Here is a 115,343-nt window from a genome sequence, read left to right as displayed (position 1 = left end):
AGCTGGCGGAGATTTGTTGCCGCTTCGGACTGCTGAAGGCCACCGGCATATGCTCCCATTTTTGTCTGAGGATGATCAACGACTCTATTATACTTCCACCAAAGGCAATGAGACCTTTCTGAATATTTACCGGTATGACATCCAAACTGGTGAGGAGAGTATTGTTCTCGAAGGGGATGGTGCAGCCTGCTTTTTGGTCGCTGTCGATGAAGCGGAATCCAACTTTGTATATGTTAAACACTTTGCGAATACATACGCTCCAGGTTTTATTTTTCAAAATGGACATTCCTATTCACTGACACCGGAAACTGAGGAGCAATTCACGGTTGATGCAGGCGTGTTCGTTGGGGACGACTATTACTTTGCTACAACCTTTGGCGAAGACTTTGCCTATCTTGCGAAATTCAACCTGAAATCTCATGAGTTTTCGAAGGTCCTCTCGGTTGAAAAAGAAGAGTTTGGCGCGGTTCGACACGATAAGAGTACGAACAGCCTTTACTTGATGACATCAAAAGGCGTGAATGACTTTTTGTATCAGTATGATTTAAAGACGGGTACTTACCAAAAGCTGGACCTCCCTGCTTCGATCATCCAGGGTGGTGCGGTAGCAGAAAGCGGGAATGTTTACATTTTAGCTGGAACAGCGACAAAGCCGTACAACATTTTTATGAAGGAAGCCGGTTGCGATAATTGGAAGCAGCTCACAAACCTTGCAGTACCAGGTGTAAAAGAAGATGAGCTTGTAAAACCAGAAGTCCTGACTTATTCGTCCTATGACGGATTGATGATGGAAGCCTTGTTATATAAAGCGAATGAAGAAGTGAATAATGGCCATGTCATCCTTTGGCCACATGGTGGGCCACAGGCTGCAGAGCGGAACAATTTCCGGGCGATGTTCCAGTTCCTTGTTAACCGCGGCTACAGCATTTTTGCTCCGAATTTCCGTGGTTCGACAGGGTATGGACTTGCGTTCGCCAAGATGGTGGAAGGGAACTGGGGTGAGGGTCCTCGTTTGGATAATATTGCTGGTCTTGAATACCTGTATGATAAAGGGTTGGCAGATCGCGATAAAACACTCTTGATGGGGGGCAGTTTCGGAGGGTATATGGCATTGTTGCTGCATGGCCGCCATCCGGAATACTTCAAGGCTGTTGTTGATATTTTCGGGCCGTCTAACCTCTTCTCCTTTGTTGAATCTGTGCCAGACCATTGGAAGCCGGTCATGAATCAATGGGTCGGCGATCCTGTAAAAGATTTCGATAAGCTGACCGAGTACTCACCAATTACTTATCTTGATAATATGACGAAACCAATGCTGGTCATCCAGGGAGCGAAAGACCCACGCGTCGTGAAGCAGGAATCGGATCAAATCGTAAAAGCACTGCAGGAAAAAGGGCGAGATGTGAAATACCTAGTACTCGAAGACGAGGGCCATGGATTCTCGAAGAAATCAAACGAAATGCTCGTTAACCGTACGATTCTTGAGTTCTTTGACCAATTCGTAGAAGCCAAGGTTTTGGCGAAATAATGTCGCCAGCGAAATGAATATTTAAGTAGGTCCATAATGTTGAGAACATAAGATTAGCACTTCTAATAACATCTTGAAAATTTATGTTTTCAAGGTGTGTATTAGGGTGCTAATTTATTTTTATGTAAATGGTAGGTTTTATTGGTAAAATAAAGAAATAGATAGCTTCAAAGGAGAGAATCTATGAAAAATGAAAATCAGTTAACCAGACAGTATGATCTAGACTGGGTAAAGGTTCTGCTTATGTTTATTGTGTTCCTTTATCATTGTTCCATGTTCTTTAATTCATTTGATTGGCACGTTAAAAACAACATCGTTAATCATACTTATATTGAATTTTTTTCGCTTTTAGTCGGGAATTGGATCATGCCGATTTTTTTTGTGATCTCGGGAATGTCTACATATTACGCTCTTAAAAGAAGAAATTCTGCTAGTTTTATCAATGAAAGACTGATACGGCTTGGAATCCCCTTACTTTTGGGAATCTTCCTATTGTCACCTCCTCAAGTGTATATTGAAAGAATAACGAACAATCAATTTAAAGGCTCATTTCTGCAGTTCTTTCCTCATTATTTTGACGGCCTCTATCTGGAAATCGGCGGAACAGGGAACTTCGCATTTTTTGGGCATCACCTTTGGTATCTTTTAATGTTGTTGATTTTTTCGGTCATTACGTTGCCTGTTTTTCAAAAAATAAGGAGGAATGTGGTTGGTAAAGAATTTACCCTTCAACATTACTTATTCCTTCCTATTCCACTATCCATCGCAGCTCTGACTGTCAACAGCATGGTGAATTTGGCAAGCTGGGGAATAATCTTTTATTTGCTATTATTTATTATTGGCTTTTATTTTTTTGCTAGAGAGTCGTTGAGGGAGTTTGTGCGGAAAATAGGTTACTTAGCTGGTGCTATAAGTATACTTACTACAGCTTCCTATATATTCTGGGTAAGTTCTTATGGGTTCCCTATGAATGTTTCAATCGAATGGTCAATATTCATGGTCATTCGAGTCCTATTAGTATGGAACATGATCTTTTTTATCCTGTACTTAGGTGATAAGTATTTGAACTTTTCAAATAAAACCTTGAAATACACGAGTGAAGCGTCCATGCCGTTTTATGTGCTGCATCAGCCAATCATTATTCTATTAGGATTCTTCCTCTATAACTTAGAATGGCCTGTACCTGTAAAATTGATCGTTTTAGTATCTGTAGCATTTGCTTCCATTATGTTCTTATATCACTATATCATTCGAGGAGTTAATCTTCTCCGTGTATTGCTCGGGTTAAAAGGAATGAAGAAAAAAAACGTGAACAGAGGCACAGCGGAAATTAGTAATCTGTAAAAACATAGAGGGTTCTACGCCGGAAAGAGTGGGCGAGCGAGAGATTCGGTCGCAACAAAAGAGAACCAGCGCCCGAAAGAGTGGCCGAGCTTGAAATTCGGTCGCAACAAAAGAGAAGCAGCGCCCGAAAGAGTGGCCGAGCTTGAAATTCGATCGCAACAAAGGGGAAGCTTCGCCCGAAAGAATGGCCGAGCTTGAAATTCGGTCGCAACAAAGGGCAAGTAGCGCCCGAAAAAACGCCCCAAAGAAAAATTCGGTCGCAACAAAAGAGAAGCTGCGGCCGAAAAAACGGCCGAGCCAGCTATTCGGTAACAACATTGTATTTATAGGGCTAATTTGCCCATGTCTATATCTCCTCTCAGAGCGTTTGTTTCAGATTCCTTCCTCCTTAAAAAGCGCTGGATTCGCCGAGGTATTCAAACTCTGAGTAGAGGCCCACAGATTGCCGAGGAATCTGGGCATCATTTGCTGGGATGGCAGGATGCCGTACCTGGAAAAATAGATGAACAGTTTCAGATAGGTTCTCGCGTTTCCTGGCAGATGAATATGTTTTGCGTAGTAATCGTTTTCCGTTACTGTCGCGAAGGAGCGTGTTTCAAAACCGGAGACGAAGCGGGTTTTAGCGCCTTTGTAGTCATTTTCGATGAACTGGATTTTTTTAATAATGGTAGGATCATCGGTTCCATCATAATTGGCCAGCCGTGCTTGCTGGAAGGCGGAAACTGTGTCCAATTCGGGTACAAGGGAAAGAACATGTCCGTAAGCTTTATCATGCCCCTCATATAATGGAGTAAGCTCCAAATCTTCAAGTAATTCCACCAGTTCGAGCTTCTCGTCCTTTAAATATGGCGGCCTGAAAATCTGCCTCGAAAGCTTTAACTCATCGAGCGTATCACATTCAAAAGATGTGAAAAAGTACCATTCACCTCTGTCATCCAGACTGAGGTCATAGGATTGGCCGCTCTTTTCTAAAAGGTAATCCTTAAAGCGGTTTTCTTTATCAAATGTGAAATCCCGCTCTGCCTTTTTGCCTGGGAAAAATCCATAAGGGGCTTCAACTGGAACGGCGATTTCTGAGTAATATTTATTCTTCATAGCTTTACACAACCTTTATCATGTTTGAATCATACAATCAGATTACCCATTTCCGAGCCATTGAACACTCAGCAATATTTTATGAAATTGTATTTCCGCCGAGGGAAAATATGGTAATATTTTACTGGGTAAGACAAGGGTGGTTGTTGTATTGGAGATTAGCACACAGAAACAGTGGCATCGCTTTTGGTTTTTATAAAATATAGGAGCTGAAACATGAAGAAACTTGTAATCTGTACACTTCTACTTTTTTCCGTCACTGCCTGCCAGGAAAAAGAAATTCCTGCACCTATTAAGACCGAAGGACCAGATGATTATATTCAACAGTCCAGCGACATCGTCGATATGCATGGGGATCTTTCGAATCTGGAGACTTTTTACGAATTTGTGGACCATATAGAGCAAGGTGAAAAAGATAAAATTAGGGTTGTCACCTATACTACAGAAGGAGCCCCGCTTCTGCATGACCTGGTATTCGACGGAGAAACCATTCAGTCTACCTATGATTCGACAAGGGATGGTTTTGGTTCGGGCAGCATCAATAAAGCAAGCTGTACATCGATTGCATCTCGGAATACGGACACAGGGAAAGAATATTTTTTAAATGGCTGTGCCATGGAGGATTCGGAGTTGACGTTGCTTACCATTGAAGAATGATCGGGAAGTGTTCGCAGCGCTTCTCTTTTTTATGCCTTTCTGGCTGATTTAATCCGCTGTAAAATTTATACTAGTATAAGAGAGTTTTAAGGGAGTTTTGTCAATGTATAAAATCATGCTGATCGAAGATGATCCGCAATTAGGTGAACTGATAAAAGAAAACTTGGAGCGTTATGGCTATCTTGTGGTCCAGACGGAACAATTTTCAAATATTGAAGAAGAGTTTGCACAGAAGAACCCTGATCTTGTTTTGCTTGATATTAATCTACCATATTATGATGGCTATTATTTGTGCAGGAGTTTTCGCCAAAAATCCAATGTTCCGATCTTGATGATTTCTGCCCGCAGCCTGGAAATGGACCAGATTATGGCGATTGAACTTGGCGCGGATGATTTTATCACCAAGCCGTTCACATTCCAAATGCTCCATTCGAAAATTAAGGCAACAATCCGAAGAGTTTACGGGGAATATGCCTTAAAAGAGGAGAAGGTGATTTGTGCAGGGGCGCTTTGTCTGGATGAAAATACGTTGTCCTTGCTGTATAAGAGTAAGAAAGTCGAACTATCAAAAAATGAGTACAAGCTGATAAGGAAATTGATGGAGCATCATGGTTCATTCGTTTCGAGAGAAGAGTTGATTGAAGAAGTATGGGATTCAATTACCTTCGTTGATGACAATACACTAACCGTAAACATGACCAGAATCAGGCACACACTATCGAACCTCGGTCTGAAGGATCTGCTCAAAAGTAAAAGAGGGATAGGCTATATGCTCCAGGATCCAGCCGGAGAGAGAACATGTTAAAAGAATTACTCCTGATTTTTTTAAAAGATCGGATTATCCTTATCCTCTTTTTCATAATTAACATGGTTTGCATGCTGTTGTTCTTCCATCTTAGTGAGCCGGCGAATAACGAGTTTGCCTACCCGTTTTTAATTGGTATGTTTCTTCTCGCCGTTTTTTTAATGATCGATTGGATTCGGTTTTATCCTGCGAATCGGGCGATTGCTCACCTTCTGCGTAACCAGGGTGGAGATTTGCAGCCTCATACTTATGAACAAAAGCTTATTCAAGAACTATTACATAAAATTAACCTAGAGCACTCCCATCAATTCAATATGCTGAAAGAACAAAATAAAGAGAGATTTTATTTTTTTTCTCACTGGATGCATCACCTAAAAACGCCTGTGTCAGTGGTTGAGCTAATCCTTCAAAATGAAGAAAAAACAGAAATTATGAGAAAAATCCAGCAGGAGAATGAACGTCTGAACACCTCCATAGAACAGGGACTGACGATGATCAGAATGGATCGATTTGAAAATGACATGGAGGTGCAGTCAATCGACCTGGTTTCTTCGTTAAGAAAATTGATCAATCGAAGGAAAAAGGAATGGATTTATCACTCGATTTTTCCTTCAATTGAATATGAAGAAAATGAGGCAATGATTATTACCGATCTAAAGTGGAATGAGATTCTGATCGACCAAATCATATCCAACGCCATTAAGTATTCCACCCTGAAAGATGGAAGCAAAAGGCTTGTTTTTCAGATTAAGAGAAAAGATGAACGCGTTTATCTATCGATTATTGATGAAGGGGTTGGCATCCCAGATTATGATCTTGAGCGGGTGTTTGATGCATTTTTTACGGGCGAAAATGGGCGGAAGGTCCGAAACGCTACTGGAATAGGGCTGTATTTGAGCAAAAAAATCGCTGACAGACTTGAAGCGAGGATCAGCATTCAGTCCAAATCCGGGGAAGGTACAATTGTCACCATTGGATGGCTAACGGGTAAGAAATACCTTACGAAAATGTAAGGTATTTTTTAGCGTCTTCGATGGTTCCAGCTCCTTGACAGTATTAATATAGGGTTAGAAGACCTCGGGGGGAATGAAAGAATGGGCATTTTGGAAGCAAAAAATGTCGTGAAGGTATACGGCGAAGCAACTGGAGAAGGATCCACTAAAGCGCTTGACGGAGTAAGCCTGTCTGTTAAACAAGGGGAGTTCGTGGCAATCATGGGACCGTCGGGAAGCGGGAAGACGACTCTATTAAACGTATTGAGTGGAATTGACCAGGCGTCATCAGGCGAAATCACGATCACAGGAAATGAAATAAGTGAAATGAACGGGGATGCCCTAGCCGTGTTCCGCCGGCAGAAGTTAGGATTTGTTTTTCAGGAATTCAACCTTCTGGACAGCCTTACAGTAAAAGAAAATATCATTCTGCCGATGGTTTTGGAAAAGAGGACCACGAGCGAAATGGAAAACAAGGTTCAGAATCTAGGCAGTCTTTTTGAAATCGAAGAGATACTGGAAAAATATCCTTATCATATTTCAGGAGGACAGCAACAGCGAACAGCTGTCAGCCGTGCACTGGTCAATGACCCTGCACTTTTGTTTGCTGATGAACCGACCGGGAATCTCGATTCTAAATCATCTGCAGTTATAATGGAATGCTTTGAAAAAATTGTTACAGAGCTTGGCACTACTGTGCTGCTTGTCACGCATGATGTTTTTGCAGCCAGCTACTGTCAAAAGGTTGTATTTATCAAAGATGGTGCAATCCATTCCAGTATTGTCAAAAAAGGCGGAAGGAAGGAGTTCTTGAATCAAATCATGGATCACCTCGCTGTGCTGGGAGGGAAAACCTATGACATTTAATCAGATTGTCTGGAAGATGGCAAGAGCTGAGTACAGAAAATACTTATTCTATTATCTATGCAACAGTTTTGCCGTCTTGTTCTTCTTTATGTTTTCAACGGTATATTTCAACAGCACGATCGAACGGGGCAAGAAAATGGATGGGATTCAGGATGCCTTATCGATTCCGGGTGTCGCCTTGATTGTTTTTACCATTTTTTTCATCAGCTATGCGCATAATGTGTTCATGAAAAAGAGAAGAAGTGAATTCGGGCTCTTTATGGCACTTGGCTTGTCAAAAAGGGATATCTGCAGATTGCTGCTTTTGGAAAATGGAGTGGTTGGGCTGGCAGGGATTGTGTCTGGCCTGATGGCAGGGGCGGTCTTCTCGAGATTGTTTTTCATGCTGCTGATGGGCCTTGTCGGCATTGAAGCTATTCCATTTCACTTTTCCGTAAAAATGTTTGGTTATACAATAGGAGCTTTCTTGATTGTATTTTTACTTGCACTTGGTAAGTCGTTGTTCCAGACGCTCAGGAACAGTACGATTCTAAGCATTAAAAGCAGCAGAGTTTCGGAGACAATCAAGAGCCGAAGTGCAATTCTTGGTAGTTTTGGTGTGCTGCTTATGAGCGGATCACTATTGACTCTTTATTATACCTATGAGGAGTCAGCAGGCGGCTATCTGCCGCTATGGACAATGGTGATGTTGATTGGGCTCTACATCAGCTTGAATCAATTTACCAGTTTTCTCATTCATGCAATCAAAAAAAGCCCGCGATTTTATTATCGAAGGCTGCTGTTTTTGACGAGTATTGATCACAAATTCAAGCAGCTGACATCAATTATCATGCTCGTGACGGTGATGGTCATGATTACGATCTTTTACAGCACCTTATTGCTAACGTTTTATAAGAGTTCTGAAAAAGACGCACTGGCCAATAATCCTTATGATGTGGCATTTTTTCAGACAGAAACCAAGAACCTGATTCAGGAGGAGGAGTTGGATAGCATATTTGATGTGAAAGAACATCGAAAGCTTCCGATATTTTATCACTATCAAAGACTCGAATATATTGAGGGATATCAGCCGTTTGCCTTTATGTTTCTAGATGATTTTAATAAGCTGACATCAGAAAAAATGGAATTGGCAGATGATGAGTTCCTATTCTATCTAAATTCGAATCCAGAATACGCAAACCCCGATGTGGCAAAAGAAATCTCATTTTCAACTGGGAATGAGGAGATGGAGTACAGACTGAAGGATAAAGTGGTCAAAATGGAAATTAATCTGCTGCCGAATTCATATGAGTTTATCGTTGTAAATGGGAACCAGTTTGATTTATTGCGAGATTCTTTGGAAGGATATGAATCGAGTCTGCACTTGATCAATGTATCCGACTGGAAATCCAGTGGGGTTGAAGTGGAGGAGCTAAAAGAAATGTTTACCGCCGGAAATCAGGCAACTCCGCGAATCGAAGACCCTCGGACTGAATTTGCGCCTGAAGAAGAGATTTTTCGCGTAGCGTCAAAAGTAGAAGCTTATCATCACAACAGAAATGCCAACGGACTGATGTTTTTCGTGACGACTTTTCTAAGTATCATGTTCTTTGTCGGCACCTTTGTCCTCTTATACTTGAATCTTTTTGCCGAGATTGAAGTGGAGAAAGCGAAATATAGGAAGCTGTATAAAATAGGAGTCACCTCAAAGGAAGTAAAAGCGAACATCTCAAAGGAATTGCGGACGATCTTCTTCATTCCTAGCTTGATAGGGATCACACTCGCATTACTGTACATCGCCATTCTTTCAACGGATGTAGGCGGAATCATGAAAAATCCAGAGCTTTTACACCACTTCATTTTCATAGCAGGAATTTATCTAGTCATCCAAACTGGATCATTCTTTTATGCTAGGAGAAAGATGTTTATTCAGTTGATGTAATAGGATGGTTTTATAATAAATTTGACTTAAATTATAAAGTCGTATTCCAAAATGAATACGGCTTTAATTATTTTCTAATAAAAAAATATATATTATAATAAGCAAAGAAGGAGGTGAGAAAAATGTCGAAAAAAAGATTTGACCGGATTGAAGGAATGCTTTCACAACTTATTGGCATGGTCGGCAATATGCAAACAGTTCTAATGGAACATAGTCAAAAATTTGAAGCCATCGATGCCAGATTTAATACTCTGGAATCTAAAATGGACAAAATGGAATCCAGAATGGATAATATGGAATCTAAAATGGACAAAATGGAATCCAGAATGGATAAAATGGAGATCATGAATGAGACCAGGCATATTGAAGTGATACAGCATATTAAAAGATTGGAAAAAGATCAAGATTTCATCTGGGAAAAAGCCGTCAGGAACGAGAGGGAACTTGAGATCATGAAAAGATCTACGGAATCTTGATTTCTCATGTTGCTGCCAAGCCCACCTGCAGCTGCCAGCAAGCTTGGCTATTTTGTTGTATTACTGTTACCATTAATCCTCAGAAGTATCTTCTTTGTATTTTCTACTGCCACTTTATGATCCGTTTGTTTGCTCTACTTAAATCTTTGAAGTTCTGTATATTTGATAATCCCACATTACAATACAATATTACCGTTTTTACCCTTATCTGAGCTTTATGAATTTATTTCTTAGACATTTTGCGGAAGCTAAGCCCTTAAATGTCTTTTAAACCTTGTTTCCTGGACATTTCGGAGAGTGAGTTGTCACGAAATGTCTAATAAAACCAGTTTCTTGAACATTTCAATATTATTTTAAGACCAAAATGTCTATTAAACCTTGTTTCCTGGACATTTTGGAGAGTGAGTTGTCACGAAATGTCTAATAAAACCAGTTTCTTGAACATTTCAATATTATTTTAAGACCAAAATGTCTATTAAACCTTGTTTCCTGGACATTTTGGAGAGTGAGTTGTCACGAAATGTCTAATAAAACCAGTTTCTTGAACATTTCAATATTATTTTAAGACCAAAATGTCTATTAAACCTTGTTTCCTGGACATTCCGGAGAGTGAGTTGTCTTGAAATGTCTATTAAAACCAGTTTCTTGGACATTTTCATACAATACAAAGACCAAAATGTCGATAAAAGTTCATTTATAGACATTTTTCTTTTCTAGCCCAAGATCGAAATGACTTTTAAACTAATATCGCTTCGCAAGTATCTCACATGAATTTCTATTACACGATTTGTTCAAGCCACTTATTCTCCCATTCCACTGAAATGTTCCTGCTATTTTATCCCCAATGCAGCCCTGTAAATGCTATAATTATCTCAATAATTAAAAAAATCACCGCAGATTTAATAGAGGAAGGTGATGATATGGAATATCTTCGTTATCAATGGGAGCCGTTTTTGTCGTATGGGCAGCTGATTGAGGTGGGAAAGAATAAGGTTGTTTATCGTCAGGGGGAGGCAGGCAGAGGAATCTATTATTTAAAGAACGGGGAGATCAAGGTTACGCTCTTGTCAGATAAGGGCGATGAGCGGATCATTAATATCGTGCCCCCGGGGATGTTGTTTGGTGAGCATGGTGTTCATGGGGAGCCTTATTTGACAAGCGGGACGACTACTTGTCCGTCAACTATTTACTATTTTTCCGACGATGCGATTGCTTCCACATGTAAGCATCATCCTAATGCGGCGGCCATATACACCGATTCCTTGATCTATAAATTCAGGACTCTTGCCGAAATCATAGCCCATTTGGACAGTCCGGTTGAGCAGCAGATGGCATTCTATTTGCTGAAGCTTGTTCAGGAAAACGGGAATGCCTCTATGAATCAGACGGCATTTTCGAAGTATATCGGCACTTCCCGGATCACCGTGAACAAAATCATCCAGAAGTGGAAGCAGAAGGGGTACATAGAGCTGAAGAGACGCGAAATTATGATTAACGACTTTGCTAAAATAAATGCGATTGCTAGTAATCCGCATGAGAATTAACCAACCAGGTTTCTGAGGAAATCTGGTTTTTTTATATAGTATTTTCGCTTTACGATCTCGATGATGCCGGCTTCCTGCCATTGCTTCAGTACTTTATAGACTGTAATTCTTGTGAGGCCAGTGCAGCAGGCAAGGTCTTGCTGTGAGATCGGGATTTCATAATTTTTGAATTCATCGCAAATATTGCGGAGTAAGACGGCAAGCTTTTGCTCGGATGTAAGCGTATTCAAATTTATGCGGTCTAATAGGATTTTCATTTTATGGATGACGCTTTTTGAAAAAAGTTTGAAGAGTTCTGGATGAGCAATCATCAGTTTCCGGAATTCATCTGCCGAAAAATGGTAGACGACTGAATCTTTAACTGCGATTGCTGTTGTGAAATGGGTTTTCTGGTCAAGTGACTGGACTCCCAGGAGCTGGTTGGGAATGACGATGTTCAGCATATTTTCTTTTCCTGTGGCTGTTTCGGTAACAATTCGTACAAGGCCTTTATGTAAATAATAAAATCCTTCTCCATAATTCCCCTGCTGGTATATGTTTTCTTTTTTCCTGAAGAACTGTCGCGTGCCGAACTTTAAATAATCCTCCCAATGAAAAATTTCCTCATAAACCGTGACCATACCATTACCTCCCTAAAAGTGAAGCTGATATCTAACATAATCATAGGGGAAATAAGGATAAATTTCTACAACTAGTTAGACAATTTAGACTTTTACAAAAACTAAATTAGAAAAAACGTTAAATAGGCTACAGTTGTGATGGAAAATTAGTATTACAATTCATTATGAAATTTCCAATAAATATTTTTCAGGAGGGTGTATATGGGAATTAGGACTGGAGCTCAATATATCGAAGCGGTTAAAGCACGTAAACCTGAGGTTTGGCTATCTGGGAAGAAAATAGAGAATTTGTTTGATGAGCCGGTGTTCAAGCAGCCGATTCTTGAAATCGCTAAGCTGTATGATATGCAGCATGATCCGGAATTCCAGGATAAAATCACTCATGTCTGCGAGGAAACTGGCGAGCGAGTGAACAATTCGTTCCTGGTGCCAAAAAGCTATGAAGATTTAGTTAAGCGCCGTAATGTGTTTGAAGCATATGCAAGGGCAACATTCGGACTGATGGGAAGGACCCCGGATTTCTTGAACGTTGTTGTTACCTCCATGTACTACAATTCTTGGTTCTTTGAAAAATACAACAAAAACTGGGCTGAGAATGTCCGCAACTATTATAAATACCTTCGGGACAATGATATTTTCCTTACACATGCAATCATCAACCCGCAAAATGACCGGAGCAAAACATCACATGAGCAAAAAGATACATACACGCATCTTGGCGCAGTGAAGGAAACTCCGGATGGGCTGGTCGTGAGGGGAGCGAAAATGCTCGCCACACTTGCACCGGTAACAGATGAAGTTATCATTTACTCATTCCCTGGATTCGCGCCTGGAGATGAAAAGTATGCACTGGCATTTGCCATTCCGATTGATACTCCAGGTTTACGCATCATTTGCCGTGAACCGATGCAGGATGGAACACGTTCGTTTTTCGATCATCCGCTCGCTTCAAGATTTGAAGAAATGGATGCCCTGCTTGTTTTCGACGATGTTGTCGTTCCTTGGGACCGCGTTTTCTTATATAACAATGTAGAGGCGGCCAACAAGCTGTATCCGATGACAGGTGCAGGACAGCAGCCGGCTCACCAGTCAGGTGTTCGAGGTCTTGTAAAATTGGAGTTTGCCACACAAGTAGCAATGAAGGTGGCTGATACGATTGGCGTCGATGGCTACTTGAATGTCCAGGATCAGCTTGGTGAGCTTGCACAGTCACTTGAATCAATCCGGGCATTGTTGAAAGTGGCTGAATACGAACATACGATGACGGAGCATGGTGAAGCGATGCCAGCATATGTACCGCTTGAGACCATTCGCGGTTTGCTGCCAAAAATGTATCCGCGGGCCATCGAAGTCATGCAGATCGTCGGCGCAGGCGGATTGCTGATGTCCCCGACTGGAGCAGATTTCGAAAGTGCGGAATTAAGGGATTCAATCGACAACTATTATGTAGGACGTGAAGGCATCTCCTCTTTGGAAAGAGTCAGCATTTTCAAGCTTGCATGGGATCTTTGCGGCGAGGCATTCGGCCAGCGTCTGCTGCAGTATGAGCGCTACTATACTGGAGACCCGATCCGCAAGAGAGGGATTTTCTATAACAACTATAAGCGCCAAACATCATTGACAATGGTGGAGGAAGCGTTGAAGGGTGCACAGATGGACAATAAGGAAGCGCTTACAAAGTAAGTGGGTTGAACAGGAGGAGAAGGACGGATGGAATCACATGTATATTCTTCATTGGAATTACCTCAGTCGATTGTAGCAATTGGTGCTTTTGACGGAGTCCACCGAGGGCACCAGGTCGTGATTCGGCAGGCAGTGCAAAGAGGCAGAAAACTGAAGGTTCCAAGTGTGGTCTATACATTCGATCCTCCACCTCGTGTGTATTTTCAAGGTGCCAGGATGCTGACCACTGTTGATGAGAAGCTGGCAAAAATTGAAAAGCTCGGTGCAAGGCACTCGGTTGTTGCCAGATTTGACGAGGTATATGCTCGGTGCAGTGCGAACAAGTTCATCGACTGTCTGTCAAAGCTGAACCCGGTCGAAATCATGGTTGGCGGGGATTTCCGCTTTGGCAAGGACCGTCTGGGAAACATTGCGCTTCTTGAAAAATATTTTAAAGTTCGAGTGACGAAGCCGGTGTGCTGCTCTCAAGGCGGTGTCATATCTTCGTCCAGGATCCGCCAGCTGATTTCCGAAGGGGAGGTCAACCTTTCGAATGCATTGCTCGGCTGGGAATCAGGGTCCGTACTTAAGGCAGAGTTTACGAAGAATCATATTTTACAAGAGTAGGAGGGGAACTGAATGAAATTGCTTGGGATTTCAGGCACGATCATCGGTGCAAAGACAGGAATGGTTGTCCGTAAAGTGCTTGAAGATGTGAAAAAGAAATACCCGGAGATCGAGGTGGAAATGCTCGATATGATGGATTACAACGTTGAGTTCTGTGATGGTCGTCCAGCTGAGAAATATTCAGACGATACGAGGGCTGTGATTGAAAAAGTATCTTCTGCCGATTTTTATGTGATTGGGACACCTATTTTTCAGGGTTCGATTCCAGGAGTGTTGAAGAATCTGTTTGATTTGATCCACCCGGATGCATTCCGGAATAAGGTTATGGGCTTTGTCGCAAATGGCGGAACGTATCAGCACTTTCTCGTGATTGAGAATCAGCTGAAGCCAATTGCTGGATACTTCCGTGCATTCGTCGCACCGAGCTATGTTTACGCCAATTACGATCATTTCAATCGTGAAAATGAAATAGTGGATGAGGATTTACTGAATCGGATTACAAATCTCGCAGATGAAGTGGTGCATATGCAAAAGTCTTTAAAGGGCAGCCATGCAAAGGTTGATTGATTTTACAAGAAAGTATGAATTAAGAGAGTAGGCTAGTGCAAAAGAAACTAAAAACTGTTATCGAAAAATTTTACAATAACCGAAGGGAGACGAGGAAATATGAAAAGCCAATTTGTTCCTATTAATCTTATGAAATTTATTGAGGAAAACAGAGATCAGCTTAAGCCGCCGGTCAACAATAAGGTCATCTGGAAGGATGCTGAGCTGATGGTGATGCTTTTGGGCGGGCCGAACAAAAGACGCGATTTCCACGTTGATCCATCCGAGGAGATTTTCTATCAGATCCAGGGCAGCTGCTATGTTGAGGTCATCAATGCAGAAGGCAAACGCGAGGTTGTGGAAGTGAAGGAAGGCGAAATGTTCCACCTTCCTGCGAACGTGCCGCACTCACCTCACCGTGTTGCCAACACGATCGGACTTGTTATTGAGCGTAACCGTGCTGAAGGTGAACTGGAGGATTTCGTCTGGTTCTGTGATGAGTGCGACCACGAAATGCACCGCGCCACGATTCAGCTGACAAACATCGAAATGCAGGTGAAGGAAGCAATCGCTAGCTTTAATGGCAATGAGGAACTGCGTAAGTGCAAAAATTGCGGATACATGATGCCGCCAGAAGCGAGTGAATGGAAATGCGAGTAGACTTCCATACCCATATCATTCCTGAAAATTTCAGCGAGCTGACTCAGCGTTTCGGCGGGGAAAAGTGGCCAACGCTTGAACGGACTTGTGCCTGCGGTGCCAATATCATGATTGCTGGCAAGGTATTCCGTGAAGTGACCGACCAGGTGTGGAGCGCTGAGAAGCGCATCAAGGATATGGAGAGAGAAGGCGTCGATATGCAGGTTCTTTCTCCAATCCCTGTGACGTTCTCGTACTGGGCTCCAGCTGAGGAAGCAGAAATCTTAGCGCGTGTCCAGAATGATTATATCGCTGAAACAGTTGCCCAGTATCCAACCAAATTCATAGGACTTGGCGCGGTGCCGATGCAGAACGTTGATGTGGCGATCAGGGAAATGGACCGCTGCAAGCATGAGCTTGGCTTGGCTGGGATTGAGATTGGCACGAATGTGAACGGCGTCAATCTTGATGATCCTCGTTTTATCGAATTCTTTGAGATGGCGGAGAAATGGGATGTACCATTGTTCATCCACCCATGGGAGACGCTTGGCAAGGAGCGGATGCCGCGGCACAATCTGATGTACACTGTTGGGATGCCGAGTGAAACAGCCTTGGCTGGTGCCAGCTTGATCCTTGGCGGAATCATGGAGAAATTCCCTAAGCTGAAAATCTGTCTTGCTCATGGCGGGGGCGCACTGCCATACTTGCTCCCTCGACTGGATCAGGGCTGGAAGGTTTGGCCGCATCTGCGTCTTTTGGATAAGCCGCCAAGCCACTATGCTAAGCAATTTTACTATGATTCACTCGTGAATGAACCGGTAAACCTGAATTACCTGCTGCAGAACTTCGGCCATGAGCGCATCATCATGGGCTCTGATTATCCATTCCTGCTTCGGGAGGTTCCTCCTGGAAAGGTTATTGACGATACGCTTGGATTGTCAAAGGACCAGACGGAAGCAATGCTCGGTAAAAATGCGCTCAGATTTTTGAATATTCCTGTTAAAGTTGGGAGTTGATTTTATGGAAAAGGTACAAGTGACACCTGAAGAACGATTGGAGGAATTGGGCCTGACCTTACCGGCTCCCCGCCCTGCGGCAGGGAATTATGTAAGCTGTGTAAGGACTGGCAACCTGATTTTCACATCCGGACAAGGGACAAATGAATACCGCGGACGCCTTGGAGAAGATGTTTCGATTGAGGTTGGCTACGATGCGGCGAAGCAGTGCATGCTGAACCTTTTGACAGTCTTGAAGCAGGAGCTGGGCGAGTTAAGCAAAGTGAAGCGGGTTGTAAAAGTGCTTGGCTTCGTGAATAGCGCGCCTGATTTTACCGACCAGCCGATGGTGATGAATGGTGCTTCTGACCTGCTCGTGCAAGTGTTTGGCGAGCGTGGGAAGCATGGCCGCTCTGCTGTAGGCATGGCGCAGCTGCCGCTTAACAATGCCGTTGAGGTTGAAATGGTTGTAGAAGTCGAGGATGAGGAGGCTGGATTAGGATGAATCTGACTCAACCACAGGCAATTAAGGATGCAAAGCTGTTTATTAACGGGGAATACCGTGATGCAATCTCTGGTGAGACGTTTGATACGATTGATCCATCGACGAATAAAAAACTGGCCTCCGTTGCGCAGGCTGGTGTTGAGGATGCCAAGCACGCGATCGATGTAGCTCAGAAGACATTCGAAAGCGGAATTTGGAGCGAGATGCCAGTTGCCGAAAGGTCAAAAATTTTGTGCAGAATGTCTGACCTGGTGATGGAAAAAGTTGATGAGCTTGCACTTGTGGAGACTCTTGATGTTGGGAAGCCGATCAAGGAGAGCCGCGGATTTGATATTCCACGAGCCGCTGCGAATTTGCGCTTCTTCGCTGAAATGGCTAACTACATAAATCATGAGCATTATGACCAGGCTCGATATATGTCTTATTCTAAATACGCTCCTGCTGGAGTGACAAGCTTGATCATTCCATGGAATCTGCCATTCATGCAAATGACTTGGAAAGCATCAGCTGCAATGGCTGCGGGGAATACAGTTGTCGTTAAGCCGGCGTCCTATACTCCGTTGAGCGCAGTGATGCTTGGCGAGATTGCCAATGAAGCTGGATTGCCGCCTGGGGTGCTGAATATTATCACTGGTCCTGGCAACACGGTCGGAACAGAAATGACGCGCAATTCTTCCGTACGGCGGATTTCATTTGTCGGCGACAGCACGACAGGCCGCACGGTGATGCAGAATGCCGCTTCCCAGCTGATTCCGGTATCGCTCGAGCTTGGCGGAAAGTCCGCGAATATCGTATTTGAAGATGCTGATTTAGAAGAAGCGGTTGCTGGATCGATCGAAGCGATTTTCAGGAATCAGGGTGAGATTTGCTTGGCTGGATCACGCCTGCTGATTCAGGAAAGCATTTACGACAAGTTCATGGAGAAGTTTGTTGAGGCGGCACGAGCCATTAAGGTTGGGAATCCACTTGACGAGACGACTGACATGGGTGCGCTTGTATCACAGGGCCACCTTGAAACGGTTGATGAATATGTTCAGATCGGTCTTGCAGAAGGTGCGAAGCTAGCAACCGGCGGGAAGCGTATTGTGGGGCTCGGAGAAGGCAATTTCTATGAACCTACTGTTTTATACGATGTCGACAATAAAATGCGTGTCGCCCAGGAAGAGATATTCGGCCCGGTACTAGTCGTGATTCCTTTTAAAACGGAAGAAGATGCTGTTCGCATTGCGAATGATTCCATGTACGGACTTGCAGGGGTCGTTTGGACGAATGACCTGCGCCGTGCCCATCGTGTTGCAGCTAAGGTGAATTCCGGCTTGCTGTGGATTAACTGCTGGTATTATCGCGATTTGCGCACACCGTTTGGCGGATCAAAAGCGAGCGGCATCGGACGCGAAGGCGGCAGGCACAGCTTCGAGTTTTACACCGAAGCGAAGACGATTACGATGAAGCTGTAAGCTTGAAAGTGTCGGATACTGATAACTGGGATTATAAACGGGAAACCAGGATTATATTCAAAGAATCTGGGATTAAATTCAGAGAAACTGGGATTATATCCAACAAAAATGGGATTATATCCAACAAAACTGGGATTAACATCAATCAAACTATCATTATCACAAACAATAATAGATAGTTCTAAGGAAAAGGAGGGTGAACTCATGAACCAGACAATCGAAAAAATTGCTGATACCCTTTTAGAGGCAGAAAAAAGCAAAAAAGCGGTACCGCCAATCACAGACCAATACGAGAATCTTGATGTGAGCGACGCCTACCATGTCCAGCTTGAAGTATTAAAGAGAAAACTGAGCCTGGGCAGAACAATCATAGGCAAAAAGGTAGGCCTCACGAGTGTCGCGATGCAAAAAATGCTCGGAGTGGATGAGCCCGATTATGGCCACTTGCTTGATGATATGAAGGTAGAAAATGGCGGCACAGTGAAAGTATCAAACTTACTTAGCCCGAAAATCGAGGCGGAAATCGGCTTTGTTTTAGCAGAAGACTTAGCAGGCCCGAATGTTACATTCCTGGATGTGCTGATGGCGACCAAATATGTGGTGCCGACGCTTGAGATTATCGACAGCCGGATAGCCGATTGGAAGATCGCACTAGTCGATACAGTCGCCGATAATGGTTCTTCTGCGATGGTCGTGGTTGGGGATCAAATGACGGACATAAACGGAATCGACCTTAGAAGTGTGGGAATGACTTTTTTAAAAAACAACGAAATGATCGCCACCGGATCCGGAGCTGCGGCTCTAGGCCATCCGGCACATGCGATTGCATGGCTGGCAAATAAGCTTCATGAGTTTGGAATCACGCTTAAAGCTGGAGAACTGATATTACCTGGAGCGCTATCTGGGGCCATCACCGTCCAGGAAGGCGACACAGTTACGGCTCAGTTTGGCCCGGTCGGATCCGTATCCGTCACTTTTGAGTAGGAGGTGTAGGAATTGGCAAAAATCAAAGCAGCAATCATTGGATCCGGTAATATCGGAACCGATCTGATGTATAAACTTGAACGTAGCGAGATTATTGAATTGACCGCGATGATCGGAATCGATCCCGAATCTGACGGCCTGAAACGTGCGAAGGAACGAGGATATCTTGCTTTCGATAATGGCATCCAGGCGTTGAAGGACAATCCTGAGATCGCAGACATCGTATTTGATGCGACCTCGGCGAAGACACATGTCAGGCACGCAAAAGTCCTCGCTGAATTGGGAAAGCTGGCGATTGACCTGACTCCTGCAGCCAGGGGCCCATTCGTCTCGCCAGCCGTTAAAACAGATTCTTATCTCGATGAAATGAACGTCAACATGATTACCTGCGGAGGCCAGGCGACGATTCCAATCGTTCATGCGGTCAACGAAGCAGCGGATGTCAGCTATGCAGAGATTGTTGCGACGATTTCATCGAAAAGCGCAGGCCCAGGAACGCGTGCGAATATTGATGAATTTACGATTACCACTCGTCGGGGCATTGAGGAAGTGGGCGGTGCAGACAAAGGAAAGGCACTGATTATCCTCAATCCCGCCGAGCCGCCGATTTTGATGCGTGACACGATTTATTGCGAAGTGAAAAATATGGACGAAGCTGCAATCACGAAATCGATTGAACAGATGGTAGAAACGGTAAAAGAGTACGTCCCTGGATATCGCCTTAAGCAGGAACCTTTGTTTGATGGGAACAGAGTAACTGTTTTCATTGAGGTTGAGGGAGCAGGGGATTATTTTCCGGTTTATGCAGGGAACCTTGATATCATGACAGCTGCTGCGACCAGGACAGCAGAGGATTTTGCCATCCATATGCTTGAAAAACAGAGTGTCGAATCGAAAGGCTAGGTGAATTTTTTGAATCGCAAAAGTGATAAGCCGATCAAGTTTACGGAAGTTTGCCTGCGTGACGGAAGCCATGTCATGCAGCATCAATATACAGAGGAACAGGTGCGCCGTGTCACTCGTGAGCTTGATGATGCAGGAATGCATTATATCGAAGTGAGCCATGGGGATGGTTTGGGCGGCTCGACGCTACAGTATGGAAAGTCACTCGTTGACGAGATGAACCTGATTGAAGCAGCGGTTGATGAGTGTAAAAACTCAAAGGTAGCTGTGCTTCTGATACCTGGAATCGGAACAGTTCATGAGCTTAAGCAGGCCCATCAGTTAGGGGCAAGTCTGGTCCGGGTTGCGACTCATGTTACAGAAGCGGATGTTTCCGCCCAGCATATCAGCATGGCGAGCGATCTTGGAATGGAGGCACTTGGATTTCTGATGATGGCCCATATGGCACCGACGGAAAAATTAGTTCAGCAGGCAAAGCTGATGGAGAGTTATGGTGCACAAGCTGTTTATGTGACCGACTCTGCAGGTGCACTCTTGCCCCATGAAGTAAAAGAAAGAATCGCTGCTCTACGAGACTCTTTGTCTATTGAAGTCGGCTTCCATGCTCATAATAACCTCTCATTAGCAGTATCCAATACACTTGCTGCGATTGAAGAGGGTGCGACGAGAATCGATGGCAGCATCCGCTGTCTTGGAGCTGGCGCAGGTAACGCTCAAACTGAGGTTCTTTTGTCCGTATTGGACCGAATGGGCATGGATCTGGGGATCGATATTTATAAACTGATGGATCTGGCTGAAAATACGGTCGGACCAATGATCCCAAGGCCGCAGGAAATTAATAGAGGCAGTCTTGTCCTTGGCTATGCTGGAGTGTATTCTAGCTTCCTGCTGCATGCGGAACGCGCCGGGCAGAGATTCGGGATCGATTCAAGAGATATTTTACTAGAGTTAGGCAAAAGGAAAGTGGTCGGCGGCCAGGAGGATATGATTCTTGATGTTGCTGCCGAACTCGCAAAAGCCCGAAAGCTGGAGGTGTAAAAAATGACGATTACAAAGGGAGTCGACCTGGAAATCGTAGAATACTTATATTCCGCTGAAAAAGAACGTCGTGAAGTCGTAAAAGTAACCGATCGTTATCCGGAACTGAGCTTTGATGATGCGTATTCCATCCAGGAAAAATTGATTGAGAGACGTGAGAAGGACGGTGCTCGTAAAATCGGTTTGAAACTGGGTTTGACGAGCAAGGCGAAGCAGCAGATGATGGGAGTCCATGAAGCGATTTATGGATACCTGACAGATGACATGCTCGCGTTAGAGTGGGAACCGCTTGATTTTACCGATTTCATCCATCCAAAAGCAGAACCTGAGATTGCCTTTTTTATCGAAGAGGATCTAGAAGGAACAAATGTAACGGCTGAGGATGTAATGCGAGTGACGAAATTCGTGGCCCCTGCTATCGAAATCATCGATAGCCGTTATTTGAACTTCAAATTCACTTTGGCTGATGTCATTGCTGACAACTGCTCATCCTCAAAATTCCTGATTGGCAGCCAGTGGATGTCGCCTGATAAACTTGATTTAGGACAGCTTGGTATGGTGATGTCGAAAAACGGACAGGTTGTCCAAACCGGTTCAAGCGCAGCGGTACTTGGCCATCCGGCAACGTCGGTAGCATGGGCAGTCAATAAGCTTGGTGAGGTTGGAAAGGGTATCAAAAAGGGAGACGTCATACTTAGTGGTGCGGTGTCTGAAGCAATCAGCTTTGAACCAAACGATTCGGTTCTCGTCCAGTTCGCCGAGCTTGGCAGTGTTTCTTTTTCCTGCAAATCTAGCACTTAGTTCTTGAAACTAAGTGCCTTCTTTTGAGGTTTAGAATATTCAAAATATAAAGATAAAATTTACATTCTATGTTAAGCACTTTACACTTTCACTAGATAAAAGTGATTATAATCACAGTTAGAGACAGCTTGGGAAAGTTTTATGATAGCGTTTTCAATAAAGATAAAAAGGGGTGCGGTAAATGATCGGTTTAAGGAAAATAGGACTGACACTATTGATTTTTATGCTCGTGTTGACGGCGGCTGCATGCGGCAATGACACAGATGCGAAGCCAGCATCAGGGTCTGGTGAGAAGTATTCATTCAAGCTTGCGCACATTACCCCAACAGATCATATGTGGCATAAGGCAGCTGAAAAATTTAAAGAAGAATTGGATAAGCGCTCGGACGGAAGGATGCAGGTGGAAATCTATCCGGCGAGCCAGCTGGGTACTGAAGCCGATATGGTTCAGCAGATCTCATCCGGTTCAGTAGATTTCGGTTTCATTACTGCTGCCTATATGAGCTCCCGTGCTCCAGCTTTTACAGCCTGGTTTGCACCATATGCATTTAAAGACCTGGAAGAAACGAATGCGGCTCGCGATACTGAAGTGGCAAAGAAAATTCTTGGTACTTTGGACAGTCAGGGAATTAAAGGCCTTGATTACGTTTTTGCAGGAAACCGCGTCATGCTGTTCAAGGATAAAGAAGTGAAAAAGCCTGAGGACATGAAGGGATTAGCTTTCCGAGTAACGCCAAGCCCTCCGCTTCAGGATTTCTACAAATCATTGGGTGCTTCTCCTGAATCACTGCCGCTTCCTGAAGTATATGCAGCGATCCAAACTGGAGTAATCGATGGAATGGATATGGATCTTGATGCCACAATCACGAATAAATACCATGAAGTCGCGAAGTACGGCGCTGTAACCAACCATATGGTATGGCCAGCTGTTGCAATGATGAATAAAGGAAAGTATGACAAAATGTCCGATGCTGACAAGAAAATCATTGATGAAGCAATCAAAGCTGCAGCAGATTACTCCGCTAAGACTCGCGCTTCCCAGGAAGAAGAGTTCAAAAAGACTCTTAGCGATGCAGGAATGAAAATTTATGAAATCGATCAAAAGCTGTTTGATCCATATATCAAGCAATTCGATGAAAAATACGGACCGACTGACCCGCTGATCCAGGAATTCATCGATACATTCCGCAAATAACCTATTGGAGGGAAATGCGTGATATACCTTAGCAATATGGTAGCCAGTTTCGAAAAGAAACTGGCTATTATCCTCATGTTCGCAATGGCCGTAATCGTTACAGCAGCAGTTGTTTTTCGATATGCATTCAAAGAGCCTTTGTTCTGGGCAGGAGAAGTATCAATTTTCCTGTTAATCTACATAACCTTCATTGGAGGAAGCCTCGGTCTAAAATATAAGACTCAGGCGTCTGTAACCCTCATTACGGATATGCTGCCTAAGAATGTAAATAAGGCAGTGGCGATATTAGCTCATATTTGTATGCTATTGTTCATGGCAATCCTATTATACTATTGTTTCACTTGGATTAGCTCGCCAACGGTAGCTATTCAAAAATCGAGTGCAATCCTGTTGCCGATGTGGATACCATATGCAATACTGCCAGTTGGTTTGCTATTTGCCACAATTCATCTTATCAGTAATATGGTTGAGATTATGAAAAATAAACACATTGATAGTGAAATCATTAATAATCTCCATGCAGCTGCAAAGGAGAGTGAAGAAGATTGATGGCCCTAGTTATTTTTGCCTTTATCGCATTTTTATTAATGGGCATTCCTATTTCTTTAGTTCTAGGTATGACCACGATCGTATACTTTTTGGTAACTGGTAATACAATGCTGCTAGAGTCTACCCCTCAGCGACTATACTCAGGGATGGAGAACTTCGGACTATTGGCGATTCCACTATTCATGCTGACTGGGGAATTGATGAACAGCGGAGGGATTACAAACAGACTGGTCGTGTTTGCCAGAATGTTAGTCGGTCATGTTCGCGGGGGGCTGGCATATGTTACCGTTATCGCGAATATGTTTCTGGCCTCGATCTTAGGTTCTGCTAATGCTCAAGCAGCAATGATGAGCAAGGTTATGGTCCCCGAGATGGAAAAAGAGGGCTATGACCGGGAATTCGCATCAGCAATAACACTGGCTTCATCAATAGTGGCACCAATCATCCCGCCAAGTATGATTTTCATTATTTATGGAACATTGTCAGGAACGTCGATTGGCGGCCTATTTATGGCAGGGATCATTCCTGGTATCATTTTTGGTATCGGCTTTGTAGGACTAATAGCATATCTTGGCTACAAGCATAATTTTCCTCGCAGTGAAAAAGCGAGTATCAAGCAAATCTGGAGTTCATTTTTAAAAGTCCTTCCCGCACTACTTGTTCCGATTGTCATTACGGTAGGGATTTTGAGTGGAGCATTCACTGCGACGGAGTCTGCTGCAGTAGCAAGCTTCATAGCCTTTATTGTAGGTTTGTTTTTCTATAAGGAGCTAAAGTGGAAACACCTTGGCAAAATTCTCGTAAACACAGTGATTGGAACTGCGACGGTAACTTTCCTTATTGCAATGGCTAATTTATTTGGCTGGTTAATTGCATTTGAACAAATCCCGCAAATGATTGCGAATTCAATGCTTTCGATTTCCGATAATCCATTTGTGTTCTTGCTCCTGGTCAATATATTCTTGTTGATTGTCGGCACATTGCTTGATGGAATCGCAGCACTAATTATACTTGTACCAGTATTTATGCCGCTGGTAACAGGATTCCAGATCGACCCGATTCACTTCGGAGTCATCATTTGCATCAATTTGACAATTGGCCTTTTGACACCTCCAGTAGGGACGGGATTGTTCATCGTATCCTCCATAGCAGAAGTGAAATTTGAACGCCTTGTTAAAGCAGTATTCCCGATGCTTATTCTTGGAATCGCCATGCTCTTCATTGTGACCTATTGGGAACAATCCACATTATTTATCCCTAGATTACTAGGGTTCTAGCGAATTTTTTCGGGTGGTGCCTGTCACTACCCGATTTTTACCGAAAGGGGAAATGTACATGCCGGTCATTCAGGTGCAGGTTCTTGAAGGGAGAGGTGATGAGAAGATAAAAGAGTTCATTGCCGAAATCACGAAGACTGCGGTTCAGACACTTGAAGTTAGTCCAGAGCAGGTTAGGGTGATTGTGCAAACCGTACCTCATAAATATTGGGGTGTTGGCGGGATAACGAAAGACGAAGGGAAATCCTAACTCTGTCTAAAGAGTTGGGATTTTTTGTATGTAAAATGAAAGGATTTAGCTGGTATTTAGCGAAATATTTAAGGATATAAGAAACATCAATACACAAAAGTATAAGGAGAGGATGTAATGTTAAACAAAGTATGTGTTTTAACGGTTAAAGTAGATAACATGGAGAAGGCTGTGGAGTTCTACACACAGGTACTCGATTTCCAAGTCTCAAAGCATTACGGCGAAAATATCGTCTCTCTCGTACATAACGAGATTCCAATTGTGTTAGAGAAAGGTGAAGAACCAATTGGCGCTGAAGGCCAGAGAGTTATTTTGGGTCTTCTTTCAGAAAATGTTGAGGAGGACGTTGCCCGTGTACGTGAGAAGGGGGCAAAGATTATATTTGATGAAGCGAAACCATGCCCGCCAGGAAGATATAATATAATCGAAGATCCTTTCGGTAATAAAATTGAACTAGTTGAGTTTTCAAATTTTAAATAATCGGTTTTCGAACTAATTACAAAAGCCTTCCATACTTGGAGGCTTTTTCTGATGTATGTTGTGTTTCACATAAAACTATGTTTTCTTTTTTTCAATGGTTCCATGGTAAAATATACGGATAGAACATCATCTGGAGGACGCAGTTTTGAACCAGGAACTATTGAAAGAGGCAGAAACTTTTATCAAGATATGCTATAAAGAGCTTGGAAAAACGGAGCAGGATGCAGAAGAAAGAATCCAGAAAATCGAAAAAGAGATCGCTTTGACGGGCTCATACTTACATACCTTTGAAGAACTTGAGCACGGTGCAAAAATGGCCTGGAGGAACAGCAATCGTTGTATCGGCCGGTTATTTTGGGATGGACTCACTGTATTTGATCGTCGCGATTTAAATTCAGAAAACGAAATCAAAGATGCGATCTTCCATCATATTCAATATGCCACCAACGACGGGAAAATCAGGCCGACGATTTCGGTCTTCAAGCAGAAAAACGAGAGTTCGCAGGTGCGGATCTGGAATCATCAGCTGATTCGATATGCGGGTTATGAAACCGAACATGGAATATTTGGTGACCCTCACTCAATTGCTTTTACGAAAAAGTGTGAGGAGATGGGATGGCAGGGCAAAGGAACCCGCTTTGACATTCTGCCGCTTATGATCCAGGTGGATGGGAATACTCCGAGACTCTTTGAGATTCCGGACCACCTAGTACTTGAGGTACCTTTGCGGCATCCTGAATATGAATGGTTTTCGGAAATGGGGCTTAAATGGTATGCTGTGCCTTTCATTTCGGAAATGAAGCTTGAAATCGGGGGAATTGAGTATACTGCTGCTCCGTTTAACGGCTGGTATATGGGGACGGAAATAGGAGCACGTAATCTGGCGGATGAAGAACGTTATGATCTTTTACCTAGGATTGCTGACCAAATGGGGTTGAATATGAAGAAAAACAGTTCGCTTTGGAAGGACAGGGCTCTTGTTGAATTGAATGTCAGTGTCCTGTATTCATTTAATGAAGACAAGGTTACGATTGTGGATCATCACACGGCTGCAATGCAGTTCAAGGTCTTTGAGGAGAAAGAAAGGACTGCCGAGCGGAATGTAACTGGAGATTGGACATGGCTGATCCCGCCTGTTTCTCCCGCCGCCACTCATATTTTTCATAAGTCATATGAAAACGAAGTAGTAAAGCCGAATTATTTTTATCAGAAACACCCTTTTTAAGAGAAGGAAGACCACTCGATTGAGTGTCTTCCTTTTATTTTTTACAGAAACGCATTATGTGTAATTGTATCGAATCTAAACCTTCATCCATCTAAATGACTATTTTAGCTAAAATAAGTCTTTCATTTAGTTAAAATTCAGATAATATGATAAAATCTTATTTAGTAACTGGTCATAATATCTAGTATTTAAAAAGCAAGATGGAGGGGCTGCATTGCTTACAAATCATTTGGATTTTAGACTCGAACCGAGAATTAGGGAATTGTATGAAGAACACAAGATGAGGGCGGAAAAAATTGACTGGGGCTATCATGAATTTTTACCTTGGGACAAGGCTATGGACTTCAAAAGAGTTCCCTGGAATGAAAGCCAGGTTACACTTCCGGCGCCGGTTATTACAGCGATCGAGACGGCACTGCTGACTGAGGTTAATTTGCCCTGGTTTACGTCGTATCTTGATCAGACTTTCAAAGGGTCCTTGTCAGTCATTAAGGATTTTGTCCATACGTGGACAGCAGAAGAAGATCAGCATTCCAATTTGCTGGAGACCTATCTTCTTATCACAAGGAATGTCGAACCGATGCGACTTCATCAATTACATAAAATGACGCTTGAAAATGGTTGGGACCCGGATTTTCATACTCCATTTGAGACAATGGTGTACACATCGATGCAGGAGCTAGCGACAATGGTGTTTTACAATAATGTTGCCAAGGTAGCTGGTCCGCATGACCGGGAATTAGCAACATTGCTGCGCAGGCTGGCTAAAGATGAAACCCTGCACTACGCTTTCTACCGCGAAGTCATTAAATACCACCTGGAACTCGAGCCCAACTATTGCTACTATCTCGGGAATGTCATCAAGAATTTCCAAATGCCTGGTGCGGTGATGCCTGATTTTGAAAACCGGATGTCTATCATTGCAAAAGAAGCTAATTACGGTCCGCTGGAATATTTCGACCAAGTGCTCGATGTGATCATCGACTATTGGGATATCGAAAACCTGAGGCCGATTGCGCCAGAAGCAGAAAAAGCCAGGCTGGATATTTTGAATTATCATGCCAGGCTGAAGAAGGTAAGGGATCGATTTTACAAGAATAAGTAGGGAAAATAGAATCAGCAGGGATAACCTGTTGGTTCTATTTTTTAAGGGGGACATAACCAAAACTCATAAAATTAAAGGCTTTTACCAGCTTATGTAGAATTAGACTATGAAAGAATATATGTTAAGGAGCTATCATGAAAAAGGGAAAGATTTTATTTTTAGCAGGGCTATTGATGTATATGGCCGGTATCTATTTATCCACCATCTGGGTTGTTGCTGGTGCCGTGATTGGTGTTTCAGGTGGAGTTCTGATGGGTTTCAGCAGCTATTTTTTTGTCTTGAAATCTAAAAAAGGCTAGGTAGATTGAATACAACAATGGGTTGCAAACAGTTGCTTCACCAGGTTAAAGAGAAGCAACGCGTCGAAAATTATTTCAGATTTTCATAATGTTCATTGAACACTTTAAAAAGCCTTTCATCACCGCCTCGATCGGGATGGAGGGCTTTGAGCAGTTTTTTGAATTCTTTTTTGAGCGCAAGGTTATTTGAAGTTTGTTTTAATCCTAACAGAACCTCAAATTGGGTAGAATCAGTGCCGCTCGCTTCAATCTGTGCGTTCAGCATTTTTTTGAGTGTCCTGACTTTGGACTGCTCAATATGTAACCTCGTATTCATTAGCTCAAGCTGCTCAGCAAGTTTACCATTATCGCGGTTAGACTTCTCCAGTTGAGCTTTGAAATCATCGTTCTGTTTCTCGATTATGAATTCTGTCAGGTCAGTAAGAGTAATTTTGTATGAAGCATTTCTTCTTTGGATAAACTCAGCATTTATGCGTCCTTCTTCAATCCAGCGCAAGACATCCTGTTCGGTCGCGTCAATGCCAAATGTAGTTAACTGTTCGGCAGCTTCTTTGATTGTCAGCATCTATTTCACTCTCTTTATCTTTAAAAATAATCGGACAAATCTATCATACCATTGAAAGTTTTCAGAAAAAGAACAGAAGTGTGACATTGTATTACATACTGTCCAACTTGAAGAAATAAGTTTAAGTAAGTCATAAAAAACCGATTTGGAAGGTGGGCAATAAAATGGCATTTAACTTGAATGAAGTGATTGAAATCCTTGAACGTTCGCCTAAAGTTTTGGAACATTACCTGTCTGGATTATCAGAAGGATGGCTGAAATGCAATGAAGGTACCGGAACGTGGACCCCTGCAGAAGTGATTGGCCATCTCATTGATGGGGAAAAATATAATTTTATCCCCAGGCTCGAGATCATCTTGAAAGAAACTGAAAATAAGACTTTCCCTGCTTTTGACCGTTTTTCTCATCTGAAAAATTATGAAAATATGTCGATAGAAGACAAACTCCTGGAATTTTCAAAGTTGAGGATGGAGAATATTGAAAAGCTGAAGGTTCTGGCAAGGGACGATAGCCAGTTGGATCTGACCGGAATTCATCCTGAATACGGGGAAGTGACTGCAAGGCAGCTGATCTCAACCTGGGCAGTGCATGACTTGACGCATATCGCGCAAATCACTAGAGTTCTGGCACATAAATATGAAGAAGCAGTTGGGCCGTGGAAAGGGTACTTAGGTATTTTGAAGAAGTGAATGTTTACCTCTAGATGAGAAGGTTTCTGGGTAAAAACTTATACAATTTAATACGTAATACAAACGACGTATGGACCTCCCTCCATACGTCGTTTTTTAGTTAGAGGGTGTATTAATTCTAAAAGAGTAAATACATTTTTATTCTGGGTGGAATCTCAATTGCTTTATAGGATAAATTCACCTTTTTTTTGCTTTTTGAAATGAAAGCTTTTAAAAAATCACTGGTAATAATTAGAAAGTCTTGTCCTGCAGAAGGAAATAATAAAGTTTACACTCTTTTGGAATTATTTTAAAAATTTCCCAATAACAACTAAATAATCATTTTCGGAATATTCAGTTTTATATACAAAAATTCGACAAAAATACAAGCAATGAAGGGCTATGTTAAATATAGCACCTATTTGACATAGAGTGTGCGACGAAAGGAGGACAGAGTATCTGAATAAAGGAAAAATACTTAGGAGGTAAGTGGATGAAACGTAAAAATCGACGATTATTATCCGTACTTCTATCAACTGCACTTGTCGTGCCATTGCTGCTTCAGCCTCAGTTTAATACAGCTGCGGCAACCAAAGGAGTAAGTGTTTCAGCAAAGGAAGCAGTCCAGAATGCAACGCAAAAAGTGAATAAGAAGCTTTATTCCCAATTTGAAGACCAAGATCAGGTAACCTTCCTGATCAAAATGAAAGAGCAGGTTGACACGAAGGTTGTCGCGAAAGAGGCCGAGAAAAAAGCAAGCCTTAATAAAGCCACACCTGCTAAAGTAAAATCGATGAAACGTTCCGCGATTGTATCAGAACTGAAAGCAAAAGCGCAGGAAATTCAATACGATGTTCTGGAATTCCTTAAGGAACAAGTGCAAAAAGGTGCAGCCAAGGATGTCCACTCCTACCATGTCGTTAATGCCATTGCGGTCACAGCTACAGAAGAGGTTATGGACAAAGTAGCTGGTTTTGCTGAGGTTGATAAAATCCTGCCTAATGAAACAAGGCAGCTATTTGTTCCGGAAAAATCAGCTATAGCTGTCCAGGATCCTGCTGCCAAAACGACCTCAATTGAATGGAATATTGACAGGGTCGGTGCTCCTGCAGTCTGGGAGATGGGGATTGATGGCAGCGGCATTACAGTTGCTTCAATTGATACAGGGGTACAATGGAACCACCCAGCATTACAGAATCAATATCGTGGCTATGACTCTTCATCTGGCCAGGTGTCTCATGAAAATAACTGGTTTGACGCAGTTCGCGGCCAATCTGCACCATATGATGATCACGGACATGGGACGCATGTAACAGGTACGATGGTAGGATCCGAGCCGGATGGAGCAAATGCCATCGGAGTAGCGCCTGGTGCCAAATGGATTGCTGTTAAAGCATTCACAGCTTCTGGCGGTACAGATGTTGATTTATTGGAAGCGGGTGAGTGGATTCTGGCTCCGAATGGTAACCCGGATTTAGCGCCGGATGTTGTCAACAATTCATGGGGCGGCGGACCGGGACTGGACGAGTGGTACCGGCCGATGGTTCAAGCCTGGAGAGCGGCTGAGATCTTCCCGGAATTCTCTGCGGGGAACACTACATTCAGCAACCCTGGCGGACCAGGTTCCGTTGCTAACCCGGCGAACTATCCGGAATCAGTCGCAACAGGCGCGACAGACATCAATAATAACCTTGGAAGCTTTTCATTGCTTGGACCGTCTCCGTATGGTGAAATCAAACCTGAACTTACAGCACCTGGAGTCAATATTCGTTCTTCTGTTCCTGGAAGTGGATATGAAGGTGGCTGGAATGGGACATCAATGGCCGGACCGCATGTATCAGCTGCTATAGCTTTATTGCTGCAGGCAAATTCCAGTCTGACAGTCGATAACCTGGAAGAGATTTTATTAACGACTGCAATGCCGTTAACAGACAATGCATATCCTGAATCACCAAACAACGGTTATGGTTCTGGATTGTTGAATGTTTTTGATGCTGTATCATCGGTAGTTTCCGGTCTTGGTAAAATAAAAGGCCAGGTCACAAAAGATGGAGACGACAGTGAAGCACCGGTGTTGGAGCATTCCCAACCTGCCACGGTTTTCGCAGGAATGCCACTGACTTTAGAGGCTTCAGCTGCCGACAATATCAGTGTAACAAATGTTGAAGTTGAATATCAATTAGAGGATGGATCCTGGACAACAGTTTCCGCTGTCCGCACGGGCGGAGATTACAAAAATGGAATTTACCGTGCCAGCATACCTGGAGATGCTATATCCGGAAGCGAGTTTACTTACAAATGGAAAGCAGTGGATTTCGGAGGGAATGAAACAGTTAACGAGTTTAATGTGACTGTTCTTCCAGGAATCTCTGTAGGATATGAACAGAACTTTGAAAATGATGCATCAGGCTGGACTTCGTTTGGAGATGCAAACAGCTGGGAGTGGGGCACACCAACAAGTGGTCCTGGATCCGCTTTTTCAGGTGAGAAAGTATATGGAACTGCACTTGCTGGAACGTATCAGAACCGTGCGAACATGTCACTGCAAATGCCTCCGATCGATTTACAGGAAGGCAGCAGCTACCTGCAGTTCAAGCAATGGTATAACCTGGAGAGAAACTATGACTACGGCCATGTTTTTGTCTCCACCGATGCAGTCAACTGGGTACAAAAACTGCGGGTGAATAACTTGTCAAATGGATGGATTGACGGGGAAGTGGATTTAAGTGAATATGCAGGACAAAGAATATATATCGCCTTCAATGTAACGACTGATGGCAGCGTTGTTAAAGATGGATGGTATCTGGATGATGTGCGCTTGTCGGATTCTCCACTCGCTGCTCCAGCTAAGGCTGAGCCAGCAACTGAAAAAGGCGATATGAAGGATAGTGTGAAAGAACCGGTAGACGCAAATAAAATCGAAATGGAACTGCCTAAGCAACAAAAAGCGGACAGTTCAGGAAGTCTGATGGCTCTGCCTATGCAGGCTGAAGTGACGGTTGTGGAATCCGGACGTTCCGTTAAAACAAACCCTGCAAATGGAAGTTTCGAACTGACACATGCTGCGGGAACATTCACAGTTGTAGCAGAAGCCTATGGGTTCCGTCCACAGACTCAAACGGTGAACATTGTGCAGGATGGTGAAACAACGGCGAACTTTACTCTTGAGGAATTGCCAAAAGGTACAATAACTGGCTCCATCACCAACAAAGCAACTGGCGATCCTGTTGAGGGTGCGACAGTTTACTTGATGGAGGATGCGAATGTTGCACCAGTTGCAACAGATGAAAATGGCCACTATTCATTGACTGCGTATGAAGGGGAATACACTTTAAAAGTGATCGCTCCTCATTACTACAGTCAGGAAGCGACCGTTACAGTTGATGGGGATCTCGAGCAGAATTTCGAAATCAAGCCTTTCATCGGGTATCCGGGTGAAATCGGCTATGATGATGGTACTGCCGAAAATGCCAGGGCATTCTATGACGCAGGCAATGGCTGGGCTGTGAAAATGTCATTGGCGAATGGCAATGAAAAAGCTTTGGTTACTGGCGGTTTATTCCGGTTCTGGGATACGGAGTGGCCAGTTCCTGGAGGTACGGCATTCAAAGTTGAAGTATACGATGCTACAGGAGCTGATGGCGCTCCAGGTAAGAAGCTGGCAGGTCCAATCGATGCGACAGCATTGAGAAATGGTGAGTGGACACATGTGGATTTAAGCAGCCATGGAATCGTGGTAGAAGGAGACTTCTATCTAGTATATATCCAGGCTGGAATTAACACTGCATCACCGGGACTTGCAACAGATGAGGATGGGGAGAACGCATTAAGAAGCTGGCAGATGGTCGGAGGAAGCTGGTCGCCTTCTCCAGAGGATGAAGGAAACTATATGATTCGTGCTGTAGTCGATTACGAGGTGACAGCACCGACGATTTCATCTCCTGTTGATGGATCTTTTACAAATGAAAGAACAATAACAGTAGAAGGTTCGGCAGCACCGACAACGACCGTCCACATATATAATGACGGGGAGGAAATTGCCACTGCGGCTGCGAACGATGATGGTGCCTACGCAGTTGAAGTAAATCTTCATGAAGGGGAGAATGTACTGACAGCGAAAGCATCGACAGAACAGGGCATTACCGACCTATCTGAACCGGTGTCTATTGTTTTTGATCCACACGCACCAGAATTATCGATTATCTCACCAACAGATGGAAGCAAAATCAATAAAGAAACCGTTACGGTTACTGGAACAATTGCTGATGCGAATCTGGACACTGTCACAGTGAATGGTACCGCAGCCAAGGTTGAAAACGGCAACTATTCGGCAAGGGTCATGTTGGATGAAGGTGTAAATGAAATCAAGGTAATCGCAAAGGACAAAGCAGGAAATGTCACGGAAGAATCTGTAGATGTTGATGTAAAATACACTGCACCGGAAATATCTAATTTGAAACCAGATGAGGATAAAACATTGAAAAAAGGTGAAAGTGTAAAAATCGAGTTTACAAGTGAAGCTGATTTGGATGCAACGTTTGTGATTCATATGCCATTAACAAGCAATATACAGACATCGAATGCAACAGAGCTCCCAATGCGTGAAGTTTCACAGGGATATTACGTGGGATATTATACTGCCACAAAGGATGTCGTCGCGAATGGTGCCATCATTGAAGTCAAGGCTGTAGATTCCTATGGCAATGAAAGCCGAAAAACGGCAGATGGCAAGTTAATTATCAATGTAAAGAAAAAGAAGTAAAGACAAGATTCTGATTCAAAGAAAATAGAGCCTTCCACTTTTACGTGGAAAGGCTCTATTTTTTGAGGTGAAACAGAACTGAACGAATTAAGCTATTTCATTTTTTACCAAGGGTTCTTTTGTTTTCTTTTTAAAGAGCTTGGGATTGGTGCCAATGTAAACACCTGATAAAACAAATGCCGCGCCGATGGCATGCGCAGGTGTGAACTTTTCACCTAAAAACAGGGTAGCCATAATCACGGCAGAAACCGGCATAACATTGATGAAAATCGAAGCCTTGGCAGCGCCGACTTCTTTAATTCCGTTATAGTACATGACAAACGATACCACAGTGACCAATACACTCATGTGGATGATTGCAAACCAGGTCGTGTATGGTGCCTGCTGGACATCCTGCCAGGTTGTTTCTGCAAGCGCAAAAGGCAGTAAAAAGATGGTTCCGAAAGCAACCGCATAGGTTGTCGACTCGACCGAGCTGAATTTCCTCAGGACAATTTTCCCTACGACACTATACAAAGCCCAGCTGACAACAGCACCCATCAGAACGAAATCGATGGATTCAAACCCAAGCTGAAACAAAGACATCAAGTGCCCATCTGTGATAATAAAGAAAGCACCAGAAAGGGCAATTGCCATGCCAATCAGATTATTTCGCGAAATCTGCTCTTTTAAAAATAACGCTGATAAAAGCACAATCAATACAGGATTCGAAGCAATGAACAATGAGCTTTTAATCACTGGCGCATGCTTGCTGGCAAGGAAAAAGAAGATGTTATATAGCGCAATGCCTGTCAAACCGAGAACCGCAAACAAACCGTAGTCCTTCAAGTTAGGCTTTTGACGATTTTTCTCCATCATAAACATTAGAGGGAAAAGAAGGATGGCAGCACCGAAAAACCTGAAAAAAGCAACCGTTGCAGGTTCGAAGCTTTCAACAGCATACTTGCCGGCAATAAATGCACTTCCCCATGTAGCCGTTGCAAAGGTCAGCATTCCATAGGTAAGAAGTAGTTTCTTATTCATAATACTCCCTTCAATCTTTTAAACTTTTAACTAGTATTGTAGCACCTTTTCTTCGAAAAGCGAAAGAGTTATTTGCAGTATAATTTTTTTATTTTAAGTCTACGAATTAAACGATTCAGCCTGAAGCGATTTGAGATAGTGCAGGGTTTAATTACTAAATATAAAAAATATTTAAAAAGAGGGATGTTTATCCCAATCTAAAAATATACTAATTTCAAGTGATAAACGGAAAGCGATTTCCGCAGAGTGAAAACATCATAAACTTCCCTTTTCATGATAGCTTTAGAAATCCATATACCTGTAAATTTTTTAATCGAATCTAGAGATCTTACCGAAAGGAGGTATTTTCATTCGTACTTCTGCTGATGAAAGCAAAAAAGGAATAAGGGCTGTAGAAAGAGCTCTTGAAATAATCGAAACTTTTTCCATTAGGGAAAGAGAGCAGACTCTGGTCCAAATCGCCCAAAAGACGGGACTCCCCCTTACCACTGTTCATCGCAATGTTCAGACGCTCATGAAGAAAGGCTATCTAGAGCAGGATGAAAGGTCGGGACTTTACAGGCCTGGGATGCAATTTGTTCGCATTGGCGGGATGATTATCCAGGGTTTTGACCTCGTGCAGAAAGCAACACCTCATTTGCAGCGCCTGGCTAAATTAACAGAAATGAACGTGAACTTGAGTGTTTATGATAGCGGGGAAAGCTTGTGTTTGGTTAACATCGAATCCTTCCATAACTTTGGTTTCGAAATCAAGGTTGGACAAAGGCTTCCGATCTATGCCGGCGCCCTTTCCAAGCTGATTCTAGCCTATCTTCCAGAACAAGAGTTAGAAAATTTGTCAGACACTTTCCAAACTTTTACACCGATTACAATCTCACAGAGGGAAGAGCTGAAAAAGAACATAGAGTTCATCCGAATTCAAGGATATGCAAAGTCAGAAGGGGAGCTGCAGTTAGGCGCTCATGCCTATGCTGCACCAATCTTTAATTATGAAAGCAATCTTGAAGCGGGGATAGCCATCACAGGACCAGAGCATTTCTTCACAAGTGAGGAGAAGCGGAATTCTTATAAAAAAGCCATCCTACAAACAGCTGATGACATTTCCAAAGACATGGGTTTCAGGAAGGAATCACGAATATAAGAAAGGAGTGCATGTATGGAAAAAGTTAAACCAAAGATGCTTGAAAAAGGAGATACGATTGGAATTGTAGCGCCAGCTAGTCCCCACTATAATCGCAGTGATATCTTCCGTGGCATTGAGACTCTTAAAGAATGGGGATATAAAGTTGTCGTTGGCAAGAACGTCCATAACAAATATGAGTATTTAGCAGGTACGGATCAGGAGAGAGCGGAAGACTTTAATACAATGTTCGCCAATGAAGAGGTTGACGCTGTTTTTGTGACTCATGGGGGCTATGGATCAGCACGAATGCTGAGATATGTGGATTTTGGTCTCGTTAGGCAGAACCCGAAAATCTTCATCGGATATAGTGACATTACGTCCCTTCATCTTGCCATCCAAAAATATACGAATCTCGTTTCCTTTCATGGTCCTGGAATGGCAGGATTTAACTCCGAGGAATTATCAGATTACCGAAAAGAATATTTGTTTAAGGCACTAACCCAGGCAGAGCCAATCGGAGAAATTCGGAAGGCAAATGAAAAGAAATGGATTAACTTGATTCACAAGGGTGATGCTGAAGGGCAGTTAACTGGGGGGAATTTAACTTTGGTATGCGGTTCCCTTGGTACACCATATGAAATCGATACTAAGGGGAAGATCTTGTTTCTCGAAGAGGTTTGGGCTGAACCGTGGAATATCGATCATATGTTCACACAACTTTATAATGCAGGGAAGCTCCAGGAGGCAGCAGGTATTGTGATTGGTGAATGCACCGATTGCGCACCAAAAAAGCATGATCCAGGTTTCCATGTGACTTTCAGTCTTGAAGATATTTTATACGAGTTTATTGAACCTCTGGGAATACCAGCAATCCATGGGCTGCCGATCGGGCATACAAAAGAGCTGGCTACGCTGCCGATGGGCGTCAATGCCTATCTTGATGCTACGAATAAAAAGCTGTTTGTGAAAGAATCAGGTGTCCGCTAGATTTCAAGAATTGTATAAGGGGGAGATTTAATGTTAAAAAAAGGATTCAGTGTCATGCTGATTGTCACCCTGGTATTGGGTTTCCTTGCCGTTCCAATGGGTAATCCTAAAGCGGCTGATCCTGTCACCTTGAAGGTTGGCTGGACAGCAGAGGCAGATAGCATTAGTCCTTTCATTGCTTACAGCATATCGGCCACGGAAATTTTCAAGTTAATTTATGATCCTTTAGTTGCTTTTGATAATCATTTGAACCCTGTAGGGCGATTGGCGAAGAGCTGGCAAGTAAGTGATGATAACTTAACTTGGACTTTTACATTACAGGAAGGCGTAAAGTGGCATGACGGTGAGCCATTCACAGCTGGGGATGTTAAATTCACGTATGAATTGATGCAGGAAAGCGGACTAGGTTTATACGCGGGTTCCTTGGATGGAATAACTTCGATCGAAACCCCCGATGATTACACTGTTGTCTTGAAAACAGATGAGCCGAAAGCGAATATGCTTCAGATGACAACGCCGATTTTACCACAGCATATATGGAAAGATATCAAAATGGAGGAACTGGAAACATGGCCAAATGAAAGCCCTGTAGGAACAGGTGCATTTAAATTCGTTGAAAATAAGGGCGGGGAGTACATCAAACTCGAGAGGAATGGAGATTATTTTTACAAAAAAGCGAGTGTCGACAACTTGTTATTCATTCTTTATGCGAACACCGACACTATGGTCCAGTCTTTGAAAATAGGTGAGATTGATGCTGCAATCAACCTTGGTGCGCACCACGTTAAGCTGCTTGAAAAGGAAGCTGATTTTGATGTCATATCTACAGCGACCCATGGGTTTACTGAGCTATCGATTAATACGTGGAAGGATGAAAAATCTAAGGGTAATCCATTGTTGCGTATTAAGGAAATCAGGCAGGCGATGAGCTTTGCGATTGACAAAGAGAAGCTCATAGATATCGCCTATGGTGGCCAGGCAGCCTCAGGAACGACCTTGATTCCTCCAAGCCTTGACTTCTGGCATTATAAACCGTCAGATGAAGAGCTTCAATCCTATAATCCAGAAAAAGCGAAAGAACTGCTAGAGTCAGCTGGATTCACAGATCGGAACGGGAATGGACTCCGTGAAGATGCTAAAGGAAACGAGTTGAAATTTCGGTTCATGGTAAGGTCCGAAACATCTGAAGAAGTCCGCGCGGGTGAAATGATTGCCGCCATGTTTGAGGAAGTTGGGATTGGGACGAAGGTAGAAACAGTAGACGATGGATTGCTGGGGGACCGGATTTATGATAACGCTGACTTCGACCTGTTTATTTGGGGATGGGGAACAGATGCAGATCCAACGACCATTTTAAATGTCATGGCTTCAGATGAAATTGGCAGCTTAAGTGATTCATATTATTCAAACGATCAATATGACCAGCTATTAGCTCAACAGGCAAAAATAATCGATCAAAATGAGAGACAAAGCGTGGTCCATGAGATGCAGAAAATTCTTTACGATGAAGCCCCTTATATCATTTTGCTGTACGACAATGCCATCCAGGCCGTGAACAAAACAAAATGGGAAGGCTGGACGAAAAACGAAGGTGTGTATTTCCTGTCATTCAATCATGATAACTATCTGAATGTAAAACCTGTGACAGCAAAGGAAGAAGTTTCTACAGAAAGCGGAAAATCAGAAACTAGTTCAGTAGAGGAAAAAGAAGAGAAGGCATCCAGTTCTGCTCCGGTAATCGCTGCTGTCCTTGCTGCCGCTGTAATATTAATGGGAATCATCTTGTACCGCAAGAAGAAAAAGGGCATTTCGATTGATGACGATATGTAGGGTAAAAAAGGGCAGAGTAGATCACTTTGCCCTTTATTACAAAAATGAAGGTGAAACCTATGGATAAAATGTATCTGTTGAAAAAACTCTATCAGGCATTCGTTACAATTTTCCTGGTACTTATCATTAACTTCTTCTTGTTCCGCGTCATGCCCGGAAATCCTTTAAGCATGATCATGCGAAATCCGAATGCGTCAGAGGATGCCATTGAAAAAATAAAGCAGTTATTTGGCATCGACCAGCCGATGTATGTCCAGCTGTGGATCTATTTTAAACAATTATTTCAGGGCGATCTGGGATTGTCGTTCATGTATAAACAGCCAGTAATTGAAGTCATCGCAGCGAAGCTTGTCCCAACATTGCTGCTGGTTGGAGTCTCTACACTCATAGCCATTGTCGCAGGTGTACTGATTGGGATTGTGGCAGCATCACGCCAGGGAAAGAAAATCGATGTGTTTTCACTGGCCTTTTCATTAATTACGTATTCCATGCCAACTTTTTGGCTCGGCATCGTGTTAATTATTCTTTTCAGCAGTACTCTGAATCTCTTTCCAACAAGTGGGATGGTAACGGCAGGAAAGGTTTTTGCAAATTCCTTTGAATATGCAATGGATGTTACGAAGCATTTAGTGCTGCCAGCTTTGACATTGAGTCTGGTATTAATCGGACAATTCGTCTTAATCATGCGGAACTCATTATTGGAAGTTTTAACGGAGGATTATATAACGACTGCAAAGGCAAAGGGCTTTTCGGAAAAATTGATCATGAAACGGCATGCCTTGCCGAATGCGATGCTGCCAATGGTTACGATCATTGCAATTAATTTAGGGTTCATGATTGCAGGTGCAATCCAGATCGAAACAGTATTCTCCTGGCCAGGACTGGGGCGGTTAATGTATGAAGCACTGAATAACCGCGATTATCCATTGCTGCAGGGTATCTTCCTGATTGTCAGTGTATGTGTGGTACTGGCCAATCTGTGTGCGGATATCATTTATGGATATCTTGATCCAAGAATAAATAAAAAAATCTAGGGTGAAGAAGATGAATGTGAAGAACTCGATGGTAGAGGATAAATGGAGAAGGTTTTTAGAAATATTTCTTTCATATAAGGCAGGGCTTTTCGGCGGAGTTGTTCTCGGATTTTTCATCCTGATCGCCATCTTTGGTCCGCTGATATCAGATTATAATCCAAAGGAATACGGAATCGGCGAGGTTTTGAGTCCACCTTCATTTAGTAATCTACTTGGAACTGATGATTTAGGGAGAGATGTACTCGGTGGCGTGATTCTTGGGGCAAGAATCTCGATAACAGTAGGTGTGCTATCTACATTGATTTCTATGATTCTGGGGACTGTAATTGGCATTGCATCAGGCTATTATGGCGGAAAAGCAGATATGCTCCTTATGAGGGTTACTGATGTTTTTCTTGTTCTGCCGTGGCTGCCGCTTGCACTGGTACTGACTGCTGTCCTGGGTGCAAATCTTTGGAATATCATCCTTGTTATTGGCTTGACTAGCTGGCCGGGAACAGCGAGGATTGTCCGCTCTCAAACCCTCTCGGTAAAAGAACGGCAGTTCATCCAGCGCGCCCGATCAATTGGTGCAAGCAATCTGTACATCATGCGTAAGCATATTCTTCCGAATGTGTTTCCGCTGATCTTTGCCAATACGATTTTGGTCTCTGCAGTTGCGATTCTGTCGGAAACCACATTGAGTTTTCTGGGAATGGGCGATACCACTGCCCCGAGCTGGGGAATGATGCTGCACTATGCATTTGAATCAGGCGCGGCCAGTCTCGGTGCCTATTGGTATTTGATTGCCCCGGGAATTTGTGTTGTCCTGGTGGTCCTTGGCTTCACTTTTATTGGATACGCACTGGATGAAGTCTTGAATCCAAAGCTGAAAAGGAGATAAAAAATGAGTCTCTTAGAAGTGAAAAACTTGAAGACATATTTCCATACGAAAGACGGTGTCGTGAAAGCGGTCGATGACGTCAGTTTTACACTCGAAGCAGGTGAGGCAATCGGTCTGGTTGGCGAGTCGGGCTGCGGCAAAACGACCACTGCGTTGTCCATCACGAGCCTCTTGCCGAAAGAAGGGAAAGTGGAAAGCGGCGAAATCCTTTTCAATGGAAAAAATCTCGTTGACCTTAACGAAAACCAGATCAGGAGATACCGCTGGAATGAAATTTCAATCGCCTTTCAGGGCGCAATGAATGCCTTGAACCCTGTCAAAAGAATCGGCGAACAAATCACTGAAGTAATGATGTATCATAATTCGCTAGATTATAAGAGTGCGAGGAAGAAAGCGAAAGAACTCCTTGAATTAGTCGAGATTGACAGCAAAAGGATCGATCAATATCCGCATGAATTCAGTGGCGGGATGAAGCAAAGGGTCATGATTGCGATGGCGCTTGCGTGCGATCCGAAAATTTTGATCGGGGACGAGCCAACCACCGCACTTGATGTCATGGTCCAGGCACAGATCCTTGAACTGCTGGAAAGGCTGAGAGCTGAGCTGAAAATGTCCTTGATCTTGATCAGCCACGATCTCTCTGTCATGGCGGAAACATGTGACAAAGCTGCAGTCATGTATGCCGGTAAAATTGTTGAGACAGGTAAAGTGGAAAAAATCATGAGCCATAGCTCCCATCCGTACACTCAGAAACTTGTAAAAGCATACCCGGATATCAACGGAGCAAAAGAAATGACTGAATCCATTCCGGGTGCGCCGCCTGATTTGATTGCTCCTCCAGCAGGCTGTTATTTCCATCCAAGATGCGAGCATGCTACTGACATTTGCCGGCAAACACCCCCTCCAATGATTAAACTGGCAGATGATCACTATGTTGCATGCCATCTAAGGGGGATTTGAATATGGATAGTCTCATTCAGACAAAAGATTTGCGTGTCAACTTCAATGTTCAGGGCAGCTTCATTAAGGACCTTTTTACAAAGAAAAAAAAGCTGATCAGAGCTGTGGATGGAGTGGACTTTGAAATTAAAAAAGGTGAAATCCTTTCCCTCGTTGGTGAAAGCGGAAGTGGGAAAACGACAACAGGCAAAGCGATTCTACAGCTGCTGGACCAGATTGAGGGAGAGATTAGCTATAAAGGCCAGTCCATCAGCCATAAAGACCGGAAGTTCATAAAGCAATTCCGGCGAAAAGCACAAATGATTTTTCAGGATCCCTATGAATCTTTGAACTCAAAGTTTCATGTAATCGATATCGTCGCAGAACCACTTGAGATCAATGGCTTAATCGAGGACCAGGATCGGAAAAAGGAAAAAGTAAAAGAAGCACTGGAATGGGCAGGATTGAAACCTGCAGAGTCCTATTTTTATCGATACCCGCATGAATTATCAGGCGGCCAGCGGCAGAGAGTTGCCATCGCTGCTGCGTTGATACTCAATCCCGAATTCATCGTCGCAGATGAGCCCGTCTCCATGCTTGATGTATCGGTCAGGGCGGATATTTTGCGGATTATGGTCAATCTCAGGGATCAGAAAGGAATTTCTTATTTATTCATTACCCATGATATTTCCCTTGCCTGGTTAATCTCAGACAGGATCGCAATTATGTATTTAGGGAAAATCGTCGAGATCGGCGAAGTGGATAAGGTGATTTCATCGAGCCTGCACCCCTACACGAAAGCATTGATTGATGTGATGCCCAAGCCGAGAGTAGCTGGCCAAAAACAAATCCGGCAGGTATTGAAAGGGGAAACACCTAATCCGGGCAATATTCCGAATGGTTGCCGATTCCATACCCGATGTCCTTTTGCCGAAGAGAAATGTAAGGTGGAAGAACCGGTTTTGGTTCAATATCGTGAAGGGCAGTTCGCAGCCTGCCATTTTGCCGAAGTGCTGTCGGAAGGAGTGTAAAAAATAATGGATCAATTCATGATCGATTCCGCGATTGAGAGGGAAAAGGGGGATTTGATCGCGCTGAGCAAATACATTCAGCAGAATCCTGAGCTGGGCGGACAGGAGTATAAGTCCTCGAAAGCATTATGCGACTATCTCGAAAAGCAGGGATTCGATGTTCAAAGAGGCGTTGGTGAACTTGATACTGCGTTTGTTGCCCATTATAAAAAAGGAGTTGGCGGATTCCACGTAGCTTTTTGTTCGGAATATGATGCTCTGCCGGATATCGGCCATGCATGCGGCCATAACCTGATCGGTGTCGCCAGTGTTGCTGCAGGACTTGCTCTATCCAAATTAGAGATTGATGTGCCTTTTGAAGTATCCGTCATCGGCACACCGGATGAAGAAAACGTGGGCGGGAAAATCGATTTAATCAATGAAGGCGTCTTTGAAAATATTGATTTAGCCATGATGTTCCACCCTGGCTATTCAACGATCATCGATGTGAATTCGCTTGCTTTCCATAGCTATGAATTCATTTTTCACGGGAGGAATGCGCATGCAGCATCCGAACCGTGGCAGGGTAAGAATGCACTAGATGGGGTGATTCAGACATTCAATGGGATCAATGCGTTAAGGCAGCATGTGAAGCCAGATGTGAGGATTCATGGAATCATTAAGGAAGGCGGGAAGGCCACAAATATCATTCCTCACCAAGCCATAGCGGAATTTTGTGTTCGATCCACTGATAATGTTTATTTAGAGGAAGTTGTTGAACAGGTAATCAATTGTGCTAGAGGTGCAGCGTTGATGACGGGAACACAGCTTGAAATCAAGGAAGTCGGACATCCTTATGACGCAATGGTCAGCAATCAGACATTAGTAGGATTATATGAAGAAAGTTTGAGAGAATTTAATTTTGTTGACCCATCACAGTTTCAGGAAGGAATGGGGTCAATTGATATGGGCAATGTCAGCCGGATTGTACCGGCCATCCATCCAGTTTTATCCTTGACGGACCAGCTTGTACCAGGGCATACAACAGAATTTGCCGATTTATGCAACTCGGACACCGCATACGAAACAATGCTGTTGGCTGGAAAAACAATGGCGCATACCTGTCTTAAGGTGATTAGAAGTAGAGAACTTCAAAATCAAATCAAAGAGGAGTTCAAGCAATCGTTTGGACCAGTCAACGGATAGATCTTACAGAAGGAAGGTTTTTACATGCAGAAAAAATACCTGTTTGGCGAAATGACCTGGCCTGAGGTAAAGCAAGCGGTTAATGAGGAAAGAGTGGCGGTCATACCAGTTGCGATGATTGAAGAACATGGCCACCATTTGCCAGTGGACACGGATTTAGTCTTGGCACAAGAGGTTTGCATTCGTGCCGGTGCACAATCGCCAGATGACATGGTCATCATTCCTGCGATCAATCATGGCTATGCACCGCACCAGATGGACTTCCCTGGAGTCATCTCCATCAGCAGCGAAACCTTTATCAAGTATGTAATCGATGTATGCAATAGCCTGGCACATCAAGGCTTCAAAAAAATACTGCTTATGAACGGACATGGAAGCAATGTTTCTTTGCTTAAAGTGGCAGCGAGACAGACGATGTTAAAATATCCAGACGTCCAATGCACGTCAATCTCGCATTGGGACTTTGAACAGGTCGTACAGTTATCCGCTGAGATTCGCAGCTCAGAAAGTCCTGGTGGCATCAATCATGCTTGTGAACTCGAGACATCCATGTATCTCGCAATTAAAGAAGATCTGGTTCAAATGGACAAAGCCGTAAGAGATCTCAATAAATACCAAATGTCAAAATACTTCTGGCTCGACTTAGTCGGCAGCGGGGAAGGAAGACCGGTTGTAATGGTTCCATATTGGAGCTCCATTTCTGAAACCGGGACACTCGGAGATCCCACCGTGGCAACCAGGGAAAAAGGTGAAAGATTGCTAGACGCTGCAGTGAGCGGATTGGTCGAATTTGTTCAGATATTTAGAGAACGAGAACCCAACCACCCAAGAGTCAATCATCATTTATAATTTACTGAAATGAAAAAGAAACAAGGTTAGTGAACTTTGTTTCTTTTTTTGGTCGTTATTCCCGAACTTAAATAGCATGACTGTAGAAATAGAAACACAGAAACCCCATTATTGTGCCCGAAAAATAGTGCTAAGACAAATTACGGTTATAGAAACCCTGTTATTGTGCCCGAAAAGCAGTGCTAGGACGCATTACGGTCACAGAAACCCCGTTATTGTACCCGAAAAGCAGTGCTAACACGAATTACGGTCTCAAAAACTTCTTTAATGTACCTGAAAAGTGTTGTTAACGCTAATTACGGTCACAGAACCCATTAAACAGCGAAAGAGCTCAGGAGGATCAATCCTCCTAAGCTCTCAGTGTTTCTCGCTTTCCTTAATCACTTCCATATAAAAACGAATCGCATTCAGATAGTTATCGATACTAATGTGTTCGTTTGTCCCATGCATCCTGTTCAAGTCTTCTGAAGTCAGCTGGACGGGGAGGAAGCGATAGGTGTTTTCGGCTATGCTGTCATAATGCTTTGCGTCGGAACCTGCAAACATCAGATATGGAGCGATTACGGCTTCTTTATAGACATTTCGCGCGCTTTGCTGGATTGTCCTGAAATGCCAGCTGTCGACAGACGAAACACCTGAAGCTTCCGTTCCATTTATGGTCACTTTAATATCGTCATCGTCAATCGTCTTTTCGATAAAACTCTTTACCTCCTCCAGGGAATCTCCTGGCATCAGGCGCAGATTGATGATGGCCGTTGCTTTTTCGGGAAGGGCGTTGTACTGTTCGCCTGCTTGAAAAATCGTTGGCGCTATCGTCGTCCTGATCAGGGCTGCAGAAGCTGGCTGTTGCAGCAGGATTTTTTCGATGATAGGTTCAAAGATCAATTTATTGGCAAACACATACTTCATGCCAAAGCCCATTTCAGGAGCGACGAATTCGAATAAATCCTCCCCTGGTCCCTCGAGGTCGGCAGGGAACTGAGAGTCTTCGAGCTTGGCAATCGCGCTGGCAATCCGGCCGATATTCGTCCTTTCTTTTGGCTGAGAGGAATGCCCGCCGCTGCCTTCAATTGTGAGTTCTGCTGTTGCTGATCCTTTCTCAGAAACTCCGACAACACCCACAGGCTGATTGACACCCGGCACCATATTCTCAACGATGGCACCTCCTTCGTCCATTACATATTCGAACCTGATACCTCTTTGATTAAGTGTGCTGACAATCATGCTCGCGCCTTCATCACCGCCGATTTCTTCATCATGCCCAAACATGAAATAAATGTCCCTCTCAGGTTTGTACCCATGTGTCAGTAAATGTTCGGCAGCTTCAAGGATTCCAATCACACCAACTTTGTCGTCCAATGTTCCTCGTCCCCAGATCATTCCATCTGCGATCGTCCCGCTGAATGGGTCATGCTCCCAATTCTCCTCCGTGCCTTCAAGGACAGGAACGACATCATAATGGCTTGTTAAGCCGACAGGGAGGTTTTTCGAATCGCTTCCTTTCCATTGATAAACGAGTGAGTATCCATTTATTTTTTCAAGGACCAGGTTTCTGTGTACCTCAGGAAAACTTCCTTTTAAAAAAGAAACAAACTTCTCAAATTCCTTCATGTCCCTTTTGCTGCGATCTTCATAGGAAATCGTTCTGAATTGTACTGCTTTGGAAAGGGTGGTGATGGCATGATCTTCTTCAATGGTGCCCTTGAAAGGTATGGCTTCTGGCTGATGGGATTTCAAGGTGAGGGTATTGAACAGGGTGAGAAAGATAAAAAGCAGGAGTAGACTGAAGATGCTAGTCAAGATTAGCTTCCATTTTTTCATAGATCACGTACACCTCCAATAGTATGAAAAATATATGGATACTTTTTGAAAAAGCCTCCGGTTTCCCAGAGGCTCATGTCTATACAATTTCGGGTGCATGTGGCTGTGTTTCCGGCTCTGGCACGAAAGCGAGGATCACCATGCCAATGACGAATAGAATGACAAGGCTGAATACGCCCATGCTTGAATTGCCAGTAAGTTGTGCAGTCATGCCTACCATTAGTGGACCCATGATTGAAGCGAATTTTCCAAATATGTTATAAAAACCGAAGAATTCATTTGCGTTTGCTTTTGGTACAAGTTTTGCGAAATACGAACGGCTTAACGCCTGGATTCCGCCCTGTGAGGTGGCAACCAGCATGGCCAGGATCCAGAAATCAGTCGTCGTTTCTAGGAAGTAGGCGTAAATGCAAACAAAGATGTAAACGATAATTCCGACGTACAGCATTTTTTTTCCAGTGAATTTTTCAGACAATCGTCCGAACAAAATCGCGAACGGCCAGGCTACGACCTGTGTTGCGAAGAGGATGATTAATAGGTTAGTAGAACTGATCCCTAAGTCCGTTCCATAGGCTGTTGACATTGTGATGATCGTCCCAACACCATCAATATAGAAAAAGTAAGCTAATAAGAATAAAAATAAGGCCCTATATTTGCGGATTTCTTTAAAAGTTTTGCCTAATCGTCTAAAACTCTGGAGCACTAACTGTGGTTCACGCTCTATATAATGAACCTGGTGTACATTTTTGAACATTGGAATCGAGAATAGTCCCCACCAGAGAGCGGTGATGATAAATGCGGTCTGGCTTGCCAGCGTCATCGAAATCGGGAGCACCTTTGTCTGGGCTAAAATGATGATGGCGATGCTGATGATGAAGGGAATCGTACTTCCGATATAGCCCATTCCATATCCTCTCGCTGATACTCTGTCCATTCGTTCATCAGTGGTCACATCGACGATAAAAGCGTCATAAAAGACATTCGAACCTGTCGAGCCGAGAACGGCCAGGGTATAGATGACAAGAAGCATGAGCCAGTTACCACTTGGGACAAATGCAAGCCCGGCAGTAAAGGTAATACCAAGAGCAAAGAAAATCGAGAAAAAGCGTTTTTTCATCCCTTTGTAGTCCGCGATTGTTCCAAGGATTGGGCCAATCATCGCCAGGATGAAGGTGGCAATCGCAATCGTGTAACCGAGATAGGCGGTGGAATTCGCCAGGCTGACACCAGCATCAGTGGCGGAAGCCTTATAGAACAGTGGAAACACAGCCGTCGAAATGATAATCGAATAAGCCGAGCTGGCCCAGTCATAGCGAATCCAGCTGCTCTCTTCCTTCGTAAAACCTTTCATCATTTTGCCCCCAATGAATTTGTATTTTAATCTCTAAAAATTTTAAAAACAATATATACTCTTCTAACTGGTAATATATTTCGCTTCTTGTTATAAAAAGACCTGCTTTTCAAAGATCTAAATATCCAAAATCCCTTCTACGACGCGGCCATCTGTATCACCAAGGTCGAGTCCCAGCAGTCTTGCGAAGGTTGGGCCTTCGTCAACAAGATGCATCGATCGAATCGAGATCCCGGATTTGATTCCTTTTCCAGATGCAAAAAATACGGTGTGATAGCCTTCTTTTTCAGGGGAGTAGCCGTGGCAGGCAAAAGTGTATTTCTTTGACTTAGCATCCTGCGCGGTCACTTCCTCGATATAGGCGCCATCGATTGCCTCGCTAAAATAATACCCTCTGGCCGCTTCAAGCATCCTGAAAGCTGTTCCATCAGCTCCTTTGGCGTTGGCTTCGGTACCTGTGATGGCTGCATCGATTCCACTGTTGCTATCCTGTAAAAGCTTAGCCAAAATTTCTGCGACGGCATTTTTCGTGGCATCATCATTCTCGTCTTTTACATAGACGTAAGCAGAACCGTCGCAGCTTTTGCAATAGGCTTTCCATTCGGTCACTTTGCCGGATGCATTCGTTTGGATAAGTCCTTCTTCCTTAAATAATACGTTCAATTTCACCACTTTAGACTCATCAAGTGCACTGTGGTCACCCAGGATTGCAACCGTTGAATTCTCAGCTATGCCAGCGTCTTTTAGGGCATCCATAATCCTGCCCAGTCGCTGATCGTGGCGCATGAGCGCAGCTTTCGCTTCCTTTGATGAAAATCCGTGCATATGACGCTGTGAATCCAAATCGACAAAATGAATCATCATCAGATCAGGCATTCTAGTCTTGATTGTTTCCACGGTTGATTCAAGAACGAAGTCATCCAGTTCTGGCTGGCTAAGGCCGTTTCTGATATGGCCGAATTTCGAATTCATTTCGAGTTGATACCTCGGTGTTCCATTGAAAAGCGAAACAGGTATCTGGTGATGCCATGGCCGGTTCGCAAAAATCTCAGGCATGTTATAGTCAATATCCGCTTTCGCTGTAACTGGCCATAATAAAGCAGCAGTAGTCATCCCGGCTTTTTTCGCTTCATCATACAGGGTTGTCCCATTGATATGGTGCCGATGCCAATACCAGTCAGGAGAAATCCTGCCGGGCTGGATGAAGGTATTGTTCACAATCCCATGGCGATTAGGGAAATTGCCTGTCACGATCGTGGCATGGCATGGATAGGTAACCGAAGGATAGATCGTATCAACCTGGGTACAAAACGAGCTATTTTCTATAAAAGTTTTAAAATTTGGCAGCTCCCTGAGCAGCGGAACATCATGCTCAGAAAGGCAATCAAATGAAATGACGATTAAATGGTCTGTCAATCGACTCATAGCAGCCTCCAAATGTTGTTTATAGTAATAATATAGCAGAATATTATGGAAAAAATAATTAGAACACCTGAAAGGATATGGCACGGAACAATAGAATAGGTAATGTAGGATGTCGAAAAGGAGGCATGGTTCAATGAATTTGATAGACAAAGCACTGCAAATCGCTGCAATGGCTCACGAAGGCCAATACCGTAAAAATACTAAAATTCCTTATATTGCCCATTCTGTCGCTGTTGGAATGATTCTGCAAAAAGAGGGTTACCGGGATGAATTGATTGCAGCCGGAATCCTTCATGACACTGTGGAGGATACGGATTTGACACTTGAAATCATAGAGAAGGAGTTTGGAAGAGAAATAGCAGAAATCGTCGTGGGCTGTTCCGAACCCGATAAATCCCTTACTTGGGAAGAACGGAAGGAGCATACAATTGAGTATTTAAAAACCGCTCCGGAAGATATACGAGTGGTTGCCTGTGCGGATAAACTGCATAATGCCAGGTCGATCAGACAAGATGCAGTACAATCAGGGGATTCTGTCTGGGACAGGTTCAAGCGGGGAAGAGAGCAGCAGGAATGGTATTACCGAAATGTTATTGACAGCCTTGGTTCGATGTCGTATTTTCCACTATTAGATGAGTTGAAGCTAGAAGTGGATCGTTTGTTTAATATTTGAAACAATTTTTTAACTGTGAAAGGAGTTCTTTAAATGACAAAAATAAAATCTCCCATCGCGAGTAAAGTCAACAATGTTTTCATCCATGTAAGTGATTTAAAGAAATCTGCAGAATGGTATTCAAATCTACTTGGTATTCCTTTTAATTCAAGTGAAGTGGAATCTCCTGTATACAATATCCCTGTCACTTCAGAAACCGGATTGACACTGGATGACCATACATTCGATCCGGGTTTTGAATTAAAGCCGTCGTCACATGTATTGTTTAATTTTTATGTCGAGAACATAGATGCTGCATACGCATTTTTAAAAGTGAATAACATATCCATCGTAAAGGAAGTTATACGAATTGGTGATTTTGCTTATTTCAATTTTTCAGATCCAGACGGAAATGTATTGATGATTTGTAATTGTTAGTGGGAACTTTTGAGACTGATATTATCGCTTGTAGGGAGACAATCAGCATTAATGTATCACTATCCTAGGGGCAACTTGCCGCTGAAATGGCAAAAAAAATCCTGACATCCGCATGTCAGGATTTTTTTTGCAGATGTTTTATGGCAATGTGCAGACTAGAAAAAGTCGGGATGTTTTCCATTTTTATACCCAAATGTACCATTGTGATGGCGATTTCAGGACGGATTCCGGTGAAAATCGTTTTTACGCCAGTTAGGTTAAGTGCATCTTTTACCTTGAAAATGCGGGCAGCCACCATAGTGTCGATAATTGGAACCCCTGATAAATCAATGACGAGGTGGCTAAGTCTTAGTTGATATATTTTCGTCAAAGTACCCTCTAAAATTTCCTGGGCTCTTTTTGTATCAATGTCTCCAATCAAAGGAAGGACTCCGATTTCTTCAGTAATTTTCATAATTGGAATAGAAAGTTCAAGGTTTAAGGTTTCAAGGGCAGAGTATCTATTATTATACCGGTTCGAATAAGACATGCTCAGCCAATAGATGGCGCGGTCAACCACAATATTAAATTTGGAAAGAATGTTATAAAATTCATCAAGTGAAAGATCGAAGTTATTTGCTTCATTCTTGATAATCAATCCAATTTTATCTCGATATGTCCTGATTTCATCTATCGCTATGTCTAATGGAAGATCTAAATTTACTAATAAATCCACTGCCTCTTCGCCCCATTCTTTAAGGATTGCGAAGGAGGTTGCAAGATCGTCAGTAATGGAATAAGCATACATTTTAACGAGGTTATCTCTCCAATTATAGAGGTTTTTCTTAATTTTTACTGTGTATTGATTAGGTGCATCAGTCGTTCGGTCATCTACCAGTGATTCTTTTAAATTAAGAATCTCCTCAGAAATTATTTTAGCTTTATTGAGACTAATCATAAAATGTATAGGCCCTCCCTTGATCGTTTCAATAAATTATACTATAGAAAAAGAGAGATTTAGAAATAGAAAAACTTTAATTGGAAAATTTTAGATGGACTATGGATTGATTTTCATGGGTAAAGAAACGTAATTCATTAAGAAGGGGTGAATGTCATGGCGAAAGTGAAAATGTCAAAAGAAGAATTGCTGAATCAAATCCAAAATAGCAATGGAAATGTTAAAATTTCGTCAGTGTCCTCTGCTGGTGAGGCTGAAGAAGTGATCGCCCTGGCTAAACATCTTGAACATGAAGGCAAAATTGTTTTAATGGAATACTGCATAGAAAAAAAGCCGCTCGCGGTTTCGATAGTAACGAAAAATCCTGATTAATGATAAAATCTTAAATTCTTTCAATACTGAAGTTAAAACAAAAAAGTGGAAAACCTTTCAAGGTTCTCCACTTTTTCTTTATCTCTTTTTCTTTTTACCAGCATCTGCAACAAGGGTTGGTTTTGCTTTAGGTTCCAATGTTACATTGACATGATAGGTTTTCCCGTCAATTTCTGTTACGCTTGTAACCTTCGCTTTTCGCCCTTTTATTTTTAAATCTTCCCCAACACCAGGTACGTGCTGAAGCAATTGGCTCAAGAGGGCATTCTTGTTTTCATAATAGTGAACAACAAACATGATCATCACCTGTTCCTTTAAGAATATTGCATAACCTTTCTATAAGATATTTTCAGATTAATAGGTTTAGAACCTATTAGAAGAATGAAAAGGAGGATTTTCTGAGGGACCATTTTACATACTAGTATTTATTAAATTAAATAGGGGCAAAGCTTGTACAGATCAAGGACAAAATACAAGGTGAGGAATCCGAATATGTGCCCAATGGGACAGAATAAAGATTATCAGGTAAAAGCTGCCCGAATAGATTTTTTTTAAGATCAAAGTTTATACTTGTAGACATCTTATCATCAAACATTTTTTAAAAAGGATTGGAGGGCAAGTAAATGAAAAAATATCAATTTCCCTACAATTTTTTATGGGGAGGGGCAACTGCTGCCAATCAGATCGAAGGCGGTTTTAAAGAAGGAAATAAAGGGTTAAATATTGCCGATGTGCTTCCAGGTGGAAAAGGGCGGTATGAAATCTTAACGAAGCCTGGATTTGATTTTGAAATCAAAGCTGACCAATACTATCCAAATCATGAAGCAATCGATTTTTATCATCGATACAAAGAAGATATTGCCCTTTTTGCGGAGATGGGGTTTAAGGCTTTCAGAATGTCGATTGCCTGGACGCGGATTTTTCCAAATGGGGATGATTTGGAGCCGAATGAAGTAGGGCTTGCTTTTTACGACCGTGTTTTGGATGAATTGCATAAGCATGGGATTGAACCGGTGGTCACCATTTCTCATTATGAAATGCCGCTGAACCTGGTGAAAGAATATGGAGGCTGGAGGAACCGGAAAGTGGTGAATTTCTTTGAAAGATATTCAAGAGTGATCTTGGACCGCTACAAAGATAAAGTGAAGTATTGGATGACTTTTAATGAAATCAATAGTGGTTTAGTCATGCCAATCAATGGTCTAGGCTTCTCGATTGAAAAAGAAGAGGATCGCTTCCAACCAACATTCCAGGCATACCACCATCAACTAGTCGCAAGTGCGATTGCGGTGAAGGCATGCCATGAAATCATTCCAAATTCGCAAATTGGGTGTATGATTCTCTTTGCGCCAGTCTATTCCTATGACAGTGATCCGGACAACGTCCTGTATTCCCTTAGGGAAGAACAGCTTTTCAATTATTTCTGTGGAGATGTCCAGGTGCGAGGGGAGTACCCAGCCTTCATTCATCGATATTTTGAGGACCATAAGATCGAGCTGGACATTCAGGAAGGTGATCTGGAATTACTGAAGGAAGGCACCGTTGACTATGTCGGTTTCAGTTATTACATGTCCCGAGTTGAGAAAGAGGTTAAGGCGGAAGAGGATGCATCGGAAGGGAATATCATCGGCGGTGTCCGGAACCCTTACCTTGAAGTAAGCGATTGGGGCTGGGAAATTGACCCGGTTGGATTGCGAATCAGTCTAAACAAATTATATGACCGTTATCAAAAACCACTTTTTGTTGTTGAAAACGGCTTAGGAGCTCATGACAAGCTAGAAGAAGACGGCAGCATAAACGATGATTACCGCATTGACTATCTTCGTGAGCACATAAAGGCAATGGGAGAAGCGATCAAGGATGGAGTTGATTTAATCGGTTACACAAGCTGGGGCTGCATCGATATGGTCAGCATGTCAACAGGCGAATTCTCCAAGCGTTATGGATATATTTATGTCGATAAGCATGACGATGGAAGCGGAACGTTAGAACGGAAAAAGAAAAAGTCGTTCTTCTGGTATAGAGATGTAATTAAATCAAATGGGGAAAAACTATAGGTTCTGGAAGACTGCTTAAGTGGTCTTTTTTTATGCAGTGGGTGGTAAAAGAGAGTAGGATTAATTACTATTTTTGTTGAATAGTAATACAGAAAATAAATTTGTGAGTGGAGTGATTAAGTTGATCAACAAAATAGGACAAATCATGCTGTATGTTAACAACCAGGATGAATCTGTGAAATTCTGGACTGAAACAGTGGGCTTTCAAGTTATTTCTGAGGAAAACAATGGTCAGGGCATGAGATGGATCGAGATTGCTCCAGCAAAGGATTCAGAAACTAGCATCATTCTTCACAATAAAGAGTGGGTTGCTAAAATGTCGCCCGGTTTAAACCTCGGAACACCTTCTTTAATGTTTTTCTCTGAAAATCTCGATCAACTGCATAGCGACCTGCAAAATAATAATATTCAAGTAGGAGAAATCGTCAATATGCCTTCAGGCAGAGTGTTCAATTTTGCCGACAGTGAGGAAAATTATTTCGCGGTTCTGGAAAAGAAATAAACATCAAGATTTTTATAGACCATAACATTATTATGTTAACTTGTAGTTTCGCTATATAAATCCAATATATTTCTCAGCCTTTATTAAAAAAAGCGAATCAACACTATGCTGATTCGCTTTTTCCATTATTCTTCTTTTAACTTCTTTATCTTTTCTCCTTCAACATAAGAAGGGGTCTCAAGTCCTAAGAAATCGTATACAGTAGGGGCAATGTCCAAATTGTCGACGGCTTTGATTTCCTTTCCTTCTTTAATTTCAGAGCCCATTGCGATAAATACTGCCTTAAGCTTCTCACGTTTGGGATTTCCACCATGCGTTCCAAGGTCTGCAGTAGGCTTAACGGTATGCGAGGCACCCTGTCCCATGATATAGCCAGGTGCTGCCATCAAGAGAACGTCTCCTGCGTTCTTGTCTTTGGAGTAACCTTTAGGATGTATTTTGTTTATATCCTGATAGGGGTGGACTTCTGAGTTAGTAATGTATCCAAAAAGATCCCTGGTATTTTCATTTAAGCTGACAATTGACAATCCCTCATTCCTCATACTGTCCCACATTTCTTTTAAATGGTGTTTGACAACAGGTTCGTGTTCATTCCTGTTCACTTCCACTTCTTCAAAGGAACGGATGATCTCAGCTCTTACTTTTTCGAACTCCTTCTGCGGTACAACCCCACCTTTTTCTCGTGATTCAAGATTTATATACACATGGGCGGCGGAACCGCTTGGTATCGCAATCGCCTTTGTTTTTTTAAAATCAATTTTCCCATCCGAATCTAGTACTAACAAGCCATTGTCTCGAAGAACTTTATTTGGCTCAAGCATCGAGTGTGCAGGCTCCATACCGTGGTCAGAAACAATAAAAAGGTGATCGTTCCCATCGAGTGATTCTACTGTTCTTCCGACAACCTGGTCTGCAATTTGATAGGACCACTGAATATATTCCATGTATTTATCTGATTTCTCAGCTGAATATCCTGGCTGTCGCGGGTCGGTTAATAAATACTTATGCTCCTGGTGATCGATTTGTGGGGTATAGAACATCAATAAGTCTGGCTCGTATTCATCTTTGATATATAGGGATACATCCGTAACCCAGTTAACGAATCTTTCGGTTATTTCTTCATATTCTTTCCTAGTTATCCAGCCTTTTTCAAGTGCATGATCATCATCCTGAGGAGGGAAGAAGCCGAACCGTTCCCTTATTTCTTCCGGAAAACCTTGAGGACCATCAATAACACCAGAAGTTACTGCTGATCGGTACATTATAGCTCCCTTGTCCAATTTCGAATTAGCAGCAGTGAATTTATACCAAAAACCAGCTGTGTTTCCGTCTTTAACTTGAAGGCTGACGGATCCCCATTTCCTTTTCTTTACTGGGGATTGGTCAATTTTTTTACTTTCAGAAACAATAAAACGATCATAATTGACTGTTTTATCGTCTGTTGAATCATAGGCGAAAACGTGGATAGTTTGGTCCTTGGCGTCTTCAACTTTGATTGTGAAAGAAGATTCCATAGCCGGGCTATAGCTATGGGGAATGTTTTTCCAATCGGCAGCCCCAGTGAAGTCCAACTTTTCCTGATTGCTTGGCGACCATGTATCTCCATAATAGACAGTGTAATCAGCCTGCTTTCCAGTCCGTGGATTAGCACCAGCAAAAGCAACTGCCGCGGTCGTCTTTCCTTGTTTCCTTGCTGTCACCCAGAGTGGGTCGACCTCCAGCTCGCTTAGAAAGGCGTCCTGTTTGTTTGTCAATTCTGCATCAGGCTGTTGCCATACATTGCTGACAATGGATGTCTTCAACGGGGTTGCCCCAGTAGCAATTGCCGCATGAGAGGGTGCTGTCAATGACGGGCTGACCGTTTTCGCATATTTGGCAATAGTACCCTGTTCAATTACATTTTTAATATGCGGCAGGTTCCCATCTTTGACATAACGGCGGGTCAGGTCATTGCGCATGCCATCAAAAGAGATTAAAACGACCTGATTGTTTTTTTCTGCGCTTGCTGATGGTGATTGAATGCTGGTAAAAATAATTGAAAATAATAGAAGTGCTTTAATAATTCTTGGTGTCATAATGTCTCCCTACTTAGTTGTTATAAAAGAGATTTACCCTTTTTTTCAGGGATATGAAACTAGTTGAAAAGTGGTTATTAGGCATAAGGGCTGCTCGATAATTTCTGCACAAATTCCTGATATAAATTTCTTATCAACAAACAGAGGAGGATAAATGATGAAACTGAAAAATGCTATGATGGGGATTTCTTTAGCAGCAGCATTACTTTTATCTGGCTGTGCAGCTGAGGAGGACAAAACGGGCTCTTCAGATCACAACAGCCATTCCAATATGGACCACTCAGGTTCCGGGGACCTGCCTGAGGGTTTGAAGGATGCAGAAAATCCAAAATATAAAGTCGGCAGTAAAGCCATCATCACTGAAGACCATATGCCAGGAATGGACGGTGCTGAAGCTGAAATAGTGGGAGCATACGATACAGTTGTCTACGCACTGTCTTATGACCCAACAAATGGCGGTGAGAGGGTCGAAAATCACAAATGGGTGATTCACGAGGAGCTTCTCGATCCAGGTGATGAGCCTTTACAGCCAGGTGATGAAGCGACAATCAACACTGACCATATGGAAGGAATGAAAGGCGCTAAAGCTGTCATCGATACAGCAGAGAAAATGACCGTTTACATGGTTGATTTTATGCCAACAGATGGTTCTGAAAAAGTCACCAACCACCAATGGGTTACTGAAGATGAACTTGCCCCTGCAAAATAAACGCCGGATTTTTCCATAAACAAGCAGGATTGTCCCTCCTCATAACAGGGTATAGATGCAATAAGAATTGAGGAGGGATGATTCATGAATAAACTGATCAGGGCTGCCATCAAATGGGGACCAGTATTGTATCCAATCGTGAAAAAGATGATGAATAGCAGAAAGACGTCAAGTTATTCCAAATAAATGTCGTACCGAGGGCCGCACATGTGCGGTCTTCTTTAATTTGTATAAACGGAAGGGTCGCATCCACATCTACTAATATTCTTATAATTTCCTTAATGGTTCATGTTATAATTATAAAATGAAGCTGTACATACATATAGTGACTGATTAGAAGGAAGGTACCTATGGTCGAGGAAAACATAACGAGAATTGAAATGAATGGCAAAGAATACATATTAATTGGAACTGCGCATGTTTCCAGACATAGCGCCGAGCAGGTAAAAGAGGTTATTGAAGCTGAAAAGCCGGATTCAGTTTGTGTGGAACTGGACGAGCAGCGTTACAAAACGATCACAGAAGGATCAAAATGGAAAGAAATGGACATTATCCAGGTCATCAAACAAAAAAGAGCTTCTTTGTTATTGATGAATCTAGCTATTTCTTCCTTCCAAAACAGGATGGCGAAGGAACTTGGCATCAAAGCTGGTCAGGAAATGATCCAGGGAATTCAATCGGCAAAAGAAACAGGGGCGAACCTTGTCCTGGCTGACCGGAATATCCAAATTACCTTCTCGCGTATCTGGGGCAATCTTGGACTGAAGGGGAAAGCTCTTCTGCTCAGCCAGATTATCACCAGCATTTTCAGCAGGGAGAGTATTTCTGAAGAGGAACTTGAAAAGCTGAAAGAGCAGGATACAATCAATGCCATGCTGAATGAGTTCACTGAGACATTCCCGCGCCTGAAAAAGCCTTTGATCGATGAGCGTGACCAGTATCTTGCACAAAAAATCAAGGACGCACCAGGTGAAAAAATCGTAGCTGTCCTTGGAGCAGCACACGTTCCCGGTATCACGGAGGAAATTAAAAAAGAACATGATTTGAAGAAACTGTCGGAAATTCCGCCTAAATCGAATTGGCCGAAAATCATTGGCTGGAGCATCCCGATTTTAATTGTCGCTCTTATCGTATATACGTTTATCTCAAACCCTTCTGCCGGACTTGATCAATCCATCAGCTGGATCCTTTGGACAGGAACGCTCTCAGCATTAGGAACGGCCATAGCAATGGGACATCCACTGACGATCCTAACTGCTTTTGTGGCTGCTCCATTTACTGCGCTTCATCCTTTGCTTGCTGCCGGTTGGTTCGCAGGCCTGGCTCAGGCATATGTCCGCAGGCCAAGTGTAAGGGATTTTGAAACCTTATCCGAAGATGTTTTCAGCGTAAAAGGGTTCTGGCGGAATAAAGTAAGCAGAATTCTTTTGATTGTCATGTTATCAAATGTAGGAGCCTCTTTTGGAACATTTATCGGCGGAGCCGATGTCATTAAAACTTTTCTTGATAACTTCTAAATGGACAACAGGATGAAACCATAATGGTTCATCCTGTTTTTTTATATATGAAGGAGTTTGGTTGTGAATAATGGAATTAATTGTTTATCAAAAAAATTTGTGAAGATGTAAAGGAGGGAGGGACTTAGTGGGAATTTTCGTTGGTTTCATTGTTTTGGTCACTTTATTCTCTGTAGAAGTCCAAATGAGGAAGCTTAATAAAACGAATCAAAAAATACTTGATATTTTAAATGAACGAAAAGATTTAAACAACTGAGGTACATATGAAAAGACGCCGATTTTTTATCCTCGGCGTCTTTTAACTATCTCTTATTTACCTGCTTGCCGCTTTTTTTCTGGCTCTGGGATTTTGTATTCCCAACAGCAAATTCACTGCCCAGCTCTACATCATTGCGTTGGTCATGTTTTTCGGTTTGTTCTCTTGTTTGGTCCCTGTTGTGCATTCCTTGTCTCGCCATTGGCTTCAGCTCTCTTTCCTTAATCATTCATAAATAGTATGTTCATTTTTAAACATTTTATTGTTCCATTAATCTGGAAGTCCTCGAATTAGCTTGTCATAGAATACCTGAAATCCATATAGGACGAATGTTTTTATCATAAACACGAAAGACAATTGGAATTTATTGAGTCGAACCAGTGTGGCATAGCCCAATTTTCTTAGAATATCCAGGCCGTAGTAAGTAAAAAGTGAATCGACCAGGATATTAACCAATAAATATAAATTAAACTTTTTGTAGGTGTACTTTAGTATCCAGAAAGATCCGATGAAAAAAGGGCCCCATATTAATGGCATTTCTGCAATGACATTTGGCCTTACTTTGAATGGGAACCACCACCATTTTCTTCTTTCAGCTAACCTGCCTTCAAAAATTAAGTATATTCCCATGAACAGAGCACCCGGCAGGAACTTCCTGAATGTTTGTTTTCCAAGGAAGGGCAGTGAAAACCATGGCAAAATTGTCATCAAAAGTATAAAAAATTTACGTTTTTTCACTTAGCAACATCCTTTAATCCTGCGAAATGGAATTATTTTTTTAGTATCTCAAATAACGGATAAAAAAATGAGCAAGATATGAAATTTTCATCCGGCAATCATTTATGCGTCATTATCACCGTAATTATTAGGGGAAGGAGGGGAAATAAAATTGATTTCTTTGTGGGATGAACATTCTTTTTGGCTCGAAATGCTTCAGGACCATGCGTACTTCGTAAGGGATGCACTATCTCCAAGTGAAGAAGAGTATGTAGATATGGCAAACCAGTTTATTGGTTTATACGCGAATCTTCTGGCAACATTAAAGACGATTCCGAGAAACGCAAAGTATAATGACCCAGGTATGATTGATTTTGCAGGAAGGGCCTTTAAACTCGCAAAAACCTATCTGGATTTCGAGGGAACGCTTCAGGCATTACGGATCGATAATAAGGTTAATCTGAATCTGTCTCCAACGTACTTAAATGGGACGCTAAGTGAAAATCAGGAATATTTACGAATCCTTAGTTATTTAGTTCAAGGACAGCAGCCTGTCAGATTAACAGCTGCTGAATTAATGGATTTATGGCTTGAAGACCAGCTGGGCCACGCTTTACTTTTCGAGAATATGCTTGATCCCATTGAAGTAGGGACAAATTTAGCAACACAGGAATATAAAAGGCTTTTCCAGTTGTATATGGTTCAAAACCACCATATGAAAAATTATTTACGTGTTAAACAGCCAGGCTTTGCGAGACAACAGGCATTTATTTACGAGGTTGGCAAGACAACACTGGAAATGAATCAATTTATCAGAATGATGGTTGAGAAATACAAGGAACATACCCTGCTGAATAAAACGACTCTGCGTTTTCTGGAACATCATTTCCCTGAGACCTGCTATTTCCTGTCTAATCTGAGTTATTACGAACCGCGTCTGCAGGCAGAAGTCGCGAATTGTTCCTTATCCAAACCTTCTTTTTCGTAAAATAAATGGAAATTTTACAAGGCCACGAGAGTTGAAACTCTTGTGGTTTTACTTTGTAAAAAAATAAAGAAGTAATTGTGAACATTATGTGACATTTTTTCGTAAATTCTGTTAATATATGAATTAAATACAAAATGGAGGAATCATTGGTGGGAAAACTTCTTATGTACTTTTATCTAATTGTTGGTGTTTATTGTATTGTAAGCGGATTCCTCGCTGTCATTTCTCACGGATTCCAGCATGCTGTACTATCGCTGTTTCTAGCAGTATTCAACTTTGCAATGTTTTCGCTTTTCAGGAAAGAAGGGAAATTGCCACGTCTCCGTTTGATCAAAGGTCAAAAGGATGAGTTGGTTTAATTGAAAATGGTGAATTTAGCTTTAAACAGTAAAAAGGTACATTAAACAGAGTTTTAAATGCAAAAAACCAGGCGCTCAAGGGAAGCGCCTGGTTTACTTTTTTTAATGCGAATGTCCAGAAGTCATTACCCAAATAGAGCCTGCCACAATGACGACTGCGATGAAAGCCGAGTAAAGGATATTGATATTATTCGTCACTTTATCATCGCCTTCATTGACGTGCATGAACATGTACAGCTGGATACCAGCCTGGGCAACTGCCAGTGAGCCGATGATCCACATGACTGCCTTCATTGAAAGTGAACTCTGAAGCGCAATCCATGCAGCACCGAATGTCAGGGCAAGCGACATGAAGAATCCAACGATATGGCTAATTGGGAAGCCTTTTGAATGCTTTTCCATTTACATCACCAACCCTGCTAGATATACAAATGTGAAGATAAAGATCCAGACGACATCAAGGAAGTGCCAGTATAGACCGAAGATGAAAGTCTTACGGGCAGTGATTGGTGTCAGTCCTCGCTGGAGGATCTGGATGATCAGCAGGATCGCCCAGCCAATCCCGATTGTTACGTGCAAGCCGTGCGTTCCAAGCAGGACGAAGAAGCTGGAAAGGAACGCACTTGTTTGCATCGATGCACCTTCATGAACATAATGCATGAACTCGCGAATCTCCATGAATAGGAATCCGCCGCCAAGCAATAATGTAAATACAAGCCACATCAGCATGCCTTTAATATTGCTGCGGCGCATTTCAAAGATCGAGATTCCCATTGTGAAACTGCTTGTCAATAGCAGGAATGTCTGAATCATGACATCTTTTACAACGAAGATATCCTTTTGTGTTGGACCGCCGGCATATCTCTCACCGAGGACACCGTATACTCCGAAAAGCGTTGCGAAGAGCACGATTTCAGCTCCGAGGAAGATCCAGAAGCCGAGGATGTTCATCCTGTTTTGTTCTGTTTGATATTCTAGCGGCAAAGCTGTGTTGATTTTAGCTGACATGGTTCTTCACTCCTTTGTTCGCGCCTTTTCGCCATTTGCGTTCAGTTTCGTAGATTTCATCTTTATGAACATGGAATCCCTCGTCATAATCGAATGAACGGAAGGCCAGACCTGCGAGTATACCAAGAGCGGCAACTCCGGCTGCGATTGTCCATTCAAATACAAGCAGGAATCCGGATATTCCAAACACGACACCCATGTAAATAGGAATCCAGGTGTTGCTTGGCAAGTGTATTTCTTCGATTTCATCTTCAGTCAGTGGCTGAAGATCATTGTTCTTTTTCATATGCCAGAAAGCATCTAATTTTGTTACATCCGGCAGGGAAGCAAAGTTATAGTGCTGCACTGGTGTAGCCGTTGCCCACTCAAGCGTCCTAGCGTCCCATGGATCATTGCCGATATTGCGGTCAGCGTAACGGGCGCTCCAGTAAATGTTGTAGACAAGTGCTGCGAAACCTGCAGCAAGGATGACGGAGCCAATCGCTGAGATCATCATCAATGGTCCAAATCCTGTTTCAGCAGAATAAGTGTACGCGCGGCGGACCGCACCGTCCAACCCAAGGAAGAACATTGGCATGAAGGTGACGTTGAAGCCGATGACGAACAGCCAGAAGTGCCATTTGCCGATTTTTTCGTTCAGCATATAGCCGAACATTTTTGGCCACCAGAAGTAAAGGCCTGCAAAAATCGGGAACACAACCCCCGGGATCAATACATAATGAAAGTGTGCCACAAGAAATAACGTGTTGTGATACTGATAGTCTGCAGCAGCCATTGCGAGCATGACTCCGGTCACACCGCCGATGACAAAGTTAGGTACGAAAGCAAGTGACCAGAGCATTGCTGTCGTAAACTTGATTCGGCCTTTTCTCATCGTGAACAGCCAGTTGAAAACCTTAACCCCTGTAGGGATGGCAATCGCCATGGTTGTGATTGAGAAAAATGAGTTCACTCCGGCACTGTTGCCCATCGTGAAAAAGTGGTGAACCCACACAAGCATACTTAAAACTGAAATCATCACAATGGAAATGACCATTGATTTATAACCGTAAAGCGTTTTACGGGCGAATGTTGAGATAATATCTGACAGCATGCCGAATGCCGGAAGAACAACGATATAAACTTCAGGGTGTCCCCATAACCAGAACAGGTTCGCCCAGAGCATATCCATACCGCCGCCGGAAATCGTAAAGAAATGCGTTCCGAATGTACGGTCAAATGTCATCAACGCAAGAGCTACTGTAAAAATAGGGAAGCTTGCCACGATGATGATCGATGTAATGAATGATGTCCATGTGAACATCGGCATCTTCATTAACGTCATGCCTTTAGTTCTCATTTTTAACACTGTGACAACGAAGTTAATACCCGTCATCAAAGTACCTGCACCTGCTATTTGCAGGGCGACAGCGTAAAAGTTATTCCCGATCCCAGGGCTGAATTCTTTCCCGGCAAGAGGGAAGTAGGATGTCCACCCGGCATCTGGTGAACCACCGATAATAAAGGAAATATTGAATAGCGCCGCACCACTCACAGTAAGCCAGAAGCTAAGTGCGTTCAGCTGCGGGAAGGCAACGTCACGGGCACCGATCTGCAGCGGAATCACAAAGTTCATGAGACCAATCAGTAGCGGCATCGCGACAAACAGAATCATGATGACACCGTGAGTAGTAAAGACTTCATTATAATGCTGCGCGTTCAGGAAGTCATTTTCAGGAACCGCTGTTTGGCCTTTCATCATCAAGCCATCAATTCCACCGCGGAAAAACATCACGACGCCAAGCAGGATATACATGATCCCGATTTTCTTGTGGTCTACGGTTGTGAGCCAATCTTTCCAAAGGTAATTCCATTTTTTAAAATAGGTGATACCGGCCAATGCACCAACCAGTGTCAAGGCAATCCCAATTTGTGAAGCGAAAATCAATGGATCGCCAGTTACGAAAAATTCATCCCATTTAATGCCCACTGTGGTCACCCCCGTGTGAATCATCAGTTTCAGATTCTGAATGGTTCATATTTTCATGGTTTTCATGATTAGAACTTTCAGTGCTTCCGTCTTTATTCTTGTAATTATCCTTATCCTCAAAGATCTTTCCAGGCCAGCCATGTCCTCTGTCGTACATTTCTGGGTTTGTATAGTTCTTTGAATGTGGATCAGAATGATCTACCCATTTCAGGTGAGTGTTTGAGAATGTCTTACGGCCAAAATGAGATGGCTCAAGCATCTTTTCATATTCAGCCAATGTCATCTTTGGAGCGGTATCTTTTACTTCTTTCACCCATTCATTGAATTCTTTCTCTGTCTGTGAAAGAACTTCGAATTCCATTCCAGCATAACCCTGGCCATTGAAGTTAGTGTTACGTCCTACATAAGATCCAGGATTGTCTGCTACAAGGTAAAGCTGAGTTTCCGCTTTTGCCATCGAGTACTTCTGGCCGCCAAGGGCAGGAATCCAGAAGCTTTGCATTGTCCCAGCAGATGTCAGTCTGAAATCAATCGGTCTGTCTTCTGGAATATTTACGTAGTTCACAGTTTCAATGCCCTGTTCCGGATAGCTGAAAATCCATTTCCAGTCGGCAGAAGTAACATTGATGACCAAAGGTTCCTTATCTTCATAGCCTTTGGGCACTTCATCTATAGCATAAATCGTTTTGACCGTAGGAATGGTCAGTGCAATTATGATTAAAATAGGAATGACTGTCCAAACAATTTCCAATATAGTGCTGCCATGTTCTTCAGGCGGCTCATAGTCCATATTGTCCTTGCGTTCACGGTATTTCCAGACTATGAAAGCGAATAGTCCGAATACAACAACGGTAACCAAAAGCATCAGAGCGATTGAGAAGTTGATCAATTCAAGAATTTGTCTTGCGATTGGTCCCTGCGGATTGAAAACGACCATATTATTCTCACAGCCGCTAAGCAACAGCACAGCCATAATCGAGGTGAGGGAGACCAATAATAGTTTGGATTTCTTCATCACTGCAGCTCCTTTCAGATAAAAAACCTTGTTCATTATATCACATACTTTTGTTCATTAGTTCACAAACTTGTCGAAATTGACCCCGAAGTGAACGGTAAGTTGTGGCAAAAGGTGTGATAAATATCACAGTGGTTTATTTGTAATCATTCTAACATGGAAATTGTTACGCTTTTGGAGACAAATGTGAACAAATTATGAAAACAATTATTGTCATCTTAGTGAATATAAAAAAGAAACTATTGACGAAAAAGCAGGGCTCTCATTCAGAGGGCCCTGCTTCGCTAGTTTATGAAACTTTATGAATTTCTACATATGTTTCAAGGGCCGGGTGGAATTCTTTTTCAAAATGGCCATCTGGACAGGATTTTACAACGATCGCTTTGCTGGAAGGATGGTTTACTGCTTCCAGGGCTTTTTTGCAGTGGGGGCACTTTTCTTTAAATAGATTCATAAATTTTCCCTCCAATAATTCCAATGTGTTTAGTATGAATTATAAAGGGATACTGGATTATTTCAATGGTTATTTAGCCCATTTGTGCTAATATAAAGGAGAAAATAAAAGGGAGGACTTTTTTAAACTCTTTAATGAAATGTGCTTTCGTGGCTGTGTGTATGTTATATTGAAATAACGATTTTTTTGAAACCGCTTTCAAAAATAATTCAATACTTATACTTGTTGATGGTTTACAACAGTTCATACATTGTTCAATATTTCACAAACTATTATTCATTTAATATGATAATCTTTAATTAGAAAGAGAAAAAGGAGTGATGAAAATGATGTATTGTGAATTTAAACCATTCTCAACAGATACCGAGACATATACCCAGGAAGTGCTCGAGGAGGTCATGGGGGATGAATTTGAAGCAATGATGTTTAAAGATGATGAAGAAATTCCTGCTTATATCTGGACTGTAAACTTCGTGATCATTGTTAAAAGAAGAACCAAGTTTTTGACAGATATCAGTTTCGAAAAAATACCAAGGAATCCTGTATGTGAGTAATTTTTTTAGTTAATCATGTGAAATCTTTCACAAAATAAATCACTTCAGCTTATGAACTACATATTCCAGTAAATTTTCTCAAAATAAAAGGAGGTCCTGAAAAATGGGGACAGTTGAAAAAGTGGTAAAAGAGCAATCATCCGTTACAAAAATGGTCGATAGTTTAGTAGAGAAGGGCTTGAAATCATTAGCTAAAATGCGGGAACTGGACCAGGATGCAGTCAACGCAATCGTAAAGGAAATGGCTCTGGCAGGGCTGGATCAGCATATGCCGCTTGCAAAGATGGCAGTCGAGGAAACGAAGCGCGGTGTTTATGAAGATAAGATCATCAAAAACATGTTCGCAACAGAGTATGTGTACCATAACATCAAATATGATAAAACAGCTGGCATCATTGACGAAAATGAACATGAAGGCATGATTACGATCGCTGAGCCGGTTGGAGTGATTGCAGGGGTTACACCGGTTACGAATCCTACATCTACAACTATGTTCAAAGCGCTGATTTCGATCAAGACTCGCAATCCAATCATTTTCGCCTTTCATCCATCAGCTCAAAAATGCAGCAGTGAGGCAGCAAGAATTCTCCGCGACGCAGCTGTTAAAGCAGGGGCACCGGAAGATTGTGTCCAGTGGATTGAAAAACCGTCACTTGAAGCAACACAAGCGTTAATGAATCATCCGAAAATTTCACTAATTTTAGCTACAGGCGGTGCCGGTATGGTGAAATCGGCTTACAGCTCAGGCAAACCGGCATTAGGGGTTGGACCTGGTAATGTACCTTGCTATATCGAACGAACTGCAAATGTAAAACGCGCAGTCAATGACCTGATTTTATCCAAAACCTTTGACAATGGAATGATTTGTGCATCTGAACAGGCTGTCATCATCGACAAGGAAATTTATCACGAAGTAAAGTCAGAAATGATTGCGAACAGCTGCTACTTCTTGAATGAGGAAGAAAAGGCGAAAGTAGAGAAGCTTGTGATCAATGAACAATCATGTGCAGTAAATGCCGATATCGTGGGGATGCCTGCGCAAAAGATCGCTGAAATGGCAGGTGTGACGGTGCCGGAGGAGACTAAAATACTCATTGCCGAACTTAAAGGTGTCGGTCCGCAATATCCTCTGTCACGTGAAAAATTAAGTCCGGTATTGGCTTGCTATAAAGTGAATGGCACAGATGAAGGGCTCAAGCGGGCTGAAGAAATGCTTGAGTTCGGCGGGCTTGGACATTCAGCCGTTATCCATTCGACAAGCGATGAAGTGATAAAAGCTTTCGGTTTGCGGATGAGGGCGGGGCGCGTCATCGTGAATGCACCTTCATCCCAGGGCGCAATCGGCGATATTTATAATGCCTATCTGCCATCTTTGACCCTTGGCTGCGGCACATATGGAGGCAATTCAGTATCGACAAATGTTGGTGCGATTAATTTGATCAATGTAAAAAAAGTAGCGAGAAGGAATGTGAATATGCAGTGGTTTAAAGTGCCTTCCAAGATTTATTTTGAGAAGAACTCTACTCAATATCTTGCAAAGATGCCAAAAATTTCTAAGGCTTTTATCGTAACAGACCCAGGCATGGTGAAGCTCGGCTATGTCGATAGAGTTCTCTACCACTTAAGGAAGCGTCCAGACTATGTTCATTGCGAGATATTCTCAGAAGTCGAACCAGATCCTTCAATCGAAACAGTGATGAAAGGTGCCGAAATGATGGCAAGCTTCCAGCCGGATGTCATCATTGCTCTGGGCGGTGGCTCAGCCATGGACGCAGCAAAAGGCATGTGGCTGTTCTATGAATATCCTGAGACAGACTTCCATGGCTTAAAACAGAAATTCCTTGATATTCGGAAGCGTATTGTCAAATATCCGCAGCTTGGCCGCAAAGCCCAATTCGTTGCGATTCCGACAACATCTGGTACTGGATCTGAGGTGACCTCATTCTCAGTTATTACCGATAAAAAGGCGAATATCAAATATCCCTTGGCAGATTATGAATTGACTCCGGATGTAGCAATTGTCGACCCGCAATTTGTCATGACCGTACCGAAGCATATTACGGCAGATACAGGTATGGACGTTCTGACACATGCGATTGAAGCATATGTAAGCTGCATGGCTAATGACTATACTGACGGTCTCGCCATCAAGGCGATCCAGCTCGTGTTTGAGTATCTTCCAAGAGCATATCGAAACGGACAGGATGAAGTAGCCCGCGAGAAGGTGCACAACGCATCGACGATTGCCGGCATGGCGTTTGCCAATGCTTTCCTTGGCATTAACCATAGCCTTGCACATAAGCTCGGTGCGGAATTCCACATTGCCCACGGCCGATCCAACACGATTCTGATGCCGCATGTCATCCGATATAACGCGACCAAACCGAAAAAGTTCACGGCTTTCCCTAAATACGAAAGCTTTGTCGCAGACCAGCGCTACGCTGAAATTGCCCGCATTCTCGGCTTGCCAGCACGCACCACTGAAGAGGGAGTTGAAAGTCTCGTCCAGGCAATCATCAAGCTGGCAAGGGAAATGGATATTCCAATGAGCATCGAAGCAAACGGCGTTGAAAAAGCAGAATTTGATGCAAAAGTCGACCAGCTTGCAGAACGCGCATTCGAGGACCAGTGCACTACAGCAAATCCAAAGCTGCCATTAGTAACAGAGCTTGCAGAAATTTACCGATTGGCATATAAGGGTGTTTAATACTGACAAAAGGGATGGAACCACAATGTTCCATCCCTTTTGAGATTCTTAGTAAATTGAGCAGAAGGACAACAACCTGGTTAAATACATAGTTAGTGTCTGTCATCTTGGTTATTAAGGAAAAAAACCGTGTAAAAACGAAATTATTTTCCGTCATCAAGGCGATGAAGGACAAAAATAGCTGTAGATACGAAAAATCTGTCCTTCATTCAATAAGTATTATTGACACTTCGATGTTTTAATTTCTTCTTATACTGATCGGATAAAGATAAGGTGATTCCGGCTCGCTCGTCTCCTCCCAACTAGTTACTTTTATCAATGGGATCGGGTTGTCGATGTACGATCCGTTCTCAATGACTCCTTCAATCTGAATCCATCTATCTTTTTCAATTTTAGCGGCGTCAGGGAACTCTGACAGGAAGCCTATGATACTTGCGTCAGCTACACAATGTGTGACAAGAAATCTGGAGACAACGAGCTGGTTGGCAGAAAAGCCTTCTTCCTTATAGACAAACCCGTTCAGCCTGACCTTTCTTCCCACGAACTTATCAATATTCGCACTGATTTCTTCATAGTAGGTTGAATAAATACTGTCATCAAAAACAATGGTGTCGCTTTTCTCCAATTGTTTCATGAGCTGATTATACTCAGTCTCTGATTTTTCATTCTCATAACCAGTTACGGTAGACGTATCGTCCTGTAACAGAGATCCTTGTTCGGACTCATCAATATTCTTTGTCTCCTCAAGTGCTGCTGAATTTTCTTCTCCGGGTTGCTTGTCTCCATTTTTGCTGGAACCGGCAATTGAAAGCATAGCGCCTTTCTTGTCTGCAATCGAAGAATCAAGTACCTTCGCTGGAAGAATGAACCCTGTCAGCAATGGAAAAACAATGATAGAATAAGAAACTAATTTTTTTACAGAAAAGGGTGTATCGCCATGATCATGATGATGGTCATTATCGTGTGAGCAGCAATCATCCCCATGAACTGTATTCTGTGTGTCTTTTACTGTCCAAGTTCTGGTGATTTGGATGAAAAATAAAAACAGAAATAAAAATGCGGCCGCTTTGCTTAGCATTAGATATTTTGGGTTGATGAACAGGAGGATTTCTCCTGAGGTATGCAACAAATAAAGCAACACAGAAAATCCTAGCAAAATCAGCGATCTAGCCGCCTGTTGAGGGTGAAATACCATTTCTGATCCTCCTTAAAGCAAGCTGCTGAGCAGCAAAAGAGTGATAAATACAGTACCGGCAACTGTTGCAAGGACCGTCATGACAAATTTGAAGCGGAAGACACTCATCATCATCAAAGTGTTTTTCAAATCAATCATTGGGCCGAAAATCAGGAATCCAAGAATGGACGTTGACGGAAAAATACTGCTGAATGATGCTCCAATAAAAGCATCTGCTTCAGAGCAGAGAGACAGGAAATATGCAAGACCCATCATGACTGCCAAAGATGATGCTGTTCCGTTGCCAATCTCGAGTAAGGTCCTTGCAGGCATATAAGTTTGGACGAGCGCTGCGAGAAATGCCCCTGCAACCAGATACTTGGCCATATCAAAAAATTCATCAATCGAATGCTGAAGCATTGACCAAAACTTTTCGAGAAAGGACTTTCTGGTTGAATGAGCGTGAATCGAATTAGTAACAGCAGCTTTAAATTGAGTCCCTTTAAACAAGGCACCAATGATAAAAGCAACAATCAAGGCAATCAAAAATCCAAGGCCCATCCTTAATGCAGCGATTTTCGCATCATTGCCGAAAGCCATGTATGTAGAGGCAATGACAATCGGATTTATAAGGGGGCCAGTCAGCATGAACCCAATTGCGGCAGCAACAGGAACCCCTTTGCCAACCAATCGCCTGATGATCGGTACAATACCACATTCGCAGGCCGGAAAAAGAGCTCCGACACTGCAACTCATCACGATTGCCATAACTTTATTCTTTGGGATCCATTTACTGATATGTTCCTCAGTAACGAAAATCTGGATCATACCTGCTATTAACACTCCAATCAAAACGAAAGGAAAGGCTTCTATTAATATGCTTAAGAAAATGGTATTAAGGTTTAAGAGAGAAGAAGGGAGCTCAATCGTTTCCTTTAGGCCTGAGCCAATGGTAATGAACCATAATAATGACAAAATAATAGCAAATCCAGTTAAATCTAATATATTAGTTCGGACCAGCTTGATCATCGAATCCTCCTGACATTTTTTAATAGTATACAGATAAAATATGAATTTATTAAAATTTGATAGAGTGATTTTTGCTGTTATGTATCTTTTTCAAAAGTACATCTTATTTAAAACGAAATGATTCCGTTTTAAATTTTATGTTATTCCAGTGAATTTGTAAATGATTTTCGTAATCATTCTGATTTAAAATTTTAATAATTGCTAGATGGAATAATTTCCCGTAAACTTCATAAGTGAGGAGAGGATTCCAGTGAAGAAACGATTAAACAGTGGGACAAACATAATAGCTGCTTTTTTTGTACTTTATTTCTTGTTAATGACTTCAATCATAGTTGGTGTTACTTCAGTTGGGGAAAATTCAACTTTTAAAAAAAACAACCCAGAAAATGTTGAATCGGCATTTAAAGATGCAATAAAAAAATCTGAACTGAAACAGGAGCAGAAGAAAAAAGAATTAGAACAAAGTGACCGGTGGAGACCATCAGACCGGTTTGTGATGATCGCCTTAACTGCTGCCTCAGTACTCGATATCATCATCGTCCTGGTTTGGGCTCATTACGAAAATGAGAAAAGGGAAGGGGAAACGCCACGGCGAAGAAACAGAATTACAGACAAGAAATGGTTCTGGAAGGTAGCAGCTCTGGGAATTGTCCAGCCCGAGGACAATAAACTCGTATTAAAATGGAAGAATCTGATTTTATTTGTTATATCTATGTATTTCATTAAAAAAATCATCTCAAACCATCTATAGTTTAATATAAAAAAAGAAGGTCCCAATGGAACCTTCTTTCTTAGTAAAACTTCTATTATAGTTTTACAACGTTAGCAGCTTGTGGTCCGCGAGCGCCTTGCTCAACGTCGAAAGATACTTTTTGACCTTCGTCTAATGATTTGAAACCTTCAGTTTGGATAGCAGAGAAGTGTACGAATACGTCGTCTCCACCTTCGCGCTCGATGAATCCAAAACCTTTTTCTGCGTTAAACCATTTTACTGTACCTTGTTCCATTCCTGTTACCTCCCAGTGCTTTACGCACATATGTTACTATCCTTGCCCAAAGTGATCATTAAGACGAAATAATTTCTATCCTTTACACCGAACAAAAATAATTCTATTTCATCATAACAGAAACTGGAATCAATAGCAAATTAAATAAAGAGAATTCATTCAATAGACCTATTTGAGGGGAAACAACATCCAATTATTATTGCAGGTAGATTCGATTTTCCTGTGTCTCTGGATATAGTCAGCCAGCAATTCAGTCATGTCTGCCTGGATTTCTTTTATAACTCTCTTTCCTTTGAACATTGTGTGATTACCCCCGCCACCAGCACGGTAATTATTCATAACCACATTATAGGATCCTTCTAGATTGAGTGGAGCTTCTTTATACTGAAGCTTTATAACACGGCTGCCGACAGGCTTTGAAATATCAAGTATGTAATCAATTCCTTCCCACATATCATAGTTATAATGCTGTGGCTTGGGATGTTCATAGGTAGGGTTTACAATGATTTGCCCTGTATGATCCAGAATAAAATACTCCGCTGATTTTTCTAGAGCTTCCTTAATATCCTTCCCGGACACCTGAATCACTTTTAACGTGTTTGGATAAATGTAATTTGAAACAATATCTCTCATAGTGACCTTATTAGGAAAGCCAGGCGATTCATTATGAAAAAGGGCAGTAGAAGAAATATCTACTCCCGCTGCGTCCATTTGAACCTTATTAATGAACTCAATAAGAGGGTGGTCCTTTCTTCGAACATCAAAGGGAGAGAGTACCTGCAAATCACCAATGATTTCGCCAAGGGGCTGATCCAGCCAATGTTGCGTTGATTCTTCATACTCCTTTACCATTTCGAGGATATCAGGACTTGGTTTGGTATGTTCTGTTACTTCTATGATACTTGCCGTTTTAGTAATAACAGCCCATTTTCCATTGTAATTTTCAAATGTAACAGTTACCTTCGAAAAAGCCTGGCCTTTATGACCTGGCTGAACAACGATCACACCATTCAGTTTCGAACAAAGTCGACGATGTTGATGCCCGGTCATTAAAATGTCGATCCCGGGTATTTCCATGCACATACGGTATGCCTGATTCTCGCCTGTTTGCTGTTCTGTTGGAATGCCACTTTCCAAGTCCCTCTCAAAACCCCCATGATAGGAGACAACCAGCAGTTCGTACTTCTCGTTCTTTTGTAAAAAAATAATCCAGTCCCTTACGGCCGTAAAAGCATCAAGAAAAATGAAACCTTCTATATTATGTGGATTTTCCCAATGAGGAATGAAATGGGTAGATACACCAAGAACTGCAACTCTCAGCCCATTAGAGTAGGATTTTATTAAGTATGGTTTTCCGAAAGCAGGTTCCATTGTTTGTGCATCGACAATGTTTGCCGATAGCCAGGGGAAATTTGACTCAGAAACTGCTTTTGTAAGGATTCTCTTTCCAAAATTAAATTCATGGTTGCCAATCACAGATGCATCATAACACATGTGATTAAGGACACTGATGATCGGATTCTTCATATGATTCAGGTGACGGGCATAATGGTACGTCAGCGGCGTCCCCTGAATGACATCCCCATTATCAATTAACAAGCAGCATTCATGCTCGTTCATTTCTCTTGTGAAAACTGTATTTAGCTTAGCCAAGCCTGCATTGTTAACACCATTGTTTCCATAATGAATCGGTAAAATAGTCCCGTGTATGTCACTTGTGTGCAGGATTACAAGATCACATTTTGACATTAAGTACACATCCATTCATGCTGATCCTTAATTGCTTACATATTATTATTGAAATACATTTACTGCAAAATCTAAATAGTCTTCTTCATATTTCACCGAAAGATAGATCTGTATTCACCAACAATATGGAATGGAGTGATGGATATTTACAAATAGTAAGACAAAAGGAGGTAGAGGTATGGATAAATGGAATGAGCAAAGTGCACCAAATAACAATCTTCCATCAGCAACTATTGCCAGTTCAAAGCTAGTTGGAAAAACAGGGCTCCAGGAGCATGAGTTTTCCGAAGAACTTGCAGATGGAGGCGAAAGAGATAAGGCCATCGATAAACAATTAAAAGAGCATCAACCGGGTATGTAGTTCCAAAGGTAGGAATCTATGACCGAAGAGAATACTTGTTTTCCTACTATTCTTTCACAAGTACAACACATAGTCTGAAATAAATTAAAAAAGGCATAACATTCATAGTTATGCCTTTGATAGAATTAAGCTGCTTTCCTTAAATGACTGAAACTGGATTTTGATAAGACGGATCTTTCAAGTCTTGCTGCCATTATTCCTGCGAATACTGCAAGGATGATATCCTTTGGAAGTGGCACTACCATCCATAGCCAAGCCATTTTATACGTGAACCCTTCTGGAGCTGAGGCCCACATTTTATATGCTAGGTACATCCAATTGGTACCGATTACATAATTAATTACGAGTCCAATGAGTGAAGCAAAAATGAATGTAGCCACTGTGCGTTTTTTCTCTACAATTTTTCCAACAGCATAGGCAGTGAAGATAAACGAAACAATGAAGCCGAATGTTGGACTGATGAATGTGGAAAATCCTCCGCCAAATTGGGCAAAGACTGGTACTCCTGCCAATCCAACGAGTGCGTACACGATCATCGAAATCGCACCTAATCTGCTGCCAAGCACAGCGCCAGCAAGGATGGCGAAAAAGGTTTGCAATGTGATTGGAACCCCACCGACAACCATGAATGGTACGATGGAAGTAATGTTTGAACCAAATGCCATCAGGGCAACAAACATTGCTGCCAGAGTTAAATCTAATGTTTTTAACTTCATGTGTAAATAACTCCTTTATGTAAGTTTATATATAAAGATTACCTATAGTAAATATCATATGTCAACATAAATATCATTTGAGTTTACATATATAACTTCTAAATTGATCAGATTTTAGACTGAATTAAAAGTTTTAGAACAAATTAAAGAAGGAGCACGGGCTGAGCCGTACTCCTTTTATCTTACACGGTAATTTATATCGCGTTCTGGAATGGGGCGTTCTAAATCGGTGCTTTTATTCGCTAGTGGATCTGGATTTTGACTTGGCTCATCTTCAAAATCTTCAAATGCCGGTTCATCAATATCTGCAGAATATTTTTCCGCTGTTGATCTTTCCACATTATAGCCTGAAGTAGAGCTGTTGAACGGCGTTTCTTTTTCTTCCTTAATTTGTTCAATCGCATTAATAGCATCTTGCTCATTCTTGTAGGTTTTCAGAATATGCTTTTTCTGAATTTCCATTCCAACCAGCCTCCTTTTTCCATTTAATTATCTATACCCAATTTTGAAATATATGTAACTTCAGGAAGTTTGGTCTAATTACTCTCGCTTTCTGGTAAAATATTTATAAAAAATATAAAGATGACTTGGGGTAAAGGGGAATACTGGTTTGAAAAAGAAAATCATTTGGATTGGAAGCAGTATATTATTTGCTTTATTGATCGGCCTTTTTGCGGCAGGGAATTATTTTTATAATGTTGCCATCAATAGAACCCATGATTCAGTGGAACTGCATGGAGGCGGTGAAAGTGTGACAGCTGCCACGCTGCTTAGTGAAGAGGAGCAGCAGGCAAAAGTGGAAGATTTAATGGCTTGGACAAAGGAGCAAGACTTCGAAATTGTTGAGATGAAAACATCAGACGGCCTTACATTAAAAGCGCGATTTTTAAAAAATGCCCATTCGACTGGAAAAGCAGTAATCCTGGCACATGGCTATAAAGGGAACAGTGAACAGATGCCTGGAATTACGAAATTCTACTATGAACAGGGTTATGATATTCTCAAGCCTGACGCCAGGGGGCACGGCTTAAGCGAAGGTGATTATATCGGCTATGGCTGGCATGATCGCAAAGATTATGTTCAATGGGCAGAATTCCTGGTTGATGAGGCTCGAGCCGAGAATATCTACCTTCACGGATTTTCAATGGGTGCAGCAACCGTTCTTATGGCGAGTGGGGAGAAGCTGCCCGAGCAGGTAAAGGGAATTATTGCCGACAGTGGGTATACAACCGTTCTTGAAGAGTTGACACATCAACTTAAATATTTGTACCATCTTCCTCCATTTCCTGTCATGCAGGTTACTAGTTTCATAACGGACATTAGGGCAGGATATTCATTTGCAGAAGCGTCAGCACTTGACAGTGTTGCTAAAAATAACCTGCCATTGTGGATCATTCATGGAGATCAAGACAAACTGGTTCCTACGGAAATGGGAACTCGCTTATTTGAGGCAGCAACCGGAGAAAAACTGCTTTGGATTGTTCCAGGTGCAGGGCACACAGAAGCTTACACCATTGCCGAAAAAGAATATCAGGATCGGTTAAAGGCTTTTTTGGAAAAAACACTTAAAAAATAGGTTAATATTTTGTTGAAAACCACACCAGCTAGGTGTGCTTTTTTTAGGGTATACCATAAAAATGGGCTTGAAATAGGAAGATTTACTGGGACAAAGTATAAATAAGATGGCCAATCATATATCTCTTTATGAAGGAGGTGAGGATGACATGCCTGAAGGAAAACATGAAATCATAATGGGAGTCCCGATAGAGGAAGTATGGGATTTTGTCAAAGACATGGATAATTGGGCGCCGCTATTGCCAGGCTATATCAGCCATGAGAAACTGAATGAACATCAATCGAACTGGACGTTCAAGGAAACGATTGGCCTATTGAAAAAGAAAATCAGTCTGCAGGTAACGATTACCGAATGGGCAGAACCAACGAGAGTTACTTTCGATTTGAAAGGGATCAATGAAAACCTCACTGGTAATGGATATTTCAAAGCCGAAACAGTAGGAGAAAATCAAACAAAAATGATTGGTTATCTGCAGATGGCTGCAGAAGGTGCACTGGCACCGGTCATGAATGCAGTCATGAAAACTTCACTTCCGAAGAGCGGGCAGGAGCTTACAGAGGCGATTGCACAAAAGCTGGAGGAAAGGAAGGCATTAAGGTAAAAGTCAAAGGGAGCGTGCTTATGCACACTCCCTATTCTTTCTTCTCAATTTTAACAGGCCCATCAATTCGTCCACTTTTATCGAAATACACGATTACTTTATTTCCGATTTGCAGTGATGAATGTGTTACAACTTTTTCACTCTTAAAGTAAATACTCTTTCCTTCCTCGTTTTCACCAAAATACCCAGATTCACCAACCTTTTTAATGGTGTATTCCTCGGTGAGATATTCAACTTCAATTTCGTTTGAGACTTTCCTGGCTTCGTCCATTTCAAATTTAAGGTAAATCATCATTCCAAGTAGCAAGCTCAATAGGAATAAGACAAATACTTTCATTTTTCATCCTCCGCTGCGTAATCAATAGACATTATATGTAGGATGCTCGTCTTAATGACTTACTCTTATAAAAGTTTGCTATAATGAAAGGAAACTGCATTACTTACAGAGGGTTTTACAAATGACGAAATTATACGAAATGGATCTTTATGAGCCGATCAGGAAGCATTTTATAAAACAGGGGTATCGCGTCAATGGCGAGGTGCATGATTGTGATCTGACAGCGGTGAAAGATGAGGATCTTGTGATCGTGGAATTAAAATTAAATCTGAATATCGATTTGCTGCTCCAGGCAACAAGGAGACTGCGTCTGACTGATCTTGTATATGTCGCCATCCCAAAGCCAAAACGGATTTCAAGAAAGCGCTGGAATGATGTAATCCATCTAATGAAAAGGCTGGAATTGGGTTTGATTACGGTTTCTTTTACAGGAACTCGCAAAAGAATCGATTTTGTTGTTCACCCTGAACCCTTTGACCGGTCAAAAAGCAAAAACAAACGAAAAAAAGCTGCGCTTATAGCTGAAATCGAAGGCCGGAGCGGGGACTACAATATTGGTGGCAGCAATAAACGAAAAATCATGACTGCGTATAAGGAAAACTCCATCCAGATTGCCTGTTACCTGGAAAAACTCGGGCAGATGTCACCAAAAGCTCTTGTGGCACTTGGAACTGGCGCAAAGACTCCATCGATTCTTCAAAAAAACTACTATCAGTGGTTTGAAAGAGTCGAAAGGGGAATTTATTCCATTAACGAAAAGGGAAAAATAGAATTGGCTGAATATCCTCTATTGGTGAACTATTATTTAGGCTTGCTTGAAAAATAATTGCATCGATAGAAAAGACCCCCTTGCTGATATGCAAGGGGGATTTTCATGTCTTCTCCAACAGATTTATATCCACAAGTTCCTTAAGATCATTGAGGTCATTTGTGTTTACGCTCGATAACGAAAGTAGAACGGCATCAATCAGGAATTTCCTCGGTTCCTTTGATTTAAGGATTTCTTCTTGGATGAAATCGAGCTTTTGCAAGGTCTCTATGTCATTGTTGTTCGTTTTCCGTAATTTTGTGATCACAGAATGAATTTTTGTTCTCCAGTCCAGATCCTCTGTTTTAAAAGACGGCAGCCATTTTTCCAGAATTTCAGGTGGCAGCAGTTGTTCCCCTGTTTTGGCTACCTGTTCGAGCAAGTTCAATGTACGTGTCACACTATACCTCACAACCGGTTGGATACTTACTGCTTCTCCATGGGCCTTGCGATGATACCTGATATGCTGAAGGAGAATACCATTCAGCATGATGGCTGCATCCAAAAGAAAAGGATGGGTTACATCTTCTGTAATATCTGCAAGACGTTCACAAACCCAGCGTAATGACTTCATTTGTCCAGTTTCAATAAAATGTTTAAGTTCCTTATCTCCCGAAAAGAATACTTCTTCAAAAAGCGGAATTATTTTATTTTCCCGGTTTGCGGTCATTTGAAATTCGATTTGGCTGATAAAGACCTCCGGATCTGAAGGGTTCTGGCCAATCAGCAATGCATTACGGCCCTTTTCCATTTTTTTGAATGCTATTCGGAAAATGTCCATCAGCAATTCGTTTTTGGTTGAAAAATAATTATAGAAGGTACCTTTTGATATTCCGCTGTAATCGAGGATATCCTGAATAGAAGTGGCATGGAATCCCTTTTCAATAAAAAGCTGGTGTGCTTTTTCAATCACTTGACGCTTTCGATCGTTCATTTAATCACCTAAATCCTTTGTTATACCGATTGTATAAAATTTATACTACAGTAAATGTTCGGACTATACAAACCCTTTTATAATAGGGATTTAAAACCGTTGCAAAAATTGTACCGATGGTATATGCTATTGATTATGCAAAAAACATTGTTTGCGATTTTGTGAACAATTTAGGGGGATACAGAATGCAGCAAAACATCCAAACACCTGACAAGCCGCCTTATGGGATACTAGGGGTATTAATTGTCGGAGCATTTATCGCATTTTTAAATAACACATTACTTAACATAGCCTTGCCATCCATTATGGCTGACTTGAAAGTTGAAGCTACAACGGTTCAGTGGCTTACTACTGGATTCATGCTTGTCAGCGGGGTCATGATTCCGCTAAGTGCGTATTTGATTCAAAAATATTCAGTCCGCCACTTATTTTTAGCAGCAATGGGATTATTCACAGCCGGTACAATCATAGCAGGGGCAGCACATGTATTCCCGCTGCTGTTGGCAGGAAGAATGATTCAGGCATCTGGGACAGCAATCATGATGCCACTACTGATGAATGTCATGCTGGTAAGCTTTCCAATTGAAAAGCGCGGTACTGCCATGGGAGTGTTTGGTCTAGTCCTTATGTTCGCACCGGCGATTGGTCCAACACTTTCAGGATGGCTGATTGAGCACTACGACTGGAGGATGCTGTTCCATTTCGTAACTCCAATTGCAGCTGTAGTATTATTGCTCGGATTTTTCATGTTAAAGGATAAGAAAGAAAAAGTGAATATGCGATTGGACATTATTTCACTGTCGCTTTCAAGCATCGGTTTCGGTGGTCTGCTATATGGATTCAGTTCCGCTGGATCTAAGGGCTGGGATAGTCCACACGTTTATGTAACTCTCACAATCGGTGCAGTTTCACTTGTTGTCTTTATCCTGCGTCAATTAAGACAGGATAATCCTATGCTGAACTTCAGGATTTATAAATATCCGATGTTTGCTTTATCATCGGCGATTACAATGATTGTGACGATGGCGATGTTCTCAGGAATGCTGCTTCTGCCGATTTATGTGCAGACGATTAGGGGAATATCACCATTAGATGCCGGCTTACTGCTATTGCCGGGTGCAATCGTGATGGCCATCATGTCTCCAATTACAGGAAAGCTGTTTGATAAGTTCGGAGGGCGTGCTTTAGCCATCATCGGCCTGGCCATCACTATGGTCACGAGCTACTATTTCAGTAAGTTATCACTGGAAACAACCTATACTCAGCTGATCATTCTCTATACAGTACGGATGTTGGGGATGTCGATGGTGAACATGCCAGTATCGACAAACGGGCTGAACCAGCTGCCGGCACGCTATTATCCGCACGGAACCGCCATGAACAATACAATGCAGCAGGTTTCTGGCGCAATCGGTACAGCTTTGCTGGTTACAGTCATGTCCATGCGCGCTGAAAACTATGGCAAAGACCTAGCTGCCTCTGCGCTAAAAGAAGCAGCAGCCGCAGGAAAAGCCGTAACTCCAGCTGTCAAAGCTGAAATGGAACAGCAAATTGCGATGCAGGCAATGCTGCATGGAATCAACGACGCATTCTATGTCACAGTCTTCCTGTCATTCATCGCATTGGTTTTGGCATTCTTCATCAAACGTGCAAAACAGGCAGAAGACACGATTGGAAGACAGCCAGCTTCAGAAAAACACACAAATAAATTAGCCAACAATTAAACGAAAAACCCCTTGATTAGAGGGGTTTTTCTGTGTTGTGTTGGAAGGGAGGTTTAGCACCCATTACCCGGTTTTTGTTTTTGGTGATATTTTCGGTAAAAACAGAACGCTTGCATTGCCCGTTTGTTGAAATTCGAGTTCATCTTGGTAAAAGCAGCAAGGCTGCATTGCCCGTTTATAAGATTCTAAGTTCATCTGGGTAAAAGCAGTGAGGTTGCATTGCCCGTTTTTAAAATTCCAACTCCATTACGGTAAAAGCAACACGCTTGCAATCGCTGTATATCGAAGTTCAATCCCATTGCGTAAAAGCAAAGCCTATATTTGGAGTTGGCCATTGATTATATTTTCATGTGGAGTGGGGATTCTATTGGGTAACTTGAAAGGAGGTGGCAAAGTGGAAAAGGAAAAGAGGAAAGAAATGTCTGAGGATGAAGTGGCAAAACTGTTTGGACTTGATGAAGAGACGAGCCTACAGTCGGTCAATTTTGCCACGACGGAAAATCCTCTGCTTAATGAGCATTATAAGAAAGATAACCAATAGAAAAGCCGGGACAAAAGCCCAGCTTAATTTTCGCGGTTTGCCAGTACGGCATCCGCTTTATATTGTTTTTGGAACTGATCCAGCATTTGCGCAGAAATCGCCGAATTCCCAGATGGGTTTGGGTGTACACCATCACTTGAAAGATAGTGAAGATTATCGCTGTTAATGACATTGGTTGTCTGAATTACGACAGAAGAAGGAGTCTCTTTTGCAACTTCATAAATCTTTAAATTCCATTTTGGCAATAGTTTGTCTGCAAGGGAATAAAACTGATGGTCTGCAGGCATTGGATTGTATAGTTCAAGAAAGACGATTGTCGCTGATGGATTAATCTCACCGATTTTGCCAGCGATTCCGGCCAAGTTTTCTGTAAAGCTGGTTTGCAGGCTATCAATTGATTTCAGAGCGCTGTATATATCGCTCTTCTTAATCATCTTAAGTACGTCATTTCCGCCAACATTTACCGTAATCAGATCGGCTTCTTTAATCGCTTCATCATACACGCCATCCTGTACGAGCTGGTTCAGTCTCTCACTGGTTAATCCAATGATCCCTTCATTATTTGAAACGACTTGTTTCCCTGTTTCTGTTTCAAGCTCTACGGAAAACTGGCTGATAAAAGTTTCTTCCTCCGCAATACGGTATCCGCGGATGATCGAATCACCAAGAGCAAGATGATTGATCTCATTATCAGGTAATGTTTGATAGTAATCTATATAGGTGAGTTTATTTGTCTTTTCTAGTTTTGTTGCACTTTCTTCCTTCATTTTATTGAGCTGATATTGAGGATAGTAAATCCATGCGGAAACTGACAATAAAGCAACTAGGAAAAAAGTTAGAAGATATTTTATGATTTTCATGATGTTCACTCCTCGATATATTTCTATTGTATCAAGGATTAGGGTGGAAATAATTAGGGGGGTATTTCCATTTTTAAAAATTGTGTTACTATTTTGTGATACATCTAATGAATAATATTTTGTTATAATTATAGAATTATTATATTCAAGGAGAATAAGGATGTACCAGACATATTCGACAAAGGAAAAAATAAAGCAAATTTTTGTCATGCTGATCCCAATTTTGATTACACAATTAGGTATGTTTTCGATGGTCTTTTTCAATACCATTATGTCGGGAAAATATAATTCTTCAGATCTTGCTGGTGTAGCAATCGGTTCATCCATATGGAACCCGATTTTCACAGGGCTGAGTGGTATCCTGCTGGCAGTATCGCCTATCGCGGCTCAGCGTTTTGGAGAAAAGAAGGGGAAGGAAGTTTCCTCGATTCTGACTCACGGGATATATCTTGCGGTGATGATTGCAACACTCGTCATCATACTCGGAATTTTCTTGCTCGATCCAATTTTGACAGTGATGAATCTTCCGGAAAGTGTTCATGATACTGCACAAGGTTATCTTGTCGGTTTGAGTTTTGGCATCATCCCACTTTTTATTTTTAATGTATTGCGTTCATTCATCTATGCACTCGGTAAAACCAGAGTGGTCATGTATATCCTGCTTCTGTCATTGCCGATTAATTTCTTCTTGAATTATGTCCTGATCTTCGGATATTGGGGCTTTCCAGAGCTGGGCGGGGCGGGGGCAGGGTACGCCACATCCATCACTTATTTTGTGATTGCAGGGATGACGGCTGCTCTTATTATCACGCAAAGGCCCTTCTCTGAATTTGTTGGCTTGACATACTTTAAAGAGATCTCCGGAGAGAAAGTGAAGGAGATTTTGAAAATCGGTGTCCCAATGGGCCTGTCCATTTTCTTTGAAACGAGCATGTTTGCCGTTGTTACGATTTTAATCAGTAAATTCAATATCACGACAATCGCAGCCTATCAATCAGCTTTGAATATCGTTGCATTTCTGTATATGATCCCGATGAGCATTTCTATGGCGCAGACCGTACTGGTAGGGTTTGAAGTTGGTGCTGGACGTTATAAGGATGCAAAATCATACAGCTGGATCGGGATTTACCTGTCTGTAATCATTGCGGTTATCGCTGGTCTGCTTGTCGTACTGTTCCGTTTTGATGTAGCAGGATTTTACTCGAACGAACCTGCCGTCATTGCCTTGACTGGCCAGTTTTTGATTTATGCTTTGTTCTTCATGATTTCAGACGCGATCCAGGCAACCGCACTTGCCGCCTTGCGTGGATATAAAGATGTGAATGTTTCTTTTGTCATCACACTGATTGCCTACTGGCTGATTTGCCTGCCTGTAGGATACTTCCTGGCACACTATACATCACTTGGAGCACCAGGTTATTGGATTGGACTTACTGCTGGTTTGCTCGCTGCAGGTATATTCCTTTCAATGAGGCTAATTTATATTCAAAGACGGAGATTTAACGGGGAGCTTGCAGAAGCTGTCTAAAAAAATGGGATTCCTGCTGGAATCTCATTTTTTTATGTCCATCTGGTTTAAAGAAAATAAAATCTAGTACATTGACTCATCACCATACAGGAATGATTAGCGGTCTAGCCGAATATACGTAACTGGAGGTGCAGGAGATGAACTATATAGATTTGGCTATTGAGAATTTCAAGTCCATAAAAAAGCAGGCAGAAAGAGCGATGGAGCAGCTGGATCTCGATCAGCTCCACTTTTTGCCCAATGAAGAATGTAACAGCATCGCGATTATCGTCAAGCATATGAGCGGGAATCTTCATTCCAGATTTCGAGATTTTTTAACGACGGATGGAGAGAAGGCAGACCGCAACAGGGATGGCGAATTCGAGGGAAGATTTGAATCCCGAGAAAAAATGATGGCACAATGGAACTCTGGCTGGGATGTGCTTTTTCAAACTCTGTCACAATTATCTCAGGAAGATTTAGCAAAAACAGTCTATATTCGAAGCGAGCCTCACAACGTAATGGAAGCGATTCAGAGGCAAATTGTGCATCAATCAGGGCATGCTGGGCAGATTGTCTATATTGCTAAAATGATCAAAAATGAGGAATGGAAAACACTAAGCATACCAAAAGGGAAATCCAAGGAATTTAATAATAAAATGACGGAGCAGCACCAATAAAAAGCAGAAACCCATTGTTTTAAAACAATGGGTTTTTCTTATGGATTTGTTACATGCTTCTTCGCACGGAATTTAATCCATTGGTAACGGATAAAACAGCCAATGCAGAAACCTAGGATGGCTACAAATGCAGCAAGTGCGACCATGATCGTGAAGAAGTGGCCCAGAGCAGTAAGGCCTGTTGCATATGATATTAGACCACCTGTCAAACAAATGACTGCGATTTTTTGATTGAATTGCTGTTGTTCCCAGTCTTCAGGGATGTATTGAGATGGTTGTCTTTTTAAAAAATATTTAGCAGCACTCATGACCGGATTGAAATTGAACAAAAGCCCAGATAAACCAGCGAGAAGCGGCAATAACAAAATCCATGCAGACCCTGTGAGCCATGTTCCTGCGACACTGACCACAATGAACCATTGGTTTGTTCTCACTAGCGGTTGTGGAATAGATCGCAACTCAGATACCATATTAATTCCGACCTTTCTTATTGGTTTATATGTATTTTATCTTTTTTTAGATGAAATGTGAAGGGAAAAGATAATTTTACAAAAATTAGACTAATCGCGGAAATATGGAAAAGTATTCCTGAATACAATAGAATGCTGATTATAAATATATATAGAAATGATGGGGGAAAAATGGGGAAACGAACAAAAGTACTACTGCTGTTATTTGTGTCAGGTTTTATAGGATTGGCTGGCTGTTCTCAACAAAGTGTGAAGGAAGATGAGCCTAAGAAGACATCTGGACAAGAAGAAAAGAATGATGAGAAAGAAGTCGTCGAAGAAAACGGAGAAGAAGCAGAAAAAGAAGCAGAAAAAGAAGAGCAAGCTTTGCCTGTTGTCGTGAATGTGATTGACCCGGCCAACAAGACAGTAATCCGGTCATTAACGCCATTGGAAATGGGTTTTGGAACACAAGATGAAAAGTATAAGGCTGAACTGGAGAAATTGGCGCGTGAATTGGCCAGAGGAACCGAAGAGACACCTGGCTATGACAAACGGATGATTCCGGATAAACTGGGGCCAGATGGGCAAGTGATCAAAGGAACTCCATTAACCATCCTGGATGAAGCTGAGCTTGTGGAAAAAATAATCCAGGTTTCTGCTGATGGGGGAGATATTGAACTTCCCTTATATGTAACAGCAAGTGGATACGAAATGAACGATCTCGCAAATCTCGAAGAAGTGGTAGTTGGAAAATATACAACTTATTTTAACGCTGCTGTTGCTGGCAGAACGAGGAACATTGAGCTGTCGGCCGAAGCGATCAATAATGTGATTTTGGGAGTAGGGGATGTGTTTTCTTTTAACACGACGGTCGGTCCAAGTGATGAAGCACATGGGTATCAGCCTGCTGAAGAAATCGTCAACAAGAAATTGGTGATGGGTATCGGGGGAGGAATCTGCCAGACGTCCTCTACCTTGTATAATGCAGTGGATGTTCTTGGAGTAGGTTATGTGGAAAAGCATCATCATTCACTTACTGTCGGCTACGTCCCAAAAGGCAGAGATGCAACTGTCTCATTCGGTGGCAAGGATTTCAGGTTCGAAAATACTACAGGTGTTCCACTTATACTGAAAGCCATTGTCTGGAAAGGGTCTTTAACTGTAGAAGTGAGGACTTCCAAAGAAAATCAGGTATTGATGAAAAAAGGCGTTTGATTAGCTGTAAGTCTTAAAAAGATTCCGCCAAAAGACGGAGAAACAATCAATCCGATGGTGAATGTTTCCATCGTTGATATCCCTTATTCTTAAGATAAGAAAAAGGGAGGCGATCGTTATGGAACTTAACCATATCATTTTAGAATATATCTGGAAAACAAAAAAGGAAGAAATGAAGAGGGAATCTTATTACAGAGAAACCTATAAACTGTATCCAGAGTTTTTAAGATTTAAGTGGAATAAGAAGTAAGTATTAAATAGCATGTCAAAAGAAAACAGCGGCATAAAATGAGCCGCTGTTTTCCTGTGTTATGAGGATCGCTTGTTTTCCTTTGTCGAAACCAACAGTCCGCGTTTTACCCAGTAATCCAAATTGTCAACAGGAAAGACGGCTCTGTTCATAGCATTGTTCATCTTAATGACAACACTTTTGTCCAAAACCTCAACAACCTTTAATCGGTCGGAATTGTACATGTTGGGCAAAAATCCACTTTTGATTTCAAACTCCATATTGCTGTAGTAGTCCATAAAAAAACCTCCAAGATTTCTTATGGAAATAATATCTGCCAAACCAAGCATTTTTATCCAAATGAAAGCACCAAAAAAAGCAAGGGGGAAATCCCCTTGCCTATTTACTATTCATTCTTCAATACATTGAAATACCTTGCATCAGGATGTGAGAACACAATAGCGGTGACAGATGCCTCCGGTTCCATCATGCAGCCTTCGGTTAGATGGATTCCGATATCCTCCGGCTTCAGCAGCTTGAAAAGTTTTCTCTGATCTTCCAGGTCTGGACATGCAGGGTATCCAAAAGAGAAACGCTGGCCCTGATACTTGGCGGCAAACCGGTCTTTCATTGTCATATCAGGAGTATCAGGAAATCCCCAAAGATCGCGCATCTGCCGGTGGAGCAGTTCTGCAAATCCTTCTGCTGTCTCGAGTGCAAGTGCCTGCAGGGCATGGTTTTCGAGGAATCTTCCTTCATTTTTCAGTTGTTCAGCTGCCTGACGTATACCTGAACCTGCCGTGACCGCGAACAATCCGACATAATCCTTTTCTTTATCACTGACAGAGCGTACATAATCAGAAAGGCATAATCCAGGGGAAACCTCCTGGCGAGGGAATTCAAATGTTTCTATTATTTGATCCGGACTTTTAGGATCAAAAATATGAAGCTTATTTCCTTCTGATTGAGCCGGATAAAACTGGTATACAGCAGCAGGCTTAATCCATCTGTTTGTTTTCGCTTCTCTCATTAGAGATTGGACGATATCGGCAAGCTTAACTGCTTTTTCATTTCCTTCATAAAGCAATTTTTCAACTTTTCCTTTTAAACCCAAATGATGGCCTATTAACATCTGCTGATTGATATAAGGTTCAATATGGGAAAGGGAATAGGATTTCAACAGACGACGTTTTGTATCCTGCGGGATATACACAGGCGCATTCACAATAGCTTTAGGTCGTTCAAGAACGGCTGTAGCTGTTTTATTACCAGTCGTAAAAACCTCTTTATGCAAAGCGGCTTCCTGTTTCGCTTTCTGTTCAGAAACGAGTTGGTCATATCCATCCGATTCCCGCAGCTGATTGGCGATTGACAGGCCGTTCATGGCATCCTTTGCATACAGCACCAGTCCATTGTATTCTCTAGCAATCTTGGTATCGGTGAACTTTCTTGATAATGCGGCACCACCGACAAGAATTGGAACATCGATTCCCGCCTGATTCATATCATGGGCGGTTAGGACCATCTGTTGTGCCGATTTGACGAGCAGCCCTGAGAGGCCGACAATATCCGGCTTTTCTTTTTTAATTGCCTCGATAAGAGTATTTGGAGTTACCTTGATTCCAAGATCTAAAACTTCATAGCCATTGTTGCTTAGGATGATATCCACCAGGTTTTTGCCGATGTCATGCACATCTCCTTTGACTGTAGCTAGAAGCACCTTACCCTTTGTGGATGTTGAATCATTCTTCTCCATGTAAGGCTCCAAATAAGAAACTGAAGCTTTCATCACTTCAGCACTCTGTAAAACTTCCGCGACAATCAGCTGGTTGTCGTTGAAAAGCCTGCCAACTTCCTTCATCCCATCCATCAACGGACCATTTATGATCTCGAGCGGGGCAGGGTAGGTCTCGAGAGCAGCAGCGAGATCAGGGATAAGGCCTTCTTTTGTCCCTTCCACCACATAGTAGGCCAGCCTCTCGGCAAGTGTCATATCAGGGAGTGTGCTTTTTGTCTCCTTCTTTTTATCTCGGTAAAAATCTGTAAATACCGCAAGTGATTCATCGGTTGTATTGAACAATAATTCTTCTGCCATCTTGACTTCTTCTGGAGTGATCGACGCAAAACGTTCGAGTTTCTCTGTATTGACAATTGCATAATCAAGCCCTGCCTGGGTGCAATGATATAGAAAAACTGAGTTCAACACTTCACGGCCAACCGGTGGAAGGCCAAAGGAAACATTGCTTATTCCAAGGATCGTCTGCGATTCAGGAAAGGTTTCTTTTATCATTCTGATTCCGTCAACAGTTGCTTTCGCTGAGCCAATATACTGTTCATCCCCGGTGCCCACTGGGAAGACGAGTGGATCAAAAATCAAGTCCTGAGCCGGAACTTGATATTTATTGACCAACAGATCGTATGATCGCTTGGCGATTTCAAGCTTTTTATCAGCCGTAACTCCCATGCCTGATTCCTCGATCGTTCCCACAACGACTGCAGCGCCATATTTGTGAATCAGACGGGCAATTGACTCAAATCTCTCCTCGCCATCTTCCAGATTGATCGAATTAATTATCGCTTTCCCCTGGGAATAGGATAAGGCTTTTTCGATCACATCGTCATCAGTTGAATCAATGACCAGAGGAACTTTAACCTTTTTGACGACTTCCTGAATAAACTGCTCCATATCCTGGAGCTCATCTCGGTCCGGGTCTGCCAGGCAGATGTCGATGACATGGGCTCCGTTCTTTACTTGAGCCCTTGCAATTTCAGCCGCTTCTTCGATTTTCCCCTCTGAAATCAAACGTTTGAATTTGCGTGAGCCAATTACGTTCGTACGTTCTCCAACCATGATCGGCCTCAGAGTCGGATCATCATAAATGAAAGGTTCGATGCCAGAAACCATATGCAGCCTGTTTTCTTCAATCTTTCGGGGCCGGCAATCCTGCATTTTTTCCGAAATTGCCTTGATGTGGTCAGGGGTTGTGCCACAGCAGCCGCCAACGATATTCAGCCAACCTTCCTCGGCAAAATGAGAAAGCTTCTGAGCAAGCGTTTCAGGCGTTTCATGGTATTGACCTTCCTCATCAGGCAAGCCTGCGTTAGGGTAACAGCTGACTGCAGAAGTGGAAAGGGTGGCAAGTGAACGCAAGTGATCTTGCATGAATTCTGGACCGGTTGCGCAATTCAATCCGATTGCGATTGGGTTCATATGCTGTACAGATATATAGAATGCTTCAATCGACTGTCCGGCAAGTGTTGTGCCCATCGGTTCGATCGTAGCTGATATCATTAGTGGAATTTCTTTGCCTCTTAGCTGAACTGCACGCTGAATTCCAGTATAAGCCGCTTTCACATTGAGCAAATCCTGGCTTGTTTCAAGCAGAAGCAGGTCTGCACTGCCATCGATCAGGCCAAGAGCCTGCTCTTCATACGCCGCAGACATCTCCTCAAAGGTGGCTCCGCCTGTTACGCTTAGCGTTTTTGTCGTAGGCCCCATCGAACCCGCGACAAAACGGGGAGTCGAAGGGGAAGACGCTTCATCAGCTGCCTTCCTTGCAATAAGGGCAGCCGCCTTGTTGATTTCATATGCTTTATTACCTAAACCATACTCATCCAGGACCAGACTTGTTGCACCGAATGTATTTGTCTCTACAACATCGGCTCCTGCCTGAAAATATGCCCGATGTATGTTCTCGATTACTTCCGGGGCTGTGAGATTAAGGATTTCATTGCAGCCATCATATTCTTCTCCGCCAAAATCGTCTGGAGTCAAGTTTGCCTGCTGGAGCATCGTCCCCATAGCACCGTCCATGATCAGGATTTTTTTATTCATCTGTTCAGTTAACAAGGTTGACATTCTGTTTCCTCCTCAATAGAAGGCTGCTGTATTCGGTAGCATAAGTGGACAACTCAACACTCATCTCATAGTTCATAAACGGTGTGATTAAGTAAATTCCGTTAAAAAGTTCTGCTGCAGCCTCAATCAGTCCTTTTGTGATTGCAATGCCTTCTCTTTTTGACTGGAGAGGCTCGTTATTAAATTTCGCCATGATGTCGAGAATTTCCTGTGAAATCTTGATGCCTGGCACCTCATTGTGCAGGAACTCCGCATTTCGGCTGCTGGTCAGCGGCATCAGTCCGATATAGACAGGGACATCAAGATGCTTTTTAGATTCATGGACTTCCAAAAGCAATTTTTCCGAGTAAACAGGCTGGGTTATGAAGTAATCGGCACCTGCATTTATTTTCTTTTCCATCCGCTGTACTGCCTTTTCTATTGACCTGACGTTTGGATTGAACGCTGCACCAACCGAAAATGCCCCTTTTTGACCTAAATCTTTGCCAGAATAGGAGAGACCAGCATTGAACTGCTTGATCATCTCGATCAGTTCGAACGATGAAACATCAAATACGGAGGATGCTCCAGGGAAATCCCCGACTCGTGCTGGGTCCCCGGTTACAGCAAGCAGGTCATGGAGTCCCAGGGTATGCAAACCCATCAGATGGGATTGGAGACCGATGATATTGCGGTCACGGCATGTCAAATGGACAAGAGGACGCAGACCAATTTTATCTTTAACGAGGTGCCCAATCGCCGCATTCGAAATTCTTGGAGATGCAAGCGAATTATCAGCGAGTGTCAGCGCGTCGATACCGGTATCCATCAAAGCTTTTGCTCCTTCGAAAAAACGGGACGTATCAAGCTTTCGGGGTGAGTCAAGCTCGACAATTACAGATGGGCGTTTTTTTACAAGCTCATGCAAAGGGGGGACAGGTCTTGACACATCAGGTGAGCTGACCGCCACCTTCGTTTTTTTTCTTTTAATACTTTTCTCACTGACAGGACTAAGTCCTTTTAACTCATCCGAAAAAGCCTTGATATGTTCTGGTGTTGTGCCACAACAGCCGCCGAGCAGGCGAACACCCTGATCACGAAAGCTGCGGGCAGATTTTTTAAAGTATTCAGGAGTACCCTCATAATGGAATTTGCCATCAGTATAAGCGGGTAAACCAGCATTTGGATAGGCAGAAAGATAAGCTTTTGCTGGCAGCTCAATCTGTTCAAGGCTTGAAATCATATGGTGGGGGCCAAGGCGGCAGTTAAGGCCAACAATGTCAGCTCCCAAATCTTCCATTCTATGAAAAACCTCCTGTAGAGGGGTTTGGTCCTGCATGATGGCGATTTCCTGGAGGGAGACCTGTGCAATGATTGGAAGGCTGGTTTCTTTCCGGGCAATAGCAAGCACTGTTTCTATTTCTTTCATATCATAGAAGGTTTCAAGCAAAATTCCATCGACTTCCTCTAGCAGAAGGCAGTACAGCTGTTCTCTGAAACTGCGCTTGATTTCTTCAATTGGTATCGCAGATGGCCTAATGCCGCGGTTACCGCCTATGGTTCCTAAGACATGCGCCTCCTTACCAGCTGCAAGTCTGGCGAGTCGTACTGCAGAGCTGTTAATCTCTTTCACCTGATCCTCAAGTCCATATCGTTCCAGTTTTATATAATTCGCTGCATACGTATTCGTCTGGATCAGGTCTGCACCAGCACTAATGTAAGCTTTATGAATACGAACAATATCATCAGGTTGTGAAACATTCAGCTCTTCAAAGCAAGTGCCTGCACCATATGAATAGAGGAGGGTACCAATTGCGCCATTGGCTATTAAGATTTCATTTTCCAAACGTTTGAGGAAACTCATCGGATTCGCTCCTTTTGAGAGTTGATAGAATGTAAAGCATGTTTAAAATCTACAATCAGATCTTCCACGCTCTCCAGGCCAACAGATAAGCGTAGCAATCCGTTACTTATGCCGCGTTTTTTGCGTTCAGCTTCAGGCATGGCAGCGTGGGACATTTTTGCCGGGTAAGAAAGAATGGACTCTACTGCACCAAGACTGACGGCAAAGACAGGAATTTTGACCTTTTCGATAAAATGCTTTAATTGAGCCTCATCTTCCAATTCAAACGCAACCACCGCTCCAGGGCCATCCGCCTGAAGTTGATGCAATGCATGTTGTGGATGGTCAGTTAATCCGGGAAAATAAACTTTTTTAATCTGTTGTTCTTCTATTAAAAATTGAGCGATCTTTTGAGCGTTTTCCTGTGATTGATTCAACCTGACGGACAAGGTTTTTATTCCTCTCATGACGAGCCAGGCATCCTGGACGCCAAGGATAGCTCCAAAGGAATTTTGCAGGGAATAAAGCCTTGTTGCCAAATCTTGATCCTTTGCCACCGCCAGACCAGCAACAGTATCGCTATGCCCTGACAAGAATTTAGTCGCGCTGTGAAGGACAAGGTCGGCTCCCAGCTCAAGTGGTCTTTGCAGATACGGTGTCATGAAGGTATTATCTACAAAAGTCAACGCGCCTTGTTCCTTTGCGATCCTGCTGATCGTTTGGATGTCGGTTATCTTCAGTAAAGGATTAGAAGGTGTTTCTACATACAATAAAGCAGTGTTTGGCTGGATCGCTTGTTTTACTGTTTCGATGTCTGTCATGTCCACAAAAGTATGCTCTATGCCAAATCGGTTCAAAACCTGGGTAACCATGCGGAAGGTGCCACCATAAACATCTTCTGATATAACAACATGGTCTCCCTTTGATAGAAGCAAAAATGCGGTAGAAATAGCTGCCATGCCGGAGGAAAACGCAAAACCCCGGCAACCGCCCTCAAGGTCAGCGATGATATCCTCCAATGCTTCCCTGGTGGGGTTCAGGCTGCGGCTGTAATCATATTTTCCAAACGTATTTGGAGATTCCTGATGAAATGTGGAGGCATGCTGGATTGGAACACTGACTCCTCCTGTTGCAGGATCCACTTTATGCCTGTTATGAAGGAGTTGGGTTTCAAAGGTATAAGAATCACTCATACACATTTGCCTCCTTTCCTGCATGTTGAAAAGCATGTTCCAAATCATCAATTAAATCTTCAGTATTCTCAATTCCAACCGAGAAGCGAAGAAGCCGGTCACAAACTCCTGTCTGTTCGCGGATTTCTGCAGGGATATCTGCATGTGTCTGGGTAGCAGGGTAGGTGATAAAGCTTTCAACACCGCCCAGACTTTCAGCAAAGGTGATAAGAGACAGGCTTTGTAAAAATGGATTGACCATTGAAGGGGACTTAATCCTGAATGAAATCATTCCGCCTTTGCCTGGGTAGAGTACATCCTTTACAGCACTATGATTTTGAAGATAATCGACCAATTTGATTGCATTTCGCTCATGACGCTCCATTCTTAATGACAATGTTTTCATGCCCCTGATCAAAAGCCAGGAATCAAATGGACTTAGAACAGCACCACCACCATTATGGTGGAGGAATAACGCTTCACAAATGTCATTTCCCTTTGCAACAATTAGGCCTGCTAGCACATCATTATGGCCGCCAAGATATTTAGTAGCGCTGTGAATAACAATATCTGCTCCTAATGACAATGGTTTTTGCAGCAGGGGAGTATAAAAGGTGTTATCAACAATCAACAATAGTCCATTAGTACTTGCGATCCTAGCAATAGCCTCAATGTCTGCCTGTTCCATCAATGGATTTGTCGGTGTTTCGACAAAGAGCGCTTTCGTCTTAGGCGTGATGGCGGCTTCAATTGAATTCAAATCACCCATGTCTACATATGTACTATTCAAACCCCATTTTTTAAACCCTTGCCCGAGAAGGCGGTAAGTACCTCCATATAAATCATTTGAGACAATCCATTCATCACCATGCTGGAATAATGAAAGAATCGTCCAAATTGCGGCCATGCCTGAACTGCAGGCGAATCCGCGATCGCCTTCCTCAAGATCAGCGATTGCTTTCTCAAGAACTTCCCTTGTTGGGTTACCTGTACGAATATAATCATATCCGCTTGATTGACCAATACCTTCATGACGGTATGCAGTAGTTAAATAAATGGGGGTATTCACAGCCCCGGTTGCAGATTCACTTCTGTTTCCAAGCTGAGCCAGTTTCGTATCGATTTTTGTCATTGTTTTCACTCCCGGTTGATAAATTATATTTCTCTTAATCAAGAAAATCTTGAGGATAAGCTTTAGAATTATAAGGAAATCTTCCTTGAGCAGAGTGAAAAAAAAACAAAAAAGCCTTCTTTAAGAAGAAGACTTTAATACGAAATAGCCATTCTTCTTATCTGCCAAGTTAGAAAACTTGCTGGAATTAGCACCTTTTCAACAAATGGTTGAAGGTTGCTGAAGCTTCTCAGGGCCAGAACCCTCAGCTTCTCTTGATAAGAAATATTAAATTTTCAAAAAATTAAATTTCTCTAAATATTACATGTGATTGTTGGATATGTCAATCACTTTATTAAAGGAATAAAGTTCAAATTAAGCAGCAGTATAGACTTAAGAAAATGGATGGTACAGAAATAGAAGGGTGGCTCCATTCCCTAATAGAGCCACCCTTCTAAAATCGGAAACTATTAATTTACACCTACAGCATCAAATGCTTTGCCTACTGCTGTTGCTTCTGCAGAAGTTGCCCCATACAAGTCTTTAGCGGCTTGTACCAATCCTGCTCTTGCCTGGCTAAAGTTCGTAGAAGATGTAAAATACACTGTGTTTGCACGGTAGAAAATTGCACCCATTTTTTCATTGCCGATTCCTGGGACCGTCACTCCATAATGTGTTCCGCCCTGGCTCAGAAGGTACGCAGCTTTATTGATGATTCCGCTGTTAATGTGAACGCCGCCATTGTCGGAAGTTCCTGTATATCGAACAGAATAGTGGTCAGGATCGCCGTATTTAGTCGGATCGCTCATTGAACGAAGGGCATCACCAGCTTTGTTAGGTGTATAGATGTCTTCACCGATTTCAAAATCAGGGTTGTTATTATCATGGAATTCGGCAAGTGTTCCGAAGATATCAGAAATCGCTTCGTTCAATGCTCCTGATTCATACTGGTAAACAAGGTCTGAACTGAAATCTGTTACCGCGTGGGTAAGCTCGTGAGCAACAACATCAAGGCTTCCTGAAAGAGGGATGAATGTAGCACCATCGCCATCGCCATAAACCATTTGCTGTCCATTCCAGAACGCGTTGTTGTAATTTCTTCCATAATGTACAGTTGATTTCAACGCTGCACCATTATTGTCATATGAATTGCGGTTAAAGACGTTTTTGTAGTAGTCATATGTCAGACCTGCATAGTAATGAGCGTCAACCGCTGCACCATCATACGTTGCATTTAAGAGATTGTCAGCATCTTTCCAAAGGGTACCTGGAGTTCTCTGGCGGTTTTGCGCATCATAGGTAAATACGCCATTGCCGCGAGTATTATCTTGTAAGTAATAAGCTCCGCTTGATAGAAGGGTGTTCAAAGTTTTCGTATCACCAAGTACACCTACACCAGATCCTACAGTATTTGTACCAGCCAGAGATGGGTTTGTTTTACCTGCTGTGTCGATTGCATTGTATTTATTGATGATATCGCCTGTTTCTGCATTTATGAAATATTGATAATTGCCTGGTTCAGGGCTTAAAAAGTTCAAAGTAACATGGTATGCGTATACAGCTTTATCAGCTGTTGGGTACACGACTAACTCTGCAGAAGGCGTTTGTTCATAAGCTGGTTTAAAGCCTAATTCAGCTTCAGCTAAGGCAATCGCATCTTTTTGAGATTTCTTGTTCGCTGCTTTTACAAGCTTGCTGCTAAGCTCTTTGCTGACAGTACCACTTAATACTTGAAGAACTCCTGCTTCATCAACCTTAGCAACCAGAGTAGATCCCCAAACAGTAACACCATTATACACTTGCTGAAGGCGGACAACGTCCCCGCCAAGGTCATCTGCTTCCTGAGATTTTACAACGAAAGAATCGTTGGCGCCAAGATTGTATTTTCCTTTTGAACCTTTAAGATAATCAAGAATTACATCTTTAGCCGCCTTCGCTGATGGGTTTGTCAATTTACCCGCAACAAATTCTGGAGTGCCATGGCTTTTCGTAAAATTTTTAGTTTTAGCATCTGCTGATGGGGCAGCAAAACCTGATGCTGCTACCAAACCGCTGATTGCAAGACTTGCTGTTAAACTTAAGGAAACGACTTTCTTTTTCAAATGAACTCCTCCTAAAATGGGATTCTAGCTACTAAATATTAGTAGATTATCATATTTATATATTATTATTCTGAAGATTTCAACAATAAGGTCGTGTTTTGTCGATTTATACAGTTGGGAAACTTTTTTAGTAAGTGATACGGAATCTCTGTATAAAAATGGGATTTTAATGAAAGTAGTCAGAATTAATTGACTAATCTAATAATAAGTTTTTATTATAAAGTTGTAGTACCAGCTAATATAAAAAGGAGGGTATACATGTAATGAATTCTTTATGGTTAGCTATTATCGGAATGAGTGTCTTTGCGATTGGCTACAGATTTTATTCAAAATGGGTAGCGGAGAAGATTTACCGGCTGGATCCCAATTACGTCACACCGGCACATCAGTATTCAGATGGGGTGGATTTTGTCCCGACGAAAAAAATGATTCTATGGGGACATCATTTTACTTCCGTTGCCGGAGCAGCACCGATAGTGGGACCGGCAATCGCTGTTTATTGGGGATGGCTTCCTGCCTTTCTATGGGTGACACTGGGAACTGTATTTGCCGCAGGTGTACACGACTTTGGTACTCTTGTCCTTTCAGTAAGGAATAAGGGACAGTCAGTTGGAACAATTACGAACAAATTGATTGGCAAGCGCGCCAAAATCATGTTCTTATTCATTATTTTAATCTTGGTCTTGATGGTTAACGCCGTTTTTGCCTGGGTCATTGCAAACTTATTTGTGAAATTCCCGGCAAGTGTCCTTTCTGTATTCCTTCAGATTCCACTCGCAATCTGGATTGGATATGCAGTTTACAAAAAGAAAAAGGGAATGCTTGTTCCTTCATTAATTGCTCTTGCAGTAATGTATGGTGCTGCGATCCTTTCCAGCCGAGTACCTGCATTGCAAATTGATTTGGTTAAATATTTTGGCGGTGCCGAAAATACTGTCATGTTTGGCTTGAACGGCGTATCGATGGCATTCTTTATTTGGATTGTAGTCCTGATGGTTTACTGTTACATTGCTTCAACATTGCCTGTTTGGAAACTTTTACAGCCGCGTGACTATATAAATTCGCATCAGTTGGTAGTTGGATTGTTCATTTTGTACGCAGGACTGATTTTCCTGCAGCCAAAGGTGACTGCACCAGCCATGAATGCTGCAGCAACAGACGTCTCCTGGTTCCCGCTCTTATTCATCACCATTGCCTGCGGTGCGATTTCAGGTTTCCATGGACTTGTTTCTTCAGGTACTTCATCAAAGCAACTCGAGAAAGAAACCGATGCGAGGTTTGTTGGTTATTTAGGTGCGGTAGGAGAAGGAATCCTTGCACTAATTGCCATCATTGCAGTAGTGACCGTGTTTGCGACGAAGGCAGATTTTTCTGCAGCGTATTCCAGCTTTGCAGCTGCCAGTGCGGGAGGCCTTGGAAACTTCATCAATGGTGCGGCACTGCTTGCGACAGGTATTTGGATTCCTGCCGATATTGCCAGGACGATCGTTTCAATCATCGTTGTCAGCTTTGCAGCTACGACATTAGATACTTCCGTAAGATTAATGCGTTACATCATTGCTGAAATTGGAAGCGAATACAATGTCAAGGCATTGACGAAAACGCATGTAGCAACAACAGTAGCAGTAGTATCCAGTGCAGCTCTTGTACTTTTGCCTAAAGGACCAAATGGGTTTGGTTCAGGCGGATATCTGCTATGGCCATTGTTCGGAACAAGCAACCAGCTTTTGGCCGGAGTCAGCTTGATGCTTATATCCATCTGGCTTAAGCGCCAGGGCCGAAACTATCTTGTAACATTTATCCCAATGGTGTTTGTATTCTTCATGACCCTTTGGGCAATGATTCAGCAGGTTGTGTTCCAGTGGTCCGGATATGGAAGCAGCGAATTGAATATGCTCCTTTTCGGAATCGGAGGACTGATCCTTATCTTTGTCTTCTGGATTATCGTTGAAGCAATTTCCGCTTTCAGCAGGAATAATCCGCCGCCTTTAAGTAAGGAAATGTAATGAAGTCAGAGGCCGGGAAACCGGTCTCTCTTGTCATTTAAGAGGAGGAACGCAAAGTGAGATTCATCGAACAATTTAAGCGTGCTATTAGTGTATATGATGAAATTCTAAGGCATCCACACAAGACTGAGATTGCCCGTGAATTAAGGGATGAAGAAGACCTGTTCATGTTGCTTTGTTTTTCAGAAATGCTTGGATTGCCTAATCCCGCATTTTACTATACTCTCGAGCTTTATCCCGTCATGATTGAACGTTTCCACGAATGGCATCTGCGGGCCGGTATGGAAAAATCACCGCTTGATGGAATACGATGCTGCTAGGAGGTGCAGAAATGGACAGGAAGATTCATTTTATTGGAGGTAAGGGGGGCGTAGGAAAGAGTACCACATCTGCTGCCTTGGCGCTTTTACTATCGCAAAAGGAAAAGAGGGTACTTCTAGTCTCTACTGACCCTGCCCATAATGCTGGTGACTTGTTTCATGGAGATTTCAGAGGCGGAAAAATAGTAAAAGTAGCTGAAACTCTTGATGTACTTGAGATTGATTCAGAACAAGAATCGAAAAACTACATAACTGGTGTGAAAGGCAATCTGAAAGGACTCGTTAAGGCCACGATGATTGATGAAGTCAATAGGCAGATTGAACTGGCAGCTTCTTCTCCAGGTGCTGAGGAAGCCGCTTTGTTTGACAGGATAACCTCGTTAATTCTTGAGGAGAAGAAAAATTATGACGCGATCGTTTTTGACACTGCACCAACCGGACATACAATCCGGCTTTTAATGCTTCCGGAACTAATGGGAGTATGGATGGACGGGCTTCTTGAACGAAGGAAAAAAACGAACGAGAATTATGCGCAGTGGATGAACGATGGGGAAATAACGGAGGATCCAATATACGAAACTCTGAATGAACGAAAAAATCGTTTCAAACGTGTGAGGGAAATATTACTGGATGAAAATCAAACGGAATACTTATTTGTCCTTAATGCAGAGCGGCTGCCAATACTTGAAACTGCTAAGGCGGTCGATACACTGAAACAGCATGGAATCCATGTCCGGTCCATTGTTATTAATAAAGTGATTCCGCCGGAAGCAGACGGCCGCTTCATGGAACAGAGGAGAGAGAATGAAAAATTATACTTAAACGAGATTGCAAAGACCTTCGATCAACAAAAACAATTTGCTATCCCTTTGCTAGAACATGATATCTCAACGCTATCTTCGTTGAACAAAATATCAAGGATTCTGGAGCAGCAAATGGAAAATCATGGAGTGCCCCGGCAATACTATTAAAGGGATAAATTAACGTCCCACGCTGAAGGTAAACTACACCCATCAAAGCAAATGGCATAAACAAGAGTTTTTCTTTCCAGTTTTAGGGTTATATATGAAGGAGGATAATTATTGAAAAATGAAGAAAACTATGATTTAGCCAGCATAGCTAATGCCAGTTTCTAGAGAAAAGGAGGATGATATATGAGGAGGATCTATCCGGGATCCATAACAGCCTATAGCCAATTCGGACACTTGAAAGTACCCAAAAGTGTTAAATGTATCTGTCCAGAATGCCGAAAAAAAGTTGAATTTGTCCTAAAATCAACGTATCAAACCAGCAAGCACGGACTTTTGACTGAAAGCACCTGCCCAGCTTGCAAACAAAGTGCGGCATTTGTCATGATCATTATGGAAAAGGATGTTCATCCAGATGTATACATTTACGACCCGATGACGACCACACACCCGCTTAACCAGATTGAGCAGCTCCCAAAAATACCTGATGAATTGATCAGGGCATATAAATCGGCTGTCAATGTACATCACTCCAAAGAAAATGCTGCGACAGCTGTATTGGCTAAGCGTGTGATTGAGAATATACTTAAGCACTTTTTAGCTGAAAAAAGCAGGAGCATGTCTCTTCAAGAACAGTTTGAAAGCCTTCCAGAGAACATAGATTTAGTCCAGCCTGTAACTTCATTAAGTCCTTTGATGGCACCTGATGGGGCTCTCCACAGGATGCTGGAGCTTGAGACCGAACTTGATGATGAAATGGCAGAGCTGATTATGGACTTGTTGGAAGACATGATACAATACCTGTTTGTTTTACCCGGGAAAATCGAGATCACCCGCGAGGAATTAGAAAAGAAATTGAGTTGACATGGTGCAGCTTTCTTAAGAGGGCTGCTTTTTGTATTTAATATCTGCACATAGTTTGGTATAGTAGGAAAGGTTAAAGTGGTGTGCCAATAGGTTACATTATTGAAATCCACTACAATTTAACAGTAAAAAAACGATAGGATGGCTATTGAGCCATCCTTACTTAGGGTACTGCCACTTTCAATAGTGTAAAAAAGTCATCGTGATTATTTGCATGATAAAGCAATGTTTCATGGTTGAAAATCGCATAATAAGGCAGTGTTTCGATAGTAAGGTCAGGAAAAAGTTGTTGAGCTTCTTCTACCGTTTCAACCTTGATCGAATGGGCTTTGTGCACATAGTTATTATTTATTTGCTGCAGTGCCCAATTTTCCTGCTGATCCCCAGGTTTATATAGCTCAAGAATAGATAGAAATCCTATCTCTTCGGCAAGCTCCGATTGATAAGATATCACTTCCTCAATGATCATAGGGAATGTAAAATGATACTCCTGTCCGTTGCTGAAAGCCTGAATGATAACAGTATTCAATCCTGCAACGTTATTAAAAGTGTAACTGTTTTCAGATACTGGATTAAATGAAAGGTTTCCCTTTTCTAAACCACCTAACGACTGATAAACTTCAATATTATCAATCTTGGTTCCTACAGGAAAGCTGATTTTCATCGTACTCAAAGGTTTCACGCTAATTGGCAGAAGATCATGAAACAGGAGAGGCGGTTCATCTTCGTCGATGACGTGACCTGTACCTTGTTTTACCCAGGCAAAATCACCGGATTTAAACAGAACATCTTTTCCGTCTATCTTAATCTTAGGCTGCAGAAGCTTTGAAGAGGAGATGTCATCAACTTTAGCTTTGTCAATTGCCTTGTTTTGTACTCGATCCAGTGAAAAAATAAATAAAAGAACAAAGATAACCAATACATAAGGAAGCGTTTTCTTAATCATTGCGCGTTCTCTCGGATTCAAGCAGCATTTCAATTTCTTCATCAGTCGGGGGAGTTATCGGTTTTACAAAATGATTCAGTTCATCAATTTTCTTATGTAATCGGTAAACATCGATAAGAACGAAGAGCAGCAATATGGTTATGATCCATAACAACAAGTTGATCACCTCCTGTTTGTGAACCCTATTTCCAATATAAAACAATAATTAGATCCTGGATAGGTAAAATTTGCGATGTCAACTGGATTATATTAGTATCTTAATGAATACGTATGGTGGTGTTGCAGTGGAAATTACTAAGCATTTATTAATGAATCTTTCGCTTTTGCTGGTGTTGCTGTTTTTTACCCAGCTGGTCATCGAAAGACAGGCAAAGGAAAATAGCAGGGAAAGGCTGCAATTGATTTACTTTATGTTATCGATTTTCACCTGTTATATTTTCTCTATACAAGTACAGAATGGTATTAGGTTTGACTTGCGTCAGGTACCGATGATCCTCGGCAGTCTCTATACAGGGCACAGTTTCCTGCTTGCAGGAATAACTCTTTTGATGCGTGGATTTTTAGGTATAAACGATGGTTTCTGGGTTTCTGTGGGAGTTTTTCTCGTCCTTGCCATTTTTCTCAAATGGATCAACCCCTGGTTTCACCGGCTTTCCTTGAACCAAAGAGTAGGTGTATCCGTTATTTTAACTGTTATGACTTCCTTTATACTAATAGAACTTGTTGCGGTATTCAATGAACCCATCAAACACCCTGAAGCATGGTTCAGTTTTATCATGATTCCTGCATTAACATCAGGTTTGATAAGTTACTCGATTGAAACGATCCGCCAAACTGTGTTCATTCGTCAAAGATTGGCAAAGGCAGATAAAATTGAAGCCGTCAGCCACCTTAGCGCGGCTATTTCGCATGAAATTCGAAACCCATTGACAACGGTTAAAGGATTTTTACAATTGTTGGGCGAGCAATCCTATCCTGAGGAAAAAAAACAGGATTTCATAAAAATTGCAGTACAGGAATTGGATCGGGCTGAAGAAGTCATAAATAATTATCTAACATTTGCAAGACCAGCCTTTGAGAAGGTTGAAGATATTAATGTAGAAAAGGAATTGAATCATGTCCTTAATGTCTTGAACCCTTTGGCCAACCTAAACACTGTAGAAATTAAAAGAAAATATACATCTGGTCTCCTCATCTTAGGTGATCGCTCAAAATTTCAGCAAGGATTCATCAACCTGGTCAAAAATGGCTTGGAGGCCATGCCAGACGGTGGTGAGCTTACGATCCAAACTTTTTTGACAGGAAATATCGTACACATCCTGGTCAGAGATACAGGCATCGGCATGACCGAAGAACAAATCAACCGGCTTGGTGAACCTTATTACACAACAAAAGGACAACAAGGCACTGGCCTGGGCATGATGGTTACCTTCAGTATTATCAGGGCAATGAAAGGAAGGGTAGAAATCAAGAGCAAGGTAGGTCAGGGTACAACATTCCACATCCGTTTCAACTTGATTGAAGCAAGTGAGTAATCATATCATTCGACGAAGTGGCTGAAGGGACGCTGACCGCAAGCTGCTAACTTTACTAAAATAAGATAATTGTAATTCAAGCTCAGCCTGATCGCTGAGCTTTTTTAATGGGAAATTTTGAAACCTTTCCAGTTTCTTAAACGTATAATCTCTAACAACAAATCCATAAGGTGAGGTGCATGACATGGGTGTCTTCATAACGGTTGCTGCGGGTGCAGCGATTCTTTTTGCGGCAGCTTATTTTACAAATAAGCAAAGCAGAAAAAAGATTTTGCTAAAGGAAAATATCCCAGACAATTTAGGCTTGCTTGAAGATGTACCTGCACAGACTATCCTGAAGAAATTGGATACCGCTCTTTCATATGAGTATATCAATCAGGTCAAAATCCGTTTTTTAAGCGATCACCCAGAAGTTACGGAAGATGAATTTGAGTGGCGGTTGTTTGAGTTGAAAAGATATTTTGTTCTCAATTCAATTATGCCTAATACTCCGATGTTCAGCAGCAAGGTTGATGAGATCTGGCATGAAATGCTGATGTTTACGAAGCAATATGAAACTTTCTCTGAAAAATATCTTGGGAAAATGCTGCATCATACTCCGAATCTTCAGCCAGAGCCTGCACCTCAGGAGCGTGCATTCTTTGATTGGATCTTTTCCCAGCTGTTCGAGGTAACGGAATATTCATGGCAGGCATGGGGAGATTTCTTTTTATATCCAATGGATTTGCAAGTACTGCAAACAATCGATTCATTAAGTGATGAACAGCTTAAAAACCGATATTTTAAAGTGAACGAAGAAAATAAAGAACTGGTTGCTTATTTAATTGGCAAGTTAAGGTCACAGCTTAGAAAAGCTCAAGAAATCCATGCTGTTAATAGGAAGGGAACATTCGAAAGACCTGCCAGGTTTGGAGACTTATCAGGATTGAGTCTTGTAATGGTGTTTTATTCATTCTATTACTTTGACGATTACTGGGTTTACGCAAAAGAATATGCATATGCCAACCATGCTCAGGGAACCTCTGGCTGCAGCGCAGTTTTTTGTGGTTCAGGAGGGGTTAATGATTCGCATGATGGGCCAGGAAACCACGGCTGCTCCAGCAGCAGTTGCTCGAGCAGCTGTTCGAGCTGCGGCGGGGGTTGCTCATCATAAACTTAACTACAGGAAAGCCTGCCAGAGGACCGGCAGGCTTTTAACGTTGAATGATTTTTCTTATGACGTTTTGCAGATTACCCTCTGTTGTAATATTTGAAAAATCAATGCCAAGCTGAACTGCTGTTTGCGCAACCTCTGGTCTGATTCCGGTGACTATAGTATTTACACCCAGCAGTTTCAAGGCATCCATCAATTTGAAGATTTGATGCGCCACCATTGTGTCTACCATCACAACACCTGATAGATCCAGAATCAGCCTGTTAATCCCTGCATCAATGCTCTGGGCCAAAGTAGATTCCATCAAACCCTTCGCCCTGGTAGTGTCAATTTCTCCAATCAATGGCAGCAAACCGATTTCTTTAGTTAAAGAGATAACCGGTGCGCTCAATTCTCTGATTAAGGATGCCTGTGAGGCTAGCCTGTTCATGAGGATTTCCATGAAAACGATAGCAAAGGTTTCGAAGACATAATCAAGTGTATAATTAAGTTTTCTCTCCCATGTGAAAACATCGTCAAGTGAAATGTCCATATCTGTCTGTTTTACGAAGTTTTGGATATACTCCCAATAAACACGACGAAACACTCCGGAATTCCAGGCAACCTCAGTCAATTTCGTATTTGACTTGATCCTGTCCGCTGCAGTTTGGCTAGTCCATGCAGAAATCGTTTCCTTCATCTCTTCCTCTGTTTGTAAAAGTGATTTTGCCACAAACCGTACATATTGTGAATTTTGTTCTTTCACCCTCATCATCACTTCTGGAGGTGCATCGGCAGAGTAATCCGATCCCTTCATGATCCGCTGACGTTTTACCCAATCCTCAGTGAAATTAGTCGCATTGTCAACAAGGTATTGATACAATGCTTCTGTTTTTTGTTTCATAATTATCCCTGCTTTATCGCTTATTCGTTAATTCAATTGTTTAAGAACGGCTGTGAAAAGTCAAATTTTAATGTGTTTATTATTGGTTTCCACTATGGCACCAAGAAAAAGGAAAAAATAGGTAGAAACAAAATTGCGTGCATGATAAAATTAGAACAGATGTTCCAGAAAGGTTTCCTTTTTTTGAATGACCATTAAAATTTCGAGTCTGATATAATAGTAACATTGTGAAAAGAGCTAAATTCTATTTATATAAAAAAATCAGGGGGGATTGGCATGAAATTTATCCATACAGCGGATTGGCATCTCGGAAAGCTTGTTCACGGGATGTATATGACGGATGACCAGCGTGAGGTTCTGAATCAATTTGTAGAACTCGTTGCAGAGGAGCAGCCTGATGCAGTGGTGATCGCCGGGGACCTTTATGACAGATCTGTTCCGCCAACTGATGCGGTCGAGCTTCTGGATGAGGTACTGTTCAGGATCAATGTCGAACTCAATACACCAATTGTTGCGATTGCAGGAAATCATGACAGCGCGGAAAGACTTTCATTCGGAAGTTCATGGTATCGCCATAATCATTTTTACCTTACTGGTAAGTTGACGGATCAATTTCAGCCTGTACATATTAATGGGGTCAATTTCCACCTTATTCCTTATGCTGAACCGGGCGTTGTCCGCCACTTGCTAGATGACTCGACGATCCATTCCCATCAGGATGCGATGAAGGCGGTAATCGGCAAAATCGAGGAAAACATGAACCTTAATGAGGCGAATGTTTTTGTGGGACATGCCTTTGTACTTGGCGGTGAGTCCAGTGATTCAGAACGAACACTGTCAGTCGGTGGTTCAGGCTGTGTTACCCAGGACCTGTTTGAGCCATTCTCTTATACAGCGCTGGGACATTTACACAGTCCTGATGCAATTAAGCATGACAAAGTTAAATACTCCGGATCTCTGCTAAAATATTCTTTCTCAGAGGCAAAACAGAGAAAATCGATTTCAATTGTCGAAATGAATGAAAATGGAAGTTTTGAAATGCGCTACAGGACGTTAAAGCCGAAACAGGATATGCGCGAAATTGAAGGCCATCTTGAACAGCTTATGGATCCATCTTTCTATGAAAAGGAAAACACGAATGACTATTTGAAGATTACTTTGCTTGATGATGGTGCAATGATTGATCCAATGGGCAAGCTGCGGCAGGTCTTCCCTAATGTTCTGCATCTTGAACGTAAAATAGAATCGATTGACCAAAAGCATAAACAAAAGTTCACTTCTATAAGAGAAGAGAAAAAGTCAGAGTTGGAGCTTTTTGAACAATTTTATCGGGAGATGACTACAAGCGAATTCTCCGTGGAAAAACGCAGCTTAATGACAGAAGTGATTGGAAAAGTCTTGAAAGAGGAGGCGCAAAAATGAAACCTCTGAAACTGACCATGCAGGCTTTTGGACCGTACGCTGGAACGGAAACAATTGATTTCAGCCAGTTGGAAAACAGGACAATGTTCGTTATATCAGGGAAAACAGGTTCCGGGAAGACAACCATATTTGACGGAATCAGCTACGCGATATATGGAAAAGCAAGCGGTGAAGACCGAAATGGCACTGATTTGCGCAGCCAATTTGCTGAAGATGATCTATTGACAGAAGTTACACTTGAATTTTCATTACGTCAAAAAACATACCGCATTACCAGATCTCCACAGCAAGAGAGGAAAAAGAAGAGTGGGGATGGTACGACCACTGTAGGTGCAAAGGCAGAACTTTATTCATTTGATGAACAAGGGGAACACCAGCTGCTTGCATCAAATGTCCGCGAAGTTGATGAAAAAATCAAGGAAATCATGATAATTGACAGCAATCAATTCAAGCAAATCCTGATGATTCCCCAGGGTGAGTTCCGCAAGCTGCTGACCTCAGAAAGCAAGGAGAAGGAAGTCATCCTTCAAAGACTCTTCCATACGGAAATCTATAAACTTGTCGAGGAAAAGCTAAAAGAAGAAGCAACCGTGCTGAAAAAATCCGTTGAAGACCAGGTCGAAAAAAGGAATGCAGCTCTTAGAAGCATTAAGGTGACTGAAACTGAGGAATTAAAGGAATATGTCGGAGCAGGCAGTGTGAATGATGTCCTGATTCTACCTCTTTTAAAAGATGAAATTAAGGCAATGGCATCGAAGCTGGAACTTCTTAATACTGTACGGGAAAAGCTGCAGCATGATCGTGATAAACTGCAGCAGCGTTTGTTCGAAGCGGAATCTACCTTAAAACAGATCCAGACTTTAGAAGATCTTCAAGTCAAAAAGGAGAAGCTTGAATCACAGAAAGAACTTTTCACAGAAAAAGAAAAAGAAGCAGAACTTGCAAAAAAAGCCGCATTGCTTGATGCACAGGAACAGCTTTGCCATCGCCTTAAAGCAGATTGTGATGCACTAACCAATCAATTTACAGCAATTACTGAACGCATTCAACAGTTAACTGAAAAGCTGAATCATACAGAACAAGAACACCAAAAACAAATAGAACGAGACCATGAACGAAAAGCGGCATCCGATCTAGTAAGCAGACTTGAACATATCAAAGATGATGTGCAGATATATGCCAGCATCGATGCTATTGTCAAGGAAATGAAGCAGTCTCTGGAAGCCACGAGCCAGCACCGAGAGAAAGCTGAAACTACACTCAATACCACGGTAGAACGCCTAAAAATGCTGCAGGCTGAAAAAGAGGAGGCTGAAAAAGCCCAGCTTACGTTTCTTGAAAATGAACGTATATTAGAAAAGCAGATTTCTGAACTGGACAAGCTCAATAAGCTGGGGTCTCATAATCAAAAAATGGAACAGGGACTTTCTGCTCTGGAATATCGTAGAGGTTTGTTCGAACAGGCAGTATTAAGGCTGAATGATGGAAAAGCGGCCGTTGAGGATCTGGAGCAGAAATGGCTTCATTCACAGGCGGCTGTACTTTCGGCGGCATTAATAGAAGGTTCCCAATGCCCGGTATGTGGATCGGAGCACCACCCTCAACCAGCATTGGGTAGTGATGGTTTTATCCCAACCGAAGCAGACTTAAAGGCTGCGAGAGATCAGGCATCCGTTCTTGAAAAGGAAAAATCCTCAGCCGAAAAGTCATATATCGAAGCCGAGGCAATTTTAAAGTCATTAGTCGAAAAAGGGGAAGATATGATTGCTGAAATTGCCAGGTTCAGGCCCGATTTCAAGGTGGAGCGTTTACCTGATATCATCCTTCTGATTGAAAGTGAAGCTGAGAAACTGCAGAAACAGCAGCATCATCTCTCGTTGAAATTAAAGGCTTTGGATACTATCAAAGCAGAAAACAAGAGATTAGAAGACGAGAAAGAAAAGCTTCAACAGCAATTGAAAGTCATTGATGCAGACTATCAGAATCGGATGGTCCAATATACTGAGAAGAAGACGACCCTCGCGAGAATGACGGAAAAGATTCCGGAAGAATTACGTTCTCTGCAAGTGTTTGATTCGAAGCTGAAAACTGCCATCAGACTGCAGCAGCAGCTTGAACATGAGCTGGAGCAAGCCCGCAAAAATTATCAGGCAGCAAAGGAACAGCTTGGATCAGAAAAAGCGCGAGCTGAAGAAACTGATAAGCATTTGAAAGAGACAGAATCAAAATTAGCAGCGGAACGGGATATTTTCAAGAATAATATGATGGCTCAAGGTTTTGAAAATTATCAGCAATACCATCAAGCTAAAATGCCGGAAAGTGGTATGCAGCACTTAGAAACCCAGATCAGAAATTATCGAGAGGAAGTAAGGTCTGTAACGGATCGGTTCGTTGAGCTTTCTGATATACTAAGGGATGTCAAAAAGCCGGACATGGAAGCACTTCAAACTGATTTCACTGAGTTAAACAGTAAGATAAAAGAATCTGACGAGATATTCCAGGATCTTAACCTCAAGAAACGGGACAATCAATTGATTTTGGAACAGGTCGAATCATTAAACGAGCAAATGAAAGCCTTAGAAGAAAAATATCGCTTAGTCGGCCATTTATATGAAATCTCAAAAGGACAGAATACTTACCGAATTACATTCGAGCGCTTTGTACTGGCTGCTTTCCTCGATGATATTCTCTCCGAAGCCAACGTTAGGCTAAATAAGATGACAAGCGGAAGATACAGACTAGTAAGGAAAACGGACCGTTCCAAAGGGAATGTGCAGAGCGGCTTGGAACTGCTCGTCCTGGATGCGTATACAGGACAGGAAAGACATGTTAAAACACTCTCCGGAGGTGAGAGTTTCAAGGCCGCATTGTCACTTGCGCTTGGACTTGCTGATGTTGTCCAGAACTATTCTGGCGGTGTTTCACTCGAAACGATGTTCATAGATGAAGGCTTTGGAACACTTGATCCAGAGTCATTGGATCAGGCAATTGAAGCGCTGATCGATATTCAGAGCAGCGGCCGTCTAGTGGGCATCATATCCCATGTTCCTGAGCTTAAGGAGAGGATCGATGCAAGGCTTGAGGTCATCTCAACGCAAAGAGGAAGCAAAACTGAATTTCACCTAGTTAATTAATGTAGAGAAATACAGCATCAATAAGGGTGCTGTATTTTTCTCGATTCCATAAATATAGTCAACAGGGAGTTTTATCATGGATTTTGAAGTTCAATATCTATCGTTTTATGTTGTTCAGGTCGAAGGAAAAGGCGAGCAGGCCGATAAAAGGTATAAACATTTTCAGACATTGAATGAAGAAGAGTATGAAGGCAGCTCCCTTAAGGATTTTCTTGATGGCGAGTTCGCAAAAATTGTCAAGCGGAAGGTAGATCGTCATCCTAAACAAGAGGATGTTCCGACAAAGCTTGGCTACTTCATCGTTGAGGAAGGGCATGATCTTACTTCCAATCCTAACTATAATCTTTTTCATCGGGTCCGATTCGCAGAGTCAAAAGAAGTTTTCCAGCAAGAAAATGAAAAGTTTGCAATCGCATATGTTGACACAAGTGCCGTTCGAGGTGGAGTGTTTATCGTGGCCCGGGCAAAGCTTCGCAAGTATTTTGATGATTCCTTTGTGTTCATTTTAAAATGCGATTTCGAACCAAAAGTTGCATCAATATCCGATGAATCAACATTAATTCGCCAGGTAGAAATGGCAATCACGACTAAAAATATGAAATCCATACAGTATCCTTATATGCCTGAAGAAGGAATGATTCAGGACAATGAGCTTAAAATCAACCAGGCATCCCATGCTCGTTACTTTGAGGATTTCTTAAAGTATGTTGAATATGGCCAGTCAATGCCAGAAATCGTCAAGACACAGGTCATCGAGATGGTACGCGGTCATATGGAGGAGACATTTGAGCCGGAGAGTGAGGAAAGGCAACAGCTTGAAAATGCCATGGAAATCTGGGCTGCCAGTGAAAAGCGTGAATTGCAGGAACGTTTCGAACCCAATCAGGTCATCGAAGCAGCAGCACAGCTGATCGAACATACCTCGGACCTTGAATTAAAAATGAAGCTCGATCACATATCGGTAAAAGGGCTTCTGGCAGATTACGGAGACAGCATCCATCTTGCAAAAATGAACGGAAAATACATCCTCATGATTGAAGCTGATACCATCGTGTTCGAAAAAGTTTTCTCTCCTGTAGAATTTGTAAAACCAGATGAAATCGGTACTGTTGTTGAGAGAATCAGGCAAAAAAATTAATATAACAAAACATTTACAGTTAGCATCGGCAATTTGCCGGTGCTTCTTTTATATTGTCAGATTCGAAATGACTTGGTTATAATTGGTAAAGGGGAGTGTAAAAATTAACCGAATGCTTGCGAGGGGATAGTTGTTGGCAACTACATTTGTAAATTGGGGAGAATCATTAGTAAAACTGACATGGGAACCTGGGGAACATTTACCGCCTGGAGATTTAATAACGAGTGTGCATGGTTTCTGTTTTTATGATGATAAATTATTGTTGGTAAATTTGAATGACCGCGGGTGGGATATGCCAGGAGGCCATATTGAGGCAGAAGAAACAGCTGAACAATGCTTTAAGCGTGAAACGATGGAAGAGGCTTATGTAACTGGCGATTGCAAGCTATTAGGATCAATCATTGTTGATCATAGTGAAAACTCTCATTGGGATAAAGAAAGCAAGTACCCGCTGGTTGGATACCAGGTATTTTATTTTATGAATATAAAACAAATTCATGATTTTAAAGCTGAATTCGAAGCCGCTGATAGAATTTTTATCGAAATGAGTCAGGTTCGTCAATTTTATCATGATTGGCATGAGCTCTATGAAGAAATATTAACCTGTGCGGCTGAAAATATTACTAAATTAAGTTAGGGTGAAGCAAATGGATGCAGTAAAACAAAATAGTCTCGCGTGGGACAAGAAGGTTGAAGAAGAAGCTGTTTATACTAAGGCGGTTTCGGAAGAAAAAATTGCAAAAGCCAAAGAAGGACAATGGGAAATCACGGTTACAACAGAAAAACGTGTACCTCGCAACTGGTTTCCAGAATCAATAGCTGGATTGAAAGTGCTTTGTCTGGCTTCCGGCGGTGGGCAACAGGGACCAATTCTTGCTGCAGCAGGAGCTGACGTAACGGTAGTTGATATATCAAAAAAACAACTGGAGCAGGATGCATTTGTAGCAAAGAGAGACGGTCTGACATTAAAAACACTTCAATGTGATATGAAAGATCTATCTGCGTTCAGAGATGAAGAGTTTGACATGATTGTTCACCCTGTCGCGAACTTATTCGTTGATGATATTACTGTCGTATGGAAGGAAGCCTCAAGAGTTCTGAAGGACAAAGGAATATTGATTTCTGGTTTTACAAATCCACTACTGTTTATCTTTGATGATGAGGAAGATTTGAAAGGTAATTTGGTAGTGAAAAACAAAATCCCATCTTCATCTATCGACAACCTGACGCAGGAAGAAATCTCAAAATATATCAACTCAAATAAAACGATTGAATTTGGCCATTCATTAGAAGACCAAATCCAGGGGCAAATCAGTGCAGGATTTGTGATTGCAGGTTTATATGAGGATGATTTTGGCGGAAGAAGACCGTTAGATCAATTTATTAAATCCTTTGTTGCAACAAAGGCGGTTAAGTTAAAAGTTTAATTTAAGAGGAAAGGTGATCGATTAAAAAGTCGATCACCTTTTTATTGAGGCTGTATTGAACAGTCTATTTATTAAAGAATCATTTCTGATTGTACATAGTGGTACAATAACTTTGCTGTATTTTCGATCGAGTCTCTATGTGTTCTTTCGAATGCATGGGATGAATCAATACCCGGTCCAATCAATCCATGGATGATATCATGGCCAGAACGGATGGCAGCTGATGCATCTGATCCATAGTATGGATAGATGTCCAGTTTGTAGCCTATTTCATTATCGATTGCAATCTGTGTGAGCCTTTTCCTTAATTCATAATGGTATGGTCCGCTTGCGTCCTTGACACAGATTGACACTGTATATTCGTCCGTCGCCTGGCCATCACCCATGGCCCCCATGTCCACTGCTAGGTATTCAGCAGTTTCTGGGGTGATATTGGAATTGCCTCCATAACCTATTTCTTCGTTATTTGAAATCAGGAAATGGGTTGTATATGGTAATTCGACGTTCTCTTGCTTTATTTGTTTAATCAGCTGAAGGAGGATGGCGACGCTTGCTTTATCATCAAGATGACGTGATTTGATAAATCCAGCTGGAGTAATTTGAACCCGTGGATCGAATGACACAAAATCGCCTACTGCAATTCCAAGTGATCTTACATCGTCAGCGTTATGCACTTTTTCATCAAGTCGGACCTCCATGTTGTCCTGGTTGCGTTCGGCCTTGCCAGCATCCTTATACACATGGACGGATGTCTGGTGCATTAAAATAGTTCCGGTGAACTTTTTGCCACTTGATGTTTCAATTTCGCAATATTCACCCTCGATGGAGTTATATTTAAATCCTCCAATCAAATCAAGCTTCAGACGGCCGCTGGGCTTGATTTCTTTGACAATCGCGCCAAGAGTATCGACATGGGCAGTAAGCATTCTATGGTTCTGCTGGTCCTTGCCAGGAAGCGTAGCAATCAAGCCGCCTTTACGATTCCTCTTCGTCTCAATCTGCAGTTCCTTCAAAAACTTTTCCACATATGTAATTACTTCGTTTGTATTTCCAGAAGGACTCGGAATGCTTACTAATTCTTTCAGCAGACTAACAGTGTGTTCTGTATTTGGATACGCCAATAAAAAAACCCCTCTCAAAAAAATCTTCACACAATTCTTATTATAAACTTTTTTTCCATAACAAACTAACCATTAATTCTTGATAAAAGGTCATCTCCAAACCGGTCTTTTCATACTTTGGTTATGGATGGATTTTGGGGAGGAGATAAATATGAACGGATATTGGTTCAGATATTCTTTACTTGAATGGTGCAATGATATGGAAGAGAAATGGTCGTCAATAAGAGAACAAGTAAGAGATTCAGCAGATGAAGACCCTTTGAAGGAATGGAGAAATCAGCTTTTTAAACTAAAACAGGAAGCTGAAACCACTGCCGATCACCAGGAATTATATTCTAGAGCGCGATATCTATACGACGAGCTTATCAGCCATTTAGATGAAATTCCATTGGAAAGTGAACGCCAGCAGGGTCAGGGACTGCACCCGGTTTCGATTGGAGGACATAACTTGCCACCTTTGCCATACGCATACAATGCGCTTGAACCCGTCATTGCCGAAGAAATCATGAGGCTGCATCATTCAAAGCATCACCAAAGTTATGTAGATGGCTTGAACAAGGCTGAAAAAGAAATGCAAAAGGCACGGCAAACTGGAGATTTCAGTTTGATTAAACATTGGGAAAGAGAAGCTGCTTTCCATGGATCAGGTCATTACCTCCATACGATTTTTTGGAGCATCATGAGCCCGAATGGCGGAGGCAAGCCCAAAGGTCAAATGAACAAAGCAATTAATGACACATTTGGCAGCTTTGAAAAATTCAAAAATCATTTTTCGGAAGCAGCCAAAAATGTCGAAGCTGTTGGCTGGGCGATCCTTGTGTGGTCACCGAGATCCCACCGCCTTGAAATCCTCCAGGCAGAAAAGCACCAAAACTTAACACAATGGGATGTTGTTCCTCTGCTCGTTTTGGATGTTTGGGAGCATGCCTATTATCTACAGTATAAAAACGAGCGGGCCAAGTATGTTGATAATTGGTGGAAGGTCGTAAATTGGCAGGAAGTTGAACAGCGTTATAATAAGGCAAAAACCTTGGCATGGAAACCATTTTAGCAATGAAGGGTGACAAAAATCGTCACCCTTTAGTATAAAAAATCCTTCCTTGAAAAAACTAAACATATGTTCGGGAGGTGGTTAGTTTGGAAAACAAAGATTTCAACCAGATTTACAATGAATATAAACAGCAAAGCAGAGGACAAGCTGAACTTGAAGCTAAGGAATTTCAATCTGGCAAAGAGCAAATAGTGGCTGTCCGGAAAAATGACGAAGGTGACCTGATTGCTTTTAAAACAGAAAGCGGACGTGAGTTGGATTATATTACAGCGCTATCTGAAGCGAAAGCAGGGAATCTTGCCCATGTTGATGTGTTCCATAAATATGGACGGGATATTCTCCGAAGTGAACCTGATGGAATCAAAGAAAATAATCTCGATCATTTACCAAAATTCTGAATAAGAAAAGCGCAACCGCTTTGTTCAGCCCCGAAAAGCGTTGGAGCTGAACAAATCTCGAAGTGAAATCTTTACTTTCTTATTCCTTAAAAAAGGTGAAGCAGCAGTTTTCTTAAAAACTGTTGCTTTTTCTTTGCTTTCTAAATTTTTTGGGGCTTAAAATAAGAAATAAATAGAATGTGTTCATGAGGGAGGGGCCATCAATGAATAATAGTATTGGGATAGACGCGGGCGCTTCATTAGTTAAAATTGCATACGCTGAA

General features: G+C 42.2%; 113 protein-coding genes, 1 pseudogene and 1 riboswitch (2 of these 115 running past the window's edge). Of the genes and pseudogenes, 77 read left to right on the top strand and 37 right to left on the bottom strand.

What is annotated here, in order from left to right:
- Nucleotides 1–1,528, top strand: partial view of a S9 family peptidase gene (locus tag ACXAEA_RS12770; RefSeq protein WP_475096265.1) — the 3' portion only. Its footprint begins 275 nt before the window's first position; only the last 1,528 of its 1,803 coding nucleotides appear in the window; its start codon lies beyond the left edge, outside the window; its stop codon occupies nucleotides 1,526–1,528.
- 183 nt (nucleotides 1,529–1,711) lie between these two features.
- Nucleotides 1,712–2,872: an acyltransferase family protein gene (locus ACXAEA_RS12765; protein ID WP_475096264.1), complete on the top strand. Its 1,161-nt coding sequence runs from the start codon at nucleotides 1,712–1,714 to the stop codon at nucleotides 2,870–2,872.
- 372 nt (nucleotides 2,873–3,244) lie between these two features.
- On the opposite strand, the gene ACXAEA_RS12760 is transcribed toward ACXAEA_RS12765, so the two are convergent.
- The gene (locus ACXAEA_RS12760) at nucleotides 3,245–3,967 is read right to left on the bottom strand and encodes a hypothetical protein (RefSeq protein WP_475096263.1); all 723 of its coding nucleotides are present in this window, start codon (nucleotides 3,965–3,967) and stop codon (nucleotides 3,245–3,247) included.
- Between the two features lie 216 nt (nucleotides 3,968–4,183).
- Here ACXAEA_RS12760 and ACXAEA_RS12755 point away from each other — a divergent pair, with 216 nt between their 5' ends.
- The 7 genes from ACXAEA_RS12755 to ACXAEA_RS12725 all read left to right on the top strand — a co-directional run bounded on the left by ACXAEA_RS12755 (nucleotide 4,184) and on the right by ACXAEA_RS12725 (nucleotide 11,229).
- On the top strand, nucleotides 4,184–4,624 hold the full coding sequence (locus ACXAEA_RS12755) for a DUF4362 domain-containing protein (protein ID WP_475096262.1): 441 nt from the start codon (nucleotides 4,184–4,186) through the stop codon (nucleotides 4,622–4,624).
- Nucleotides 4,625–4,727: 103 nt separating this feature from the next.
- Nucleotides 4,728–5,429, top strand: coding sequence for a response regulator transcription factor (locus ACXAEA_RS12750; protein ID WP_475096261.1), 702 nt, complete (start codon nucleotides 4,728–4,730; stop codon nucleotides 5,427–5,429).
- On the top strand, nucleotides 5,423–6,442 hold the full coding sequence (locus ACXAEA_RS12745; protein ID WP_475096260.1) for a sensor histidine kinase: 1,020 nt from the start codon (nucleotides 5,423–5,425) through the stop codon (nucleotides 6,440–6,442). The genes ACXAEA_RS12750 and ACXAEA_RS12745 overlap by 7 nt, the downstream gene beginning before the upstream one ends.
- Before the next feature lie 81 nt (nucleotides 6,443–6,523).
- Nucleotides 6,524–7,288, top strand: a complete 765-nt coding sequence (locus ACXAEA_RS12740; RefSeq protein ID WP_475096259.1) for an ABC transporter ATP-binding protein — start codon at nucleotides 6,524–6,526, stop codon at nucleotides 7,286–7,288.
- Nucleotides 7,278–9,209: an FtsX-like permease family protein gene (locus tag ACXAEA_RS12735; protein ID WP_475096258.1), complete on the top strand. Its 1,932-nt coding sequence runs from the start codon at nucleotides 7,278–7,280 to the stop codon at nucleotides 9,207–9,209. Before ACXAEA_RS12740 ends, ACXAEA_RS12735 begins: the two co-directional genes overlap by 11 nt.
- A 122-nt stretch (nucleotides 9,210–9,331) precedes the next feature.
- Entirely contained in the window at nucleotides 9,332–9,685 is a 354-nt protein-coding gene (locus ACXAEA_RS12730; RefSeq protein WP_475096257.1) for a hypothetical protein, read from the top strand.
- A 920-nt stretch (nucleotides 9,686–10,605) separates the two neighbouring features.
- On the top strand, nucleotides 10,606–11,229 hold the full coding sequence (locus ACXAEA_RS12725; protein ID WP_475096256.1) for a Crp/Fnr family transcriptional regulator: 624 nt from the start codon (nucleotides 10,606–10,608) through the stop codon (nucleotides 11,227–11,229).
- Here the strand turns inward: ACXAEA_RS12725 and ACXAEA_RS12720 are convergent.
- The gene (locus ACXAEA_RS12720) at nucleotides 11,226–11,849 is read right to left on the bottom strand and encodes a Crp/Fnr family transcriptional regulator (protein WP_475096255.1); all 624 of its coding nucleotides are present in this window, start codon (nucleotides 11,847–11,849) and stop codon (nucleotides 11,226–11,228) included. The two genes, ACXAEA_RS12725 and ACXAEA_RS12720, sit on opposite strands and share 4 nt — an antisense overlap.
- A 201-nt stretch (nucleotides 11,850–12,050) precedes the next feature.
- Between ACXAEA_RS12720 and ACXAEA_RS12715 the strand changes: the two genes are divergently transcribed.
- The 19 genes from ACXAEA_RS12715 (at nucleotide 12,051) to ACXAEA_RS12625 (ending at nucleotide 28,386) form a co-directional block, all read left to right on the top strand.
- Nucleotides 12,051–13,532, top strand: a complete 1,482-nt coding sequence (locus ACXAEA_RS12715) for a 4-hydroxyphenylacetate 3-hydroxylase family protein (RefSeq protein ID WP_475096254.1) — start codon at nucleotides 12,051–12,053, stop codon at nucleotides 13,530–13,532.
- A 27-nt stretch (nucleotides 13,533–13,559) separates the two neighbouring features.
- On the top strand, nucleotides 13,560–14,138 hold the full coding sequence (locus ACXAEA_RS12710) for an FAD synthetase (protein WP_475096253.1): 579 nt from the start codon (nucleotides 13,560–13,562) through the stop codon (nucleotides 14,136–14,138).
- Between the two features lie 12 nt (nucleotides 14,139–14,150).
- Complete coding sequence (locus ACXAEA_RS12705) at nucleotides 14,151–14,705, top strand: NADPH-dependent FMN reductase (RefSeq protein ID WP_475096252.1); 555 nt, start codon at nucleotides 14,151–14,153, stop codon at nucleotides 14,703–14,705.
- Nucleotides 14,706–14,804: 99 nt separating this feature from the next.
- Entirely contained in the window at nucleotides 14,805–15,344 is a 540-nt protein-coding gene (locus tag ACXAEA_RS12700; RefSeq protein WP_475096251.1) for a 3-hydroxyanthranilate 3,4-dioxygenase, read from the top strand.
- A complete protein-coding gene (locus ACXAEA_RS12695; protein WP_475096250.1) occupies nucleotides 15,329–16,339 on the top strand; it encodes an amidohydrolase family protein in 1,011 nt (336 codons plus the stop codon). The genes ACXAEA_RS12700 and ACXAEA_RS12695 overlap by 16 nt, the downstream gene beginning before the upstream one ends.
- Nucleotides 16,340–16,343: 4 nt before the next feature.
- A complete protein-coding gene (locus ACXAEA_RS12690) occupies nucleotides 16,344–16,823 on the top strand; it encodes a RidA family protein (protein WP_475096249.1) in 480 nt (159 codons plus the stop codon).
- A complete protein-coding gene (locus ACXAEA_RS12685) occupies nucleotides 16,820–18,280 on the top strand; it encodes an aldehyde dehydrogenase (protein ID WP_475096248.1) in 1,461 nt (486 codons plus the stop codon). Before ACXAEA_RS12690 ends, ACXAEA_RS12685 begins: the two co-directional genes overlap by 4 nt.
- Nucleotides 18,281–18,484: 204 nt before the next feature.
- Nucleotides 18,485–19,264 (top strand): 2-keto-4-pentenoate hydratase, encoded by a 780-nt coding sequence (locus ACXAEA_RS12680; RefSeq protein WP_475096247.1) that lies wholly within the window; start codon nucleotides 18,485–18,487, stop codon nucleotides 19,262–19,264.
- A 12-nt stretch (nucleotides 19,265–19,276) separates the two neighbouring features.
- A complete protein-coding gene (locus tag ACXAEA_RS12675; RefSeq protein ID WP_475096246.1) occupies nucleotides 19,277–20,167 on the top strand; it encodes an acetaldehyde dehydrogenase (acetylating) in 891 nt (296 codons plus the stop codon).
- A gap of 9 nt (nucleotides 20,168–20,176) precedes the next feature.
- Nucleotides 20,177–21,205 (top strand): 4-hydroxy-2-oxovalerate aldolase, encoded by a 1,029-nt coding sequence (dmpG, locus tag ACXAEA_RS12670; RefSeq protein ID WP_475096245.1) that lies wholly within the window; start codon nucleotides 20,177–20,179, stop codon nucleotides 21,203–21,205.
- Nucleotides 21,206–21,208: 3 nt separating this feature from the next.
- Nucleotides 21,209–22,006: a 2-keto-4-pentenoate hydratase gene (locus ACXAEA_RS12665; protein ID WP_475096244.1), complete on the top strand. Its 798-nt coding sequence runs from the start codon at nucleotides 21,209–21,211 to the stop codon at nucleotides 22,004–22,006.
- A gap of 181 nt (nucleotides 22,007–22,187) precedes the next feature.
- Nucleotides 22,188–23,201: a TRAP transporter substrate-binding protein gene (locus ACXAEA_RS12660; RefSeq protein ID WP_475096243.1), complete on the top strand. Its 1,014-nt coding sequence runs from the start codon at nucleotides 22,188–22,190 to the stop codon at nucleotides 23,199–23,201.
- An 18-nt stretch (nucleotides 23,202–23,219) separates the two neighbouring features.
- Nucleotides 23,220–23,750: a TRAP transporter small permease gene (locus ACXAEA_RS12655; protein ID WP_475096242.1), complete on the top strand. Its 531-nt coding sequence runs from the start codon at nucleotides 23,220–23,222 to the stop codon at nucleotides 23,748–23,750.
- Complete coding sequence (locus ACXAEA_RS12650) at nucleotides 23,750–25,027, top strand: TRAP transporter large permease (protein WP_475096241.1); 1,278 nt, start codon at nucleotides 23,750–23,752, stop codon at nucleotides 25,025–25,027. Before ACXAEA_RS12655 ends, ACXAEA_RS12650 begins: the two co-directional genes overlap by 1 nt.
- 58 nt (nucleotides 25,028–25,085) lie before the next feature.
- A complete protein-coding gene (locus ACXAEA_RS12645; protein WP_475096240.1) occupies nucleotides 25,086–25,277 on the top strand; it encodes a tautomerase family protein in 192 nt (63 codons plus the stop codon).
- 117 nt (nucleotides 25,278–25,394) lie between these two features.
- Nucleotides 25,395–25,757 carry a VOC family protein gene (locus ACXAEA_RS12640; RefSeq protein WP_475096239.1) on the top strand — a complete coding sequence of 121 codons (363 nt, stop codon included), beginning with the start codon at nucleotides 25,395–25,397 and terminating at the stop codon, nucleotides 25,755–25,757.
- A 145-nt stretch (nucleotides 25,758–25,902) separates the two neighbouring features.
- Nucleotides 25,903–26,982, top strand: coding sequence for a nitric oxide synthase oxygenase (locus ACXAEA_RS12635; protein WP_475096238.1), 1,080 nt, complete (start codon nucleotides 25,903–25,905; stop codon nucleotides 26,980–26,982).
- Nucleotides 26,983–27,196: 214 nt separating this feature from the next.
- Entirely contained in the window at nucleotides 27,197–28,087 is an 891-nt protein-coding gene (locus tag ACXAEA_RS12630; RefSeq protein WP_475096237.1) for an acyl-ACP desaturase, read from the top strand.
- A 134-nt stretch (nucleotides 28,088–28,221) separates the two neighbouring features.
- Nucleotides 28,222–28,386, top strand: a complete 165-nt coding sequence (locus ACXAEA_RS12625; protein WP_475096236.1) for a hypothetical protein — start codon at nucleotides 28,222–28,224, stop codon at nucleotides 28,384–28,386.
- 70 nt (nucleotides 28,387–28,456) lie between these two features.
- Here the strand turns inward: ACXAEA_RS12625 and ACXAEA_RS12620 are convergent, their stop codons facing one another.
- Nucleotides 28,457–28,951 (bottom strand): J domain-containing protein, encoded by a 495-nt coding sequence (locus ACXAEA_RS12620; RefSeq protein ID WP_475096235.1) that lies wholly within the window; start codon nucleotides 28,949–28,951, stop codon nucleotides 28,457–28,459.
- Between the two features lie 164 nt (nucleotides 28,952–29,115).
- On the opposite strand from ACXAEA_RS12620, the gene ACXAEA_RS12615 reads away from it, so the two are divergent.
- Both ACXAEA_RS12615 and ACXAEA_RS12610 read left to right on the top strand, forming a co-directional pair.
- Entirely contained in the window at nucleotides 29,116–29,640 is a 525-nt protein-coding gene (locus ACXAEA_RS12615) for a DinB family protein (protein ID WP_475096234.1), read from the top strand.
- Between the two features lie 472 nt (nucleotides 29,641–30,112).
- Nucleotides 30,113–34,381: a S8 family serine peptidase gene (locus ACXAEA_RS12610; protein WP_475096233.1), complete on the top strand. Its 4,269-nt coding sequence runs from the start codon at nucleotides 30,113–30,115 to the stop codon at nucleotides 34,379–34,381.
- An 87-nt stretch (nucleotides 34,382–34,468) separates the two neighbouring features.
- On the opposite strand, the gene ACXAEA_RS12605 is transcribed toward ACXAEA_RS12610, so the two are convergent.
- The gene (locus tag ACXAEA_RS12605) at nucleotides 34,469–35,404 is read right to left on the bottom strand and encodes a DMT family transporter (protein WP_475096232.1); all 936 of its coding nucleotides are present in this window, start codon (nucleotides 35,402–35,404) and stop codon (nucleotides 34,469–34,471) included.
- Nucleotides 35,405–35,729: 325 nt separating this feature from the next.
- Here ACXAEA_RS12605 and ACXAEA_RS12600 point away from each other — a divergent pair.
- The 10 genes and pseudogenes from ACXAEA_RS12600 to ACXAEA_RS12555 form a co-directional block, all read left to right on the top strand.
- Nucleotides 35,730–35,936, top strand: a pseudogene (locus ACXAEA_RS12600) (helix-turn-helix domain-containing protein); the annotation flags it as partial.
- A gap of 36 nt (nucleotides 35,937–35,972) precedes the next feature.
- A complete protein-coding gene (locus tag ACXAEA_RS12595) occupies nucleotides 35,973–36,545 on the top strand; it encodes an IclR family transcriptional regulator (RefSeq protein ID WP_475096231.1) in 573 nt (190 codons plus the stop codon).
- Between the two features lie 15 nt (nucleotides 36,546–36,560).
- Complete coding sequence (locus tag ACXAEA_RS12590; protein ID WP_475096230.1) at nucleotides 36,561–37,514, top strand: S66 peptidase family protein; 954 nt, start codon at nucleotides 36,561–36,563, stop codon at nucleotides 37,512–37,514.
- 30 nt (nucleotides 37,515–37,544) lie between these two features.
- The gene (locus ACXAEA_RS12585; protein ID WP_475096229.1) at nucleotides 37,545–39,344 is read left to right on the top strand and encodes an ABC transporter substrate-binding protein; all 1,800 of its coding nucleotides are present in this window, start codon (nucleotides 37,545–37,547) and stop codon (nucleotides 39,342–39,344) included.
- 59 nt (nucleotides 39,345–39,403) lie between these two features.
- Nucleotides 39,404–40,378 carry an ABC transporter permease gene (locus tag ACXAEA_RS12580; protein WP_475096228.1) on the top strand — a complete coding sequence of 325 codons (975 nt, stop codon included), beginning with the start codon at nucleotides 39,404–39,406 and terminating at the stop codon, nucleotides 40,376–40,378.
- Between the two features lie 10 nt (nucleotides 40,379–40,388).
- Nucleotides 40,389–41,261: an ABC transporter permease gene (locus ACXAEA_RS12575; RefSeq protein WP_475096227.1), complete on the top strand. Its 873-nt coding sequence runs from the start codon at nucleotides 40,389–40,391 to the stop codon at nucleotides 41,259–41,261.
- Between the two features lie 3 nt (nucleotides 41,262–41,264).
- Entirely contained in the window at nucleotides 41,265–42,221 is a 957-nt protein-coding gene (locus ACXAEA_RS12570; protein WP_475096226.1) for an ABC transporter ATP-binding protein, read from the top strand.
- Nucleotides 42,222–42,223: 2 nt separating this feature from the next.
- Nucleotides 42,224–43,231 (top strand): ABC transporter ATP-binding protein, encoded by a 1,008-nt coding sequence (locus tag ACXAEA_RS12565; RefSeq protein ID WP_475096225.1) that lies wholly within the window; start codon nucleotides 42,224–42,226, stop codon nucleotides 43,229–43,231.
- A gap of 6 nt (nucleotides 43,232–43,237) precedes the next feature.
- Nucleotides 43,238–44,416, top strand: coding sequence for a M20 family metallopeptidase (locus tag ACXAEA_RS12560; RefSeq protein ID WP_475096224.1), 1,179 nt, complete (start codon nucleotides 43,238–43,240; stop codon nucleotides 44,414–44,416).
- 24 nt (nucleotides 44,417–44,440) lie between these two features.
- Nucleotides 44,441–45,265 (top strand): creatininase family protein, encoded by an 825-nt coding sequence (locus tag ACXAEA_RS12555; RefSeq protein ID WP_475096223.1) that lies wholly within the window; start codon nucleotides 44,441–44,443, stop codon nucleotides 45,263–45,265.
- Between the two features lie 357 nt (nucleotides 45,266–45,622).
- Here the strand turns inward: ACXAEA_RS12555 and ACXAEA_RS12550 are convergent, their stop codons facing one another.
- From ACXAEA_RS12550 to ACXAEA_RS12540, 3 genes are all read right to left on the bottom strand, one after another.
- Entirely contained in the window at nucleotides 45,623–47,086 is a 1,464-nt protein-coding gene (locus ACXAEA_RS12550; protein ID WP_475096222.1) for a M20 family peptidase, read from the bottom strand.
- 79 nt (nucleotides 47,087–47,165) lie between these two features.
- Entirely contained in the window at nucleotides 47,166–48,440 is a 1,275-nt protein-coding gene (locus tag ACXAEA_RS12545; protein WP_475096221.1) for an MFS transporter, read from the bottom strand.
- A 114-nt stretch (nucleotides 48,441–48,554) separates the two neighbouring features.
- Nucleotides 48,555–49,862, bottom strand: coding sequence for an alkaline phosphatase family protein (locus tag ACXAEA_RS12540; protein ID WP_475096220.1), 1,308 nt, complete (start codon nucleotides 49,860–49,862; stop codon nucleotides 48,555–48,557).
- A gap of 133 nt (nucleotides 49,863–49,995) precedes the next feature.
- Between ACXAEA_RS12540 and ACXAEA_RS12535 the strand changes: the two genes are divergently transcribed.
- Together ACXAEA_RS12535 and ACXAEA_RS12530 are read left to right on the top strand one after the other, a co-directional pair.
- Nucleotides 49,996–50,535, top strand: a complete 540-nt coding sequence (locus ACXAEA_RS12535) for an HD domain-containing protein (RefSeq protein WP_475096219.1) — start codon at nucleotides 49,996–49,998, stop codon at nucleotides 50,533–50,535.
- Nucleotides 50,536–50,568: 33 nt separating this feature from the next.
- Nucleotides 50,569–50,952, top strand: coding sequence for a VOC family protein (locus tag ACXAEA_RS12530; RefSeq protein ID WP_475096218.1), 384 nt, complete (start codon nucleotides 50,569–50,571; stop codon nucleotides 50,950–50,952).
- A gap of 115 nt (nucleotides 50,953–51,067) precedes the next feature.
- On the opposite strand, the gene ACXAEA_RS12525 is transcribed toward ACXAEA_RS12530, so the two are convergent.
- Nucleotides 51,068–51,889 carry an STAS domain-containing protein gene (locus ACXAEA_RS12525; protein WP_475096216.1) on the bottom strand — a complete coding sequence of 274 codons (822 nt, stop codon included), beginning with the start codon at nucleotides 51,887–51,889 and terminating at the stop codon, nucleotides 51,068–51,070.
- A 156-nt stretch (nucleotides 51,890–52,045) separates the two neighbouring features.
- Here ACXAEA_RS12525 and ACXAEA_RS12520 point away from each other — a divergent pair, with 156 nt between their 5' ends.
- A complete protein-coding gene (locus ACXAEA_RS12520; RefSeq protein WP_475096215.1) occupies nucleotides 52,046–52,261 on the top strand; it encodes a hypothetical protein in 216 nt (71 codons plus the stop codon).
- 78 nt (nucleotides 52,262–52,339) lie between these two features.
- Here ACXAEA_RS12520 and ACXAEA_RS12515 read toward each other — a convergent pair whose 3' ends face one another.
- Nucleotides 52,340–52,558: a hypothetical protein gene (locus tag ACXAEA_RS12515; protein WP_475096214.1), complete on the bottom strand. Its 219-nt coding sequence runs from the start codon at nucleotides 52,556–52,558 to the stop codon at nucleotides 52,340–52,342.
- Between the two features lie 326 nt (nucleotides 52,559–52,884).
- Here ACXAEA_RS12515 and ACXAEA_RS12510 point away from each other — a divergent pair, with 326 nt between their 5' ends.
- Together ACXAEA_RS12510 and ACXAEA_RS12505 are read left to right on the top strand one after the other, a co-directional pair.
- Nucleotides 52,885–54,318 (top strand): glycoside hydrolase family 1 protein, encoded by a 1,434-nt coding sequence (locus tag ACXAEA_RS12510; protein ID WP_475096213.1) that lies wholly within the window; start codon nucleotides 52,885–52,887, stop codon nucleotides 54,316–54,318.
- A gap of 121 nt (nucleotides 54,319–54,439) precedes the next feature.
- On the top strand, nucleotides 54,440–54,820 hold the full coding sequence (locus tag ACXAEA_RS12505; protein ID WP_475096212.1) for a VOC family protein: 381 nt from the start codon (nucleotides 54,440–54,442) through the stop codon (nucleotides 54,818–54,820).
- A gap of 125 nt (nucleotides 54,821–54,945) precedes the next feature.
- On the opposite strand, the gene ACXAEA_RS12500 is transcribed toward ACXAEA_RS12505, so the two are convergent.
- The gene (locus ACXAEA_RS12500) at nucleotides 54,946–56,895 is read right to left on the bottom strand and encodes an alkaline phosphatase family protein (RefSeq protein WP_475096211.1); all 1,950 of its coding nucleotides are present in this window, start codon (nucleotides 56,893–56,895) and stop codon (nucleotides 54,946–54,948) included.
- Between the two features lie 157 nt (nucleotides 56,896–57,052).
- On the opposite strand from ACXAEA_RS12500, the gene ACXAEA_RS12495 reads away from it, so the two are divergent.
- The 3 genes from ACXAEA_RS12495 (at nucleotide 57,053) to ACXAEA_RS12485 (ending at nucleotide 59,377) form a co-directional block, all read left to right on the top strand.
- Entirely contained in the window at nucleotides 57,053–57,604 is a 552-nt protein-coding gene (locus tag ACXAEA_RS12495) for a YdhK family protein (protein WP_475096210.1), read from the top strand.
- Nucleotides 57,605–57,954: 350 nt separating this feature from the next.
- On the top strand, nucleotides 57,955–59,121 hold the full coding sequence (locus ACXAEA_RS12490; protein WP_475096209.1) for a TraB/GumN family protein: 1,167 nt from the start codon (nucleotides 57,955–57,957) through the stop codon (nucleotides 59,119–59,121).
- 127 nt (nucleotides 59,122–59,248) lie between these two features.
- Nucleotides 59,249–59,377 (top strand): hypothetical protein, encoded by a 129-nt coding sequence (locus ACXAEA_RS12485; RefSeq protein ID WP_475096208.1) that lies wholly within the window; start codon nucleotides 59,249–59,251, stop codon nucleotides 59,375–59,377.
- 46 nt (nucleotides 59,378–59,423) lie between these two features.
- On the opposite strand, the gene ACXAEA_RS12480 is transcribed toward ACXAEA_RS12485, so the two are convergent.
- Both ACXAEA_RS12480 and ACXAEA_RS12475 read right to left on the bottom strand, forming a co-directional pair.
- On the bottom strand, nucleotides 59,424–59,579 hold the full coding sequence (locus ACXAEA_RS12480; protein WP_475096207.1) for a hypothetical protein: 156 nt from the start codon (nucleotides 59,577–59,579) through the stop codon (nucleotides 59,424–59,426).
- A gap of 68 nt (nucleotides 59,580–59,647) precedes the next feature.
- Nucleotides 59,648–60,115 (bottom strand): hypothetical protein, encoded by a 468-nt coding sequence (locus tag ACXAEA_RS12475; RefSeq protein WP_475096206.1) that lies wholly within the window; start codon nucleotides 60,113–60,115, stop codon nucleotides 59,648–59,650.
- Nucleotides 60,116–60,266: 151 nt separating this feature from the next.
- Between ACXAEA_RS12475 and ACXAEA_RS12470 the strand changes: the two genes are divergently transcribed.
- Together ACXAEA_RS12470 and ACXAEA_RS12465 are read left to right on the top strand one after the other, a co-directional pair.
- Entirely contained in the window at nucleotides 60,267–61,082 is an 816-nt protein-coding gene (locus ACXAEA_RS12470; protein ID WP_475096205.1) for a DUF2935 domain-containing protein, read from the top strand.
- Nucleotides 61,083–61,231: 149 nt separating this feature from the next.
- The gene (locus ACXAEA_RS12465; RefSeq protein WP_475096204.1) at nucleotides 61,232–61,441 is read left to right on the top strand and encodes a hypothetical protein; all 210 of its coding nucleotides are present in this window, start codon (nucleotides 61,232–61,234) and stop codon (nucleotides 61,439–61,441) included.
- 102 nt (nucleotides 61,442–61,543) lie between these two features.
- Here the strand turns inward: ACXAEA_RS12465 and qoxD are convergent, their stop codons facing one another.
- From qoxD to ACXAEA_RS12440, 5 genes are all read right to left on the bottom strand, one after another.
- A complete protein-coding gene (gene qoxD, locus ACXAEA_RS12460) occupies nucleotides 61,544–61,843 on the bottom strand; it encodes a cytochrome aa3 quinol oxidase subunit IV (protein WP_475096203.1) in 300 nt (99 codons plus the stop codon).
- Nucleotides 61,844–62,449: a cytochrome aa3 quinol oxidase subunit III gene (gene qoxC / locus ACXAEA_RS12455; protein ID WP_475096202.1), complete on the bottom strand. Its 606-nt coding sequence runs from the start codon at nucleotides 62,447–62,449 to the stop codon at nucleotides 61,844–61,846.
- Nucleotides 62,439–64,418 (bottom strand): cytochrome aa3 quinol oxidase subunit I, encoded by a 1,980-nt coding sequence (gene qoxB, locus ACXAEA_RS12450; protein WP_475096201.1) that lies wholly within the window; start codon nucleotides 64,416–64,418, stop codon nucleotides 62,439–62,441. Before qoxB ends, qoxC begins: the two co-directional genes overlap by 11 nt.
- The gene (gene qoxA / locus ACXAEA_RS12445) at nucleotides 64,408–65,433 is read right to left on the bottom strand and encodes a cytochrome aa3 quinol oxidase subunit II (RefSeq protein WP_475096200.1); all 1,026 of its coding nucleotides are present in this window, start codon (nucleotides 65,431–65,433) and stop codon (nucleotides 64,408–64,410) included. The genes qoxB and qoxA overlap by 11 nt, the downstream gene beginning before the upstream one ends.
- A 289-nt stretch (nucleotides 65,434–65,722) precedes the next feature.
- Nucleotides 65,723–65,887 (bottom strand): hypothetical protein, encoded by a 165-nt coding sequence (locus tag ACXAEA_RS12440; protein WP_475096199.1) that lies wholly within the window; start codon nucleotides 65,885–65,887, stop codon nucleotides 65,723–65,725.
- A gap of 326 nt (nucleotides 65,888–66,213) precedes the next feature.
- On the opposite strand from ACXAEA_RS12440, the gene ACXAEA_RS12435 reads away from it, so the two are divergent.
- Nucleotides 66,214–66,441, top strand: coding sequence for a hypothetical protein (locus ACXAEA_RS12435; RefSeq protein ID WP_475096198.1), 228 nt, complete (start codon nucleotides 66,214–66,216; stop codon nucleotides 66,439–66,441).
- Between the two features lie 103 nt (nucleotides 66,442–66,544).
- On the top strand, nucleotides 66,545–69,148 hold the full coding sequence (adhE, locus tag ACXAEA_RS12430) for a bifunctional acetaldehyde-CoA/alcohol dehydrogenase (RefSeq protein WP_475096197.1): 2,604 nt from the start codon (nucleotides 66,545–66,547) through the stop codon (nucleotides 69,146–69,148).
- Nucleotides 69,149–69,386: 238 nt separating this feature from the next.
- On the opposite strand, the gene ACXAEA_RS12425 is transcribed toward adhE, so the two are convergent.
- Nucleotides 69,387–70,343, bottom strand: a complete 957-nt coding sequence (locus ACXAEA_RS12425) for a TIGR03943 family putative permease subunit (protein ID WP_475096196.1) — start codon at nucleotides 70,341–70,343, stop codon at nucleotides 69,387–69,389.
- A gap of 12 nt (nucleotides 70,344–70,355) precedes the next feature.
- The gene (locus ACXAEA_RS12420; protein ID WP_475096195.1) at nucleotides 70,356–71,351 is read right to left on the bottom strand and encodes a permease; all 996 of its coding nucleotides are present in this window, start codon (nucleotides 71,349–71,351) and stop codon (nucleotides 70,356–70,358) included.
- Nucleotides 71,352–71,601: 250 nt separating this feature from the next.
- Here ACXAEA_RS12420 and ACXAEA_RS12415 point away from each other — a divergent pair, with 250 nt between their 5' ends.
- On the top strand, nucleotides 71,602–72,102 hold the full coding sequence (locus ACXAEA_RS12415) for a hypothetical protein (RefSeq protein WP_475096194.1): 501 nt from the start codon (nucleotides 71,602–71,604) through the stop codon (nucleotides 72,100–72,102).
- A gap of 55 nt (nucleotides 72,103–72,157) precedes the next feature.
- On the opposite strand, the gene ACXAEA_RS12410 is transcribed toward ACXAEA_RS12415, so the two are convergent.
- Complete coding sequence (locus tag ACXAEA_RS12410) at nucleotides 72,158–72,358, bottom strand: cold-shock protein (protein ID WP_475096193.1); 201 nt, start codon at nucleotides 72,356–72,358, stop codon at nucleotides 72,158–72,160.
- 168 nt (nucleotides 72,359–72,526) lie between these two features.
- Entirely contained in the window at nucleotides 72,527–74,107 is a 1,581-nt protein-coding gene (locus ACXAEA_RS12405; protein ID WP_475096192.1) for a bifunctional metallophosphatase/5'-nucleotidase, read from the bottom strand.
- 178 nt (nucleotides 74,108–74,285) lie between these two features.
- Here ACXAEA_RS12405 and ACXAEA_RS12400 point away from each other — a divergent pair, with 178 nt between their 5' ends.
- Entirely contained in the window at nucleotides 74,286–74,468 is a 183-nt protein-coding gene (locus ACXAEA_RS12400; protein WP_475096191.1) for a hypothetical protein, read from the top strand.
- Between the two features lie 125 nt (nucleotides 74,469–74,593).
- Here ACXAEA_RS12400 and ACXAEA_RS12395 read toward each other — a convergent pair whose 3' ends face one another.
- Both ACXAEA_RS12395 and ACXAEA_RS12390 read right to left on the bottom strand, forming a co-directional pair.
- Entirely contained in the window at nucleotides 74,594–75,184 is a 591-nt protein-coding gene (locus ACXAEA_RS12395; RefSeq protein WP_475096190.1) for a biotin transporter BioY, read from the bottom strand.
- Between the two features lie 177 nt (nucleotides 75,185–75,361).
- Entirely contained in the window at nucleotides 75,362–75,646 is a 285-nt protein-coding gene (locus tag ACXAEA_RS12390; RefSeq protein ID WP_475096189.1) for a hypothetical protein, read from the bottom strand.
- Between the two features lie 148 nt (nucleotides 75,647–75,794).
- Between ACXAEA_RS12390 and ACXAEA_RS12385 the strand changes: the two genes are divergently transcribed.
- Entirely contained in the window at nucleotides 75,795–76,760 is a 966-nt protein-coding gene (locus ACXAEA_RS12385; protein ID WP_475096188.1) for an alpha/beta hydrolase, read from the top strand.
- A 148-nt stretch (nucleotides 76,761–76,908) separates the two neighbouring features.
- A complete protein-coding gene (locus ACXAEA_RS12380) occupies nucleotides 76,909–77,361 on the top strand; it encodes a CoxG family protein (RefSeq protein WP_475096187.1) in 453 nt (150 codons plus the stop codon).
- Between the two features lie 31 nt (nucleotides 77,362–77,392).
- Here ACXAEA_RS12380 and ACXAEA_RS12375 read toward each other — a convergent pair whose 3' ends face one another.
- The gene (locus tag ACXAEA_RS12375; RefSeq protein ID WP_475096186.1) at nucleotides 77,393–77,698 is read right to left on the bottom strand and encodes a hypothetical protein; all 306 of its coding nucleotides are present in this window, start codon (nucleotides 77,696–77,698) and stop codon (nucleotides 77,393–77,395) included.
- Nucleotides 77,699–77,819: 121 nt separating this feature from the next.
- Here ACXAEA_RS12375 and ACXAEA_RS12370 point away from each other — a divergent pair, with 121 nt between their 5' ends.
- The gene (locus ACXAEA_RS12370) at nucleotides 77,820–78,524 is read left to right on the top strand and encodes a DUF2161 domain-containing phosphodiesterase (RefSeq protein WP_475096185.1); all 705 of its coding nucleotides are present in this window, start codon (nucleotides 77,820–77,822) and stop codon (nucleotides 78,522–78,524) included.
- A 46-nt stretch (nucleotides 78,525–78,570) separates the two neighbouring features.
- Here ACXAEA_RS12370 and ACXAEA_RS12365 read toward each other — a convergent pair whose 3' ends face one another.
- On the bottom strand, nucleotides 78,571–79,440 hold the full coding sequence (locus tag ACXAEA_RS12365; RefSeq protein ID WP_475096184.1) for a TetR/AcrR family transcriptional regulator: 870 nt from the start codon (nucleotides 79,438–79,440) through the stop codon (nucleotides 78,571–78,573).
- Nucleotides 79,441–79,625: 185 nt separating this feature from the next.
- On the opposite strand from ACXAEA_RS12365, the gene ACXAEA_RS12360 reads away from it, so the two are divergent.
- Complete coding sequence (locus ACXAEA_RS12360; RefSeq protein ID WP_475096183.1) at nucleotides 79,626–81,164, top strand: DHA2 family efflux MFS transporter permease subunit; 1,539 nt, start codon at nucleotides 79,626–79,628, stop codon at nucleotides 81,162–81,164.
- A gap of 394 nt (nucleotides 81,165–81,558) precedes the next feature.
- Nucleotides 81,559–81,705, top strand: coding sequence for a hypothetical protein (locus ACXAEA_RS12355; protein ID WP_475096182.1), 147 nt, complete (start codon nucleotides 81,559–81,561; stop codon nucleotides 81,703–81,705).
- A gap of 23 nt (nucleotides 81,706–81,728) precedes the next feature.
- On the opposite strand, the gene ACXAEA_RS12350 is transcribed toward ACXAEA_RS12355, so the two are convergent.
- Complete coding sequence (locus ACXAEA_RS12350) at nucleotides 81,729–82,565, bottom strand: GDSL-type esterase/lipase family protein (protein WP_475096181.1); 837 nt, start codon at nucleotides 82,563–82,565, stop codon at nucleotides 81,729–81,731.
- 160 nt (nucleotides 82,566–82,725) lie between these two features.
- On the opposite strand from ACXAEA_RS12350, the gene ACXAEA_RS12345 reads away from it, so the two are divergent.
- Together ACXAEA_RS12345 and ACXAEA_RS12340 are read left to right on the top strand one after the other, a co-directional pair.
- Nucleotides 82,726–84,093, top strand: a complete 1,368-nt coding sequence (locus tag ACXAEA_RS12345; protein WP_475096180.1) for an MATE family efflux transporter — start codon at nucleotides 82,726–82,728, stop codon at nucleotides 84,091–84,093.
- Nucleotides 84,094–84,230: 137 nt separating this feature from the next.
- Nucleotides 84,231–84,752, top strand: a complete 522-nt coding sequence (locus ACXAEA_RS12340; protein ID WP_475096179.1) for a DUF1572 family protein — start codon at nucleotides 84,231–84,233, stop codon at nucleotides 84,750–84,752.
- Nucleotides 84,753–84,790: 38 nt separating this feature from the next.
- On the opposite strand, the gene ACXAEA_RS12335 is transcribed toward ACXAEA_RS12340, so the two are convergent.
- The gene (locus tag ACXAEA_RS12335; RefSeq protein ID WP_475096178.1) at nucleotides 84,791–85,222 is read right to left on the bottom strand and encodes a DUF4395 domain-containing protein; all 432 of its coding nucleotides are present in this window, start codon (nucleotides 85,220–85,222) and stop codon (nucleotides 84,791–84,793) included.
- A gap of 171 nt (nucleotides 85,223–85,393) precedes the next feature.
- On the opposite strand from ACXAEA_RS12335, the gene ACXAEA_RS12330 reads away from it, so the two are divergent.
- Complete coding sequence (locus tag ACXAEA_RS12330; protein ID WP_475096177.1) at nucleotides 85,394–86,419, top strand: VanW family protein; 1,026 nt, start codon at nucleotides 85,394–85,396, stop codon at nucleotides 86,417–86,419.
- A 118-nt stretch (nucleotides 86,420–86,537) separates the two neighbouring features.
- Nucleotides 86,538–86,669, top strand: coding sequence for a hypothetical protein (locus tag ACXAEA_RS12325; RefSeq protein WP_475096176.1), 132 nt, complete (start codon nucleotides 86,538–86,540; stop codon nucleotides 86,667–86,669).
- A 59-nt stretch (nucleotides 86,670–86,728) separates the two neighbouring features.
- Here the strand turns inward: ACXAEA_RS12325 and ACXAEA_RS12320 are convergent, their stop codons facing one another.
- The 6 genes from ACXAEA_RS12320 to ACXAEA_RS12295 form a co-directional block, all read right to left on the bottom strand.
- A complete protein-coding gene (locus ACXAEA_RS12320) occupies nucleotides 86,729–86,947 on the bottom strand; it encodes a hypothetical protein (protein ID WP_475096175.1) in 219 nt (72 codons plus the stop codon).
- A gap of 107 nt (nucleotides 86,948–87,054) precedes the next feature.
- Nucleotides 87,055–90,507 carry a methionine synthase gene (metH, locus tag ACXAEA_RS12315; protein WP_475096174.1) on the bottom strand — a complete coding sequence of 1,151 codons (3,453 nt, stop codon included), beginning with the start codon at nucleotides 90,505–90,507 and terminating at the stop codon, nucleotides 87,055–87,057.
- A complete protein-coding gene (locus tag ACXAEA_RS12310) occupies nucleotides 90,488–92,350 on the bottom strand; it encodes a bifunctional homocysteine S-methyltransferase/methylenetetrahydrofolate reductase (protein WP_475096173.1) in 1,863 nt (620 codons plus the stop codon). The genes metH and ACXAEA_RS12310 overlap by 20 nt, the downstream gene beginning before the upstream one ends.
- On the bottom strand, nucleotides 92,347–93,522 hold the full coding sequence (gene metC / locus ACXAEA_RS12305; RefSeq protein WP_475096172.1) for a cystathionine beta-lyase: 1,176 nt from the start codon (nucleotides 93,520–93,522) through the stop codon (nucleotides 92,347–92,349). Before metC ends, ACXAEA_RS12310 begins: the two co-directional genes overlap by 4 nt.
- Nucleotides 93,515–94,633 carry a methionine biosynthesis PLP-dependent protein gene (locus tag ACXAEA_RS12300; RefSeq protein WP_475096171.1) on the bottom strand — a complete coding sequence of 373 codons (1,119 nt, stop codon included), beginning with the start codon at nucleotides 94,631–94,633 and terminating at the stop codon, nucleotides 93,515–93,517. Before ACXAEA_RS12300 ends, metC begins: the two co-directional genes overlap by 8 nt.
- 154 nt (nucleotides 94,634–94,787) lie before the next feature.
- Nucleotides 94,788–94,897, bottom strand: a riboswitch (SAM riboswitch).
- 185 nt (nucleotides 94,898–95,082) lie between these two features.
- Nucleotides 95,083–96,714 carry a M4 family metallopeptidase gene (locus ACXAEA_RS12295; protein WP_475096170.1) on the bottom strand — a complete coding sequence of 544 codons (1,632 nt, stop codon included), beginning with the start codon at nucleotides 96,712–96,714 and terminating at the stop codon, nucleotides 95,083–95,085.
- A gap of 263 nt (nucleotides 96,715–96,977) precedes the next feature.
- Between ACXAEA_RS12295 and ACXAEA_RS12290 the strand changes: the two genes are divergently transcribed.
- The 4 genes from ACXAEA_RS12290 to ACXAEA_RS12275 all read left to right on the top strand — a co-directional run bounded on the left by ACXAEA_RS12290 (nucleotide 96,978) and on the right by ACXAEA_RS12275 (nucleotide 100,872).
- Nucleotides 96,978–98,720: a carbon starvation CstA family protein gene (locus ACXAEA_RS12290; RefSeq protein WP_475096169.1), complete on the top strand. Its 1,743-nt coding sequence runs from the start codon at nucleotides 96,978–96,980 to the stop codon at nucleotides 98,718–98,720.
- Nucleotides 98,721–98,776: 56 nt separating this feature from the next.
- Complete coding sequence (locus ACXAEA_RS12285; RefSeq protein ID WP_475096168.1) at nucleotides 98,777–99,040, top strand: cory-CC-star protein; 264 nt, start codon at nucleotides 98,777–98,779, stop codon at nucleotides 99,038–99,040.
- An 11-nt stretch (nucleotides 99,041–99,051) separates the two neighbouring features.
- Nucleotides 99,052–100,011 carry an ArsA family ATPase gene (locus tag ACXAEA_RS12280; RefSeq protein WP_475096167.1) on the top strand — a complete coding sequence of 320 codons (960 nt, stop codon included), beginning with the start codon at nucleotides 99,052–99,054 and terminating at the stop codon, nucleotides 100,009–100,011.
- A gap of 183 nt (nucleotides 100,012–100,194) precedes the next feature.
- Complete coding sequence (locus ACXAEA_RS12275) at nucleotides 100,195–100,872, top strand: hypothetical protein (RefSeq protein WP_475096166.1); 678 nt, start codon at nucleotides 100,195–100,197, stop codon at nucleotides 100,870–100,872.
- Nucleotides 100,873–101,035: 163 nt separating this feature from the next.
- On the opposite strand, the gene ACXAEA_RS12270 is transcribed toward ACXAEA_RS12275, so the two are convergent.
- Together ACXAEA_RS12270 and ACXAEA_RS12265 are read right to left on the bottom strand one after the other, a co-directional pair.
- Complete coding sequence (locus ACXAEA_RS12270; protein WP_475096165.1) at nucleotides 101,036–101,818, bottom strand: hypothetical protein; 783 nt, start codon at nucleotides 101,816–101,818, stop codon at nucleotides 101,036–101,038.
- Complete coding sequence (locus ACXAEA_RS12265; protein ID WP_475096164.1) at nucleotides 101,811–101,975, bottom strand: hypothetical protein; 165 nt, start codon at nucleotides 101,973–101,975, stop codon at nucleotides 101,811–101,813. The genes ACXAEA_RS12270 and ACXAEA_RS12265 overlap by 8 nt, the downstream gene beginning before the upstream one ends.
- 127 nt (nucleotides 101,976–102,102) lie before the next feature.
- On the opposite strand from ACXAEA_RS12265, the gene ACXAEA_RS12260 reads away from it, so the two are divergent.
- The gene (locus tag ACXAEA_RS12260) at nucleotides 102,103–103,353 is read left to right on the top strand and encodes an ATP-binding protein (RefSeq protein WP_475096163.1); all 1,251 of its coding nucleotides are present in this window, start codon (nucleotides 102,103–102,105) and stop codon (nucleotides 103,351–103,353) included.
- Nucleotides 103,354–103,537: 184 nt separating this feature from the next.
- On the top strand, nucleotides 103,538–104,506 hold the full coding sequence (locus tag ACXAEA_RS12255; RefSeq protein WP_475096162.1) for a glycine-rich domain-containing protein: 969 nt from the start codon (nucleotides 103,538–103,540) through the stop codon (nucleotides 104,504–104,506).
- Nucleotides 104,507–104,546: 40 nt separating this feature from the next.
- Here ACXAEA_RS12255 and ACXAEA_RS12250 read toward each other — a convergent pair whose 3' ends face one another.
- The gene (locus ACXAEA_RS12250) at nucleotides 104,547–105,389 is read right to left on the bottom strand and encodes an STAS domain-containing protein (RefSeq protein WP_475096161.1); all 843 of its coding nucleotides are present in this window, start codon (nucleotides 105,387–105,389) and stop codon (nucleotides 104,547–104,549) included.
- A 276-nt stretch (nucleotides 105,390–105,665) separates the two neighbouring features.
- On the opposite strand from ACXAEA_RS12250, the gene ACXAEA_RS12245 reads away from it, so the two are divergent.
- The 5 genes from ACXAEA_RS12245 to ACXAEA_RS12225 all read left to right on the top strand — a co-directional run bounded on the left by ACXAEA_RS12245 (nucleotide 105,666) and on the right by ACXAEA_RS12225 (nucleotide 112,510).
- The gene (locus ACXAEA_RS12245) at nucleotides 105,666–106,811 is read left to right on the top strand and encodes an exonuclease SbcCD subunit D (protein WP_475096160.1); all 1,146 of its coding nucleotides are present in this window, start codon (nucleotides 105,666–105,668) and stop codon (nucleotides 106,809–106,811) included.
- On the top strand, nucleotides 106,808–109,945 hold the full coding sequence (locus ACXAEA_RS12240; RefSeq protein WP_475096159.1) for an AAA family ATPase: 3,138 nt from the start codon (nucleotides 106,808–106,810) through the stop codon (nucleotides 109,943–109,945). The genes ACXAEA_RS12245 and ACXAEA_RS12240 overlap by 4 nt, the downstream gene beginning before the upstream one ends.
- Nucleotides 109,946–110,021: 76 nt before the next feature.
- Nucleotides 110,022–111,083: a DUF3900 domain-containing protein gene (locus tag ACXAEA_RS12235; RefSeq protein WP_475096158.1), complete on the top strand. Its 1,062-nt coding sequence runs from the start codon at nucleotides 110,022–110,024 to the stop codon at nucleotides 111,081–111,083.
- Between the two features lie 133 nt (nucleotides 111,084–111,216).
- A complete protein-coding gene (locus ACXAEA_RS12230; protein WP_475096157.1) occupies nucleotides 111,217–111,720 on the top strand; it encodes an NUDIX hydrolase in 504 nt (167 codons plus the stop codon).
- Between the two features lie 10 nt (nucleotides 111,721–111,730).
- Nucleotides 111,731–112,510, top strand: a complete 780-nt coding sequence (locus tag ACXAEA_RS12225; RefSeq protein ID WP_475096156.1) for a class I SAM-dependent methyltransferase — start codon at nucleotides 111,731–111,733, stop codon at nucleotides 112,508–112,510.
- Between the two features lie 71 nt (nucleotides 112,511–112,581).
- Here the strand turns inward: ACXAEA_RS12225 and ACXAEA_RS12220 are convergent, their stop codons facing one another.
- Nucleotides 112,582–113,631: a M42 family metallopeptidase gene (locus tag ACXAEA_RS12220; RefSeq protein WP_475096155.1), complete on the bottom strand. Its 1,050-nt coding sequence runs from the start codon at nucleotides 113,629–113,631 to the stop codon at nucleotides 112,582–112,584.
- 151 nt (nucleotides 113,632–113,782) lie between these two features.
- Here ACXAEA_RS12220 and ACXAEA_RS12215 point away from each other — a divergent pair, with 151 nt between their 5' ends.
- The 3 genes from ACXAEA_RS12215 to coaW form a co-directional block, all read left to right on the top strand.
- Entirely contained in the window at nucleotides 113,783–114,682 is a 900-nt protein-coding gene (locus ACXAEA_RS12215) for a superoxide dismutase (protein WP_475096154.1), read from the top strand.
- A gap of 86 nt (nucleotides 114,683–114,768) precedes the next feature.
- Nucleotides 114,769–115,080, top strand: coding sequence for a DUF3892 domain-containing protein (locus tag ACXAEA_RS12210; RefSeq protein WP_475096153.1), 312 nt, complete (start codon nucleotides 114,769–114,771; stop codon nucleotides 115,078–115,080).
- A 203-nt stretch (nucleotides 115,081–115,283) separates the two neighbouring features.
- A protein-coding gene (gene coaW, locus ACXAEA_RS12205; protein WP_475096152.1) for a type II pantothenate kinase crosses the window boundary here: on the top strand, nucleotides 115,284–115,343 show its 5' portion. It continues 750 nt past the right edge of the window; the window shows 60 of its 810 coding nt (coding positions 1–60); it begins with the start codon at nucleotides 115,284–115,286; its stop codon lies off the right edge, out of view.

The sequence above is a fragment of the Mesobacillus sp. ABV4_180 genome, from assembly GCF_056158485.1.
Note: the sequence above shows the minus strand (reverse complement) of the source record. Positions and strands in the feature narration are given on the sequence as shown.

What these genes read in the sequence shown, in the direction of transcription:
- ACXAEA_RS12765 (WP_475096264.1), top strand. Translation starts at nt 1,712, where the DNA reads ATGAAAAATGAAAATCAGTTAACCAGACAGTATGATCTAGACTGGGTA.
- ACXAEA_RS12760 (WP_475096263.1), bottom strand. Translation starts at nt 3,967, where the DNA reads ATGAAGAATAAATATTACTCAGAAATCGCCGTTCCAGTTGAAGCCCCT.
- ACXAEA_RS12755 (WP_475096262.1), top strand. Translation starts at nt 4,184, where the DNA reads ATGAAGAAACTTGTAATCTGTACACTTCTACTTTTTTCCGTCACTGCC.
- ACXAEA_RS12750 (WP_475096261.1), top strand. Translation starts at nt 4,728, where the DNA reads ATGTATAAAATCATGCTGATCGAAGATGATCCGCAATTAGGTGAACTG.
- ACXAEA_RS12745 (WP_475096260.1), top strand. Translation starts at nt 5,423, where the DNA reads ATGTTAAAAGAATTACTCCTGATTTTTTTAAAAGATCGGATTATCCTT.
- ACXAEA_RS12740 (WP_475096259.1), top strand. Translation starts at nt 6,524, where the DNA reads ATGGGCATTTTGGAAGCAAAAAATGTCGTGAAGGTATACGGCGAAGCA.
- ACXAEA_RS12735 (WP_475096258.1), top strand. Translation starts at nt 7,278, where the DNA reads ATGACATTTAATCAGATTGTCTGGAAGATGGCAAGAGCTGAGTACAGA.
- ACXAEA_RS12730 (WP_475096257.1), top strand. Translation starts at nt 9,332, where the DNA reads ATGTCGAAAAAAAGATTTGACCGGATTGAAGGAATGCTTTCACAACTT.
- ACXAEA_RS12725 (WP_475096256.1), top strand. Translation starts at nt 10,606, where the DNA reads ATGGAATATCTTCGTTATCAATGGGAGCCGTTTTTGTCGTATGGGCAG.
- ACXAEA_RS12720 (WP_475096255.1), bottom strand. Translation starts at nt 11,849, where the DNA reads ATGGTCACGGTTTATGAGGAAATTTTTCATTGGGAGGATTATTTAAAG.
- ACXAEA_RS12715 (WP_475096254.1), top strand. Translation starts at nt 12,051, where the DNA reads ATGGGAATTAGGACTGGAGCTCAATATATCGAAGCGGTTAAAGCACGT.
- ACXAEA_RS12710 (WP_475096253.1), top strand. Translation starts at nt 13,560, where the DNA reads ATGGAATCACATGTATATTCTTCATTGGAATTACCTCAGTCGATTGTA.
- ACXAEA_RS12705 (WP_475096252.1), top strand. Translation starts at nt 14,151, where the DNA reads ATGAAATTGCTTGGGATTTCAGGCACGATCATCGGTGCAAAGACAGGA.
- ACXAEA_RS12700 (WP_475096251.1), top strand. Translation starts at nt 14,805, where the DNA reads ATGAAAAGCCAATTTGTTCCTATTAATCTTATGAAATTTATTGAGGAA.
- ACXAEA_RS12695 (WP_475096250.1), top strand. Translation starts at nt 15,329, where the DNA reads ATGGAAATGCGAGTAGACTTCCATACCCATATCATTCCTGAAAATTTC.
- ACXAEA_RS12690 (WP_475096249.1), top strand. Translation starts at nt 16,344, where the DNA reads ATGGAAAAGGTACAAGTGACACCTGAAGAACGATTGGAGGAATTGGGC.
- ACXAEA_RS12685 (WP_475096248.1), top strand. Translation starts at nt 16,820, where the DNA reads ATGAATCTGACTCAACCACAGGCAATTAAGGATGCAAAGCTGTTTATT.
- ACXAEA_RS12680 (WP_475096247.1), top strand. Translation starts at nt 18,485, where the DNA reads ATGAACCAGACAATCGAAAAAATTGCTGATACCCTTTTAGAGGCAGAA.
- ACXAEA_RS12665 (WP_475096244.1), top strand. Translation starts at nt 21,209, where the DNA reads ATGACGATTACAAAGGGAGTCGACCTGGAAATCGTAGAATACTTATAT.
- ACXAEA_RS12660 (WP_475096243.1), top strand. Translation starts at nt 22,188, where the DNA reads ATGATCGGTTTAAGGAAAATAGGACTGACACTATTGATTTTTATGCTC.
- ACXAEA_RS12650 (WP_475096241.1), top strand. Translation starts at nt 23,750, where the DNA reads ATGGCCCTAGTTATTTTTGCCTTTATCGCATTTTTATTAATGGGCATT.
- ACXAEA_RS12645 (WP_475096240.1), top strand. Translation starts at nt 25,086, where the DNA reads ATGCCGGTCATTCAGGTGCAGGTTCTTGAAGGGAGAGGTGATGAGAAG.
- ACXAEA_RS12640 (WP_475096239.1), top strand. Translation starts at nt 25,395, where the DNA reads ATGTTAAACAAAGTATGTGTTTTAACGGTTAAAGTAGATAACATGGAG.
- ACXAEA_RS12625 (WP_475096236.1), top strand. Translation starts at nt 28,222, where the DNA reads ATGAAAAAGGGAAAGATTTTATTTTTAGCAGGGCTATTGATGTATATG.
- ACXAEA_RS12620 (WP_475096235.1), bottom strand. Translation starts at nt 28,951, where the DNA reads ATGCTGACAATCAAAGAAGCTGCCGAACAGTTAACTACATTTGGCATT.
- ACXAEA_RS12615 (WP_475096234.1), top strand. Translation starts at nt 29,116, where the DNA reads ATGGCATTTAACTTGAATGAAGTGATTGAAATCCTTGAACGTTCGCCT.
- ACXAEA_RS12610 (WP_475096233.1), top strand. Translation starts at nt 30,113, where the DNA reads ATGAAACGTAAAAATCGACGATTATTATCCGTACTTCTATCAACTGCA.
- ACXAEA_RS12605 (WP_475096232.1), bottom strand. Translation starts at nt 35,404, where the DNA reads ATGAATAAGAAACTACTTCTTACCTATGGAATGCTGACCTTTGCAACG.
- ACXAEA_RS12595 (WP_475096231.1), top strand. Translation starts at nt 35,973, where the DNA reads ATGCAATTTGTTCGCATTGGCGGGATGATTATCCAGGGTTTTGACCTC.
- ACXAEA_RS12590 (WP_475096230.1), top strand. Translation starts at nt 36,561, where the DNA reads ATGGAAAAAGTTAAACCAAAGATGCTTGAAAAAGGAGATACGATTGGA.
- ACXAEA_RS12585 (WP_475096229.1), top strand. Translation starts at nt 37,545, where the DNA reads ATGTTAAAAAAAGGATTCAGTGTCATGCTGATTGTCACCCTGGTATTG.
- ACXAEA_RS12580 (WP_475096228.1), top strand. Translation starts at nt 39,404, where the DNA reads ATGGATAAAATGTATCTGTTGAAAAAACTCTATCAGGCATTCGTTACA.
- ACXAEA_RS12575 (WP_475096227.1), top strand. Translation starts at nt 40,389, where the DNA reads ATGAATGTGAAGAACTCGATGGTAGAGGATAAATGGAGAAGGTTTTTA.
- ACXAEA_RS12570 (WP_475096226.1), top strand. Translation starts at nt 41,265, where the DNA reads ATGAGTCTCTTAGAAGTGAAAAACTTGAAGACATATTTCCATACGAAA.
- ACXAEA_RS12565 (WP_475096225.1), top strand. Translation starts at nt 42,224, where the DNA reads ATGGATAGTCTCATTCAGACAAAAGATTTGCGTGTCAACTTCAATGTT.
- ACXAEA_RS12560 (WP_475096224.1), top strand. Translation starts at nt 43,238, where the DNA reads ATGGATCAATTCATGATCGATTCCGCGATTGAGAGGGAAAAGGGGGAT.
- ACXAEA_RS12555 (WP_475096223.1), top strand. Translation starts at nt 44,441, where the DNA reads ATGCAGAAAAAATACCTGTTTGGCGAAATGACCTGGCCTGAGGTAAAG.
- ACXAEA_RS12550 (WP_475096222.1), bottom strand. Translation starts at nt 47,086, where the DNA reads ATGAAAAAATGGAAGCTAATCTTGACTAGCATCTTCAGTCTACTCCTG.
- ACXAEA_RS12545 (WP_475096221.1), bottom strand. Translation starts at nt 48,440, where the DNA reads ATGATGAAAGGTTTTACGAAGGAAGAGAGCAGCTGGATTCGCTATGAC.
- ACXAEA_RS12540 (WP_475096220.1), bottom strand. Translation starts at nt 49,862, where the DNA reads ATGAGTCGATTGACAGACCATTTAATCGTCATTTCATTTGATTGCCTT.
- ACXAEA_RS12535 (WP_475096219.1), top strand. Translation starts at nt 49,996, where the DNA reads ATGAATTTGATAGACAAAGCACTGCAAATCGCTGCAATGGCTCACGAA.
- ACXAEA_RS12530 (WP_475096218.1), top strand. Translation starts at nt 50,569, where the DNA reads ATGACAAAAATAAAATCTCCCATCGCGAGTAAAGTCAACAATGTTTTC.
- ACXAEA_RS12525 (WP_475096216.1), bottom strand. Translation starts at nt 51,889, where the DNA reads ATGATTAGTCTCAATAAAGCTAAAATAATTTCTGAGGAGATTCTTAAT.
- ACXAEA_RS12520 (WP_475096215.1), top strand. Translation starts at nt 52,046, where the DNA reads ATGGCGAAAGTGAAAATGTCAAAAGAAGAATTGCTGAATCAAATCCAA.
- ACXAEA_RS12515 (WP_475096214.1), bottom strand. Translation starts at nt 52,558, where the DNA reads ATGTTTGTTGTTCACTATTATGAAAACAAGAATGCCCTCTTGAGCCAA.
- ACXAEA_RS12510 (WP_475096213.1), top strand. Translation starts at nt 52,885, where the DNA reads ATGAAAAAATATCAATTTCCCTACAATTTTTTATGGGGAGGGGCAACT.
- ACXAEA_RS12500 (WP_475096211.1), bottom strand. Translation starts at nt 56,895, where the DNA reads ATGACACCAAGAATTATTAAAGCACTTCTATTATTTTCAATTATTTTT.
- ACXAEA_RS12495 (WP_475096210.1), top strand. Translation starts at nt 57,053, where the DNA reads ATGAAACTGAAAAATGCTATGATGGGGATTTCTTTAGCAGCAGCATTA.
- ACXAEA_RS12490 (WP_475096209.1), top strand. Translation starts at nt 57,955, where the DNA reads ATGGTCGAGGAAAACATAACGAGAATTGAAATGAATGGCAAAGAATAC.
- ACXAEA_RS12480 (WP_475096207.1), bottom strand. Translation starts at nt 59,579, where the DNA reads ATGGCGAGACAAGGAATGCACAACAGGGACCAAACAAGAGAACAAACC.
- qoxD (WP_475096203.1), bottom strand. Translation starts at nt 61,843, where the DNA reads ATGGAAAAGCATTCAAAAGGCTTCCCAATTAGCCATATCGTTGGATTC.
- qoxC (WP_475096202.1), bottom strand. Translation starts at nt 62,449, where the DNA reads ATGTCAGCTAAAATCAACACAGCTTTGCCGCTAGAATATCAAACAGAA.
- qoxA (WP_475096200.1), bottom strand. Translation starts at nt 65,433, where the DNA reads ATGAAGAAATCCAAACTATTATTGGTCTCCCTCACCTCGATTATGGCT.
- ACXAEA_RS12440 (WP_475096199.1), bottom strand. Translation starts at nt 65,887, where the DNA reads ATGAATCTATTTAAAGAAAAGTGCCCCCACTGCAAAAAAGCCCTGGAA.
- ACXAEA_RS12435 (WP_475096198.1), top strand. Translation starts at nt 66,214, where the DNA reads ATGATGTATTGTGAATTTAAACCATTCTCAACAGATACCGAGACATAT.
- adhE (WP_475096197.1), top strand. Translation starts at nt 66,545, where the DNA reads ATGGGGACAGTTGAAAAAGTGGTAAAAGAGCAATCATCCGTTACAAAA.
- ACXAEA_RS12425 (WP_475096196.1), bottom strand. Translation starts at nt 70,343, where the DNA reads ATGGTATTTCACCCTCAACAGGCGGCTAGATCGCTGATTTTGCTAGGA.
- ACXAEA_RS12420 (WP_475096195.1), bottom strand. Translation starts at nt 71,351, where the DNA reads ATGATCAAGCTGGTCCGAACTAATATATTAGATTTAACTGGATTTGCT.
- ACXAEA_RS12410 (WP_475096193.1), bottom strand. Translation starts at nt 72,358, where the DNA reads ATGGAACAAGGTACAGTAAAATGGTTTAACGCAGAAAAAGGTTTTGGA.
- ACXAEA_RS12405 (WP_475096192.1), bottom strand. Translation starts at nt 74,107, where the DNA reads ATGTCAAAATGTGATCTTGTAATCCTGCACACAAGTGACATACACGGG.
- ACXAEA_RS12400 (WP_475096191.1), top strand. Translation starts at nt 74,286, where the DNA reads ATGGATAAATGGAATGAGCAAAGTGCACCAAATAACAATCTTCCATCA.
- ACXAEA_RS12395 (WP_475096190.1), bottom strand. Translation starts at nt 75,184, where the DNA reads ATGAAGTTAAAAACATTAGATTTAACTCTGGCAGCAATGTTTGTTGCC.
- ACXAEA_RS12390 (WP_475096189.1), bottom strand. Translation starts at nt 75,646, where the DNA reads ATGGAAATTCAGAAAAAGCATATTCTGAAAACCTACAAGAATGAGCAA.
- ACXAEA_RS12380 (WP_475096187.1), top strand. Translation starts at nt 76,909, where the DNA reads ATGCCTGAAGGAAAACATGAAATCATAATGGGAGTCCCGATAGAGGAA.
- ACXAEA_RS12375 (WP_475096186.1), bottom strand. Translation starts at nt 77,698, where the DNA reads ATGAAAGTATTTGTCTTATTCCTATTGAGCTTGCTACTTGGAATGATG.
- ACXAEA_RS12370 (WP_475096185.1), top strand. Translation starts at nt 77,820, where the DNA reads ATGACGAAATTATACGAAATGGATCTTTATGAGCCGATCAGGAAGCAT.
- ACXAEA_RS12365 (WP_475096184.1), bottom strand. Translation starts at nt 79,440, where the DNA reads ATGAACGATCGAAAGCGTCAAGTGATTGAAAAAGCACACCAGCTTTTT.
- ACXAEA_RS12360 (WP_475096183.1), top strand. Translation starts at nt 79,626, where the DNA reads ATGCAGCAAAACATCCAAACACCTGACAAGCCGCCTTATGGGATACTA.
- ACXAEA_RS12350 (WP_475096181.1), bottom strand. Translation starts at nt 82,565, where the DNA reads ATGAAAATCATAAAATATCTTCTAACTTTTTTCCTAGTTGCTTTATTG.
- ACXAEA_RS12345 (WP_475096180.1), top strand. Translation starts at nt 82,726, where the DNA reads ATGTACCAGACATATTCGACAAAGGAAAAAATAAAGCAAATTTTTGTC.
- ACXAEA_RS12340 (WP_475096179.1), top strand. Translation starts at nt 84,231, where the DNA reads ATGAACTATATAGATTTGGCTATTGAGAATTTCAAGTCCATAAAAAAG.
- ACXAEA_RS12335 (WP_475096178.1), bottom strand. Translation starts at nt 85,222, where the DNA reads ATGGTATCTGAGTTGCGATCTATTCCACAACCGCTAGTGAGAACAAAC.
- ACXAEA_RS12330 (WP_475096177.1), top strand. Translation starts at nt 85,394, where the DNA reads ATGGGGAAACGAACAAAAGTACTACTGCTGTTATTTGTGTCAGGTTTT.
- ACXAEA_RS12325 (WP_475096176.1), top strand. Translation starts at nt 86,538, where the DNA reads ATGGAACTTAACCATATCATTTTAGAATATATCTGGAAAACAAAAAAG.
- ACXAEA_RS12320 (WP_475096175.1), bottom strand. Translation starts at nt 86,947, where the DNA reads ATGGACTACTACAGCAATATGGAGTTTGAAATCAAAAGTGGATTTTTG.
- metH (WP_475096174.1), bottom strand. Translation starts at nt 90,507, where the DNA reads ATGTCAACCTTGTTAACTGAACAGATGAATAAAAAAATCCTGATCATG.
- ACXAEA_RS12310 (WP_475096173.1), bottom strand. Translation starts at nt 92,350, where the DNA reads ATGAGTTTCCTCAAACGTTTGGAAAATGAAATCTTAATAGCCAATGGC.
- metC (WP_475096172.1), bottom strand. Translation starts at nt 93,522, where the DNA reads ATGAGTGATTCTTATACCTTTGAAACCCAACTCCTTCATAACAGGCAT.
- ACXAEA_RS12300 (WP_475096171.1), bottom strand. Translation starts at nt 94,633, where the DNA reads ATGACAAAAATCGATACGAAACTGGCTCAGCTTGGAAACAGAAGTGAA.
- ACXAEA_RS12290 (WP_475096169.1), top strand. Translation starts at nt 96,978, where the DNA reads ATGAATTCTTTATGGTTAGCTATTATCGGAATGAGTGTCTTTGCGATT.
- ACXAEA_RS12280 (WP_475096167.1), top strand. Translation starts at nt 99,052, where the DNA reads ATGGACAGGAAGATTCATTTTATTGGAGGTAAGGGGGGCGTAGGAAAG.
- ACXAEA_RS12275 (WP_475096166.1), top strand. Translation starts at nt 100,195, where the DNA reads ATGAGGAGGATCTATCCGGGATCCATAACAGCCTATAGCCAATTCGGA.
- ACXAEA_RS12270 (WP_475096165.1), bottom strand. Translation starts at nt 101,818, where the DNA reads ATGATTAAGAAAACGCTTCCTTATGTATTGGTTATCTTTGTTCTTTTA.
- ACXAEA_RS12255 (WP_475096162.1), top strand. Translation starts at nt 103,538, where the DNA reads ATGGGTGTCTTCATAACGGTTGCTGCGGGTGCAGCGATTCTTTTTGCG.
- ACXAEA_RS12250 (WP_475096161.1), bottom strand. Translation starts at nt 105,389, where the DNA reads ATGAAACAAAAAACAGAAGCATTGTATCAATACCTTGTTGACAATGCG.
- ACXAEA_RS12245 (WP_475096160.1), top strand. Translation starts at nt 105,666, where the DNA reads ATGAAATTTATCCATACAGCGGATTGGCATCTCGGAAAGCTTGTTCAC.
- ACXAEA_RS12240 (WP_475096159.1), top strand. Translation starts at nt 106,808, where the DNA reads ATGAAACCTCTGAAACTGACCATGCAGGCTTTTGGACCGTACGCTGGA.
- ACXAEA_RS12235 (WP_475096158.1), top strand. Translation starts at nt 110,022, where the DNA reads ATGGATTTTGAAGTTCAATATCTATCGTTTTATGTTGTTCAGGTCGAA.
- ACXAEA_RS12225 (WP_475096156.1), top strand. Translation starts at nt 111,731, where the DNA reads ATGGATGCAGTAAAACAAAATAGTCTCGCGTGGGACAAGAAGGTTGAA.
- ACXAEA_RS12215 (WP_475096154.1), top strand. Translation starts at nt 113,783, where the DNA reads ATGAACGGATATTGGTTCAGATATTCTTTACTTGAATGGTGCAATGAT.